100 protein-coding genes and 2 pseudogenes (2 of these 102 only partly in view) are annotated in these 112,690 nt (G+C 67.8%); 50 read left to right on the top strand and 52 right to left on the bottom strand.

What is annotated here, in order from left to right; translation table 11 throughout:
• On the top strand, positions 1–726 hold the 3' portion of the coding sequence (gene ubiA / locus ACWPN8_RS05655; RefSeq protein WP_492240149.1) for a 4-hydroxybenzoate octaprenyltransferase. 222 nt of this gene lie to the left of the window's left edge; only the last 726 of its 948 coding nucleotides appear in the window; the start codon falls outside the window, past its left edge; its stop codon occupies positions 724–726.
• Between the two features lie 103 nt (positions 727–829).
• Here the strand turns inward: ubiA and ACWPN8_RS05650 are convergent, their stop codons facing one another.
• The gene (locus ACWPN8_RS05650; RefSeq protein ID WP_492240148.1) at positions 830–1,609 is read right to left on the bottom strand and encodes a CHAP domain-containing protein; all 780 of its coding nucleotides are present in this window, start codon (positions 1,607–1,609) and stop codon (positions 830–832) included.
• Positions 1,610–1,817: 208 nt separating this feature from the next.
• On the opposite strand from ACWPN8_RS05650, the gene ACWPN8_RS05645 reads away from it, so the two are divergent.
• Positions 1,818–2,477, top strand: coding sequence for a class I SAM-dependent methyltransferase (locus tag ACWPN8_RS05645; RefSeq protein WP_492240147.1), 660 nt, complete (start codon positions 1,818–1,820; stop codon positions 2,475–2,477).
• On the opposite strand, the gene ACWPN8_RS05640 is transcribed toward ACWPN8_RS05645, so the two are convergent.
• Positions 2,474–3,079 (bottom strand): uracil-DNA glycosylase, encoded by a 606-nt coding sequence (locus tag ACWPN8_RS05640; RefSeq protein ID WP_492240146.1) that lies wholly within the window; start codon positions 3,077–3,079, stop codon positions 2,474–2,476. The two genes, ACWPN8_RS05645 and ACWPN8_RS05640, sit on opposite strands and share 4 nt — an antisense overlap.
• Before the next feature lie 141 nt (positions 3,080–3,220).
• On the opposite strand from ACWPN8_RS05640, the gene ACWPN8_RS05635 reads away from it, so the two are divergent.
• Positions 3,221–3,631, top strand: coding sequence for a 4a-hydroxytetrahydrobiopterin dehydratase (locus tag ACWPN8_RS05635; RefSeq protein ID WP_492240145.1), 411 nt, complete (start codon positions 3,221–3,223; stop codon positions 3,629–3,631).
• 28 nt (positions 3,632–3,659) lie between these two features.
• On the opposite strand, the gene dgcA is transcribed toward ACWPN8_RS05635, so the two are convergent.
• The 8 genes from dgcA to minC all read right to left on the bottom strand — a co-directional run bounded on the left by dgcA (position 3,660) and on the right by minC (position 11,952).
• Complete coding sequence (gene dgcA, locus ACWPN8_RS05630) at positions 3,660–4,652, bottom strand: N-acetyl-D-Glu racemase DgcA (protein WP_492240144.1); 993 nt, start codon at positions 4,650–4,652, stop codon at positions 3,660–3,662.
• A gap of 90 nt (positions 4,653–4,742) precedes the next feature.
• Complete coding sequence (locus tag ACWPN8_RS05625; protein ID WP_492240143.1) at positions 4,743–5,789, bottom strand: PDC sensor domain-containing protein; 1,047 nt, start codon at positions 5,787–5,789, stop codon at positions 4,743–4,745.
• A gap of 378 nt (positions 5,790–6,167) precedes the next feature.
• Positions 6,168–7,511 carry a methyl-accepting chemotaxis protein gene (locus tag ACWPN8_RS05620; RefSeq protein ID WP_109450525.1) on the bottom strand — a complete coding sequence of 448 codons (1,344 nt, stop codon included), beginning with the start codon at positions 7,509–7,511 and terminating at the stop codon, positions 6,168–6,170.
• Positions 7,486–8,010 (bottom strand): PAS domain-containing protein, encoded by a 525-nt coding sequence (locus ACWPN8_RS05615; RefSeq protein WP_492240142.1) that lies wholly within the window; start codon positions 8,008–8,010, stop codon positions 7,486–7,488. The genes ACWPN8_RS05620 and ACWPN8_RS05615 overlap by 26 nt, the downstream gene beginning before the upstream one ends.
• A gap of 230 nt (positions 8,011–8,240) precedes the next feature.
• A complete protein-coding gene (locus ACWPN8_RS05610; protein WP_492240141.1) occupies positions 8,241–9,626 on the bottom strand; it encodes a CRTAC1 family protein in 1,386 nt (461 codons plus the stop codon).
• 280 nt (positions 9,627–9,906) lie between these two features.
• Positions 9,907–10,278, bottom strand: a complete 372-nt coding sequence (gene minE, locus ACWPN8_RS05605; protein ID WP_109450533.1) for a cell division topological specificity factor MinE — start codon at positions 10,276–10,278, stop codon at positions 9,907–9,909.
• Positions 10,275–11,090, bottom strand: coding sequence for a septum site-determining protein MinD (minD, locus tag ACWPN8_RS05600; protein WP_014247062.1), 816 nt, complete (start codon positions 11,088–11,090; stop codon positions 10,275–10,277). Before minD ends, minE begins: the two co-directional genes overlap by 4 nt.
• 94 nt (positions 11,091–11,184) lie before the next feature.
• Positions 11,185–11,952 carry a septum site-determining protein MinC gene (gene minC / locus ACWPN8_RS05595; RefSeq protein ID WP_199237696.1) on the bottom strand — a complete coding sequence of 256 codons (768 nt, stop codon included), beginning with the start codon at positions 11,950–11,952 and terminating at the stop codon, positions 11,185–11,187.
• Between the two features lie 818 nt (positions 11,953–12,770).
• Here minC and ACWPN8_RS05590 point away from each other — a divergent pair.
• From ACWPN8_RS05590 to ACWPN8_RS05545, 10 genes are all read left to right on the top strand, one after another.
• Positions 12,771–13,526 (top strand): PhoH family protein, encoded by a 756-nt coding sequence (locus ACWPN8_RS05590; protein WP_109450535.1) that lies wholly within the window; start codon positions 12,771–12,773, stop codon positions 13,524–13,526.
• A gap of 229 nt (positions 13,527–13,755) precedes the next feature.
• Positions 13,756–15,966: a bacteriohemerythrin gene (locus ACWPN8_RS05585; protein WP_492240140.1), complete on the top strand. Its 2,211-nt coding sequence runs from the start codon at positions 13,756–13,758 to the stop codon at positions 15,964–15,966.
• Between the two features lie 88 nt (positions 15,967–16,054).
• Positions 16,055–16,669: an SCO family protein gene (locus ACWPN8_RS05580; protein WP_109450539.1), complete on the top strand. Its 615-nt coding sequence runs from the start codon at positions 16,055–16,057 to the stop codon at positions 16,667–16,669.
• Positions 16,670–16,922: 253 nt separating this feature from the next.
• Positions 16,923–17,291, top strand: a complete 369-nt coding sequence (locus tag ACWPN8_RS05575; protein ID WP_098740365.1) for an AtpZ/AtpI family protein — start codon at positions 16,923–16,925, stop codon at positions 17,289–17,291.
• A gap of 12 nt (positions 17,292–17,303) precedes the next feature.
• A complete protein-coding gene (locus ACWPN8_RS05570; protein WP_098740366.1) occupies positions 17,304–18,047 on the top strand; it encodes a F0F1 ATP synthase subunit A in 744 nt (247 codons plus the stop codon).
• Between the two features lie 78 nt (positions 18,048–18,125).
• Positions 18,126–18,350, top strand: a complete 225-nt coding sequence (locus ACWPN8_RS05565) for an ATP synthase subunit C family protein (protein WP_012973363.1) — start codon at positions 18,126–18,128, stop codon at positions 18,348–18,350.
• Positions 18,351–18,443: 93 nt separating this feature from the next.
• Complete coding sequence (locus tag ACWPN8_RS05560) at positions 18,444–19,079, top strand: F0F1 ATP synthase subunit B family protein (RefSeq protein WP_492240139.1); 636 nt, start codon at positions 18,444–18,446, stop codon at positions 19,077–19,079.
• Between the two features lie 12 nt (positions 19,080–19,091).
• On the top strand, positions 19,092–19,571 hold the full coding sequence (locus ACWPN8_RS05555) for a F0F1 ATP synthase subunit B family protein (RefSeq protein WP_109450543.1): 480 nt from the start codon (positions 19,092–19,094) through the stop codon (positions 19,569–19,571).
• A 162-nt stretch (positions 19,572–19,733) separates the two neighbouring features.
• On the top strand, positions 19,734–20,522 hold the full coding sequence (locus tag ACWPN8_RS05550) for a DODA-type extradiol aromatic ring-opening family dioxygenase (protein ID WP_492240138.1): 789 nt from the start codon (positions 19,734–19,736) through the stop codon (positions 20,520–20,522).
• Positions 20,523–20,760: 238 nt separating this feature from the next.
• On the top strand, positions 20,761–22,764 hold the full coding sequence (locus ACWPN8_RS05545) for a sensor histidine kinase (protein ID WP_492240137.1): 2,004 nt from the start codon (positions 20,761–20,763) through the stop codon (positions 22,762–22,764).
• Between the two features lie 23 nt (positions 22,765–22,787).
• On the opposite strand, the gene ACWPN8_RS05540 is transcribed toward ACWPN8_RS05545, so the two are convergent.
• The 7 genes from ACWPN8_RS05540 to ACWPN8_RS05510 all read right to left on the bottom strand — a co-directional run bounded on the left by ACWPN8_RS05540 (position 22,788) and on the right by ACWPN8_RS05510 (position 29,347).
• The gene (locus tag ACWPN8_RS05540) at positions 22,788–23,477 is read right to left on the bottom strand and encodes a class II aldolase/adducin family protein (protein ID WP_492240135.1); all 690 of its coding nucleotides are present in this window, start codon (positions 23,475–23,477) and stop codon (positions 22,788–22,790) included.
• Positions 23,478–23,581: 104 nt separating this feature from the next.
• Positions 23,582–24,625 carry a formate dehydrogenase subunit gamma gene (locus ACWPN8_RS05535; RefSeq protein WP_492240134.1) on the bottom strand — a complete coding sequence of 348 codons (1,044 nt, stop codon included), beginning with the start codon at positions 24,623–24,625 and terminating at the stop codon, positions 23,582–23,584.
• 25 nt (positions 24,626–24,650) lie between these two features.
• Positions 24,651–24,839, bottom strand: a complete 189-nt coding sequence (locus ACWPN8_RS05530; RefSeq protein ID WP_492240133.1) for a hypothetical protein — start codon at positions 24,837–24,839, stop codon at positions 24,651–24,653.
• Positions 24,840–24,841: 2 nt separating this feature from the next.
• Positions 24,842–25,519 (bottom strand): formate dehydrogenase FDH3 subunit beta, encoded by a 678-nt coding sequence (gene fdh3B / locus ACWPN8_RS05525; protein ID WP_492240132.1) that lies wholly within the window; start codon positions 25,517–25,519, stop codon positions 24,842–24,844.
• An 18-nt stretch (positions 25,520–25,537) separates the two neighbouring features.
• On the bottom strand, positions 25,538–28,438 hold the full coding sequence (locus ACWPN8_RS05520) for a formate dehydrogenase subunit alpha (RefSeq protein WP_109450558.1): 2,901 nt from the start codon (positions 28,436–28,438) through the stop codon (positions 25,538–25,540).
• A 13-nt stretch (positions 28,439–28,451) separates the two neighbouring features.
• Entirely contained in the window at positions 28,452–28,703 is a 252-nt protein-coding gene (locus ACWPN8_RS05515; RefSeq protein WP_247873215.1) for a formate dehydrogenase, read from the bottom strand.
• 17 nt (positions 28,704–28,720) lie between these two features.
• Positions 28,721–29,347, bottom strand: coding sequence for a TorD/DmsD family molecular chaperone (locus ACWPN8_RS05510; protein ID WP_492240130.1), 627 nt, complete (start codon positions 29,345–29,347; stop codon positions 28,721–28,723).
• A 712-nt stretch (positions 29,348–30,059) separates the two neighbouring features.
• Here ACWPN8_RS05510 and ACWPN8_RS05505 point away from each other — a divergent pair.
• A complete protein-coding gene (locus ACWPN8_RS05505; RefSeq protein WP_492240129.1) occupies positions 30,060–31,259 on the top strand; it encodes an IS256 family transposase in 1,200 nt (399 codons plus the stop codon).
• Here the strand turns inward: ACWPN8_RS05505 and ACWPN8_RS05500 are convergent.
• The 5 genes and pseudogenes from ACWPN8_RS05500 to fdhD all read right to left on the bottom strand — a co-directional run bounded on the left by ACWPN8_RS05500 (position 31,187) and on the right by fdhD (position 34,723).
• Positions 31,187–32,109 (bottom strand): annotated as a pseudogene (locus ACWPN8_RS05500) (IS5 family transposase). The gene ACWPN8_RS05505 and the pseudogene ACWPN8_RS05500 overlap by 73 nt on opposite strands.
• A gap of 53 nt (positions 32,110–32,162) precedes the next feature.
• Positions 32,163–32,711 carry a DUF3306 domain-containing protein gene (locus tag ACWPN8_RS05495; RefSeq protein ID WP_492240128.1) on the bottom strand — a complete coding sequence of 183 codons (549 nt, stop codon included), beginning with the start codon at positions 32,709–32,711 and terminating at the stop codon, positions 32,163–32,165.
• Complete coding sequence (locus tag ACWPN8_RS05490) at positions 32,708–33,217, bottom strand: DUF3305 domain-containing protein (RefSeq protein ID WP_492240127.1); 510 nt, start codon at positions 33,215–33,217, stop codon at positions 32,708–32,710. The genes ACWPN8_RS05495 and ACWPN8_RS05490 overlap by 4 nt, the downstream gene beginning before the upstream one ends.
• A complete protein-coding gene (mobA, locus tag ACWPN8_RS05485; protein WP_492240126.1) occupies positions 33,214–33,852 on the bottom strand; it encodes a molybdenum cofactor guanylyltransferase MobA in 639 nt (212 codons plus the stop codon). The genes ACWPN8_RS05490 and mobA overlap by 4 nt, the downstream gene beginning before the upstream one ends.
• Entirely contained in the window at positions 33,842–34,723 is an 882-nt protein-coding gene (fdhD, locus tag ACWPN8_RS05480; protein ID WP_109453151.1) for a formate dehydrogenase accessory sulfurtransferase FdhD, read from the bottom strand. Before fdhD ends, mobA begins: the two co-directional genes overlap by 11 nt.
• A gap of 86 nt (positions 34,724–34,809) precedes the next feature.
• Between fdhD and ACWPN8_RS05475 the strand changes: the two genes are divergently transcribed.
• The 5 genes from ACWPN8_RS05475 to ACWPN8_RS05455 all read left to right on the top strand — a co-directional run bounded on the left by ACWPN8_RS05475 (position 34,810) and on the right by ACWPN8_RS05455 (position 41,026).
• On the top strand, positions 34,810–35,511 hold the full coding sequence (locus tag ACWPN8_RS05475) for an ABC transporter permease (protein WP_492240125.1): 702 nt from the start codon (positions 34,810–34,812) through the stop codon (positions 35,509–35,511).
• Positions 35,512–35,611: 100 nt separating this feature from the next.
• The gene (locus ACWPN8_RS05470; protein WP_492240124.1) at positions 35,612–36,463 is read left to right on the top strand and encodes an ABC transporter substrate-binding protein; all 852 of its coding nucleotides are present in this window, start codon (positions 35,612–35,614) and stop codon (positions 36,461–36,463) included.
• Positions 36,464–36,635: 172 nt separating this feature from the next.
• Positions 36,636–38,690 carry a 4Fe-4S dicluster domain-containing protein gene (locus ACWPN8_RS05465; protein ID WP_492240123.1) on the top strand — a complete coding sequence of 685 codons (2,055 nt, stop codon included), beginning with the start codon at positions 36,636–36,638 and terminating at the stop codon, positions 38,688–38,690.
• A gap of 133 nt (positions 38,691–38,823) precedes the next feature.
• Entirely contained in the window at positions 38,824–39,864 is a 1,041-nt protein-coding gene (gene moaA / locus ACWPN8_RS05460) for a GTP 3',8-cyclase MoaA (RefSeq protein WP_109450573.1), read from the top strand.
• A gap of 49 nt (positions 39,865–39,913) precedes the next feature.
• The gene (locus tag ACWPN8_RS05455; protein ID WP_492240122.1) at positions 39,914–41,026 is read left to right on the top strand and encodes a CaiB/BaiF CoA transferase family protein; all 1,113 of its coding nucleotides are present in this window, start codon (positions 39,914–39,916) and stop codon (positions 41,024–41,026) included.
• A 3-nt stretch (positions 41,027–41,029) separates the two neighbouring features.
• Here ACWPN8_RS05455 and ACWPN8_RS05450 read toward each other — a convergent pair whose 3' ends face one another.
• A complete protein-coding gene (locus ACWPN8_RS05450) occupies positions 41,030–42,193 on the bottom strand; it encodes a GNAT family N-acetyltransferase (protein ID WP_109450577.1) in 1,164 nt (387 codons plus the stop codon).
• Between the two features lie 107 nt (positions 42,194–42,300).
• A complete protein-coding gene (locus ACWPN8_RS05445) occupies positions 42,301–42,768 on the bottom strand; it encodes a RidA family protein (RefSeq protein WP_492240121.1) in 468 nt (155 codons plus the stop codon).
• 367 nt (positions 42,769–43,135) lie between these two features.
• Between ACWPN8_RS05445 and ACWPN8_RS05440 the strand changes: the two genes are divergently transcribed.
• Positions 43,136–44,998 (top strand): flagellin N-terminal helical domain-containing protein, encoded by a 1,863-nt coding sequence (locus tag ACWPN8_RS05440; RefSeq protein WP_492240120.1) that lies wholly within the window; start codon positions 43,136–43,138, stop codon positions 44,996–44,998.
• Positions 44,999–45,088: 90 nt separating this feature from the next.
• Here the strand turns inward: ACWPN8_RS05440 and ACWPN8_RS05435 are convergent, their stop codons facing one another.
• A complete protein-coding gene (locus ACWPN8_RS05435) occupies positions 45,089–46,738 on the bottom strand; it encodes a S10 family peptidase (protein ID WP_492240119.1) in 1,650 nt (549 codons plus the stop codon).
• A 216-nt stretch (positions 46,739–46,954) separates the two neighbouring features.
• Here ACWPN8_RS05435 and ACWPN8_RS05430 point away from each other — a divergent pair, with 216 nt between their 5' ends.
• The 4 genes from ACWPN8_RS05430 to ACWPN8_RS05415 all read left to right on the top strand — a co-directional run bounded on the left by ACWPN8_RS05430 (position 46,955) and on the right by ACWPN8_RS05415 (position 51,279).
• A complete protein-coding gene (locus tag ACWPN8_RS05430; protein WP_109445337.1) occupies positions 46,955–48,661 on the top strand; it encodes a methyl-accepting chemotaxis protein in 1,707 nt (568 codons plus the stop codon).
• A 131-nt stretch (positions 48,662–48,792) separates the two neighbouring features.
• On the top strand, positions 48,793–50,127 hold the full coding sequence (locus ACWPN8_RS05425) for a methyl-accepting chemotaxis protein (protein WP_492240118.1): 1,335 nt from the start codon (positions 48,793–48,795) through the stop codon (positions 50,125–50,127).
• Positions 50,018–50,470, top strand: a complete 453-nt coding sequence (locus tag ACWPN8_RS05420; RefSeq protein ID WP_492240117.1) for a methyl-accepting chemotaxis protein — start codon at positions 50,018–50,020, stop codon at positions 50,468–50,470. The genes ACWPN8_RS05425 and ACWPN8_RS05420 overlap by 110 nt, the downstream gene beginning before the upstream one ends.
• Before the next feature lie 125 nt (positions 50,471–50,595).
• Positions 50,596–51,279 (top strand): orotate phosphoribosyltransferase, encoded by a 684-nt coding sequence (locus ACWPN8_RS05415; protein WP_014247028.1) that lies wholly within the window; start codon positions 50,596–50,598, stop codon positions 51,277–51,279.
• Between the two features lie 44 nt (positions 51,280–51,323).
• Here ACWPN8_RS05415 and ACWPN8_RS05410 read toward each other — a convergent pair whose 3' ends face one another.
• The 4 genes from ACWPN8_RS05410 to ACWPN8_RS05395 all read right to left on the bottom strand — a co-directional run bounded on the left by ACWPN8_RS05410 (position 51,324) and on the right by ACWPN8_RS05395 (position 56,565).
• Positions 51,324–52,121 carry a galactosyltransferase-related protein gene (locus ACWPN8_RS05410; RefSeq protein WP_492240116.1) on the bottom strand — a complete coding sequence of 266 codons (798 nt, stop codon included), beginning with the start codon at positions 52,119–52,121 and terminating at the stop codon, positions 51,324–51,326.
• Positions 52,118–54,766: a tetratricopeptide repeat protein gene (locus ACWPN8_RS05405; RefSeq protein WP_492240115.1), complete on the bottom strand. Its 2,649-nt coding sequence runs from the start codon at positions 54,764–54,766 to the stop codon at positions 52,118–52,120. Before ACWPN8_RS05405 ends, ACWPN8_RS05410 begins: the two co-directional genes overlap by 4 nt.
• 67 nt (positions 54,767–54,833) lie before the next feature.
• Positions 54,834–55,556, bottom strand: coding sequence for a hypothetical protein (locus ACWPN8_RS05400; protein ID WP_492240114.1), 723 nt, complete (start codon positions 55,554–55,556; stop codon positions 54,834–54,836).
• Between the two features lie 31 nt (positions 55,557–55,587).
• Positions 55,588–56,565 carry a glycosyltransferase family 10 domain-containing protein gene (locus ACWPN8_RS05395; RefSeq protein ID WP_492240113.1) on the bottom strand — a complete coding sequence of 326 codons (978 nt, stop codon included), beginning with the start codon at positions 56,563–56,565 and terminating at the stop codon, positions 55,588–55,590.
• A gap of 377 nt (positions 56,566–56,942) precedes the next feature.
• On the opposite strand from ACWPN8_RS05395, the gene ileS reads away from it, so the two are divergent.
• The 5 genes from ileS to ACWPN8_RS05370 all read left to right on the top strand — a co-directional run bounded on the left by ileS (position 56,943) and on the right by ACWPN8_RS05370 (position 64,088).
• Positions 56,943–59,786, top strand: a complete 2,844-nt coding sequence (gene ileS / locus ACWPN8_RS05390; RefSeq protein ID WP_492240112.1) for an isoleucine--tRNA ligase — start codon at positions 56,943–56,945, stop codon at positions 59,784–59,786.
• 206 nt (positions 59,787–59,992) lie between these two features.
• Positions 59,993–60,496 carry a signal peptidase II gene (gene lspA / locus ACWPN8_RS05385; RefSeq protein WP_109452580.1) on the top strand — a complete coding sequence of 168 codons (504 nt, stop codon included), beginning with the start codon at positions 59,993–59,995 and terminating at the stop codon, positions 60,494–60,496.
• A 107-nt stretch (positions 60,497–60,603) separates the two neighbouring features.
• Complete coding sequence (locus ACWPN8_RS05380) at positions 60,604–61,194, top strand: DUF3035 domain-containing protein (protein ID WP_109445330.1); 591 nt, start codon at positions 60,604–60,606, stop codon at positions 61,192–61,194.
• Between the two features lie 114 nt (positions 61,195–61,308).
• Complete coding sequence (locus tag ACWPN8_RS05375) at positions 61,309–62,706, top strand: M16 family metallopeptidase (RefSeq protein WP_492240111.1); 1,398 nt, start codon at positions 61,309–61,311, stop codon at positions 62,704–62,706.
• Between the two features lie 2 nt (positions 62,707–62,708).
• The gene (locus ACWPN8_RS05370) at positions 62,709–64,088 is read left to right on the top strand and encodes a M16 family metallopeptidase (protein ID WP_492240110.1); all 1,380 of its coding nucleotides are present in this window, start codon (positions 62,709–62,711) and stop codon (positions 64,086–64,088) included.
• 57 nt (positions 64,089–64,145) lie between these two features.
• Here ACWPN8_RS05370 and ACWPN8_RS05365 read toward each other — a convergent pair whose 3' ends face one another.
• A complete protein-coding gene (locus tag ACWPN8_RS05365; RefSeq protein ID WP_199237545.1) occupies positions 64,146–64,313 on the bottom strand; it encodes a hypothetical protein in 168 nt (55 codons plus the stop codon).
• A gap of 206 nt (positions 64,314–64,519) precedes the next feature.
• On the opposite strand from ACWPN8_RS05365, the gene pgi reads away from it, so the two are divergent.
• Positions 64,520–66,172 carry a glucose-6-phosphate isomerase gene (gene pgi, locus ACWPN8_RS05360; RefSeq protein WP_492240109.1) on the top strand — a complete coding sequence of 551 codons (1,653 nt, stop codon included), beginning with the start codon at positions 64,520–64,522 and terminating at the stop codon, positions 66,170–66,172.
• A gap of 151 nt (positions 66,173–66,323) precedes the next feature.
• Positions 66,324–66,575, top strand: coding sequence for a hypothetical protein (locus tag ACWPN8_RS05355; protein WP_109445327.1), 252 nt, complete (start codon positions 66,324–66,326; stop codon positions 66,573–66,575).
• A gap of 148 nt (positions 66,576–66,723) precedes the next feature.
• Here the strand turns inward: ACWPN8_RS05355 and ACWPN8_RS05350 are convergent, their stop codons facing one another.
• Positions 66,724–67,617 carry a calcium-binding protein gene (locus tag ACWPN8_RS05350; RefSeq protein WP_492240108.1) on the bottom strand — a complete coding sequence of 298 codons (894 nt, stop codon included), beginning with the start codon at positions 67,615–67,617 and terminating at the stop codon, positions 66,724–66,726.
• On the opposite strand from ACWPN8_RS05350, the gene ACWPN8_RS05345 reads away from it, so the two are divergent.
• Positions 67,604–68,446 (top strand): hypothetical protein, encoded by an 843-nt coding sequence (locus ACWPN8_RS05345; protein WP_492240107.1) that lies wholly within the window; start codon positions 67,604–67,606, stop codon positions 68,444–68,446. The two genes, ACWPN8_RS05350 and ACWPN8_RS05345, sit on opposite strands and share 14 nt — an antisense overlap.
• A 59-nt stretch (positions 68,447–68,505) precedes the next feature.
• On the opposite strand, the gene ACWPN8_RS05340 is transcribed toward ACWPN8_RS05345, so the two are convergent.
• The 5 genes from ACWPN8_RS05340 to ACWPN8_RS05320 form a co-directional block, all read right to left on the bottom strand.
• Positions 68,506–69,396, bottom strand: coding sequence for a LysR substrate-binding domain-containing protein (locus ACWPN8_RS05340; protein WP_492240106.1), 891 nt, complete (start codon positions 69,394–69,396; stop codon positions 68,506–68,508).
• A 105-nt stretch (positions 69,397–69,501) separates the two neighbouring features.
• A complete protein-coding gene (locus ACWPN8_RS05335) occupies positions 69,502–70,686 on the bottom strand; it encodes an acetate/propionate family kinase (RefSeq protein ID WP_492240105.1) in 1,185 nt (394 codons plus the stop codon).
• A 14-nt stretch (positions 70,687–70,700) separates the two neighbouring features.
• Positions 70,701–72,089, bottom strand: coding sequence for a bifunctional enoyl-CoA hydratase/phosphate acetyltransferase (locus tag ACWPN8_RS05330; RefSeq protein ID WP_109452576.1), 1,389 nt, complete (start codon positions 72,087–72,089; stop codon positions 70,701–70,703).
• A gap of 556 nt (positions 72,090–72,645) precedes the next feature.
• The gene (locus ACWPN8_RS05325) at positions 72,646–74,931 is read right to left on the bottom strand and encodes a sensor histidine kinase (RefSeq protein ID WP_492240104.1); all 2,286 of its coding nucleotides are present in this window, start codon (positions 74,929–74,931) and stop codon (positions 72,646–72,648) included.
• Between the two features lie 302 nt (positions 74,932–75,233).
• The gene (locus ACWPN8_RS05320) at positions 75,234–76,703 is read right to left on the bottom strand and encodes a hybrid sensor histidine kinase/response regulator (protein WP_492240103.1); all 1,470 of its coding nucleotides are present in this window, start codon (positions 76,701–76,703) and stop codon (positions 75,234–75,236) included.
• A gap of 254 nt (positions 76,704–76,957) precedes the next feature.
• On the opposite strand from ACWPN8_RS05320, the gene ACWPN8_RS05315 reads away from it, so the two are divergent.
• From ACWPN8_RS05315 to ACWPN8_RS05305, 3 genes are all read left to right on the top strand, one after another.
• Positions 76,958–78,568 carry a PAS domain-containing sensor histidine kinase gene (locus tag ACWPN8_RS05315; RefSeq protein ID WP_247872901.1) on the top strand — a complete coding sequence of 537 codons (1,611 nt, stop codon included), beginning with the start codon at positions 76,958–76,960 and terminating at the stop codon, positions 78,566–78,568.
• A gap of 129 nt (positions 78,569–78,697) precedes the next feature.
• Positions 78,698–79,189: an MmcB family DNA repair protein gene (locus ACWPN8_RS05310; protein ID WP_492240102.1), complete on the top strand. Its 492-nt coding sequence runs from the start codon at positions 78,698–78,700 to the stop codon at positions 79,187–79,189.
• An 85-nt stretch (positions 79,190–79,274) separates the two neighbouring features.
• Positions 79,275–80,042, top strand: a complete 768-nt coding sequence (locus ACWPN8_RS05305) for an Hpt domain-containing response regulator (protein ID WP_492240101.1) — start codon at positions 79,275–79,277, stop codon at positions 80,040–80,042.
• 30 nt (positions 80,043–80,072) lie between these two features.
• On the opposite strand, the gene ACWPN8_RS05300 is transcribed toward ACWPN8_RS05305, so the two are convergent.
• A complete protein-coding gene (locus ACWPN8_RS05300; RefSeq protein ID WP_492240100.1) occupies positions 80,073–81,341 on the bottom strand; it encodes a D-alanyl-D-alanine carboxypeptidase in 1,269 nt (422 codons plus the stop codon).
• Between the two features lie 476 nt (positions 81,342–81,817).
• Between ACWPN8_RS05300 and ACWPN8_RS05295 the strand changes: the two genes are divergently transcribed.
• Positions 81,818–82,579 carry a hypothetical protein gene (locus ACWPN8_RS05295; RefSeq protein WP_492240099.1) on the top strand — a complete coding sequence of 254 codons (762 nt, stop codon included), beginning with the start codon at positions 81,818–81,820 and terminating at the stop codon, positions 82,577–82,579.
• Positions 82,580–82,618: 39 nt separating this feature from the next.
• On the opposite strand, the gene ACWPN8_RS05290 is transcribed toward ACWPN8_RS05295, so the two are convergent.
• Positions 82,619–83,380 (bottom strand): proteasome-type protease, encoded by a 762-nt coding sequence (locus ACWPN8_RS05290; RefSeq protein WP_109445318.1) that lies wholly within the window; start codon positions 83,378–83,380, stop codon positions 82,619–82,621.
• Positions 83,381–83,880: 500 nt separating this feature from the next.
• Between ACWPN8_RS05290 and ACWPN8_RS05285 the strand changes: the two genes are divergently transcribed.
• The 5 genes from ACWPN8_RS05285 to ACWPN8_RS05265 all read left to right on the top strand — a co-directional run bounded on the left by ACWPN8_RS05285 (position 83,881) and on the right by ACWPN8_RS05265 (position 89,246).
• Positions 83,881–84,405: a phasin family protein gene (locus ACWPN8_RS05285; RefSeq protein WP_492240098.1), complete on the top strand. Its 525-nt coding sequence runs from the start codon at positions 83,881–83,883 to the stop codon at positions 84,403–84,405.
• A 329-nt stretch (positions 84,406–84,734) separates the two neighbouring features.
• Complete coding sequence (locus tag ACWPN8_RS05280) at positions 84,735–85,214, top strand: phasin family protein (protein WP_109445316.1); 480 nt, start codon at positions 84,735–84,737, stop codon at positions 85,212–85,214.
• Positions 85,215–85,557: 343 nt separating this feature from the next.
• On the top strand, positions 85,558–85,884 hold the full coding sequence (clpS, locus tag ACWPN8_RS05275; protein ID WP_014246998.1) for an ATP-dependent Clp protease adapter ClpS: 327 nt from the start codon (positions 85,558–85,560) through the stop codon (positions 85,882–85,884).
• An 8-nt stretch (positions 85,885–85,892) separates the two neighbouring features.
• Positions 85,893–88,208: an ATP-dependent Clp protease ATP-binding subunit ClpA gene (clpA, locus tag ACWPN8_RS05270; RefSeq protein WP_109445315.1), complete on the top strand. Its 2,316-nt coding sequence runs from the start codon at positions 85,893–85,895 to the stop codon at positions 88,206–88,208.
• 171 nt (positions 88,209–88,379) lie between these two features.
• Positions 88,380–89,246: an NAD kinase gene (locus tag ACWPN8_RS05265; RefSeq protein ID WP_492240097.1), complete on the top strand. Its 867-nt coding sequence runs from the start codon at positions 88,380–88,382 to the stop codon at positions 89,244–89,246.
• A gap of 16 nt (positions 89,247–89,262) precedes the next feature.
• On the opposite strand, the gene ACWPN8_RS05260 is transcribed toward ACWPN8_RS05265, so the two are convergent.
• From ACWPN8_RS05260 to ACWPN8_RS05250, 3 genes are read right to left on the bottom strand one after another with little or no spacing between them, the layout of a single operon-like run.
• A complete protein-coding gene (locus tag ACWPN8_RS05260) occupies positions 89,263–90,450 on the bottom strand; it encodes a PP2C family protein-serine/threonine phosphatase (RefSeq protein WP_109445314.1) in 1,188 nt (395 codons plus the stop codon).
• A 10-nt stretch (positions 90,451–90,460) separates the two neighbouring features.
• Positions 90,461–91,264, bottom strand: coding sequence for an ATP-binding protein (locus ACWPN8_RS05255; protein ID WP_492240096.1), 804 nt, complete (start codon positions 91,262–91,264; stop codon positions 90,461–90,463).
• A 48-nt stretch (positions 91,265–91,312) separates the two neighbouring features.
• Positions 91,313–91,618, bottom strand: a complete 306-nt coding sequence (locus tag ACWPN8_RS05250; RefSeq protein ID WP_109445312.1) for an STAS domain-containing protein — start codon at positions 91,616–91,618, stop codon at positions 91,313–91,315.
• A 305-nt stretch (positions 91,619–91,923) separates the two neighbouring features.
• Between ACWPN8_RS05250 and ACWPN8_RS05245 the strand changes: the two genes are divergently transcribed.
• From ACWPN8_RS05245 to ACWPN8_RS05235, 3 genes are read left to right on the top strand one after another with little or no spacing between them, the layout of a single operon-like run.
• Complete coding sequence (locus ACWPN8_RS05245) at positions 91,924–94,326, top strand: ATP-binding protein (protein ID WP_492240095.1); 2,403 nt, start codon at positions 91,924–91,926, stop codon at positions 94,324–94,326.
• A complete protein-coding gene (locus tag ACWPN8_RS05240; protein ID WP_492240094.1) occupies positions 94,323–96,977 on the top strand; it encodes a response regulator in 2,655 nt (884 codons plus the stop codon). Before ACWPN8_RS05245 ends, ACWPN8_RS05240 begins: the two co-directional genes overlap by 4 nt.
• Positions 96,974–98,359 (top strand): DUF1329 domain-containing protein, encoded by a 1,386-nt coding sequence (locus ACWPN8_RS05235; protein WP_492240093.1) that lies wholly within the window; start codon positions 96,974–96,976, stop codon positions 98,357–98,359. Before ACWPN8_RS05240 ends, ACWPN8_RS05235 begins: the two co-directional genes overlap by 4 nt.
• Positions 98,360–98,389: 30 nt before the next feature.
• Here the strand turns inward: ACWPN8_RS05235 and ACWPN8_RS05230 are convergent, their stop codons facing one another.
• Together ACWPN8_RS05230 and ACWPN8_RS05225 are read right to left on the bottom strand one after the other, a co-directional pair.
• Positions 98,390–99,037 carry a hypothetical protein gene (locus ACWPN8_RS05230; protein ID WP_109445308.1) on the bottom strand — a complete coding sequence of 216 codons (648 nt, stop codon included), beginning with the start codon at positions 99,035–99,037 and terminating at the stop codon, positions 98,390–98,392.
• A gap of 96 nt (positions 99,038–99,133) precedes the next feature.
• Positions 99,134–99,277: a hypothetical protein gene (locus ACWPN8_RS05225; protein WP_199237544.1), complete on the bottom strand. Its 144-nt coding sequence runs from the start codon at positions 99,275–99,277 to the stop codon at positions 99,134–99,136.
• A 121-nt stretch (positions 99,278–99,398) separates the two neighbouring features.
• Here ACWPN8_RS05225 and ACWPN8_RS05220 point away from each other — a divergent pair, with 121 nt between their 5' ends.
• The 3 genes from ACWPN8_RS05220 to ACWPN8_RS05210 all read left to right on the top strand — a co-directional run bounded on the left by ACWPN8_RS05220 (position 99,399) and on the right by ACWPN8_RS05210 (position 102,065).
• Positions 99,399–99,974, top strand: a complete 576-nt coding sequence (locus ACWPN8_RS05220) for an ankyrin repeat domain-containing protein (RefSeq protein ID WP_109445307.1) — start codon at positions 99,399–99,401, stop codon at positions 99,972–99,974.
• A 43-nt stretch (positions 99,975–100,017) separates the two neighbouring features.
• On the top strand, positions 100,018–101,001 hold the full coding sequence (locus ACWPN8_RS05215) for a cobalamin biosynthesis protein (RefSeq protein ID WP_492240092.1): 984 nt from the start codon (positions 100,018–100,020) through the stop codon (positions 100,999–101,001).
• 119 nt (positions 101,002–101,120) lie between these two features.
• Entirely contained in the window at positions 101,121–102,065 is a 945-nt protein-coding gene (locus ACWPN8_RS05210; RefSeq protein WP_492240091.1) for a DMT family transporter, read from the top strand.
• Between the two features lie 9 nt (positions 102,066–102,074).
• On the opposite strand, the gene ACWPN8_RS05205 is transcribed toward ACWPN8_RS05210, so the two are convergent.
• The 3 genes from ACWPN8_RS05205 to htpX all read right to left on the bottom strand — a co-directional run bounded on the left by ACWPN8_RS05205 (position 102,075) and on the right by htpX (position 104,852).
• Positions 102,075–102,800: a hypothetical protein gene (locus tag ACWPN8_RS05205; protein ID WP_492240090.1), complete on the bottom strand. Its 726-nt coding sequence runs from the start codon at positions 102,798–102,800 to the stop codon at positions 102,075–102,077.
• A gap of 19 nt (positions 102,801–102,819) precedes the next feature.
• Positions 102,820–103,752 (bottom strand): DHH family phosphoesterase, encoded by a 933-nt coding sequence (locus ACWPN8_RS05200; protein ID WP_109445303.1) that lies wholly within the window; start codon positions 103,750–103,752, stop codon positions 102,820–102,822.
• Positions 103,753–103,853: 101 nt separating this feature from the next.
• The gene (gene htpX / locus ACWPN8_RS05195; RefSeq protein ID WP_492240089.1) at positions 103,854–104,852 is read right to left on the bottom strand and encodes a zinc metalloprotease HtpX; all 999 of its coding nucleotides are present in this window, start codon (positions 104,850–104,852) and stop codon (positions 103,854–103,856) included.
• Between the two features lie 104 nt (positions 104,853–104,956).
• Here htpX and ACWPN8_RS05190 point away from each other — a divergent pair, with 104 nt between their 5' ends.
• Positions 104,957–105,145 carry a DUF1674 domain-containing protein gene (locus tag ACWPN8_RS05190; protein ID WP_492240088.1) on the top strand — a complete coding sequence of 63 codons (189 nt, stop codon included), beginning with the start codon at positions 104,957–104,959 and terminating at the stop codon, positions 105,143–105,145.
• Positions 105,146–105,166: 21 nt separating this feature from the next.
• Here ACWPN8_RS05190 and ACWPN8_RS05185 read toward each other — a convergent pair whose 3' ends face one another.
• The 5 genes and pseudogenes from ACWPN8_RS05185 to ACWPN8_RS05165 form a co-directional block, all read right to left on the bottom strand.
• The gene (locus tag ACWPN8_RS05185; protein ID WP_492240087.1) at positions 105,167–106,243 is read right to left on the bottom strand and encodes a sn-glycerol-3-phosphate import ATP-binding protein UgpC; all 1,077 of its coding nucleotides are present in this window, start codon (positions 106,241–106,243) and stop codon (positions 105,167–105,169) included.
• A gap of 25 nt (positions 106,244–106,268) precedes the next feature.
• On the bottom strand, positions 106,269–107,117 hold the full coding sequence (gene ugpE / locus ACWPN8_RS05180) for a sn-glycerol-3-phosphate ABC transporter permease UgpE (RefSeq protein WP_109096929.1): 849 nt from the start codon (positions 107,115–107,117) through the stop codon (positions 106,269–106,271).
• Positions 107,114–107,999 (bottom strand): annotated as a pseudogene (gene ugpA / locus ACWPN8_RS05175) (sn-glycerol-3-phosphate ABC transporter permease UgpA). Before ugpA ends, ugpE begins: the two are co-directional and overlap by 4 nt.
• 80 nt (positions 108,000–108,079) lie before the next feature.
• Positions 108,080–109,435, bottom strand: coding sequence for a sn-glycerol-3-phosphate ABC transporter substrate-binding protein UgpB (ugpB, locus tag ACWPN8_RS05170; protein ID WP_492240086.1), 1,356 nt, complete (start codon positions 109,433–109,435; stop codon positions 108,080–108,082).
• A gap of 284 nt (positions 109,436–109,719) precedes the next feature.
• A complete protein-coding gene (locus ACWPN8_RS05165) occupies positions 109,720–110,349 on the bottom strand; it encodes a response regulator (RefSeq protein WP_492240085.1) in 630 nt (209 codons plus the stop codon).
• Positions 110,350–110,421: 72 nt separating this feature from the next.
• On the opposite strand from ACWPN8_RS05165, the gene ACWPN8_RS05160 reads away from it, so the two are divergent.
• A protein-coding gene (locus ACWPN8_RS05160; RefSeq protein WP_492241372.1) for an IS5 family transposase occupies positions 110,422–111,179 on the top strand; the annotation gives its coding sequence in 2 pieces (ribosomal slippage) (positions 110,422–110,746 and positions 110,746–111,179; 759 coding nt in all).
• Here ACWPN8_RS05160 and ACWPN8_RS05155 read toward each other — a convergent pair.
• Positions 111,110–112,177, bottom strand: a complete 1,068-nt coding sequence (locus tag ACWPN8_RS05155; RefSeq protein ID WP_492240084.1) for a sensor histidine kinase — start codon at positions 112,175–112,177, stop codon at positions 111,110–111,112. The two genes, ACWPN8_RS05160 and ACWPN8_RS05155, sit on opposite strands and share 70 nt — an antisense overlap.
• A 277-nt stretch (positions 112,178–112,454) precedes the next feature.
• On the opposite strand from ACWPN8_RS05155, the gene ACWPN8_RS05150 reads away from it, so the two are divergent.
• Positions 112,455–112,690: the 5' portion of a M48 family metallopeptidase gene (locus ACWPN8_RS05150; protein WP_492240083.1), read on the top strand. It continues 523 nt past the right edge of the window; only the first 236 of its 759 coding nucleotides appear in the window; the start codon lies at positions 112,455–112,457; the stop codon falls past the right edge of the window.

Raw genomic sequence — 112,690 nt, 5'->3', positions numbered from 1 at the left:
CTGATGGCGCTGTTCGGCGTCGGCGCGGTGCTGATGCGCGGCGCCGGCTGCACCGTCAACGACATCCTCGACCGCAAGTTCGACGCGATGGTGGAGCGCACCCGCTCCCGCCCGATCCCGTCGGGTCAGGTGACGGTGCGTCAGGCCCTGGCCTTCCTCGCCGCCCAGCTTCTGGTGTCGCTGCTGATCCTGGTCCAGCTGGGCACGACGGCCATCGGGCTGGGGGTGCTGTCGCTGCTGCTGGTCTTCACCTACCCGCTGATGAAGCGCATCACCTGGTGGCCGCAGGCTTTCCTGGGGCTGACCTTCAACTGGGGCGCCCTGATGGGCTGGGCCACGGTTCAGAACGACGTCGGCTGGCCGGCCTTGGCGCTCTATGTGACGGGCGTCGCCTGGACGCTGGGCTATGACACCATCTACGCCCATCAGGACAAGGAGGACGATGCCCGCATCGGCGTGAAGTCCACCGCGCTGCGCCTGGGCGACCAGAGCAAGATCTGGATCTATGGCTTCTACACCCTGACCTATGTCGGCATCGGCATCGCCGGGCGTCTGGCGGGCCTGGGCGGGCTGTTCCTGCCGGTGCTGTCGCTGGCGGCCCTGCAGCTGGCCTGGCAGGTCGCGACCTGGCGGCCGGACGATCAGGGCGATTGCCTGGACAAGTTCAAGTCCAACCGCTGGTTCGGCTGGCTGGTGCTGGCGGCAATCCTGGCGGGGAAGATTTAAGCGGGCATTGTGGGAGGGTGTCGGCTTCGATGCCCGAACCTCCGCACAAACGAAAAGGGCGGAGCCAAGCCCCGCCCTTCCTGAAAACCTGAATCTATACCGCTCAGCGTTCGCTGGTGTCGGCCAGCTGGGCGACGGCGTTGCCGGAGCCGGGCTTGCGGCCGGGAGCGACGGTGCGGTGGCTGCCGGGACCGGAAAGCTCGGCGACCGTGACCGGGGCGGACTGCGCACCGGACGGCTTGCGCGACGGCAGCACCGCGACGTCGATGCGCTGCGGCTTCTGCGGCGTCTGGGAGGCGACGGCGGTCGTGGCAAGGCTCTGCGGCTTGCGGCCGGGGACCGAGACGCTGAGGTTCTTCTGCGGGTGCAGGGAGGCTTCCATCATGCGCGGGCCGTTGGCCTTGGCACGGCCACGCGGGCTGCTGGCGAAGCCCTGGTCCATGCCGCGGTCGCCGGCATCCAGCATCCGGCCGCCGCGCGGGGCGTCGGACTCGCCTTCCGGCAGGATGAAGCCGTAGGCGGCGTAGACGCGCAGACCCATCTGGTCGGTCGGCTCGTGCCAGACGCGGACCGCGGACCAGTCGTTGTTGCGGGACACGTCGACCACCCGCATGCCGCGGCGAAGCCCGTCGCCGTCGATCCAGCTGTGATCGACCTCGATGGTGCGGCGGTCGATCACCGCGCTGACCAGCGAGACGTGGCCGCGGCGCATGTGGCCGGTGCGCTTGAAGACGAGGACGGAGCCGATGGCGGGGCGGTGTTCGCGGTCATACTGGCCGGCGGCGTGATCCCACCAGGTCCAGGCGTCGCCGCGTATGGTGAAGTCGGAGATGGAGCGGACCGTCCGAACGCAATCGCCGTCTTGTGCGGCCGCCGTCGACACGGTAAGGGGGCTCAGCGCGATCAAAGCCGCAAACGAAAGGCCGATGGCGGTTCCCCTCTGCCGCATGACTCCCCCAATCCCTCTGTTTTCCCCTGGTGGAAACGGGTAACACGGGTTCGCAGCTGTGTCTACACCGTTTGAATTATGTAACATTGATAAGCCACCGCCAGCCTTCCTCCCAACAGCGGAGCCCCTTGGGAAACCTCGTATGAACAATGCATCTCCGCCAGATTTCGTCCGCGATAACACGACGCTGACGACCACGCCGCTGTTGCCGGAAATCCAGCTTCATCTTGCCACCGAAGTCACTCCACTCTGGCAGGCGACCGAGGAGACCTTGGCCGCCACGAATTTGCCACCGCCATACTGGGCTTTCGCTTGGCCCGGGGGACAGGCTGTGGCGCGGCTGGTGCTCGACCGGCCGGAGCTGGTTGCCGGCAGGTCGGTGCTCGATTTTGCCGCAGGCACCGGGCTGGTCGGCATCGCCGCGATGAAGGCGGGGGCGGCGCGGGTGCAGTCCTGCGACATCGACCGCTTCTCGCTGGCCGCCATCGCGCTGAACGCCGAAGCCAACCGGGTGGAGGTCAAGCCGGTCAGCGCCGATCTGGTCGGCCGGCCGCTGCCGGGCATCGAGGTGGTCCTGGCCGGCGACGTCTGTTACGAGCGGCCGATGGCCGAGCGGGTCACCGCATGGCTGCGCGAGGTCGCCGCCACCGGCACGCTGGTGCTGCTGGGCGATCCCGGCCGCGCCTATTTCCCGGCGAGCGGCGTCGAGAAGCTGGCGACCTACACCGTTCCGACCTCGCTGGAGCTGGAGGACCGCGAAGCGCGCGAAACCGCAATCTGGCGCCTGTTGCCTGACGCCTAGCGATTGAGACGCGACACGGCCAGCCGCAGGTCGGCCAGGAAGGTCGGCTGCTCGACCAACTGGCCGCGCAGCAGGTAGCTGGGGTGGAAGGTCGGCACCACCTCCACCCCCTCCAGCAGGCGGCAGGGCAGCACCGTGCCGCGCAGCTGCAGGATGCCGTTCTCCCCGGTCAGCGCCCAGGTGGGGGTCCGGCCGAGCGCCACGATCACCGACGGGCGATAGTCGGCCAGGGTGGCGCGCAGATGCTCGATCTCGCCGGCGAACTCGGCCAGCAGCCGGTCCGACGTGCCGAAGGCGCCCCAGCTCTCGTCGATCTCCCGCCCCTCCTTGCGGGCACGGGCGCGCGAGGAGAAGAAGTGCCCCACCTTGTTGCCGGGCGGCTGGTAGCGGAAGACGTTGGCGACGAGACATTCCGCCCGTTCGATGCCGACGGCGGCCAGCGATTCGTCCAGCAGCTTGCCGCTGCGCCCGACGAAGGGAGTGCCCTGCCGCGCCTCCTCCGCCCCCGGCGCCTCGCCGACGATGGCAAGCCGCGGCCCGTCCACCGGCTTGGTCGGATACTGGTAGTCGGCGAAGGGCATGTCGGTGCGCAGGTCTGTCATCGGATCGGTTCCAAAAGTGCATCGCGAGAACTCAAGGCAGGGTGCCGGACTTGCCGAAGCACCGCCCGGAACCCAAGCTTCTAGGCGGTACGCTTCTAGCGCAGACCACCAGTCAAGGCCACCAACAGGGGAGAGACCGGGATGACGCCACAGGCGCCGACGACGCAGGAACTGGCAGCGAAGACCTGCGAACCCTGCCGCGGCGGGATTCCGCCGATGGACCGCACGATGGCCGAGTCCTATCTGGTGCAGGTGCCGGGCTGGGTCCTGAAGGAAGGCCCCGACCGCATCGAGCGCGACTTCCGCTTCCCCGACTTCGTCCAGGCCCAGGCCTTCGCCAATCAGGTGGGCGACCTGTGCGAGGCGGAAGGCCACCATGCGGAGATCCATTACGGCTGGGGCCACTGCTCCGTCGCCTTCTGGACCCACAAGATCAAGGGCCTGCACGAGAACGACTTCGTCATGGCGGCGAAGGTGAACGGGCTGGCCGACGCGCCCTATGTGCCGGCATCGGTGGGAACCCCGCCGCCGCCCTATGTGCAGGGCGCGTGAGAAGCACAGGTGGGGGCAAGGCCTTGGCCTACCCCCACAGCTCCGCCGACGGCGGCTGCACCACCGCGCCGTCATAGACCAGCCCCGGCTCGCGGTCGCGGGCGAGCAGCAGCGGGCCGTCGAGGTCGACATAGCGCGCCCCCTGCCCCACCAGCATGGCCGGCGCCATCGCCAGCGACGTCGCCACCATGCAGCCGACCATCACCTCGAAGCCCATGGCGTGGGCGGCGGCGGTCATCGCCAGCGCCTCGGTCAGGCCGCCGGTCTTGTCCAGCTTGACGTTCACCACCCGGTAGAGCCCGCGCAGGCGCTCCAGCGACTCCAGCCCGTGGCAGGATTCGTCGGCACCGAGCGGCACCGGGCAATCGACCCCGCGCAACGCCTCGTCCTGGCCGGCGGGCAGCGGCTGCTCGATCATCTCGACGCCCAGCCCGGCGAGCACCGGGGCGAAGCGATGCAGTTGGTCCAGCGTCCAGCCCTCGTTGGCGTCGACCACCAGCCGGGCGGCGGGAGCGGCCGCGCGGACGGCGGCGACACGGTCGAGATCGCCCTCCCCCGTCAGCTTCATCTTCAGCAGCGGATGCCGTGGCGCCCGCTCCCGCGCCGCGGCGGCCATCGCGGCGGGCGCGTCGACGCTCAGCGTGTAGCAGGTGACGAGCGGCCCCGGCGGCCGGGACAACCCGGCGAGCGTCCAGGCCGGCACGCCGCTGCGCTTGGCCTCCAGGTCCCACAGCGCGCAATCCAGCGCGTTGCGGGCGGCACCCGGCGGCATCAGCCGGCCCAGCGACCGGCGGTCGAGGCCGCCGGCGACGGCATCGGCCATCGCCTCCAGCGCGGCGGCGACCCCGTCGACGCTTTCGCCATAGCGGGCGTAAGGCACGCATTCACCGCGGCCGCGGTGGGGACCGTCGGTCACCTGCGCCACCACCACCGCGGCTTCAGTCTTGGCCCCGCGCGAGATGCGGAAGGCGCCGCGGATGGGAAAACTCTCCCGGTGGACGGTCAGCTGTTGGGCGGACATGCTCTGCAACCCCGAAACGGAACAGGGCCGGGAGTGTATCCCGGCCCCGTTCCATAAGGCGACAGGCTTGACGCGCAAGGGCTGGCGGCTTCAGCGCTCCTGAACGATGACGCCGTACCAGCCCAGCCCCTTGTAGGTCTCGTAACCCGGTGTCAGGGCGTAGCCGACCAGACGGTTCTTGTCGTCGATGTAATGGCCCATGGTGCCGGCGGCGCGGCGCAGCGGCACCGTCTCGGTCAGCATGCCGCGGCCGTCGGACGACGCGATGACGCGATGGCGGGCGTCGAGCAGCAGGCACCGCGACTTCTCGCGCTCGCCGGCTTCCAGCCGCACGCCCTCGACCACCGCGGCGGCCTGCGGCTCCCAGTCGAAGAAGATGCCGAGCACGCCGATGGCATCGCTGTCCGCCTCGCCGTCGCGCCGGATGGCGGTGGCATAGGTGGCGACGACGCGGTCGTCCAGGCTGCGGTTGCGGGCGACGTCGCCGACGGTGAACTCGCCGCCGTTGCGGGTGGCCAGCGCCTGGCGGAACCACGGCTCGTCCGACACGTTGGCGCCGCGCGCACCGGGATAGCGGTCGGGCCGGCCGTTGGCGATGACGGTGCCGTTGCGGTCGGCGATCCAGAGGTCGAGATAGACGGTGTAGGATTCCAGGATCACGCCCAGCCGGCGCGAGGCATGGCGGCGCGCCTCCTCCGTCGGATCGGCGGCGCAATCGACCACCGCGCTGTCGGTCGCCCACCAGCGAACGTCGCAGGACCGCTCATACAGGTTGCGGTCGATGATCTCGATCATGTTGAGCGACAGGTCGGCCAGCCGCTTGCCGTGCATCTCCTGCACCATGGCGCTGCCGGTGGTGGTCAGGTGATCGACGCGGGCGACGATTTCCGACCGCAGCTCCTTGGTGATGCTGTTGACCTGGGTCGAGATCTCCGACACCTCGTTGGCGACGACGGCGAAGCCGCGTCCGGCGTCGCCAGCCCGTGCCGCCTCGATCAGGGCGTTCATGGCCAGCATCTTGGTGCGCCGGGTGATGTCCTCGATCAAGGACACCTTCTTCGACGCAACATCCAGCACGCCACGCGACAGCTCGAACAGATCGGTGCCCGCCATGCTCATCGTCTTGTCCCCCGTCATGACCGTCCCTGCAGTCTCCAAATCAAAAGCCGTGCCAACGGTCACCGGCGCTCCGCAAACGGCCCACCTCCCCGGATTCCGCGGCACTTGGCCGCAGCGGACAGTCCGTCACCCGTCTCATCAGGGTTAGCGTACGGTTAAGCTGCTGAAACAGCAGGCATACTGGCGTCGGGTTGCGCAACAGGTTGCAAACTTGCCATAGGCGCGGCAGTCTTGTTGCGGAGACGTAACACGAATTCGCCACGAATTCGCAACAAAAATTCTTATTCACACTGCCAGACGCCAGATCAATTCCGCATTGCAAAAAGGCCGTCCACATCCTGTGCACATTCGCCGTGCAGTCGATGCGGCGCGCGCCGATGCAACGCGCCACCCTCCTCAGGCGACGCGGTGCATCTCGTCCAGGAAAAGCTGGACTTCCCGGGTCAGGCGGTCCGCCTCCGCGGCCATCCGCCCGGATGCCGCGAACACCTCGTGCGCGGTGCTGCTGGTGCGGCCGGCGGCGTCGGTGACGTCGCGGATGTCGTCGGACACGGCACGGGTGCCGGCGGCGGCCTGCTCCATGTTCACGACGATCTCGCGCACGGCGGAGCCCTGCTGCTCGATCCCGGCACTGATGCCGGCGGCGATCCGGTTGATCGACTGGATGGTGTGGCCGATGCCGACGATGGAGGTCACCGCCTCGTCGGTGGAGGACTGGATGGCGGAGATCTGCGCGGCGATGTCGCCGGTGGCCTTGGCGGTCTGATCGGCCAGCCGTTTCACTTCCTGCGCCACCACGGCAAAGCCCTTGCCCGCCTCGCCGGCACGTGCCGCCTCGATGGTCGCGTTCAGGGCCAGCAGGTTGGTCTGGCTGGCGATGTCGTTGATCAGGGTGACGACGTCGCCCACCGTGCGCGCCGCACCGGATAGCGTGCCGACCAGCGCGTTGGACCGCTCGGCCTCGCCGACCGCGGTCTCGGCGACGCGGGCGACATCGCCGATCTGACGGGAGATGTCGGCGATGGAGGCGGACAGCTCCTCCGTCGCGGCGGCGACGCTGCCGACATTGCTGCCGGTCTGCGCGGCGGAGGCCGCGACCGACGACGCCTTGCCGGTCGCCTGGGTCGCATCCGTCTCCATGGTCCGGGCGGAGATCTCCAGCCGGTGTGCGGTGTCGGCAACCTCGCTGCACACGCTCTGGATCTGGCCTTCGAAACGCTGGGTCACGCCGGCGAAGCCGGCAACCTTCAGCGAGATGCTCTCCGTCGCCGCATTGATGGTGCGGCTGGCGTGCAGGAAGCCGCCCTGCATGCCGCGCAGCACGATGCGGCGGAAATACTTGTGCTCCGACACCGCATGCATGGAGGCGGTCGCCTCGCGCACGAAGGCGTCGGTGCGATCGATGGCGTCGTTGGTGGCGTGCATCAGCTCGCCCAGCGCCCCGCCCTCGCGGATGCCGATCACCCGCGCCTCGAAATCGCCGGCGGCGACGGCACGGTTCACCCGCGTCAGCCGGTCGACCGCCGCGCCGGCCCGGCGCAGGAACAGCAGCGCCCCCCCCAGCGCCGCCAGACCGGCCACCGCCAGACCGGCGCGCAGAGCCAGGCCGCCCATCCCCAGCAGATCGGCAGCCAGCAGCGCCGCCAGAGCCACGCCAGCCAGCACGGCCAGCCCGCCGGCCCGCGCCAGCGACGATGGCCCGGAAGAGGACGGCTTAGAGGGAGAAGACGAATTCGTCATACCCGATCCCCTTCTCCGCCAGCAGAGCGAGGACGGCGGCGAAGCCAGCCTCCATCCCCTGCTTGCGGTCGGCATGGCTGTTCTCGATGTCCAGAAGCTGGCGGTAGAGCGGGATGACCTTGTCCAGCGCCGCCCGCTCCGGCACCCGGCGGGAGGAGTGGTAGCCGATCACCCGCCCTGCGGCGTCGAAACTGGGCGTGACATGGGCGAAGACCCAGTAATGGTCGCCGTTGCGGGCACGGTTGACCACATAGGCGAAGATCTCCTTCCCCGCCGCCAGCGTGTCCCACAGCAGCTTGAAGACGCAGCGCGGCATATCGGGATGGCGGACGATGGAATGGGGCGCCCCCATCAGGTCGGCCTCGTCATAGCCGGCGACCCGCTGGAACACCCGGTTCGCGTAGGTGATCCGCCCCTTCAGGTCGGTTTTGGAAACGATGACTTCATCCGGGTCGAAGAAGCGTTCCACCCCCGTCAGGGGGACGTCGCGTCGTGCCATGTGCCTTCCGGTCTCCCGCTTCCCAAACCCGCACGGTCCCAAGCGCCCGATTGCAGCAGGTTTCGGCGGCAGGAACGGAATATGTCCGGATCGGCATGCCGCACGATATCCCGCAATACGGGAGCCGCAACGAAATGCACTCTAATGTGACGGAAGGCGACAGGAAAGACCCTACCCATTGCGAGGCCGAAATATTTGGGTGACCATCATCCGACCGGATGATGGTCCGGTCATTCCGGCGGGTAAGGGATGGTCAGCAGCCGGTCGGCCGGCGGGTTGTCCACCGTCACCACGGTGCCGTCGGGCCAGCGCACCTCGACCTGCTCCACCTCGTGCAGTGGCCCCAGCCCGAAATGGGCGACCGGTTCGCCCTGGCACAGATAGCCGGACCCGGCGCAGACCACCCGGCGCTGGCGCCGCCCGCCGGCGGTCAGGATGACGACCGCACCACGGGCCGGAGCGCCGAAGGGGGTCAACGGCTGGACGCGCAGCCAGCCGTTGTGGGAGGCCGCCGGGCGGTAGACCGACAGCGGCTGCCCGCCCCCATCCTGGACGCCATGGCTGTTGCCATGCGCCAGAACCAGCTCCAGGCGGCCGTCGCCGTCGATGTCGGCCGCGACCGCGCCGGTGCCCAGACCTTTCGGCTCGGCGGCGTCGCCAAGCTCCAGCTCCTGCCACTGGTCGTTGCGCCAGCCGAACAGGCGGTTGGGCTCGCCATGGGCGTGGAAGAACAGCTCCTCATAGCCGTCATTGTCGAAATCGGCGGCGACGACGGTGAAGATGCGGCCGGGCATCGACAGGTCGGCGCCGGCCGATTCGACGAAGGCGCCGCCCATGCGCTGGTGGAAGAGGCGCTGCGCCCCGTCCCAGGTGCCGACGACCAGATCGAACAGCCCGTCGCCATCGACATCCAGTGCCGCGACCGCACGGCCGGACGGGCGCGAATCGGCGATGCCGCGCTCCTCGGCGATTTCCTCGAAATTGCCGTCGCCCAGGTTGCGGAACAGCTGGTTGGGGCCGCCGTCGTTGACCGTCACCACATCCATATGGTCGGACACGATGGGCAGGACCGTGACGCCGCGCGCGGCACCGATGGAGTCGAGCCCCGCCTCCTCCGCGCCATCCTCCAGCCGGCCGCGCCGGGTCAGTTCGTACAGGCGCAGGGGACCGCCATCGGTCGCCACCAGGAAGCCGTAGCGGCCATGGCCCCAGCGGTCGACCGCCGCCACCGCACCCGCAGCGGTGTGGTTGGCCGCCGCAGCATTCTCCGCCTGCGCGAACAGGTCGAGCCAATGCTTGCCGAAGCAGGCGAACAGCCGGTCGGCCATGTCCTTGGCTCCGGTGGCGCGGTCGGAATTGACGATGTACAGCTCCTCCCGCCCGTCGCCGTCGATGTCGGCGGCGGCCAGCCCCAGCGCCGGGCCGGCGGGATCGGCGAGCAGCGGGTTGGCGATGTCGACCAGCCGGCCGTCGACCCATTTCAGGACGAGGTTGGCGGAACGGTAGCCGGCCACGACAAGCTCGAAGGCGCCGTCGCCGTCGATGTCCGTGACCGCAATCCCGTTCGACGGCCGCGGCGGGTTCTCGGCGATCAGCGACGAGCAATCGAGGAACATCGGCACCCTCTTGTCCCGTGGTCGGTCCACTCCGTCGCCCATTGGTCCGCTCAAGGAAGGCTGTCCAGGACAGACCTTTGGAGCCATTGGGCTTTCGTGCGGTGTATCCCTGTTGATACCCCGTCCCCGGCCGGCCGTAAACCCGGACGGAGGAACAGGGATGGCCTATGTCCGATGCCGCATCCCGACACCGCGGCGGACGGCGTCAGGGCCGGAACGAAAAACCCCTCCGGCGCTAAGGACGCCGGAGGGGTTTGAACCGTTGGAACGACGGTTTGGCTCAGATGCGCTTCTTCGCGCCGCCATTGCCGACGGCGCCGCCAGCCGGGCGCTTGGCCGCGCCAACGTCGTTGCCGGCCGACTTCTCCGCCGTCTTGGCCGCTGCGGCGGCCTTGGCCTGCTCACGCGCCGGCAGCTCGATGTTGACCTCCAGCGTCGAGCAGTCGCCGCCGCGGTCCAGCTTCACCTCGACCTTGTTTTCGTCGATGTTGACGTATTTGGCGATGACCGCCAGCAGTTCCTGCTGGAGCATCGGCAGATAGTCGGGGCCGCTGCGCCCGGCGCGCTCGTGCGCCATGACGATCTGCAGACGCTCCTTGGCCTGGACGGCCGACGCGCGGGGTGCCGCGCGGAAGAAGTTGAAGATGCTCATGCGCTCCTCCGCAGGAGCCGGCTGAACAGGCCCTTCTTCTGGGGGGTGACGAAACGGTGCTCGATGTCCTCGCCCAGGAAGCGGCCGACCGCGTCCGAATAGGCCAGGCCGGCGTTGGAAACCTCGTCCAGGATCACCGGCATGCCGACGTTGGAGGCGCGCAGCACCGCCTGGCTTTCCGGAATGACGCCGAGCAGCGGGATCGCCAGGATCTCCAGCACGTCGTCGACCTTCAGCATCTCGCCCTTCTCGACGCGCTCCGGGTCGTAGCGGGTCAGCAGCAGCTGCTGCGTCACCGGCTCCAGCCCCTGCTCCGCCCGGCGGGAGCGCGAGTTCAGCACGCCCAGGATGCGGTCGCTGTCGCGCACCGACGAGACTTCCGGGTTGGTGACGATGATCGCATGGTCGGCGAAATAGAGCGACATCAGGGCGCCGCGCTCGATGCCGGCCGGGCTGTCGCAGAGGATGTAGTCGAAATCCTTCGACAGCTCGTTCAGCACCTTCTCCACGCCCTCGCGGGTCAGCGCGTCCTTGTCGCGCGTCTGCGAGGTCGGGAGGATGTAGAGGTTCTCGATCCGCTTGTCCTTGATCAGCGCCTGGTTCAGCTTCGCTTCGCCGTTGATGACGTTGATGAAGTCGAAGACCACCCGGCGTTCGCAACCCATCACCAGATCCAGGTTGCGCAGGCCAACGTCGAAATCGATGACGACCGTCTTGAAGCCGCGAAGCGCCAGCCCGGTTGCGAAGGCCGCGGACGAGGTCGTCTTGCCGACACCGCCCTTGCCGGAGGTCATGACGATGATCTTGCTCAACGGAGCCTCTCCCATAATCCCAAAGTTGCCGTCACCGATACCAGACACCGCCCGAAGATTGCCGCCTTCGGACAAGATTCCGTCGCCACAGTCCTCAGCCGGTCTTCAGCAGATCCATGCTGAGGACGCCGTCGCGCAGGAAAACCTGCACGGCTTTCTTATAAAAGTCACTGCCGATGTCTTCGCTGACGCGATAATTGCCTGCGACCGATAGCACCTCGGCCTCCAGGCTGTGGCAGAAGATGCGGGCGTTGGTGTCGCCGGAGAAACCGGCCAGCGCCCGGCCGCGCAGCGCGCCATAGACATGGATGTTGCCGTCGGCCAGCAGCTCCGCTCCCGGAGAGACGGAGCTGGTGACGATCAGGTCGGTCTTCTCGGCATAGACCCGCATGCCGGAACGCACCGGCTCCGTCACCACCAGGGTCGGACGGTGGACCACCTCGATCAGCACCTGCGGTGCCGCGATCGGGGCCTGCTGGTCCGGCTGGCGCGGATCGGGGGCCTTCACCACCTCTTCCAGCTTGGCGGCGCGGCCCGACGGCATCGGCGTCAGCCCGACGGCCATCGCCGCCTCGCGCACCGGTTGCGGCCCGCCCTGGAAGCCGACCGGCAGCAGATGCAGCGCCTGCACCTGCGCCACGAAGGCGCCCAGATCGAAGACGACGGACTCCGGCAGGTCGTCGAAATCCAGGACGACCGGCGCGTTGTGGAAGAAATTGGGCGCTTGGCGCACCTTGACGTTCAGCTGGGTGAAGAAATTCGGCGATGTCGGGGCGAAAACCTTCAGCACCATCATGGTGAAGGAGTTGCCACGCAACTGGAACGGCACATCCCGTTCGGCGACCTGACTGGCGCTGCTCACCGTAGCCTTCCCGTTCGTTCCTGCCGTCCCGTGCCGTGCATCCGGTTCGCCGCATCCGGCCAACCCGAGTACCCGGTCCCAACCCAGAACCACTGTCGCGCAGCCCCGGCATCGAGCCAGCCAATCAGCGCCTTCTAGCCGTCCACACCGGTCGGATTCAAGAGATTCCCCGCCGTCAGGGGTGACAATCCGAAGCCATGCCGCAGCCTGCCCTTCGGCAAACGCCCGCCGTCTCCGGCCATCGACGGCCACGACGTCCGGAGACGTCAGGCACGACGACCTGAGATCGCAGCCCTCCCGCGAGCGAGACAGGCCAGGGTTGCAACATGCCTTTCGATTTCCCCCGTGGTCGACCATAGTAATGAAAGCCCGCGGCAGCGGCAAAGCCTTTCGGCCGCCTCAGTCGGAAGGCTAAGCCACCGGCCCGGCCGGCTCGGCGGAAAGGGTTACCAAGCCCGCTCTGGCGGCTTTCCTGCGGCACCCACACCACATCTGGTATGAATATTTTGCGTCGGCCGCAATTTTGCCTGACGCGCCGCGTTATGACCGGTACAGTCAGGTTGCGTGGCTTCCAACGACGACGAGGTTCTTTTGCACCTTGCTTCGCCTCCAGAGCACCTCCCCCGTCGGCCCGGACCCGCATGTCAGGTTCCGGCATGTTGTGATCCGGCAGGGGGCCCGGCGGCAGCCCCCGGCGAAGCACTCATCAGCACCCAGCCATGCGACCGGTCGAGCCTCCCCCTGCGGGAGGCTTTTTTGTGCCCAGACGTCTTGCTTGCGGAAATCGGCTCCACCCCCACCATTCGAGGAGATGCGACATGGCCAAGCGTTCGAGCAAAGGCATCGCTGCGGCGGGCGACTCCACCGTTCACCCGCTCTTCCCCGGTATGAACGCCCCCGCCGCCTTCGGCTGGGACCCGCTCGGTGGGAGCGAGGATCGCCGCGACCAGAGCTATCTCCGCAAGGTGAAGCCGCAGAACCCCAACCAGCAGCTTCTGATGGACGCCATCAAGACGCACAATCTGGTTGTGGCGCTGGGACCGGCGGGGACCGGCAAGACCTATATCGCCATCTCGTCGGCGGTGGAGGCCCTGGAATCGGGCAGCGTCGACCGCATCGTCCTGTCCCGCCCGGCCATCGAGGCGGGTGAGAGCATCGGCTACCTGCCGGGCGACATGCACGAGAAGATGGCGCCCTTCCTGCGCCCGCTCTACGACGCTCTGACCGACCGGCTGGGCTCCAAGCGGCTGCGCACCATGATGGCCGACGGCACCATCGAGATCGCCCCGGTCGGCTTCATGCGCGGCCGCACCCTGAACAACGCCTTCGTGGTGATCGACGAGGCGCAGAACTGCACCTACGCCCAGATCAAGATGCTGCTGACCCGGCTGGGCTGGCATTCCACCATGGTTGTGACCGGCGACCCCGACCAGACCGACCTGCTGGACAACCTGTCCGGGCTGGCCGACATCGCCCGCCGGCTGGAGGCGGTGGAGGGCATCGCCGTCGCCCGGCTGACCGAAAAGGACATCGTCCGCCATCCGCTGGTCGCCAGCATGCTGACCGTGCTCTGATCAGGAAAAATTCACCGGCAGGTTGCGCGGGAGGGGCGTTCGCCGCGTCTCCCGCGGACCGCGGCGTTTCGGTTCGTCGGACACACCCTGCTATGGTTGCAATTATGACATTTCGTTGAACAGACCGTAGGATACACGAACAATAGGCCTTGACCTTCGGCGGCGGCGCGGCAAAAGTCCCGAAAAATTTGGGGATATCGCCGTTTCGTTGCCGGAAGGGACCGCAGCCGTGACCGTTGCCTTGTTCGAACGCATCAGCATCAAGGGCAAGATCGCCCTGATCCTGGCCGCAGCCGGCCTTGGGCTGGCCCTGGTCGCCGCGGTCAGCCTGATGAGCCTGCGGGCCGAGATGATGGCCGACCGCCAGGACAAGACCCGCAACGTCGTCGAGGTCGCCCACAGCCTGATCGCCCATTTCGAGGCGCAGGAGCGCGCAGGATCCCTGCCCCGCGCCCAGGCCGAGGCGCAGGCCAAGGCGGCGCTGAAGTCCCTGCGGCACGATGGCGGGGAGTATTTCTTCATCACCGACCTCGCCCCGCGCATGATCATGCACCCGATCAAGCCGGAGCTGGACGGCACCGACGTATCGCGCAACGCCGATCCCAACGGCAAGCTGCTGTTCCAGGAGTTCGTCCGGGTGGTGAAGGCCGACGGCGCCGGATTCGTCGACTATCTCTGGCCGAAGCCGGGGTCGGCGCAGCCGGTGGCGAAGCTGTCCTATGTCAAGGGCTTCGCCCCCTGGGGCTGGCTGATCGGCTCCGGCATCTACATCGACGACGTCGACGTTGCCTTCCGCGAGGCCGCGCTGCGGCTGGCCGGAACCGGGCTGCTGATCGGGCTGGCCGCCGTGCTGCTGGCCCTGCTGGTCAGCCGGGCCATCGTCCGGCCGCTGGACGGGTTGGGGCGCGTCATGCAGGATCTGGCCGGCGGCGACAGCGCGGTCGCGGTTCCCGGGCTGGGCCGCGGCGACGAGATCGGCGCAATGGCCCGCACCGTCGAGATCTTCCGCGTCCAGCAGATCGACCTCGCCCGTCACTGGGACCGGCAGAAGATCGAGCACCGGGTCACCGAGCAGCGCGCCGGCGCCCTGAAACGGCTGACCGACCGCTTCGACGCCACCATCGCCGAGACGATCCGCACCGTCGGCGCCGCCGTCGCCACGCTGGAAACCACCGCCCGCGCCCTGTCCGCCACCGCCGACCGCAACCGGCGCGAGGCGACCTCCGTCGCCAGCGCCTCGCAGCAGGCCTCCAGCAGCGTGCAGACCGTCGCCTCGGCGGCCGAGCAGCTGACCGGCTCGATCGCGGTGATCGGCGAGCAGGTGGTGACCTCCTCGACCATCTCCACCCAGGCGGTGGAGGCGTCGCACCGGGCGGGCGAGCGGATCGACGGGCTGGGCCAGGCCGCCCAGAAGATCGGCGAGGTGGCCGACCTCATCGCCGGGATCGCCGGGCAGACCAACCTGTTGGCGCTGAACGCCACCATCGAAGCTGCCCGCGCCGGCGAGTTGGGCAAGGGATTCGCCGTGGTGGCGGGCGAGGTGAAGACCCTGGCCAACCAGACCGCCAAGGCCACCGAGGAGATCGCCCGCCACATCGCCGACGTGCAGGAGGCCACGCGCGCCGCGGTGACGGCGATCCGCGAGATCGGCTCCATCGTCGCCCGCAGCGACGAGATCGGCACCTCCATCGCCGCCGCCGTCCAGCAGCAGGGCGCGGCCACCGGCGAGATCGCCCGCAGCGCCGGCGAGGCGGCGGAGGGCACCCGCCAGGTCTCCACCAGCATCGACGCCGTGTCCGACGCCGCCCGCGAGACCGAACGGTCGGCCGACGCCCTGCTCGATGCCGCGGGCGGGCTGTCGCGGCAGGCGCAGGGGCTGCGCGGCATGGTCGATTCCTTCCTGGTCAATGTCGGGGCGATCAACGCCGCCCCGCTCGCCGATCTGCACACCGCGCCGGCCGGCGGAAATCCGGCCGTCAACTCGGAACGGTCCGCCATCTTCATGCCCTGGACCGATGCCCTTGCAGTGGGCGAGGAGGGCATCGACACCGACCATATGATCCTGATCGCTTTGATGAACGAGGCGGCATCGCTGGCCGGGCAGGCCGGTCGGAGCGGCGGCGACCGCCGGGCGTCGGCCCGAGCGCTGGGCGAGGCCATCGGCCGGCTGCTCGCCTACACCGCCCTGCATTTCGAGCAGGAGGAGCGGCTGATGGACCGGTGCGGCTACCCCGATGCCAGGGCCCACAAGGCGCAGCACGAGGCGCTGCGTGCCCGCACCGATGGCCTGCGCCGCCGGCTGGACGCCGGCGACTCCGTGGCGGACGAGCTGCTGGCGCTGGTGCGCGAATGGCTGTTCGAGCACATCCAGCGCGCCGACAAGCGCATCGGCGAGCATCTGGCGGCTCAGGGCGAAACTGTCGCGGCCCGTGCGGCCTGACCGGCACGGGCGTTGCGCGACGATGTGACCTCACCTCTTGACCTCACCTCTTGACCTGGGCGGCGGGCAGCCCCATTCCTGACGGACCATGAAGACACGTCTCCTGCGCATCGCCGCCGCCTCCGTCCTCGCCATCGCCGTGTCCGCCGGGATCGCCTGGTGGCAGGTGCGCAGCGCCACGACCACGGTGGAAAGCGGCACGAAGTCCGCCGTTCCCATCGGCGGTCCCTTCACCCTGACCGACCATCAGGGCAAGACGGTCACCGACGCCGACTTCCGCGGCAAGTATATGCTGATCTATTTCGGCTATACCTATTGTCCCGACGTCTGCCCGACCGAACTGGGGGTGATGACCCAGGCGCTCGACCAGCTGGGGCCGAAAGCGGAGCAGGTCCGGCCGGTTTTCATCACAATCGACCCGGACCGCGACACTGTGGCGCACATGAAGGACTATGTGGCGCTGTTCCACCCGCGGATGGTCGGGCTGACCGGCACGCCGGAGCAGGTGCGGGACGCCGCGCGCGCCTACCGCGTCTATTATGCCAAGGCACCGCAAAAGGACGGAAAAGCGGACGAGTACCTGATGGATCACTCCAGCTTTATTTACCTGATGGGCCCGGACGGCAAATTCGTCGGGGTGTATCCGGGCGGCACCGGCGCCGACAGGATCGTGCAGGATTTGTCGGGGCGCATCGCGGGCTGATGGGGGGCGGACCGGCCGCGGACCGGGTGAAAAGCGGCGAAAAAACCCTGAAAAGCGGTCATACCACCGGGTTTTTTCGCATGCTGGAGCGGGACAACGCGCCGCAGCGCGGCAAAAACGATGACTTTTCCGCTCTTTTCTATTCTTTTCAATGACTTACACCACAGGTTTTGCGACTTGACAGGGTAACGCCCCGCCCGTATGGTCTCGCCGCTTTCGCATGGCTGCGAGCCAAGCGTGATTGAGAGGCGGAATGACCGACAAATCGCCCCCCGATCCCTTGGATGACCTCGAAGCCCGGTTGCGGAAGGCGCGTGAGGGACAGCGCGGCTGGTCGGGCGGACCCGGTAGTAAATACCACCGTCCGCCGCAGGGCGCTCTCGGCACCGCCTGGCGCATCGGGACGGAGTTGGTTGCCGCCATGATCGTCGGCGTCGGCGGCGGGCTTCTGCTCGATCGCTGGCTCGGCACCGCGCCCTGGGGACTGATCGTCATGTTCTTCCTGGGGGCTGCGGCGGGAGTGCTGAACGTCTACCGGGCCGTCACCGGCTTCGGCATCGCCGCCGGCTACCGCCGGCCCCCTGGGGACGACAACGAGCGCCAAGACGGCGACGCACACTGAGCGAGGACGACCTTGGATCCGCTGCACCAGTTCCAAATCAACCCGTTGTTCCAGATCGTGCTCGGCGGCTACGACGTGTCCTTCACGAACTCGGCCTTCTTCATGGTCGTGGCCGTGGCGGCGATCTACGCCCTGCTGGTCATGGGCGTGGCGAACAAGTCGATGGTTCCGGGCCGCCTGCAGTCGCTGGCCGAGATGTTCTACGAGTTCGTCGCGAACCTGGTGCGCGACAACGCCGGCCACGACGCCAAGCCCTATTTCCCGTTCGTGTTCTCGATCTTCATGTTCGTGCTGATCGGCAACATGATCGGCATGATCCCGTACACCTTCACCTTCACCAGCCACATCATCGTGACCTTCGCGCTGGCGGCGACGGTGTTCGTGTTCGTGACCATCCTGGCCCTGCTGAAGCACGGCCTGCACTTCTTCTCCTTCTTCATGCCGCATGGCGCTCCGATCGCGCTCGCCCCGATCCTCATCCCGATCGAGGTGATCTCCTACGTGATGCGCCCCGTCAGCCTCTCGATCCGACTGTTCGCCAACATGATGGCCGGTCACACGATGCTGAAGGTCTTTGCCGGCTTCACGGTTATGATGATCAGCGGTCTCGGCGCGCTGGGTTTCGTCACCGGCCTCATCCCGCTGGCGATCAACGTCGCCCTGACCGGTTTCGAGTTCCTGGTGGCTTTCCTGCAAGCCTACGTCTTCTCGATCCTGACCTGCCTGTACATCCGCGACGCCCTGGAACTGCACTAAGCAGCGCCTGACAGTCGTCGGACCTGAGTCCACCAACAGTTCCAACAAGTTCACCCTTACCTAGAGGAAGAGAGTACTATGGATCCTCAAGCCGCCAAGTTCATCGGTGCCGGTCTTGCCGTTATCGCCCTCGCCGGTGTCGGCCTGGGTATCGGCAACATCTTCTCGACGCTGATCGGCTCGATCGCCCGCAACCCGGCCGTCCAGCCGAAGGTCTTCCCGATCGGCATTCTGGGCTTCGCGCTGACGGAAGCCGTCGCGCTGTTCGCCCTGCTGATCGCCTTCCTGATCCTGTTCGCCTAAGGCCAGAGCGGCTTTCAAAAAAACAGCTCTGACGCGGCGCCGGGCTTCTTCATCGAAGTTTCGGCGCCGCTCCTTTGCCTAGGGGGACCGATCATGCCGAACCTGTTGGCCAAAGGCCGGCTGGCCCGCTGGTCGGGCGTGGCGGGCGCTTCGCTCGCTACCCTCACCACGATGGCCGGCACCGTCCTGGCGGCCGCGGCGGAGCACGCTCCGAACGCGGCGCACGGCGGCGAGCACGCTTCCGGCGGCCTGCCGCAGCTCAATCCCGCCAATTTCCCGACCCAGATCTTCTGGCTGGCTCTGACCTTCGGCGTTCTCTACTACCTCATGTCCAAGAAGGCGCTCCCGCGCGTGGCCGAGGTTCTGGAAGCGCGTCAGGAGCGCATCTCGCGCGATCTGGCGAAGGCCGCCCAGCTGAAGGAAGAGGCCGAGGCCATCCTGGCCCAGGTCGAGAAGTCCCTCGCCGGCGCCCGCGCCGAGGCCCAGGGCGTCATCGCCCAGGCCGCCGCCGGGATCGAGGCGAACAACCAGGCCCGTCAGGCCCAGTTGAACGCCGACATCGCCGAACGCCTGCGCACCGCCGAGGCCTCCATCGCCGCGGCGAAGGAACAGGCCCTGGCCAACATCCGCGCCGAGTTCGACCGGCATCGTCCGCGACATCACCGGCCGTCTGGCCGGCGTCGACGTCGATCAGGCCCAGGCGGACGCCGCCGTCGCGGCCGTGCTTGAGGAGCGCCGGGGATGAACGCACCTGAATTTTGGGTCTTCGTCGCCTTCGTCATCTTCGTGGCCCTGGTCTGGAAGAAGGCGTCCGCCGCCATTGGCACCGCGCTGGACGGCCGCGCCGAGCGCATCCGTTCCGAACTGGACGAGGCCGAGCGTCTCCACAAGGACGCCCAAGCCCTGCTGAACGGCTACCAGAGCCGTCTGGCCGACGCCAAGAAGGAAGCGGAGGCCGTTCTGGCCCACGCCCGTGAGGAAGCCGCCCGTCTGCAGTCCCAGGCCGGTTCCGACCTGGAGGCGTCGCTGAAGCGTCGCGAGGCCCAGGCCATGGACCGCATCGCCCAGGCGGAAGCCGCGGCGCTGGCCGAGGTCCGCAACCTGACGGTCGACGTCGCCATCGGCGCCAGCAAGCGCGTCCTGGCCGGCGGCCTGTCCCCGGCCCAGGCCGACAAGCTGATCGAGCAGTCGATCGGCGAGTTGCCGAAGCACCTGCACTGATCGGTAAGCCTGCCCAGTTCCATCGCAACGATTGTTGCGGCGCGAGCAACGGACTTTGGAAAAACCCCGGCCTTGGCGCCGGGGTTTTTCTTTGGTCGAATGGAACGGTTCCGCCCTTCGCCAACGCCCTCTCCCATCGCCCGGCCGGAGTTCCGTTCACCGATGTCCGACACCGCCCCCTTCCCCTCCGTCTTCGTGTCCCACGGCGCGCCCACGCTGATCCTTGAGACCAGCGCCGGCCGCGACTTCCTCGCCGGGCTGGGCCGCAAGCTCGGCCGGCCGAGCGCCATCCTGGCGGTGTCGGCCCACTGGACCACCCGGGTTCCGGCGGTCAGCGGGGCGACGGCGCCGGAGACCATCCACGATTTCTACGGCTTCCCGGACGAGCTTTACCGCATGCGCTACGCCGCTCCCGGCGCTCCGGCGCTGGCCGGCCGGGTGGCGGGGATGACCGGGGCCGCGGTCGACCCGTCGCAGGGGCTCGACCATGGTGCCTGGGTGCCGCTGATGCTGATGTATCCGGAGGCCGACATCCCTGTGGCTCAGCTGTCGGTGATGCCCTACCGCAGCGCCGCCGACCACATCGCGCTCGGCCGCCTGCTGGAGCCGCTGCGGCGTGACGGCGTCCTGATCCTCGCCAGCGGCGGTGCGGTGCACAATCTGCGGGAATTCCGCTTCGGCGGCACCGGTGCCGCCCCCTGGGCCACCGGCTTCGCCGGCTGGCTGGACCGGACGCTCGAGGCCGGCGACGCCGATGCCGTTGGCAATTGGCTGGACGCCAGCCCCGACGCCCGCCGCGCCCACCCGACCGACGAGCATTTCCTGCCGCTGCCGGTGGCCCTGGGCGCCGCCGGGCCGCGGCCGAAGACCGAACGGCTGCATACCGGCTTCGAACATGGCAGCCTGGGCATGCACGCCTACGCCTTCACCGGCGGGGAAGCCGACGCCTAAGCCGACGCAGAGGCCGATGCCGCCTGACCTTTGGCGGTACTCCGTCGCACACTTGTCTGTTTGCCTGGGGGGATAGCCAAGCTACAATCCGCGCGCGTGGCGACCGGCCCGCTCAATCATCGTCTCAATGGTTGTGGCCGGTCGGATGCGGAAATCGTCAGGCACAGCGCGAGCGGGAGTCGGTGTGAAGCGGAACGGCATTCTGTCCCGGAGCGGCCGCCGGACCCGATTCCTCGACATGACCGTGTCGGCGCGGGTGGGCGCTGGCTTCGGCATCGCCCTCGGGCTGGTGGTCCTGCTGGCCCTGGTTGGGCTCGGCTGGTTCTACGCGGTGTCGCGCGACATCGGTGCCTTTTCCGGCCGTGCCGACCTGTCGCAGGTGGCGGCCGACGCCGACGTCAGCCTGCGCGACTTGGAAGTCGCGGTGCGCGACCATCTGACTTACGGCGACGACCAGAGTCTTCTCGACGCCTCCTGGCGGCACGACACGCTGCGCGACCGGCTCGACGCCCTGTCCAAGACCGTGGTCGAAACCGCGGACCGCCAGGGCATCGACAAGGCCCGCGCCGCGCTGGAGGATTACTGGGCGGCGGTGCAGAAGCTGATTGCGCTGCGCAGCGACCGCAACGGCCAGATGACCGGCGTTCTGGAACCGCTGGTCGCGGAAACCCGCCGCAAGCTGGACCAGCTCAAGAATGCCGGCGGCGTCGATTCGACCGCTCTCGCCAGCGATGCCGCCATCGCCACCCTGCTGATGCAGGAGCATCTGACCCGCTACGTCGACCGCCGCGATCCGCAGGATGCGGAGGCGATGCGGACCCAGCTTACCGCCGCCCGCGACCGGCTGGCGGAGATGAACCGCTACCTCTGGGTTCCCGGCACCAAGCAGTCGATCGACGAGGTCACCGCCCTGCTGGCGAAGGCGGGCGGCGTGCTGTCCGCCATCGAAGGCTCGGTGGTTGAAGAGGACAATCTTCGCGCCGAGGCGATGGCCGCCAACGCCGCCGGCATCGCCGCCAATCTGGGCGAGATCCGCCGCCGGGCGGAGGCCGGCACCCAGGCGCTGCGCGGATCGCTGACCAGCGGCCTGTCGGGCTACACCAGCGTCGCGCTGTGGATCGGCGGGCTGGTCCTGCTGGCCGGCATCGCCGCGCTGTGGCTGGTCCAGCGCAGCGTCGCCGGTCCGGTGAGGACGATGGCGACGGCGGTGACGGCGCTGGCCGCCGGCCGCACCGACCTGACGCTGCCGGCGCTGACCGGGCAGGACGAGATCGCCACCATGGCCCGCGCGGTGGAAGCCCTGCGCGGCACCGCCGAGGACACCGAGCGCGAGCGCCGCGAGGCGGAGATCGAGCACACCCGCCTGCTACGCGAAAAGGCGATGGCCGATGCCGCCAGCCGGGCCAAGAGCAATTTCCTCGTCAACATGGGCCATGAGCTGCACGGTCCGCTGACCGAGATCGTCAATGCCAGCCAAGCGCTGATGACCGACCTGCACCGGCTGGGTGTCGACGAGCTGGCGACCGACGTCGAGCACATCCAGTGGACCGGCGAGCAGCTGACCGGTTTGGTCGACGCCATCCTCGACTATGCCAAGGTCGAAGCCGGGGCGATGGATGTCTGCCTGCAGGATTTCGACGTCAACCGGCTGCTGACCGAGGCGCGCGAGCGGTCGATGCCGGCCGCCGACCTCTACGGCAATGCACTGGACCTGTCGGCGCCAGCCGCGCTCGGCCAGATGCATTCGGATTTCACCAAGGTGCGGCAGACCCTGCTGAACCTGCTGGACAACGCCTGCAAGTTCACCCAGGACGGCACCGTCACCCTGTCGGCCGAGCGGATGGAGCGCGACGGCGCCCGCTGGTACCGCTTCACCGTCGCCGACACCGGCCGCGGTTTCGCGACCGCGCAGACCGGCAGGCTGTTCCAACCCTTCGTCCAGGGCGCCGGCAATGGAGCAGTGGCGACCCGCGGCCAGGGCAAGCCGCGCGGCGCCGGGCTGGGACTGACGCTGGTCGGACACTACACCGCCATGCTGGGCGGCGACATCGAGGTGGCGAGCGAGCCCGGGCAGGGCACCCGCATCGCCATCGCCCTGCCCGCCGTCTATGAACCGCCGGCCGAGGAGCGCCCGCTCCAGGTCGAGGCGGTCGGCAATGCCAAGCCGCTGCTGCGGGTCGCGGCACTCAAGCCGGCCGGGCATCTGGCCACCAGCACCTCGATGACGCAGATCGGCCCATAAGGCCGAAGGATCGGAGCAACTGGTCAGATACGCGGGCGCGCCGTGTCCTCGGGCGCGTCGTTGTCGTCGATGGGCTGGCCGTATTTCATCCGCCGCATCTTCTCCGCCACCCGCGCGATCTCGTCGGGCGGCAGGATCACCGGCTCGCCGAACTGCTGGGCGTACAGATACTGGCGGGCCAGCGTCTCGACCTCGACCGCGAGCGCCAGGGCTCCCGCCACGCTGTTTCCCAGCACGATCATGCCGTGATTGGCCAGCAGGCAGGCAAGCCGCCCCTCCAGCGCCGCCAGGGCATGATCCGACAGCTCCTGCGTGCCGAAGGTGGCGTAAGGGGCGCAGCGGATCGAATCGCCGCCGGCCAGCGCCACCATGTAATGGAAGGACGGGATGCTGCGGCCATGCACCGCAAGCGCGGTGGCGAAGGCCGGATGGGCGTGGAGGACGACCGTCACGTCCGGCCGCGCCCGCAGGATGTCGCGGTGGATGCGCCACTCCGACGAGGGCCGGCGGCCGCCGAGGTAAGTGCCGTCGAAGCCCATCTCGACGACGTCGGCCGGAGTCATCGTCTCATAGGGCATGCTGGTCGGCGTGACCAGGAAGCCACCGTCGATCCGGTGCGACAGGTTGCCCGACATGCCCTGGTTGATGCCCAGCCGGTTCATGGCGAGGCAGCCGTCGATGACGGCCTGACGGTGGGAAAGGTTGCTGGTCATGGCGGGCGCATCCGGAATGGCGGGAGCGCCCAAGGGGCCATGGAGTGCAGGCAGGGTCAAGGGGGAGCGGAGGGACAGGTCGGACGCATCCCCCCGCCCCTGCCCTACTCCGCCGGCGTCCCGTGGCGATGGGCGTGGCGCACCTTCTCGCCGGTCACGTCCTCGACCCACAGGGAATGGTGCTCCCGCGCCCATTGCAGTTCGACCTGCCCGTCGCCCATGGCGTCGAAGGCGCCTTCCATGCCGATGGAGCCGATGTAGATGTGCGCCAGGATGATGGCGATCATGATCACGGCAATCGCGGCATGGGCCAGTTGGTAGAGCTGCATCTCCTCCAGCGTAGCGAAGCTGAAGGGGAAGATCAGCTGCACGCCGGTGAAGCCCAGCGCCGCACCGCCGACCACGGTGGACCAGAAGATGACCTTCTGGCCGCCGTTGAACTTGTGCGCCGGCGGGTGGACGCCCTTGGAGAACAGGCCGCCCGCCTTCAGGAACCAAGTCAGGTCATGGCGCGACGGGATGTTGTGGTGCGCCCACATCACGAAGATCAGCGCCACCCCCAGGATGAAGGCGAATCCTAAGAAATTGTGCGCCAGCTTGCCGTAATGGCTGAGCGCCGCGAAGGGCTCCGGCCCGATCAGCGGCAGCAGCGTGTGCCGACCGTACAGCAGGTTCAGCCCGGAAATCGCGAGCACAACGAAGCTGCCGGCGGTCATCCAATGCACGCCGCGCTCGAAGGCGTTGAAGCGCTGGATGGTGCGGCCGGTCTTCTCGCCGTCGATGCGGATGCGGCCGCGGACCAGGAAGAACAGAGCCAGCAGGGCCAGGATGCCGCCAAGCACCCAGGACCCATACTGGCTGAGCGGACCATTGCGCACCGCGCGCCACGCCTCGCCCTCCGACTGGATCAGCACGCCGGCCTGCTTGTTGGGAATGGAGACGCTGCCCTGCTCGCCCAGGCGGATGGCGTGCCAGCTGTCGCCGCGGCTCTGGCCCGGGATCTGGGTCGGCACCATCGGCCCGTCGCGGTCGACCTGCTGCTCCGCCGCCGGTCCGCCGATGCGGACGCTGGACTGGGCGGCGGCCGGCAGTGCGAGACCGCCGGCAAGACCGACCCCGAGCAGCAGAGCGGCGACAGCCGTCTTCATGCGATGACCTTCCATCGGACGCTCCCTATCGCACACCCTGAAAGGCGGTGCGCTGTTGCAGCGCCCGCACCTGTTCGGCGGTCAGCGGCGTGTCGGCCGCGCCCTGATAGACGCCCTTGTCCAGATGGACCGGGCGCGGCGCTCCGTCCTCCCGGCAGCCGGCCAGCAGGACGACGGCGCCGAACGCCAGCACAGCGGCCCGGATGACGGTCACCGTCACAGCCCCTGCTTCTGCACAGGCAGGCCGCCAGTCGGACCGCCGGTGCCCTGGAACAGCGAACCGCCGGGCTGGCCGCGCTCCTGACCCGACTTGGTCTGGTAGGCGGCGCTCCAGCCCCAGGCGCCGGAACCGAAGCCGCGGGCGGCGACACGCTCGCGGTAGATGTCCGACACCTTGTCGGCATCGCCGGCCAGCAGCGCCTTGGTCGAGCACATCTCGGCGCAGAGCGGCAGCTTGCCCTCGGCCAAACGGTTGCGGCCGTACTTCTTGAACTCGGCCTCCGAATTGTCCGGCTCGGGACCGCCGGAGCAGAAGGTGCACTTGTCCATCTTGCCGCGGGTGCCGAAGTTGCCGGCCTGCGGGTACTGAGGCGCGCCGAACGGGCAGGCGTAGAAGCAATAGCCGCAGCCGATGCACAGATCCTTGTTGTGCAGGACCACGCCTTCGTCGGTCTGATAGAAGCAGTCGACCGGGCAGACCGCCTTGCAGGGCGCGTCGGAGCAATGCATGCAGGCGACCGAGATCGTCCGCTCCCCCGGCTTGCCGTCGTTGATGGTCACGACACGGCGGCGGTTGATGCCCCAGGGAATCTCGTGCTCGTTCTTGCAGGCGGTGACGCAGGCGTTGCACTCGATGCAGCGCTCGGCGTCGCACAGGAATTTCATCCGGGCCATGGTTCAAACTCCTGCGCGTCAGGCCGCCTGGATGCGGCAAAGGGTGGTCTTGGTTTCCTGCATCTGCGTCACCGAATCGTAGCCGTAGGTGGTCGCTGTGTTGGCGGCCTCGCCCAGCACGATCGGGTCGGCACCGGCCGGGTATTTGGAGCGCAGGTCCTGCCCCTGATACACGCCGCCGAAATGGAAGGGCATGAAGGCGACGCCGCGGCCGACACGCTCGGTCACCATCGCCTTGACCTTCACCTTGCCCTTTTCCGGGCCTTCGACCCAGACCAGCTGGCCGTCCTTGACGCCGGCATTGTTGGCGTCGAACGGGTTGATCTCGACGAACATGTCCTGCTGCAGCTCGGCCAGCCAGGGGTTGGAGCGTGTCTCGTCGCCGCCGCCCTCATACTCGACCAGACGGCCGGAGGTGAGGATGATCGGGTATTCCTTCGACACGTCGCGGTCCTGGATGGACTTGTAGAGCGTCGGGACGCGCCAGGACTTGGTGTCCTTGTAGGTCGGATAGCTGGCGACCAGATCGCGGCGCGGGGTGTAGAGCGGCTCGCGGTGGATCGGAACCGGGTCCGGGAAGTTCCAGGCGACGCAGCGGGCCTTGGCGTTGCCCGGCGGGTTCAGCCCGTGCTTGATCGCCACGCGCTGGATGCCGCCGGACAGGTCGGTGGTCCAGGACACCGCACCGATCTTGTCGCCGCCGATCTTCTGGATGACCGCCAGTTCCTCCGGCGTCAGGTCCGCGTCGAAGCCCAGCTTCTGGAGCATCGCCATGGTGACTTCCGGATAGCCGTCCTTGATCTCCGACCCTTCCGGATAGGAGCCCTCGGCCAGCAGCGTCACGCCGTTGCGCTCGACGCCGAAGCGGGCGCGGAAGGCGCCGCCGCCCTCTGCCACCGGCAGCGAGGTGTCATAGAGGTTGGCGGAGCCCGGATGCTTCATCTCCGGCGTGCCCCAGCACGGCCAGGGCAGGCCGAAATAATCGCCGTCGCACGGGCCGCCGACGGCGCGCAGCGTCGTCTTGTCGAAGGTGCCCTGATGCTGCATGTGCAGCTTGAGGCGCTCCGGCGACTGGCCGGTGTAGCCGACCGACCACATGCCGCGGTTCCATTCGCGGGTGATGTCCTCGACCGACGGCTCGTTGCCGTTGACCTTCACATTCTTGACCAGATCCGCCGCGAAGCCGAACTTCTTGGCGAAGAGATACATGATCTCGTGGTCGGTCTTCGATTCGAACAGCGGCTCCATGATCTTGTCGCGCCACTGGACCGAGCGGTTCGACGCGGTGGCGGAGCCGGAGGTCTCGAACTGGGTCGCCGCCGGCAGCAGGTAGAAGTTGTCCTTGCGGTCGGGCAGCACCGCCGTCATCGTCGGGTAGGGATCGACGACGACCAGCAGCTCCAGCTTCTCCATCGCCTTCTTCATGTCGGGCAGACGGACCTGGCTGTTCGGCGCATGGCCCCAGAAGACCATTCCCTTGACCGGGTTCGGCTGGTCCAGATTCTCCTTGGCCTCCAGCACGCCGTCGAACCAGCGCGACACCGGGATGCCGGTGCTCTCCATCAGCGCCTTGGAGCCGAAGCGCTTCAGGATGCTGTCGTACGGAAGATCCCAGACGCGCGCCCAGTGGCGCCACGCGCCCTCGGCCAGGCCGTAATAGCCGGGCAGGCTGTCCGAGGTGACGCCGAAGTCGGTCGCACCCTGGACGTTGTCGTGGCCGCGGAAGATGTTGGTGCCGCCCCCCGACACGCCGACATTGCCCAGCGCCAGCTGAAGCACGCAATAGGCGCGGGTGTTGTTGTTGCCGATGTGGTGCTGGGTGCCGCCCATGCACCAGACCAGCGTGCCCGGACGGTTGGAGGCCAGCGTGCGGGCGACGCGGTGCAGCTGCGAACCCGGAACGCCGGTGACGCGCTCCACCTCTTCCGGAGTCCATTTGGCGACCTCGGCGCGGATGTCGTCGAAGCCGTAGACGCGCTTGGCGATGTAGTCCTTGTCCTCCCAGCCGTTCTGGAGGACGTGCCAGAGGATGCCCCAGACCAGCGCCACGTCGGTGCCGGGACGGAAGCGGATATATTCGTTGGCGTGGGCGGCGGTGCGGGTGAAGCGCGGATCGGCGACGATCAGCGGGGCGGCGTTCTGCTCCTTCGCCTTCAGCACATGCATCATGGCGACGGGGTGCGCCTCGGCGGCATTCGAGCCGATGAAGAACAGCGCCTTCGACTTCTGGATGTCGTTGTAGCTGTTCGTCATGGCGCCGTAGCCCCAGACGTTCGCCACGCCGGCCACGGTGGTGGAGTGGCAGATGCGCGCCTGATGGTCAACGTTGTTGGTGCCCCAGAGTGCGGCGAACTTGCGGAACAGATAGGCCTGCTCGTTGCTGTGCTTGGCCGAGCCGAGCCAGAACACCGAATCCGGGCCGGACTGCTCGCGGATCGCCAGCAGCTTGGAACCGACCTCCTCGATGGCCTGGTCCCAGCTGATCCGGGTCCACTTGCCGTCGACCATCTTCATCGGATAGCGCAGGCGGCGCTCGCCATGGGCATGCTCGCGCACCGAGGCGCCCTTGGCGCAGTGCGAACCGAGGTTGATCGGGCTGTCGAAACCGGGCTCCTGCCCGATCCAGACGCCGTTCTGCACCTCGGCCACCACGGTGCAGCCGACCGAGCAGTGGGTGCAGACCGACTTGACCTGCTTGACCGGCGCACCGGCGACAGCCGCAGCGGTGGCGGCATCGGCTTTCTTCACCATGCCGAAGGGCATGGCGGAGGCCAGCGCGGCACCGCCGGCGGCGATGCCGGACGTGCGCAGGAAGGCGCGGCGGTCGACGGTTACGCCGGTGGCGGTGGCCAGCGTCTGGGTCAGGGTACGGGCGAGATGGCGGCCGCCGGAGGTGGCCGAGCTTTTCTTGATGAGCATCGGGGCGTTCCTCTTAGAAGCGGCTGACTTCGTAGACCTTCCGGACATGGTCGGTCTCGCGGTAGCCCGTGGAGGTCGTCTCTGCCGGCGCGGCCTCGGCCGTTCCGCCGGTGGCGGTCACGCCGGCCGCGACGGCGCCCAGCGCGCCGACACCGAGCCCGGCGGCGCGGAACAGGTCGCGCCGGGCGAGACCCTTGTCCGTGCCCTGCGTATCCTTGCCCTGTTTGACTGCTTCATCCGTGGCTTTGACCGCGTTCCGCGTCATGGCTTCGCTCCTCACCTTTACGCCGCAAGGTCGAAGGCGCGCGCCTCGACCGCCAGAAAACTCCGTCCGACCGCACCGACCGCCCGATAGAAGCGGGCCGACGGCGAGGTCTCCAAATCCGCAAAGAACCGCCCGGCCCAGGAGCCGACGTGACGGTCGAAAAAGGCCCGCTGCCCGTCGAGACCGACGGTGTCGCCGTCCTCCGGCGCGAACTCGCCGCCGATCAGGCCGGCCATCATCTCGCACAGGGCGGCGATGTGGTCTTCCGGCTCCGTCACGCCGTCGGCCCGCGCGATGCCCAGCCGCGCCATGGCGACGCGCAGCTCCGCCAAAGGCTTCTCGTTCAGGAAACCGGTCAGGTAGAAGGATCCGTAGGGGGTGCGCTCGCTGCCGCCGACGCCGATGAAGAGGGTGGTGAACTCTTCCTCCACCGCCGCCGGGTCACTGTCGCGTGCCGCTTCGGCCAGACGGTCGAGGGCCGCGCCGAACTCGCCGCCCTCTCCCGCCAGCCCGCCCAGCGCGGTCAGGAACGCCGCATCGGGCGCACGCGCGAGCAGGCGCGCCAGCAGGGCATAGACCTGCGCGCGGAACAGCTCTTCCTCCGCCACCGCGGGGGGGACGATGTGATCGACGGCGCTGGACACGTGCCGCAAACTCCTCCCGGAAACGCAAGACAGGGGCGTCGGCGTCCGCGGTCCTACCGCGCGCCGTTCCTGGAACCGACCCTTGCACCCCTTTTGATGCACCTGCGAAAAGCTGTTGCCTTACAGTGGCTTAGCAATCCACAGACTGACAATAGAAGGACTGAACCTATCCTTTTGTCAACCAAGGACGCGCCCGGAAGTGGAAACAAATAAATCTTTGTCGAGGCGCTATGCTTGCGGCAACAGAGCGCCCCTTTGTTTTGAGGGGGTCTGTGCCGGCGCGACGATCCGTCGCATTCCGGGAGTGAATTTGCGAGGGAGATTGGCGGTCGGGGCAAGCCCCCTCCCCCCGGGGGAGAGGGGGATGCGTGGGGCGGATGAAGCGGGTGATGGAAGCTGTGCGCGGATTGAGAGGGCCTCGCCGTGCGTCCCCCTCACCCTAGGTCCTGTCTGACGGCCTACTGACGCGCAGGCATCGCTGGATCATGGCGAGCCTGATGAAGGTCATGTAGTTGACGGCAAGCTTGTCATGTCGCGTGGCAACGGATCGGTCACGTCCCAGAGCGTGGTGTAGGAACTGTGGGTAAGCGGCCCGCCGAAGCGCCTTCACATGGCTGGCGTAGGCGGGCCGGTTCCCCACAGCGGGGCGGTCATCGTGGATCTTCGGTAGAGTCTGGTCACCACACCTCAACCCGACCGAAGGATGACCACGATGACCGACGAGATGATGGCGCTTCGCGCGCTGCTGGAGAAGAGCCCTGACGCCGACGTTCTGCGCGAGATGATCGGTTTCGCGGCCGAGCGGCTGATGGAGTTGGAGGTGCAGGGCCTGACTGGTGCTGCCCACGGCGAGCGCTCCGCCGAGCGGCTGGTCCAGCGCAACGGCTACCGCGAGCGCGACTGGGAAACCCGCGCCGGCACCGTCGAGCTGCGCATCCCAAAACTGCGCAAGGGTTCGTACTTCCCCGGTTTCCTGGAGCCGCGCCGGATGGCCGAGAAGGCGCTGACCGCGGTGATCCAGGAAGCCTACGTGCACGGCATCTCGACGCGCTCGGTGGACGACCTGGTCAAGGCGCTCGGCATGGGCGGCATCTCCAAGAGCCAGGTCAGCCGGCTGTGCGAAGAGATCGACGAGCGGGTGAAGACCTTCCTGGAGCGCCCCATCGAAGGCGACTGGCCGTACCTGTGGATTGACGCCACCTATGTGAAGGTCCGCCAGAATGGCCGCATCGTCTCGGTCGCCGTCACCATCGCGGTGGCGGTGAACACCGATGGCCGGCGCGAGGTGCTGGGCATGGACATCGGCGCCTCGGAGGCGGAGACCTTCTGGATCGACTTCCTGCGTAAGCTCAAGCGCCGCGGCTTGGCCGGCGTGAAGCTGGTGATCTCCGACGCCCACGAGGGCATCAAGGCCGCCGTGTCCAAGGTGTTCCGCGCCACGTGGCAGCGCTGTCGGGTGCATTTCATGCGCAACGTGCTGGCGCATGCCGGCCGGAGCGGCCGGCGCGTGGTGTCGGCCTTCATTGCCACGGCGTTTGCCCAGGACGACGCCGGCGCCGCCAAGGCGCAGTGGCGCCAAGTCGCCGATCAGGTCCGCCCCAAGCTGCCGAAGCTGGCCGCCCTGCTCGACGAGGCCGAGGACGACGTGCTGGCCTTCATGACCTTCCCCAAGGAGCACCGCGCCAAGATCCACAGCACGAACCCACTGGAACGCCTGAACGGCGAGATCAAGCGGCGCACCGAGGTGGTCGGCATCTTTCCCAACGAGGCGGCGATCACCCGGTTGATCGGTGCCATCCTGCTCGAACAGAACGACGAATGGGCGGTGCAGCGGGCGCGTTACATGACCCTGGAAACCATCGCCCCGCTGCGCGATGATCTTGCCCTCACGTTGCCCGCTGCGGCCGCGTGACCGTCCCGGCCAGAACTGCCGGAGACCAGATGAGCGCCCCGGCTCCTACACCACGCCTCGGGACACGACCCAACGGATCGGCATCCTTTGAGCCATCCGATGCCACGCTCGACGACGTTTCGTCGCCGGTATGCCTCCCGATCGAACCGAGGCGGCCTGCCGCGGTGGGTTCGCCTGCGTTCGTCCTTGCGCATGGCAATGACCGGTTCGATGTGGCGGCGTCGCAGGTACTGACGAAAGCGATTGGCGCTGTAGCCCTTGTCGCCAGCCAGCTTTCGAGGCTTGGTGCGTCGGCGCCCTCGGCGGGTGGGCAAGCTGACCGCCTCCAAGGCGGCGACGGCGAAGGAGATTTCCTGAAGCTGACCTGCGCTCAGCACGGCGGCCAGCGGCAGGCCGTTGCCATCGGTCACCAAATGGATTTTGGTCCCGAAGCCCCCGCGGGAGCGGCCGAGTGCGTGGTCGGCCGGCTCGTCCGAGCCCCCCTTTTTCCGCCCCCAGCCGCCGAGCGACTGGCCCGGATGCTGGTGCCGTCGATGCACCAGAGGTCCACATCGATCCGACCATCCGCATCAAGCTGCAAGCGCAGCCGGTCGAGGATCCGCTCGAACAGCCCGTCGCAACGCCATCGCACAAAGCGTTCGTAGATCGTCTGCCAGGGGCCGTAGCGTTCGGGAATGTCCCGCCATTGGGCGCCGGTGTTCAGCTTCCACATCAGCCCATCAACCACTTGACGGTGATCCCGCCACACACCGCCACCTCGCGGATTCGACCGCGGCATCAAATCCGCGATCCGATCCCACTGCGCATCGCTCAGTTCGTAGCGTCGCAGCCCTGTCGCATCGTAAGCCATCAAACTGACCTTGGGCTCTAAACCACAACGTCAATAGGCTCGTCAGACAGGACCTAACCCTCTCCCCGGGGGGGAGAGGGGATTGGCGGTGGGGGAGTGGGGGTGTCGCTTACCTCGGCAACCTCGGCGTCAGTCGCGGGCGGAGCCTCAAGGACGCCCTCCGCCTCCTCGTCCAGCGTGTCGAGGAAGCCCTTGCCGACGCGGTAGAGGGTCTTCACCGGCACCCCGCCGGTGAACAGGCTGGCATAGTCGTCGGCGTAGTCCTTCAACCCGTCGTCGTTGGCGTAGATCGGGTCGGAGGTCCACAGCTTGCGCATGGCCTGGCGGTGCAGATCCTCCGGCACCTCGGCCCGCAGGAAGGGGGTGAAGTCGGACTCGCCGGTCAGGTCCTCGACCGGCGGCAGATCCTTCAGCGGATCGTCGGCCTCGGCGTCCGGCTGGACGGTGCCGGCCGCGCCGTCCTCCGATAGGGCAACGGGAAGCTCCGCATCCTCCTCCACCGGCGGAACAACGGCCGGCGGCACCTCCACCGGGGCCGGCTCCGGCCTGACCGCCGTGCGTTTCAGGCGCGACCAGCGCGACAGGAAGGCTTCGTCGCTCACCGCCGCCCCTCCTCCTTCTCGAAGTGGCGCTTGCGCTCGCGCTTGTGGAAGGGGACGTCGACATGGTGCTGCTCGACGAAGTCGCGGACCAGCGCGATCACCTCCGACGGCATCGGCACCGTCTCCACCACATCGGCCCCGATCTGGTACCCCTCCCCTTCATGGGCCGACGCCGTGACCGTGAAGGGCACCAGTTCCTCTCCGTCTCCGCCGGGACGCATCACCACCCACAGGCGCGGCGGGTCCTGCGACAGGTTCAGGCGGTAGCCCTCGGTGTCGGTGCGGAACAGTTCCAGCGTCAGGGTGGCGGCGTGGCTGTGGCTCCAGCCCTCCCCCTCCATCAGCAGGCGGCCGGGCGGCTCGACCGGGCCGGCGCCGGGGATGACCGAAACCGGGCGCCAGCTCCAATCGGCCCAGGCGGTGACGCCGCGGCGGCGCTCCACCACGATGCCCAGCGGCATGGTCTCGATGCGTTCCAGGGCTTGGGTGAGGGGCTTGTCCGTCATGACGCATGTCCCGACGCCAGCAGGCGTTCCGCCTCGGCCAGATCCTCCGGCCGGTTGGTGTTGAAGAAGGGATCCACAGGATCGATGGCAAAGTCGGCGACGGCCAGCTGGTAGCGGGTGGTCCAGGCATCGACCTTGCGCATGCCCTCCTCCACCATGGCCCGGCGCAGGTCGCCGGCCAGACGGATCGGCCACAGCCCGAAGACCGGATGGTCCTGCCCGCCCGACCGGGCACAGGCGAGGTCGGCGCCCTCATGCTCCAGCGCCGCCACCATGCGGGTGACGAGATCGCGCGGGATGAAGGGCGCGTCGGTGGCGAAGCTGGCGACCCAGGCGATGCCGGGGGCGGTGCCGCGCATCCACTCCATGCCGGTCAGCACCCCGGCGAGCGGGCCGGCATAACCCTCCACCACATCGGCGGCGACCGGCAAATGGAGATGGGCGAAGCGCGCCGGGTCGCCGTTGGCGTTCAGCACCAGCGGCCCGACCTGCGGCCGGACGGTGGCGACGATGCGCTCCAGGATGCTGCGGTCGCCCAGCGGGCGCAGGCACTTGTCGCCGCCGCCCATCCGGCGCGACAGGCCACCGGCCAGCAGAACGCCGCCAATGTCGGGATGGGTTGAGTTAGTCGTCATCGCGGCTTCCCTTGCGTCCATGCCGGCGATCCTCATCGTCGGCTCCCGCGGCATCGGTGTCGAACACCAGCCGGTCGGTGCCGGCCAGCGCGATGAAACGCCTGCCTTTGGCCCGGCCGACCAGCGTCAGGTTGGCCTGCCGCGCCAGCTGCACGCCCCAGGCGGTGAAGCCGGAGCGGGAGACCAGGATCGGAATGCCCATCTGCACCGTCTTGATTACCATCTCGGAGGTCAGGCGGCCGGTGGTGTAGAAAATCTTGTCCGAAGCGGAAATGCCGTTCAGGTGCATGTAGCCGGCAACCTTGTCCACCGCATTGTGCCGGCCGACATCCTCCATGTAGACCAGCGGCCGGTCCTCCTGGCACAGCACGCTGCCATGGATGGCGCCAGCCTCCAGATAGAGGCTGGGCTGCAGGTTGATCTGCTTGGACAGCGCATAGATCCACGAGGTGCGGAGACGCACATCGGCCGGCAGGCTGACAGCCTCGAAGGTCTCCATCACGTCGCCGAAGGCCGTGCCCTGGGCGCAGCCGGAGGTCAGCGTCTTCTTCTTCAGCTTGGACTCGTAATCGGTCGCGCGCTCGGTGCGGACGACGACGGTGTCGGTCTCCTCGTCCACGTCGATGCCGGTGATGCGGTCGTCGCGCCGCAGCATGTTCTGGTTCAGCAGATAGCCGACGGCCAGACAGTCGGGATAGTCGCCGATCGTCATCATGGTGACGATCTCCTGGCCGTTCAGGTACAGGGTCAGCGGCCGCTCGACCGTCACGGCGGTCTCGATCCCGCGGCCGTCCTGGTCCAGGCCGCGGACACGCTCGGTCAGCTTGGGATTCGCCGGGTCCGGCGCTATGGTGAAGGTCTTCAGGCTCATGGTCGGGCTCATGCGCGCGAGTGTGGGCGAGCGGCGTCCGTCGGACAAGCCCTCGCCGAAATGATTCGAACAGTGATTTGGACTTCATGCAGGATTTTTCCCAAGCCCTGGCCGTGGCTTTTTCCATGATCCTGTCGATGGACGACGCACTGATGCGGATCATCGGCCTGTCCTTGCGGGTCAGCCTGTCCGCCGTCGCCATCGCCACGCTGATCGGCCTGCCGCTGGGGGCCGCCGTCGCGGCGCTCAACTTTCCCGGCCGCCGCGCCGTCGCCGTCGCGCTGAACACCATGATGGGGCTGCCGCCGGTGGTGGTCGGTCTGGTGGTCTATCTGCTGCTGTCGCGCTCCGGCCCGTTCGGGGTGCTGGGGCTGCTGTTCACGCCGACGGCGATGATCGTCGCCCAGACGGTGATGATCGTGCCCATCGTCGCGTCGCTCGCCCGCCAGACGGTGGAGGATCTGCTGGTCGAATATGACGATTTGCTGCGCGTCACCGGAGCGAGCCCCTTGAGGCGCCTGACCACCCTGCTGGCGGAGGCGCGCTGGAGCCTCGTCACCACCGTGCTGGCCGGTTTCGGCCGCGCCTCGGCGGAGGTCGGGGCAGTGATGATCGTCGGCGGCAACATCGAGCAGGTCACCCGCGTCATGACCACCGCCATCGCGCTGGAGACCAGCAAGGGCGACCTGCCGATGGCGCTGGGGCTGGGATTGGTGCTGATGACCCTGTCGCTGGCGGTGAACCTCACCGCATCGCTGCTGAAGGAGACGGCGGCCCGACCGGCCTGAGGCCCTGCCCTGGATTGGAAAAGATCGGCCGAGCCTTTGCACCCGCGTCCAGACTGCGCTATGTCAGCGAAGCAACAACGATGCGGGGGGAATTGTAAGAATGCTGCGCCGTTCATTCGTGCTGGGCTTTGCCGCCGCCGTGACCGTGGCCGGTCTGGTCCAGGTCGCCACCCCGTCGGCAGCATCGGCCGCCGACCGCTTCATCACCGTGGCCTCCACCACCTCGACCGAGGATTCCGGCCTGTTCGGCTCGCTCCTGCCTAAATTCACCGCCAAGACCGGCATCGAGGTGCGGGTCGTCGCCAAGGGAACCGGCCAAGCCATCGACCTCGCCAAGCGCGGCGACGCCGACGTGCTGTTCGTCCACCACAAGCCGTCGGAGGACAAGTTCGTCGCAGAGGGCTTCGCCACCGTGCGCAGGCCGGTGATGTACAACGACTTCGTCATCGTCGGCCCGTCCAGCGACCCGGCCGGCGTCAAGGGCAGCAGGGACGTCGCCCAGTCCCTGTCGAAGATCGCCGGGGCCAAGGCGCCCTTCGTGTCGCGCGGCGACGACAGCGGCACGCACAAGGCCGAACTGTCCTTGTGGAAGACCGCCAACCTCGACCCGGCGAAGGCGGATGGCGGCTGGTACCGCTCCATCGGCCAGGGCATGGGGCCGACGCTGAACACCGCCGCCGCGATGAACGGCTATGCCCTGACCGACCGCGGAACCTGGCTGAACTTCAAGAACCGCGGCCCGCTGACGGTTCTGGTCGAGGGCGACAAGCGCCTGTTCAACCAGTATGGCGTGATGCTGGTCAACCCGGCCAAGTTCGCCCACGTCAAGGCGGCCGACGGCCAGGCCTTCGTCGACTGGCTGGTCTCCGCCGAAGGGCAGAAGGCCATCGCCGACTACCAGATCAACGGCGAGCAGCTGTTCTTCCCGAACGCCAACGAACCGGGGGCGTAAGGAGCGGCGGGTTCCTGCGATCCTGCCGTCCGGAAGGGTCGCGGGAACCGTCCAGCCAGCGTTTGTCCGGATCGCCCCTGACAAGATTCCCATTCCCATCGCCCCGCATTCCCCCATATGAGTGTCCTCAGGCCAGGGGCGTCAGCCCCAAGCGACAGGAGTTTTGGGGACGATGAAGATCGGCGAACGGACGGTGCTCGTCTGCGATTGTGCGCACAGCATCGCGCTGGACGGGACGGCGCTGGGCAAGGCTTGCGGCGACGGCGGCACCCCCACCGTGCACACCCAGCTCTGCCGGGCGCAGCTTGACCGTTTCGAGGCGGCGGTCGCCGCCGGCCAGCCGCTGCTGGTCGCCTGCACCCAGGAAGCACCGCTGTTTGCCGAGATCGCGGCGGAGGTGGCGCCCGACACCTCCCTGACCTTCACCAACATCCGCGAGCGCGCCGGCTGGTCGGACGAGGGTGCCCAGGCGCTGCCGAAGATCGCGGGCCTGCTGGCCGAGGCTGCCCTGCCGATCCCGGCCACCGGTGCGCTGACCCTGACCTCCCAGGGCACCTGCCTGGTCTATGGCAACGACGAGCGCGCCATCGAGGCCGGCCGGGAACTGGCCAAGCGGCTGGACGTCACCGTTCTGCTGACCAGTGCCAAGGACATCCCGCCGCCGCCGGTGATGGACGCGGCGATCTTCCGCGGCCGCATCCGCAGCGCCCGCGGCTGGGTCGGCGCCTTCGAGATCGTGGTGGACGACTACGCCCCGGCCCTGCCCTCCTCCCGCGGTGCGCTGGGGTTCGAGCCGGTGCGGCAGGGGGCGTCGGCCCGCTGCGACCTGATCCTCGATTTGACCGGCGGCACGCCGCTGTTCCCCGACCACAAGCGCCGCGACGGCTATCTGCGGCCCGATCCCAACAGCCCGGCACAGGTCGCCAAGGCGCTGCTGGACATCGCCGATCTGGTCGGCGAGTTCGAGAAGCCGCGCTTCGTCGACTTCAAGGCCGATCTCTGCGCCCATTCGCGCAGCCGCAAGACCGGCTGCACCCGCTGCCTCGATGTCTGCCCGACCGGGGCGATCACGCCGAACGGCGACCATGTCGCCATCGACCCGCATGTCTGCGCCGGTTGCGGATCCTGCGCCGCAGTCTGCCCGACCGGTGCTGCGACCTACGCCCTGCCGCCGGCCGCGACCGTCTATGAGAGGCTGCGCACGCTGCTGGCCACCTACCGCAAGGCCGGCGGCGCAGCGCCCGCACTGCTGATCCACGATCCGCGCCATGGCGATGCGCTGGTCGGCATGATGGCGCGGCATGGCCGCGGCCTGCCGGCCCGCGTGCTGCCCTTCGCGCTGAACGAGGTGACGCAGGTCGGCTTCGACCTGTTCGCCCTGGCGCTGGCCTATGGCTGCACCCATGTCCGCCTGCTGACCGGACCGGAAAACGACGGCGAGACCGCCGGCCTCGCCTCGCAGATCGGGCTGGCGGAGGCCGCCTTCAGCGGCCTCGGCTACGGCTCCGGCCGGGTGGCGGTGATCGACGCCGCCGATCCCGACGCGGTGGCGGACGAGCTGTGGGCCCTGCCGGCCGACGCGGTCGAGGCGGGGATGTTCCTGCCGATGGGGCCGAAGCGCACGGTCACCATGCTGGCGCTGCGCCATCTGCACAAGACCGCTCCGGCCCCGGTGGAGGTTCTGCCGCTGCCGCCGGGCGCGCCCTTCGGCCGGGTTTCGGTGGCTGTCGAAGGCTGCACGCTGTGCCTGTCCTGCGTCGGGGCCTGCCCGACCGGGGCGCTGCTCGACAATGCCGACAAGCCGATGCTGTCCTTCGCCCAGGACGCCTGCGTGCAGTGCGGCCTGTGCAAGACCACCTGCCCGGAGAAGGTCATCTCCCTGGTGCCGGAGATCGACTTCCGAGACCAGGCCCGCGGTGCCGCCGTGGTGAAGGAAGAGGAACCCTTCTGCTGCGTGTCCTGCGGCAAGCCCTTCGCCACCAGATCCTCCATCGAGAAGATCGTGACGACGCTGGCGGGCAAGCACTGGATGTTCGCCACGCCGGAGGCCGCCAACCGCATCCGCATGTGCGAGGACTGCCGCGTCCGCGACCAGTTCGAGCGCGGCAACGAGCCCTTCGCCCTGGGTCAGCGGCCGGTGCCGCGCACCACCGACGACGACCTGCGCGAACGCGAGGAAGCCGAGCGGGCGGCACAACCGGCGGCGGTGCGGCAAAAGCTGATGTGACGCCGAGACCTCTTGATCGCCGTCAAAGTCGGCATACCGTGATGTGGAATACGCTCCCGTCACCGTTGCACATGGTGCGTGTGACGAACATATACTGTGGTGGCCCGTCAGCGGCCGCCCCTGGAGTCCAGCGATGACCAAGCTCGTGTCCGAAACCTCGCCGTCAGGCGCCCTCGCTCCGCTGGTCGATCCGTTCGGCCGCAAGGTGGAGTATCTGCGCGTGTCGGTGACCGACCGCTGCGACCTTCGCTGCGTCTACTGCATGGCCGAGGACATGAGCTTCCTGCCGAAGGCGGAGGTGCTGACGCTGGAGGAGCTGGACCGGCTGTGCAGCGCCTTCGTCAAGCTGGGCACGCGCAAGCTGCGGCTGACCGGCGGCGAACCGCTGGTGCGGCGCGACGTGATGCGGCTGATCCATGCGCTGGGCCGCCACATCAAGTCGGGCGACCTGGACGAGCTGACGCTGACCACCAACGGTACCATGCTGTTCAAGCACGCCGCCGGGCTGTATGAGGCCGGCGTGCGGCGAATCAATGTGTCGCTGGACACGCTCGATCCGCACAAGTTCCAGGCCATCACCCGCTGGGGCAAGCTGGACAAGATCCTGGGCGGCATCCAGGCGGCCAAGGAAGCCGGGCTGAAGATCAAGATCAACACGGTGGCGCTGAAGGGCGTCAACGACGACGAGATCCACCGCATGGTGGCCTGGTGCGGCGAGCAGGGCTTCGACCTGACCTTCATCGAGGTGATGCCGATGGGCGACATCGGCGAGGGTGCCCGGCTCGACCAGTATTGGCCGCTGACCATGCTGAAGGCCGAGTTGCAGACGCGCTGGACCCTGACCGAGAGCGACCACCGCACCGGCGGCCCCGCCCGCTATGTCCGGGTGGAGGAGACCGGCCAGCGCGTCGGCTTCATCACCCCGCTGACCCATAACTTCTGCGAAAGCTGCAACCGTGTGCGGCTGACCTGCACCGGCACGCTCTATATGTGCCTCGGCCAGGAGGACGCCGCCGACCTGCGCACGCCGCTGCGCGTCAGCGACGAGGACGGCCCGCTGATCGACGCGGTGCGCGAGGCGATCACCCGCAAGCCCAAGGGCCACGACTTCATCATCGACCGCCGCCACCAGGGTCCGGCCGTCGGGCGGCACATGAGCGTCACCGGGGGGTAAGGCACCGCCTCACGTGCTTTCCGATCGGCAACCAAGAGCGAGCGCCGCCATGCCCCTGCCCTTCCTGACCGGACTGCGCGTCATCGACCTCGGGCAATATCTGCCCGGCCCCTATGCGGCACAGCTTCTCGGCGACCTGGGCGCCACGGTGGTGAAGGTGGAGCCGCCGGGGGGCGACCCGCTGCGCCGGCTCGGCCCCGCCGACAGCGACGGCACCACCGCCGCCTACAAGCTGCTGAATGCCGGCAAGACAGTCATCCGCATCGACCTGAAATCGGCCGAAGGGCGCGCGGCGCTGGAAGGGCTGCTGGCGAAGGCCGACGCGCTGATCGAAAGCTACCGGCCGGGCGTGATGGACAAGCTGGGGCTTGGGCGGGAAAGGTTGCGGGAGATCAACCCGCGGCTGGTCCATGCCAGCCTGTCGGGCTGGGGCTATGACGGCCCCTATGCGGCGCGGGCCGGGCACGACCTGAACTACATGGCGGTCGGCGGTGGGCTGGACGCCTCCGGACTGCCGGACCGGCCGGTGATCAGCTACCTGCCGGTCGCCGATTTCGCCTCGGCCCAGCAGACGGCGCTGGCGGTGGCCGGCGCGCTGCTGGGGCGGGAGCGGACGGGACAGGGCTGTTTCCTCGACCTGTCGATCATGGAGTCGGTGCTGGGCTGGCAGGGCATGACCCTGACCGCGGCGGCGCGCGGCACCCTGCCGAAGCGCGGCGAGGCGCTGCTGTCGGGCGGCGCCGCCTGCTACCGCATCTACCGCACCGCCGACGGCCGCTTCGTCACCCTGTCGGCGCTGGAGGCCAAGTTCTGGCAGGGCTTCTGCGAGGCGGTCGGCCGTCCCGACTGGATCGCCCGCCAGGACGATCCCCTGCCCCAGACCGCCCTGACGGCCGAGCTGGAGGCGCTGTTCGCCGGCCGGACGCTGGCGGACTGGAAGGCTCTGCTCGATCCGGTCGATTGCTGTTTCGAGGCCCTGCCGGACCTGACGGAGGTCCACGACCATCCGCACATCGCCGCCCGCGGGCAGGTGCGCGTCTCGGCCGGCCCGGAGCCGCTGGTGGAGACGCTGATGGGACTGCGGGTCGACGGCGCCCCGCCGCCGTCCCGCGCGCCTTTGCGGGAAAGCGATGCCGCGGCGGTGCTGGCCGGCTGGGAATAGGCCTCAGCCCTCCCGACGGTAGGGCGACAGTTCCTCGTCCAGCGCGTCGATCTCCGCCTCCACCGCCGGACGTTCCTGCTTGAGATAGCGGTCCACCGCACGGCGGAAGCCAGGGTCGGCGATCCAATGCGCGCTGTAGGTCGGCACCGGCAGATAGCCGCGCTGGATCTTGTGCTCGCCCTGTGCACCGGCCTCGACCCGCGCCAGCCCGCGCTCGATGGCGAAATCCAGCGCACGATAATAGCACGCCTCGAAATGCAGGAAGCGGTAGCTCCCGTCGGAGCCCCAGTTGCGGCCGTACAGCGCATCGTCGCCCAGCAGGTTCAGCGCGCCGGCCACCCACTCCCCGCCATCCTCGCACATCACCAGAACCACCCGGTCGGCCATGGTCCGGCCCAGCAGGTCGAAGAAGCGGCGGTTGAGATAGCCGCCGCCCCATTTGCGGTCGGCGGTCTCCAGATAGAAGCGGTGGAAGGCATCCCAATGCTCCGGCTTCAGGTCGTCGCCGGTCAGGGTGTGCAGCCGCACGCTGCTTTCGGCGACCTCGCGCCGCTCCTTGCGGATCGCCTTGCGCTTGCGGGAGTTCAGCGCCTCCAGGAACTCGTCGAAGCTGCCATAGCCGCGGTTGTGCCAATGGTATTGCACGCCAAGCCGTTGCAGCCACCCGGCCGTGCCCAGCCGGTCCCAATCGGCCCGCTCCGGGAAGGTGACGTGGGCGGAGGAAACGCCATAGCGCTCCGTCACCTGCTCCAGCGCCGCGACCAGCGCATCGGCGACGGCCTCGGACCGCGGCCCGGGCACCACCAGCAGCCGCGGGCCCGGCACCGGGGTGAAGGGAACCGCCACCTGCAGCTTCGGGTAATAGCTGCCGCCCGCCCGCTCGAAGGCATTGGCCCAGGCGTGGTCGAACACATACTCGCCGTAGGAATGGCTTTTCAGATAGGCAGGCACCGCGCCCACCATGCGGCCGGCCCCGTCATAGGCGGCGAGATGGCTGGGCTGCCAGCCGGACTTGCCGCACGCCGACCCCGATTCCTCCAGCGCCAGGAGGAAGGCGTGGGAAAGGAACGGGTTGCCGGGACCGGCGCAGGCGTCCCAGCCCTGCTGGTCCGCCTCGTCGATCCCGGTCAGAACCTTGACGGTGATGGCATCGTTGCCGTCGGGCATGCCTGCGTCTCCTTGAACGATGGCAAGGAGGTAGGCTTCATGCCGCGATACAGCAAGGCACCGCCGCCGTCCTGGCCACCGCCCCGGCGCCCATCGGGCCGCTGCCGTCAGGCCACCTCGATGATCGCATCGACCTCGACCGCGACATTGCCCGGCAGAGACGGGGCGCCGACCGCGGCGCGGGCGTGCTGGCCGGCCTCGCCGAAGACGTCGCGCATAAACTCCGACGCGCCGTTGATGACCAGCGGATGGTCGTGGAAGTCGGGGCCGGAGTTGACGAATCCGCCCAGCCGCAGCACGCGGGTGACGCGGTCAAGGTCGCCGCCCAGCGCGGCCTTGGCCTGGGCCAGGATGTTCAGCGCGCACAGGCGCGCGGCGTCCTTGCCCTGCTCCACCGTGAAGTCCTGGCCGACCTTGCCGACGAACTTGCGCTCGCCGTTCCAGACCGTCACCTGGCCCGAGATGTAGAGGGTGTTGCCCGAACGGGTGTAGGGCACATAGGCGGCCACCGGGGCGGCGGCCTGCGGCAACTCGATGCCCAGCTCCGCCAGGCGTGCGTCGATCCGACCGGTCATGATGCTTCTCCCTTCCCTGCTTTGGCCCATGAAAGGGCCATGCGTTCGATGATTGGGACGTGGTTTGGAGCCCGACCATAGCCCTTGCCGGCGGAGCAGTGGGAAGATTCTTGCCGCCCGGCATCCCGGCAGAACCGTCCGTCATCGGCAAAAGATTCCGGGAAAGTTTTTCGGACGCCCGGCCCGAACCTTTGGGCCCAACCCTGCCCTTTTTGCCGACCTATTTTTATTCCATAGCAAATTCAGCCACTTATGGCACATCCGGGCAGTTGGCACGGCGCTTGAAAGAGTGGTGTCAGGAAAACGCACGTTGCCTCGCCGGTCAAATGACCAGGGGCGGGGACAGCCTCAGAAGGAGACTAGGACCATGGCCGGAAATGTGACCCTGACCGCTTCGATGCGCACCAACCTGCTGCAACTGCAAAGCACGCAGGCCGGTATCGACAAGAAGCAGAACATCCTGTCGACGGGCAACAAGATCAATTCGGCTCTCGATGGTCCCACCTCCTTCTTCTCGGCCAAGGGCCTGAACCAGCGCGCCGGCGACCTGTCCTCGCTGAAGGACGCGATGGGCCAGTCGATCAGCACGATCCAGGCCGCCGACAAGGGCCTGACCTCGATCGACTCGCTGGTCGACCAGGCCAAGGGCCTGACCACCGCCGCCTATGCGGCGCTCGGCAACGACGCCGCCTCCGTCGCCTCCCGCAAGGCGCTGGCCACCCAGTTCAACACGCTGAAGGACCAGATCGACAAGCTGGCCGCCGACAGCGGCTATCAGGGCAAGAACCTGATCAACGGCAACGGCATGAGCATGGACAGCACCAGCGCGTCCCGTGCCGCCGTGAACAGCATGACCGGCGTCGACAACGCCCGCGTCACCAACGTCATCTCGGCCGACACCTACTCGATCCGCGTCAAGGGCGACGGCTCGATCGAAGGCAAGACCGCCGACATCTCCAAGACCGAGAACGCGCACGGCTTCATCGGCCTGAAGCTGTCGGGCACGATGTCCGGCTCGCTGGGCAGCTTCTCCGACGTCCAGATCGAGGTGCGCGGCGCCAACGGCCGTTCCCGCGACTTCATCGTGTCGGATGGCGACGAGAGCCGCACGATCTCCTATTTCGACAACACCCAGACCATCGAAGCGAAGCTGACGACGGCCGCCAAGACCGGTTCGGCGCAGGTGTCGACGGTGAATGTCGGCGGGACCATCGAAGAAGGCGACATCTTCACCATCACGGTGGAAGGACAGTCCTTCAGCTACACCGCCACCAAGGGCGATGTCGCCGTCGGCCAGAACGCTTCGGCCCAGGTGGCCACCCAGCTGCGGGCCTCGATCAGCACGGCCCTGACCGGTACCGGCCGCCTGGTCGGCAAGGACGTCGCCTCCGCAACCGTCACCGCAACCGGCACGATCACCCTCACCGGCAATGCCACGGCCGGCGCGGTGCGAGAAATGACGGTGACGACCAGCGCCACCAACGCGCTGACCAAGAAGATTTCGGAAAGCTTCGCGTCGGGCACCATCGTGTCCTTCACGGTCGACCGCCGCCTGCTGGAATCGGCCAACAACCAGGGCAACGGCGTCTCGGTCATCGAGAAGAAGGTCGACCTGCAAATCCAGGTCACCAACTCCAACGGCGCCCAGGTCACCCGCGACGCCATGAGCGACAAGGGCGACGGCAAGCTGACGGGGGGTGAGCAGTCCTTCAACTTCGACAGCGGCACCGTCCGCATGGAAATCGACGCCAAGACGATCAAGAAGGCGGCCTCGGCCAACTGCTCGGCCAACATCGTCACCAAGCAGATTTCCGACGCCAACACGTCGAACGACATCACGGTCCAGCTGAACGAGCGCAACACGAACGCGATCACGGTGAACGCGGTCAACCTGTCGACCAGCGGCCAGGGCCTGCAGCTGGACGGCGCGCAGAACGGCTGGATGGACCGCGCCGACATCGACAAGGCGGTCGCCGGCCTGGATCACGCCAAGGCGACGATCCGCTCCGCCTCGCAGAACCTGTCGACCAACCTGAACATCATCACGACCCGCGAGACTTTCACCAAGGAGTTCAGCGACGTGCTGACGGAAGGCGCCAGCAAGCTGACGCTGGCCGACCAGAACGAGGAAGGCGCCAGCCTGCTGATGCTGCAGACCCGCCAGCAGCTGGGCACCATCGCCCTCTCGCTCGCCAACCAGTCGCAGCAGTCGATCCTGCGTCTGTTCTGATCCGGCACAGCGATCCGACACATGGAAAGGGGCGCCCCCGCCGGGGCGCCCCTTTCCGTTTCCGGGCTTTCCAACTCCGGCAGGCGCCGGTCACCGCGGGCGCAGGCTCTCCGCGATCAGCGCACGGGCATCGGCCGCCAGCGCGGCGCGGCCCTCGCCCCGCGTGTACATCATGTGGCCGCCGGGATGCACCGTCACCGCGACCCGGCCGCGTTCACCTTCCGGCAGTTCCAGCCTCGACGCCACCCAGCGCGAGGCCATGTAGGGCGTGATCAGGTCGGTGCGGCCATGGACGATCAGCACCCGCAACGCCGGCTGGAGGGTGAGTGCGGTTTGCAGCGCGTCCACCGCGCTCGGCACCGACATGCGCGGCCACTCCCAGTTCCGGTTCACCCGGTCGCTGAGCAGCCGGTAGGGCTGCTCCGTCCCCACCGCCAGCGCATCGTGGGCATAGGCGGCGAAAGCCGTGGTATAGGTCGGCACCGTGCCCTTCAGGAAGGGATCGAACGGCACGCGCGGCGCACCCGGATCGGGATCGGGAGCGGTGAAGGTGCCGTCATAGATGCTGAGGATGCGGCCGCGGTCGCGCAGAAGCTCACGGGTGAAGACACCCATCGGCACGCGCCCGCGCTGGCGCCGCACCGTCTCCACCGGCAGGCCGGTGATGCGCGCCACCTCGGCGAAGACATCCTGCGCCGCATCGAGCCGTCCGTAGTCGAGACCGGCCAGCCCGGTGAGATAGGGACCGAGGGCGAAGCGCTCCGCCGCCTCCGCCGCCTGTTCGGGCGTGCCGGAGGTGCGGCCGAGCGCGGCGGCGGAGGCCGCCATCGACGGCAGCTTCCAGGCCGGGCCGAGGATGCCGTCCTCGTCGATGGCGGCGAAATCGACGACGGGGGAAACCAGGATGAGCCCGTTCACCGCGAGCCCGACCTGATCGATCAGCTCGTCCGCCATCTTCGCGATGCGGAAACCGCCGTAGCTCTCCCCCGCCAGGAAGGTCGGCGACGACCAGCGGCCGTTCCGGGTCAGCCAGAGCCGGACGATCTCGGCCATCGACCGCGCATCGCCGTCCACCGACCAGAAGCGCTTTTCCGTCTCGTCGGGCTTCACCGCGCGGCTGTATCCGGTGCCGACCGGATCGATGAAGACCAGATCGGTGAAGGCCAGCCAGCTGTCGGGATTGTCGACCAGCGGGGCCGGCGGCGGCGGCAGAGCCCCGTCCGGACCGAAGGCGACCACCTTCGGACCGGCGGCACCCAGATGCATGTAGGCCGACGCCGCCCCCGGCCCGCCGTTGAAGACGAAGGTGACCGGGCGCGGACCGGCGGCCGGCGTCTTAAGATCGGCGGTGTAGGTCACCGTGAAGATGCGCGCCGCCAGCTCCTCCCTGGCGCCGTCGCGCAGCGGCAGGAACTCCGCCGTCGCGGTGTAGGCCAACGCACCGCCCGGCAGCGGCAGGCTGTGGCTGGTCACGCTGCGCTGCGAATCGAACCCCCGGAGGTCGTCCGTTTTCACAGCATCGGCCTTTGCGGCTTCTGACTTGCCCCCTTCTGACTTGGCAGCCGTCGATCCGGCGTGCTCCGGCCGGTCCTGCTGGGCGCCCCCATCCGCATCGGCTGCGAACGCCGGCGCCGGAAACAGCAGGGCCGGGAGCAGGGCCATCGCCAGCAGACGCGACAGGCTGCGGTTGCGGCGGGACGTGGGCAGGGACGTGGCCAGGGGCAGGAGCAGGGGCAGCATCGGCAAATCCAGGGCGGTTTCCCGGATCGGTCTCCGGGCCTCGCATATTGCGGCGGCGGCTTCGATCCGCAACCCGCACATTTTTGCGCAGGCTTGCGCCGGCCACCTTGCCGGGCAGGCTTAAAAGCACATGTTGAGTAACCCAAAAAGGTAACGATTTTTGGGGTAAGGTCTGATTATTGCCCATGCGGGCCAACTCTGACGGGATGCGCCGATATGTTTCTTCCACGGCACGCCACGATTCGCACACGTTTGTTTCTCGGCTTCGGCGTGGTTCTTGTCCTTCTGATCAGTCTGACCGTCATCGGGGTCCGCGAGGTGCGGAAAATCGACGCCGACCTCACTCGGATCAACGAGGTCAACAGCGTCAAGCAGCGCTATGCCATCAACTTCCGCGGCAGTGTCCACGACCGGGCCATCGCCCTGCGCGACGTGGTGCTGACCACCGACCCGGCGATCCTGTCGCTGGTGCTGGCCGACATCGACCGGCTGGCAGCCTATTACGAGGAGTCCGCCAAGCCGCTCGACGCCATGTTCGCCGCAATGGCCGACATCGAGCCGGAGGAACGGCAGTTGCTGACCGGCATCAAGGAGATCGAGGCGAAGAGCCTGCCGGCGATCAAGGCCGTCATCGCCGCCCGCAAGGCGAACGACATGGCCGCCGCGCAGAAGGGGCTGATGCAGGATGCCCGCCCGGCCTTCACCGAATGGCTGAAGCGCATCAACGCCTTCATCGACCTGCAGGAGCGCAAGAACCAGACCATCGCCGCGCGTGCCCGCGATGTCGCCAAGGGCTTCCAGACGCTGATGCTGTCGCTGTGCGGCGCCGCCCTGCTGATGGCCGGTGCCTTCGGCCTGTGGACGGTCGCCGCCCTGCGTCCGCTGCGGCGCCTGACCAACGCCATGCTGACGCTGGCGCGCGGCGATCTGACCGTCACCGTCCCGGCATCGGATTCCAAGGACGAGATCGGGCAGATCACCGGTGCGGTCGAGGTGTTCAAGGCCAACGCGGTGGAGGCCGATGCCTTCCGCCGCCGCCAGGCCGAGGCGGAACATGCCGCCGAGGAGCGCAAGCGCGCCGAGATGGCCGCACTGGCCGACCGGTTCGAGAACGAGGTGAAGGGCGTGGTCGACAGCGTCGCCTCCTCCTCGACCGAGGTGCGGGCGCTGGCGAAGTCGCTGGCGACCACCGCCGACCATACCGAGACCCAGGCGACCACCGTCGCCGCCGCATCGGAGCAGGCATCGGTCAACGTCCAGACCGTGGCCGCCGCCGCGGAGGAACTGGCCGCCTCCATCTCCGAGATCGGCCGCCAGATCGGCGAAAGCAGCCGCAAGGCCAAGCAGGCCGCCGACCAGGCCGACGGCACCAACCGCATCGTCGACGGCCTGTCGTCCAAGGCCAACCAGATCGGCGACGTGGTGAACCTCATCAACTCCATCGCCGGGCAAACGAACCTGCTGGCACTCAACGCCACCATCGAGGCGGCACGGGCGGGTGAGGCGGGCAAGGGCTTCGCCGTCGTCGCCAGCGAGGTGAAGAGCCTCGCCAACCAGACCGCCAAGGCGACCGGCGACATTTCGCAGCAGATCGCCGAGATCCAGACGGCCACCGCCGACGCGGTGGAGGCGATCCAGAGCATCGCCGCCACCATCGGCGAGGTGAACGTCATCGTCGGCACCATCGCCCAGGCGGTCGACGGACAGAACGCCGCCACCATGGAGATCGCCCGCAACGTCCAGCAGGCGGCGGCCGGCACCAACGAGGTCTCGTCCTCGATCGGCGGTGTGCTCCAGGCGGCCTCCGAAACCGGCAGCGGCGCATCGCGCCTGCTCTCCTCGTCCGGGGAGCTGTCGAAGCAGGCGGAACTGCTGCACACCCAGGTGGACCGGTTCCTGGGAAGCGTGCGGGGCAAGGTCTGACGAAATGCGCGAACGGCCGGGCGTTCGCGCAACACCCCGAAAAACCCCTATAGGAATCAGCATATAAAATTGCCTATCCTGCACGGATGATGCGTCAATCCCATTTTGCGTACCAATGAAGGGTTGTGCAGATGTCCGTCCTGACCCTGTCCCGGAAATTGTCTCTGCTGCCTTTGTCCTTCGCCTTGGCATTGCTGGTCGTGGGGGGTGTCGCCGTCTCGGCGCTCTCCGTCGTCGATGGGGCGAACCGTCAGGTTCTGATCACGGGAGAAGCCCTGTCGAACCATCAGGCGGGCGACATGATGCACGACGCCCTGCGTGCGGACGTGCTTGCCGCTCTTCTGACCGGCCCGGACGGCGCGGAAGCAGAGCGGGACGAGGTCCGAAAGGATCTCAAGGACCATGCCGACACGTTTCGCGAAGCGTTGAGCGCCAACCGGCACCTTGCCCTCAGCCCCGCCATCGGCAGGGGGCTGGATGAACTGCTGCCCGAGATGGAGGAGTACATCCGGGCGGCGGAGGGGCTGATCGCGGTGGCGCTCCGCGACAGGGCGAAGGCGAAGGACGGGCTTGCCGGCTTTCTGGAGCGTTTCCATCGGCTGGAGGAGCGCAACGAAGCCCTGTCCACCTTGATCCGGGCGGAAAACCAGGCGAGCAACGGCGATTCGGCCAGCATCACGGCCTACGCCTATGTGCTGATCGGCGTGGTGACCGCACTGGCCATCGGCGGATCGGCCCTGATGGCGCTTGTGATCGGCCGCTCGATCGTCCGGCCGCTCGACCGCGCCGCGGACGGAATCGCCGAGATCGGGCGCGGGCGACGCGATATTGCCTTGAAGCATCCGGTGGACGATGCCATCGGCCGGGTGACCGCGGCCGTGATGCTGATGCAAAGCCAGGCAAGCGATCTCGACCGCCGCCGGGCCGAGGAGGAGACGCGGCGGGACGAGGAGCAGCGCAAACTTGCCGCCCTGAACGACGCCACGCAACGCTTCACCCATCAGACCGAGATCATCCTGAGCGGGCTGGGCACCACCAGCGAACAGCTTCAATCCACCGCCGGCACGATGTCGGAGGACGCAGGCCGCGCGGCGGACGAGGTCGGACATGTGCGCGGGCATGCGGACGCTGCGAGCCGCATCGTGAGCGACGCCGCCGCCGGCGCCGATGGGTTGGGAGCCCTCATCGACGAGGTGGGCCGTCACAGCGGGAAGGCCGCCCGGATGACAGCCGACGCCGTCCAGCGGACCGATGAAGCCGCGGGCCGCATCCGCGAACTGGCCGAGGCGTCGCGGCGGATCGGCGAAGTGGTCGGCCTGATCAATTCGATTGCCAGCCAGAACCAACCTGCTGGCATTGAACGCCACCATCGAGGCGGCGCGCGCCGGGGAGGCCGGCAAGGGCTTCGCCGTGGTCGCCAGCGAGGTCAAGAGCCTGGCAGGCCAGACCGCGCGTGCGACCGATGACATCCAAAGCCAGATCGCCGGCATCCAGACCATCGTGGACGAAGCGGTCCATGCCATGGACGGGGTTTCCCGCACGGTGGATGCGGCCCGGGACAGCGGGGCGGCCATCGCGGATGCGGTGTCGCGCCAATCGGACGCGGCGGAGGGTATCCTGCGGGCGATGAAGGACGGGTCGGGCGCGGTGACGGCGATGTCCGGCATGCTGGGCGACGTCCACGATGTCATTGTGCGGACCGACCGCACCGCCGGCGAACTGGCCGGGGCCGCGGCCAAGCTGCGGCGGGAGATGCAGCAGCTGCGGACGGATGTCGACACCTACACCCGCACCGTGCGGACAGCCTGACAGCAAATGCCGAGTTCCTGACGGGATGAGCGGGGAAGGATGGTCGGGAATTGCGAATCGCGCCCTCCCCCGCTACACAATGGGCATCCGCGCGATGCCATCCCGTTTTCCGGAGCCCTTCTTCCATGTCGACCCTGCCCGATCAGGCCACCATCGCCGCCACCGCGGCCAAGATCCTGCTGGAGATCAAGGCGCTGCACTTCAACGCCGAGACGCCCTTCATCTTCACCTCGGGTTGGGCCAGCCCGGTCTACACCGACTGCCGCCGCATCGTCTCCTTCCCGCGCGCCCGCAAGGCGCTGATGGATTTCGCCGTCGCCACCATCGAGCGCGAGATCGGCTATGAGGCAATCGACGCGGTGGCGGGCGGCGAGACCGCCGGCATCCCCTTCGCCGCCTGGATCGCCGACCGGCTGGAACTGCCGATGCAGTATGTGCGCAAGAAGCCGAAGGGCTTCGGCCGCAACGCCCAGATCGAAGGTTTGCTGACCGAGGGGCAGCGCGTCCTGCTGGTCGAGGATCTGGCGACCGACGGCAAGAGCAAGGAGAACTTCGTCACCGCGCTGCGCAACGGCGGCGCCCAGGTGACCGACACCTTCGTGATCTTCCACTACGGCATCTTCCCGCAGTCGAAGGTCAACATGGACGCCATCGGCGTGCGCCTGCACGCGCTGTGCACTTGGTGGGACGTGCTGAAGGTCGCCCGCGACAACCGCTATTTCGACGAGAACACCCTGTCGGAAGTCGAGAAGTTCCTGAACGATCCGGTCGGCTGGTCGTCCGCCCACGGCGGCAAGTCGAGCATGTGACGCAAGACGGGGGGCGGTGGAGCAGCCGCCGTCCCCCGCGGTTGTCAGGCCTGGGTGCCGGCCGCCGCCGCCTGTTCCGGCGTCGGGGCATGGGCGAAGCGAACCCGGACGATCTCCCAACGGTCCTGCGCACCTTCGACACACCCATCGCAAGACCTGCGGTCCAGCACCTCGAAGGACAGCGAGGACAAACCGTCGCCGGCCGGGATCTTGCCGGAAGACCAAAGCCCCTGAAAAACGCGGCGGTTCACCAGGGAAATGGGGGATGGCGCCGCCTCCGGTGTGAAGCCGTCATTGGCATGGTCGAGCGGCTGGAAACGCCCCTTGCGCCGGCCGGTTGGGATGCGGCGCGCCCGGATGCGCAGCGAAAAGTCGAAATCCTCGTATCCCCAGCCCCAAAAGAGGTTGGAATAGCCGTCGATCTGCCGCATCGCCGCGTTCGGCATCAACAGCGCGCCGCCCATCGTGCTTTCGAGGTTCGTCGTCACCGTGCGGTCCGAGCGTCCCGGCGCCACCGGGCGCAGCTCCGCCCCGTACCATAGGATCGGTGTGGGACAGTCGGCCCAGGAATAATCGGCATCGACCGGCAGGTAATCGACGTCGTGCAGGCAGACATAGTCGCTCTGCCCTTCGCCCAGCAGGAAGCCGGCATTCTTCAGCGCCCCACGGTTGAAGGGAAGCCCGGCCTCCTGCTCCACGACGGTGACGCGATAATCGATCGGCTGCGCCAGACGGTCGAAATAAGCGCTCACCCAGGGAACGAACTGGCGGAGATGGTCTGCGCGATCCCGGTAGGGGACGACGATGTGCAGCCGCGCTCCTGTGCTCTCGCCGGTGGTCATGCGCTCTCCCCTCTTCCCTCTATGGCGGATGCCGGACCGCCGGCGTCCTCAGCCGTGACGGTGATCGGGCGCGGCGCACCGCCGGCCCGGTGAATGTCCCACATCGCCCGGTAGGCCGCCTCCAGATGCCGGGTGAAGCGCGGCGTGTCGAACAGCGGGCAGACCGGCCGGTTGAGTGCCAGCCGCTGCCGCAGGTCGCGGAGCCGTCCGGGCGACCGGGCGAGCGCCACCGCCTCCGCCTCGTAGGCCTCCTGCCCGTCGACGATCAGTTCGGGCAATCCGGCCGCCCGCAGCAGGCTGGCCGCCACGCGCCCGGCGAAGGTCGTCCCGCGCCGGGTCAGCACCGGCAGGCCCGCCCACAGAGCGTCGCTGGCCGTCGTGTGGGCGTTGTAGGGAAGCGTGTCGAGGAACAGGTCGGCCAGCCGGTGCCGCGCCAGATGCTCCGCGTGCGGCAGGGGTTGGGCGAAGACGAGCCGATGGGGATCGAGACCGCGGGCCTTGCCCTCGCGGCGCAGGTTGACCGCCACCTGGGGATCGCCGGCATAGAGCCACAGCACGCTGCCCGGCACCGCCGCCAGGATGCGCGCCCAGCCGTCGAACAAAGCGGGCGTCAGCTTGTAGGCGCTGTTGAAGCAGCAGAAGACGAAACCCTCCTCGGGCAAGCCGCAGTCCCGGCGCGTCGGCGTGGCCTCGGCGATGGCGCGCCGGCGGTCGTTGGGCTGATAGCAATCCGGCAGCCGCACCACCCGCTCGCTGAAGAAGCCGTCCTCGCCCGGCGCGATCACCTTGGAATCGGCGACGATGTAGTCGACGTAGCCCGCCCCCAGCGTTCCGGGATAGCCCAGCCAATTGACCTGCACCGGGGCGGGACGGGCCGCCAGGATCGAGGTGCGCGAGAAGGAGGTGAAGCCGGTCAGATCGACCAGGATGTCGATGCCGTCCGCCGCGATTGTCCGCGCCGCATCGGCGTCGGTGTGGCGGCGCAGGTCGACGAAGCGCTCGATCCCGCGTTGGAACCGCTGGCGCAGCGCGCTGCCGTCGTCGAGGCCGGTCGAATAGGCGGTGACGGCGAAGCGGGACCGGTCATGGCTTTCCAGCGCATCGACCATCAGGTGGCCCATGGCATGCTCACGGAAATCCGACGACAGATAGCCGATCCGCAACCGCCCATCGCCTGCGGCCGCCATCGCCACCGTCGTCACCGCCGGCCGGATGACGGTCCCGGCGCCGCGGGCCTTCGCCACCGCCCAGCGGGCCGCGGCGGACTGCTGGTCGGCGAGGGTCGAGGCGCAGGACAGGACGTCGAAAGGCGACACCCCCTCCGCCCCGGCGCGCACCTGCCGCAGAAGCTCCGCCTCAAGCCCGTCCAGATCGCGCCAGTCGCACAGTAGCCTCTGCTGATGCACGAGCTGGCCGAGGGCAGCGGCGTGGCCGGGAACCAGCCGGAGGACCCGCCGGCAGGCATCCGCCGACTGCATGCTCCAGCCGGCCATCGCGGCGGCCATCGCCAGATCGGCCAGGGCATCCGGCTCGCCGGGGGCCAGCGCCACCGCCTTGCGCAGAACGGCAACCGCGGCATCGGGTCTGACGGCCTCCGCCAACACACTGCCCAACCGCCGCCAGGCCTCGCCGTTCGCCGGCTGCCTGGCCAGCAGGGCCCGCAGGACCGCAAGCGCCCCGTCCGCCTCGCGCAGTCCCGACAGGGCCTGGGCCAGATTGATCTCGGCCACCGGAAAGTCCGGTTGCAGCGCCAGCGCCGCACGGTATTCGGCCACCGCGTCGTGCCAGCGCCCGAGTTCCTGCAAGGCACTGGCGACATTGTTGCGAGCCGCCGGGTTCGACGGCTCCAGCCGGGCCGCGGCCGAGGTGGCGCGCCATGCCTCCTCCAGGCGCCGCGCGGCACCGGCGGCATTGCCCAGGGCCAGCCAGTTGCGGGCGCTCCCCGGATCGAGCGCAACCGCAAGACGGCCGGCGGCAAGCGCCTCCGCCGGGCGCCCGCCGGCGTCGAGCAGGCCGCTCAGGTTGTGCCAGCAGTCGGCATCCTGCGGCGCAAGGCCAAGCGCCTTGCGGAAGGCCGCTTCCGCCTCGGCTCCCTGTCCGATGGCATGGAGGGCCACGCCCAGCTTGGACCAGGACGCCGCATCGGCGGGATCGATCCGCGCCGCCTCGCGATGCGCGGCGGCGGCCTCCGCGAAGCGGCCGAGGTCCTGAAGGGCGACGCCGAGGTTGTTGTGGACCTCTCCCAGATGGGAAAAGCTCGCCAGCACCTCGCGGTAATGGGGCTCGGCATCCTGCGGGCGCCCCTGCCGGTGCAGGGCCATCGCCAGACCGTAATGGGCATCGGCCGATGCCGGGGCGACCCGCAGAGCGGCGGCATAGACCGTCGCCGCCGCATCCCAGCGGGCCATGCCGGCCATGGCCGCTCCGAAATCGAGATAGACCTCCAGGTCCTTGGCGATGGCCAGTGACTTCTGGAACAGGCTCACCGCGTCGCGCGGGTTGCCCAGCCGCAACTCCACCACCCCCAGCCGGTGCAGAACCGCCGGGTTCTGCGGCTCGGTCCGCAGGGCGTCGAGATAGCCGGCCCTGGCCTCCTCCAGCCTGCCGGCGTTTTCCGCCGCCACGGCACGGGCAAAACTGGTCATGCGCTTCTGCCGATCGCCGCTGGCGGTTGACGGGAATGGACCGGGCTTCTGTCTGCCACAACCGGCCCTAGTCGCGCCAGCGCGTGTGTTCCATGATACGGGGAATCCCGGCCGGACGGCTCCCGTCCCCCCATTGCGAGATGTCGGGAATGGTTCTCACGCGATGGCGGCGGCCGAGCAGGCTGAGGATGCTCTGGTCGTGGCGGTGGTCGCGGAACTCCGGATAGTTCGGCAGGCCGCATTCGTTGGGCGCGTCGGTGATCAGCCGGGCATCCTGGCAAAGCCGCAGCCATTGCGCGACGAAATCCATGGTTTCAGGCCCGCGTTCGCACAGGATGAAACTGCCCATGATCTGCGGCGCCTCGACGACATCGGGCCGGTCCAGCCCCATGAAGTGGAAACAGTCGCGCTTGGTCCAGGCACCGTTGCGGTGGTCATCGCCCAGCGTGAACAGCAGGATCGGCAGATCGCGCCGCTGCCGGCAAATGTCGATCAACGGATCGACGCTGTGGACGAAATGGGCGCCGCTGTCGCTGTAGAACAGGATGTCGCCGTCCTTCAGATCCTCGCGCAGCAAGCGGTCGATGAAGTAGGGCTTCCACAGCCAATAGCCGGCCCCGCGCGGCTGGTCCAGCACATGCCGGTTCCGCGAGGCGAAAGCGGCATCGATGCGCTGGCGCCCCATCATCGCGACGCCGTCGAAACCGCCGGTCTCCAGGCCGGTCCTGCCATTGTATTTCTGCGCCGTCGTGAAGGCCCCGTCGGCATAATTCAACAGCACCCGTCTCATCGGTCCACCTCCCCCACAGTCAAAGCCACAGTCAAAGACGGCTTTCGATCCATTCGGCCAGACGGTAGGCATCGAAGTGGAAATCCTCCGTGCCGAGGAAAGGCGGCGTGCTGCGGTAGCGGCGGTAGGCGCCGTAATCGTCGTCGATGGCCAGGATGGCGTCGATGGCCTCCTCGTCGGAGGAGTATCGCGACACGTCGATGAAGCTGCCGGCCGCGACATCGCGCAGGACGCCGGGATCGCCCCAATAGAGCGGCACCGCTCCGGCCTGGAAAGCGTCCAGGATCTTCTCGGTCAGATAGCCGGGATGGCTTGCGTTCTCGAAGGCGAAGGCGAAGCGGTAGCGGGAGAACACCCGGATCTTCGGCAGCCACCCCATCTTCACCACGCTGCCGGTGTTGTTCAGCAGCCAGCCCACCGAGTCGACATGGCGCCGGGCGCCGAGCATGTGGAAGAAGTCGTTGCGGCGGGCGCAGTTGGGGTTCTTGTAGAGGAAGGCGCAGAATTTCCGCTCTGCGGCGTCCTCCCGCGTCGGCGGCACGGGCGGCAGCACGGGCTGGCAGAAATACGGCGCCGCCCCTTCGCGCAGATGGTCGTAGGCATGCACGACGTAAAGCGGCAGGCGGAAATGCCGGGGATCGTCGATGCGGTCGAACGACACCGACATGTCGATGCCGTCGAGCGGCGGCCGCACATTCTCCCCGGTGAAGAACATCGACCGGGCCGTCCGTATCTCCCGGGGACCGGTGCCGAACACCGAGACGATGGCGAGGTCGCTGTCGTTCTCGACCACGGACACCTGGAAGCGGGCGGACAGGATTTCGACGAAGAAGTTCGCCGATGGATCGAACTCGGGCCAGAAATCGAAGAAGGCGACCTTCAGGTTCGGCTTGGCACCCCGTCGTCCGCCGTCCGGCCCCTGCAGAAGGAAGCGGTCCAGAACCGCCGGATCCCTGTTGCGGGTGTCGAGGAACTCCGACAGGAAGACGCCGGTCCGCTGGTCGATCATGCCGAAGACGCTCCCGCGCGTTCTTGAGTGCCGCGAGCGGCCCGCGCCGCGGACAAGCTCGGCGGACACACCGTAATTTTGCCGCCGCCGGGTTGCCAGCGGTAATTTCGGAAGGCGATGCCGAGGGGACTTCCGCCCGGCGAAGCCGGTTCGCGGTTGCACACGGCGCATGTGAGCGGTCCTTGACCGCACGGCCCGCGCCGCTAATATCCGGCGCCATGGACGTCTCCTTGCGGATCCCGATGATGATGCGCGCTCCTGCGCATCGCGCGCGAATTACCGGCCCGGCTCTCTGAGGAGGGCCGGGATAGAGACCTGCTGTGTTCCGGGTGGCCTCATCGCCGCCCGACGGTGATGCTTTCCCCCAGGGATCCGATATGACCCGCGATTACAAATCGACCGTCTTCCTGCCCCGCACCGACTTCCCCATGCGCGGCGGCCTGCCGACCAAGGAGCCCGAGCTGCTGAAGCGCTGGGCCGAGATGGACCTGTTCGGCAAGCTGCGCGCCGGCGCCAAGGGCCGCAAGAAGTTCGTGCTGCATGACGGCCCGCCCTATGCCAACGGCAACATCCACATCGGCCACGCCGTCAACAAGATCCTGAAGGACGTCATCGTCCGCTTCCGCCAGATGCAGGGCTTCGACGCCGACTATGTCCCCGGGTGGGACTGCCACGGCCTGCCCATCGAGTGGAAGATCGAGGAGAAGTACCGCAAGGCCGGCAAGAACAAGGATGACGTGCCACTCATCCAGTTCCGCGCCGAATGCCGCCAGTTCGCCGAGGAATGGGTCGGCATCCAGGCCGCCGAGTTCCGCCGCCTGGGCGTGGAGGGCGACTGGAAGCAGCCCTACGCCACCATGACCTTCCCGGCCGAGGCGCAGATCGTCCGCGAGATCCACAAGTTCGCGGTGAACGGCAGCCTGTACAAGGGCTTCAAGCCGGTGATGTGGTCGGTGGTCGAGAAGACCGCGCTGGCCGATGCCGAGGTCGAATACCACGACCACACATCCACCACCGTCTTCGCCCGCTTCCCCGTCTGGGGATCGTCGGCGCCGGAGGTGGACGAGGCCAGCATCGTCATCTGGACGACCACCCCCTGGACCCTGCCGGGCAACCGCGCCATCGCCTATGGCGACGAGATCGAATACGCGACCTTCAAGGTCACGGCGGTCGCCGAGGGCAGCAAGGCCGTGGTCGGCGAGCGCCTCGTGCTCGCCACCGCGCTTGCCGAAAGCGTGCTGAAGGAGACCGGCATCACCGAGTGGAAGCAGTTGCACCGCTTCCCCGGCTCACGGCTCGCCGGCACCTATTGCCGCCACCCGCTGAACGGCAAGGGCTACGACTTCAAGGTGCCGCTGCTGGCCGGCGACTTCGTGACGACCGACGCCGGTTCGGGCTTCGTCCACATCGCCCCCGGCCATGGCGAGGACGACTTCCGCCTGGGCCAGGCCAACGGCATCGAGGTGCCGCAGACGGTGGGCGAGGACGGGCGCTACTACGCCCATGTGCCGCTGTTCGCCGGGCTGGCCGTCTACACCGACCAGGGCAAGACCGGCCCGGCCAACAAGGCGGTGCTGGAGGCGTTCGAGGAAGCCGGGTCGCTGCTGGCCAGCAACCGCATCAAGCACAGCTATCCGCACAGCTGGCGCTCCAAGGCGCCGCTGATCTTCCGCACCACGCCGCAATGGTTCATCTCGATGGAGACGAACGACCTGCGCAAGGTGGCGCTGCAGGCGATCTCCGACACCCGCTGGGTCCCGTCGCAGGGCGAGAACCGCATCCGCTCGATGATCGAGAGCCGGCCTGACTGGTGCATCAGCCGCCAGCGCGCCTGGGGCGTGCCGATCGCGCTGTTCGTCCGCAAGTCGACCGGCGAGATCCTGCGCGACGAGGCGGTGTTCGCCCGCATCGCCGACATCTTCCAGCAGGAGGGCGCCGACGCCTGGTTCGCCCGCGACCCGCAGGACTTCCTCGGCAACAGCTATTCCGCCGACGAGTTCGAGCAGGTCCGGGACATCGTCGACGTCTGGTTCGAGTCGGGATCCTCGCACGCCTTCGTGCTGGAACAGCGGCTGGAGGAGCTGGCCTGGCCGGCCGACCTCTATCTGGAGGGCTCCGACCAGCATCGCGGCTGGTTCCACTCCTCGCTGCTGGAAAGCTGCGGAACCCGCGGCCGGGCGCCCTACAACGCGGTGCTGACCCACGGCTTCGTGCTCGACGAGCAGGGCCGCAAGATGTCCAAGTCGCTGGGCAACGTGGTGGCCCCGCAGGAGGTCTGCGACCAGTATGGCGCCGACATCCTGCGCCTGTGGATCATCAACTCCGACTATTCGGAGGATCTCCGCATCGGCAAGGAGATCATCAAGACCCAGGCAGACCTATACCGCCGCCTGCGCAACACGCTGCGCTACCTGCTGGGCGCGCTGGCCGACTACAGCCCGGCCGAGCGGATCGACGCCGCCGAGATGCCGGAGCTGGAGCGCTGGGTCCTGCACCGCCTGTCGGAGCTGGACACGCTGGTCCGCGAGAAGGTCGAGGCCTACGACTTCCACGCCCTGTTCGTCGCCCTGCACAACTTCTGTGCGGTGGAGCTGTCGGCCTTCTATTTCGACGTCCGCAAGGACAGCCTCTATTGCGATCCGGTCGATTCGGTGCGCCGCCGGTCGGTGCGGACGGTGATGGAGCATCTGTTCTCCAACCTGACCGCCTGGCTCGCGCCCATCCTCTGCTTCACCGCGGAAGAGGCGTGGCTGGCCCGGCCGGCCGGCTTGACGGAGGGATCGGGCTGGACCGACGAGAGCGTGCATCTGCGCGGCTTCCCGGAGGTGCCGGCGGAATGGCGCAACGACGATCTGGCCGCCAAGTGGGAGGCGGTGCGCACCGTCCGCCGCGTCGTCACCGGCGCCCTGGAGCTTGAGCGCGCCAACAAGACCATCGGCTCGTCCCTCCAGGCCGATCCGACGGTCTTCGTTGACGCCGCGACCAAGGCCCTGCTGGCCGATGTCGATTTCCAGGACGTCTGCATCACCTCGGCCATCGAGGTGACGGACGCCGCGGCGCCGGAGGGGGCCTTCACCCTGCCCGACGTCCCCGGCATCGCCGTCGCCCCGGCTCTGGCCGAAGGTGAAAAGTGCGAACGCTGCTGGAAGGTGTTGGAGGAGGTCGGCACGGTCCACGACCATCCGACGCTCTGCATCCGCTGCTCCGACGCGGTGGCATGAGGAACGTCGTCACAATCGCGGCTCTATCCCCTCTCCCCCCGCTCTCGCGCAAACTTCGTTTGCGCTGACGCGACAAGCGGACCTCCGGTCCGCCGAAAGCGGGGAGAGGGTTAGGGTGAGGGGGGTCCGCCTGCCGGACGCTCCTCGCCGCGCCTCCCCCTCCCCCAACTCTCTCCCCGGAGGGGAGAGGAAGGATGTATGGCCGCATGAACGCCTTCGTCGCCAACCAATCCCGGTCCTACTGGCTGTTCGGGCTGATCGTCGCCGTCCTGGTGGTGGTCCTCGACCAGGGCAGCAAGTGGTGGATCCTCGAGCAGGTCATGCAGCCGGTGCCGCATGTCATCGAGGTGACCCCCTTCTTCAACCTCGTGCTGGTGTGGAACTACGGCGTCAGCTTCGGCACCTTCGCCAGCGGCGGGGCGCTGATGCCCTACATCCTGAGCGCCATCGCGGCGGTGATCGCCGTCTGCCTGGTCTTCTGGCTGCGGCAGGCGGAACGACGCCTGATCGCCCTGGCGCTGGGCTTCATCATCGGCGGGGCGGTCGGCAACGTGGCCGACCGGATGCTGCACGGGGCGGTGGTCGATTTCCTCGATTTCCATGTCGGCGGCTGGCATTTCTGGGCCTTCAACGTCGCCGACAGCGGAATCAGCGTCGGCGTCGTGCTGCTGCTGATCGACGGACTGTTCGCGGGCCGCGAAAAGTCGTAAGAGTTCCGTCGCCGGTGGCGCTATAACCACCGGCGAGCGCTGACCCAAGCGGCCTCGACCTTCGGGCCGGGTCGCTACGACGTGACAGACGACGGGATCCTCCGAACGTGACCAGCATCTCCTCCGCCCTCTCCTTCCCCCGGACTCGGCTCCCGCTCATCGGGCTGGCGCTTGCGGCGTTGACGCTCGCCGGCTGCTCGGATGTGCGCCGGTCCATCGGTCTCGACCGCCAGAGCCCCGACGAATTCTCCGTCGTTTCCCGCGCTCCGCTGACCCTGCCGCCCAGCATGCAGGACCTGCCGAAGCCGCGTCCGGGTGCCGCCCGTCCGCAGGACAGCACCCCGACCCAGATGGCCGCCGGCGCCGTGTTCGGCGGCTCCTCGCGCGGCGCCAAGGCTGCGGCCGGCGCGACGGCGGGCGAGAAGTCGCTGGTCGCCCAGGCTTCGGCCCGCGACGGCATCGACCCGAACATCCGCGCCAAGGTCGATCAGGAAACCACCCAGCTGATCGTCGCCGACAAGAGCTGGATCGATTCGCTCCTGTTCTGGCAGACCCAGCAGCAGCCCTTCTCCGTCGTCGACCCGGGCAAGGAGCAGCAGCGCCTGCGTGAGGCCCAGGCCCAGGGCAAGGCGCTGGACGGCGCCGCCACCCCGACGATCGAGCGCAAGCGCAAGGCGCCGCTGGAAGGCCTGTTCTAAGCCCGGCCCGTTCCTCCGGTCTTGTCCAAGACGCGACATCACACCAGTTTCCGGGGGCGTCCTTCCCAGCGAAGGGCGCCCTTTCGATTCGGTCCTCCTGATCCGGGAGCCCTCATGCCCGCCTGCATTCCAGCCCGCCGCCTCGCCGCGGCAGGTCTCCTCGCCCTGACGATGACCGTCGCGGCCCCCCTGGCGCCGAGTCCGCTCGGGCTCCAGCCCGCCCATGCGGCGGAAAAAGGGGTGTTCTTCCCCGAGAGCTTCACCCTGTCCAACGGCATGCAGGTGGTGGTGATCCCGAACCACCGCGTGCCGGTCGTGACCCATATGGTCTGGTACAAGGTGGGCGCCGCCGACGAGGAGCGCGGCCAGTCCGGCATCGCCCATTTCCTCGAACATTTGATGTTCAAGGGGACCGATGCGATCCAGCCCGGCGAGTTCAGCCGGATCGTCGCCAAGAATGGCGGGCGCGACAACGCCTTCACCAGCTACGACTACACCGCCTATTACCAGAACGTCGCCCGCGACCGGCTGGAGATGGTGATGCGGATGGAGTCGGACCGCATGGCCAACCTGAAGCTGACCGACGCGGTGGTCTATCCCGAACGCAACGTCATCATCGAAGAGCGGCGCCAGCGCATCGAGAACGAGCCGGCCGACCGCATCGGTGAGCAGATCAACGCCACCCTCTTCGTCCACCACCCCTACGGCACCCCGGTGATCGGCTGGCCGCAGGAGATGTCGGCGCTGACGCGGGAGATGGCCGAGCGCTTCTACAAGACGTGGTACACGCCCAACAACGCCATCCTGGTGGTGTCCGGCGACGTCACCGCGGCGGAGCTGAAGCCGCTGGCCGAGCGCTATTACGGCGCCATCGCCGCCCGGCCGGTGCCGGAGCGCAAGCGGGTCACCGAGCCGCCGCTGACCTCCTCCCGCCAGGTGGTCCTGCGTGACGACGAGGTGCGGCAGCCCTCGGTCCGCCGCATCTGGACCGCACCGTCCTACCGCCTCGACCAGACCGGCCAGGCCTATGCCTTGCAGGTGCTGGCCGAGATCATGAGCGGCGGCACCACCTCGCGCCTCTACCGCAGCCTGGTGGTGGATCAGAAGGTGGCGACCTCGGCCTGGCTCGGCTATGGACCGACCGCCTGGGACATGGCGACGCTGAGCGTCGGCGCCAGCCCGGCCGCCGGCGTGCCGATGGACAAGCTCGAATCGGCTCTGTGGTCCGAGGTCGACAAGCTGCTGAAAACCGGCGTGACGGAGGAGGAGGTCGCCACCGCGCGCAAGCGCATGCTGGCCTCGGCGGCCTATGCCCGCGACAGCCTGACCGGGCCGGCCCAGACGCTGGGTGCGGCGCTCGCCACCGGCCAGAGCATCGACGACGTGGAAAGCTGGCCGGTGCGCATCGACGCCGTCACCGCCGATCAGGTCAACGCCGCCGCCCGCGCCGTGCTGAGCCAGACCAACCACGTCACCGGCCTGCTGCTGCCCCCGACCGGAAAGGACAGTTGAGGATGAGCGTGTTTCACGATGTTTCATCCGCCCGCGGACTTCCCTCCGTCCGCCTGGCGGTCGTGGCGTTCTTCCTGACGGCCACCGCCCTTCTCTCCCCCGCCCAGGCCATGGACATCAAGCGGGTGGTCAGCCCCGGCGGGATCGAGGCTTGGCTGGTCGAGGACCATAAGGTGCCGGTCGTGGCGCTGGAATGGGTCTTCGACGGGGCCGGCGGCTCCGACCCCAAGGGCAAGGACGGGCTGGCGTATCTCGCCTCCGCCATGCTGGACGAAGGCGCCGGTCCCTACAATTCGCAGACCTTCCAGGCGCGTCTACAGGACAAGGCCATCGCACTCGGCTTCGAGTCCGGGCGCGATGGCTTCAGCGGGTCCATGCGCACCCTGGCCGACAACCGCGACGAGGCGCTGGAACTGACCCGGCTTGCCCTGACCGAGCCGCATTTCGCGCCCGAGGCGCTCGACCGCATGCGCGCCTCCGTGATGGCCAGCCTGAAGCGCGACCTCGCCGATCCCAATTACGTCGCGCGGCGGCAGTTCTACGCCACCGCCTTCCCCGACCACCCCTATGGCGGCGAGACTCGCGGCAGCCTGGACAGCCTGCCGGCCATCACGCCCGACGACCTGCGCGCCTTCGTGAAGAGCCAGTTCGGCCGCGACCGGCTGGTGGTGGCGGCGACCGGCGACATCTCGCCGGAGGACCTCGGCAAGGCGCTGGACACGGTGTTCGGCGGGCTGCCGGCCAAGACCGAGGCGAAGCCGATCCCCGAAGTGACGATGTCCGGGCTGGGCCAAACCATCCTGCTGCCGCGCCCGACGGCGCAGACAGTGATGCTGATGGGTCAGCCCGGGGTGAAGCGCGACGATCCCGACTGGTACGCCGCCACGGTGATGAACTATGTGCTGGGCGGCGGCGGCTTCGGTTCGCGCCTGATGGAAGAGGTGCGCGAGAAGCGCGGGCTCAGCTATGGCGTCTACAGCTACCTGATCCCGATGGACCACACCGCGCTGGTGATGGCCGGCGGTTCCACCGTCAACGCCAAGGCGGGTCAGGCGCTGGACATCATGCGCCAGGAGTGGGCGCGCATGGCCAAGGATGGGTTGAGCGACCAGGAGATGGCCGACGCCAAGACCTACCTGACCGGCTCCTTCCCGCTGCAGCTCGGCTCGACCCAGGCCATCGCCCGCATCCTGTTGCAGGTGAAGCGCGACAATCTCGGCATCGACTACCTGAACCAGCGCGACCGCTACATAAACGCGGTGTCGCAGGCCGACATCAAGCGCGTCGCCCAACGCCTGCTCGACCCGGCCAAGCTGCTGACCGTGCTGGTCGGCAAGCCGGAGGGCGTGACGCCGACGCGGACCATCGAAGGCGGAAGCTGAGCGACCTCCGAGTGACCTGGGGGCGTCGGCTGACGACGCCCCCAGCTTCCCCTCCCCTCACGCCAAATCCGGCTGGCTCCCCGGAAAACGCGGATCGCTCGGATCGACCGGGCTGCCCGGCACCTTGCCGGGAATGATCCCGACCTGATCGGGCCGCGCGGCATCGTCGCGGTCGCGCTGTTCCTCACGCTCTTCCAAAGGCGGGGCAACGGGCTTGTCCGACATGCTGTCCTCCTGTTGAAACGTCCCTGATCGACAACACCCGACCGCCCCGCCGGGTTGCACCCCTGGCCGCCCCGCATAGGCCGATAAGCAGCGCCGACCGCCGCGTTTTGGCCCGTGGCCGTGGCTGGCGGTCGGTGTTAGGCTCCGCACGCCCCGCAAGATGGGCCGCGTCAAAGGACCGCTGACGTCAAGGAGTCCAAAGCATCATGACCGCGCTGACCCGTTCCCCCGCCTGGGCGGCTCTCGCCCACCACCGCCAGGACATGGCCGGCACGCACATGCGTGACCTGTTCGCCGCCGATCCCGGCCGGTTCAAAGCCTTCTCCATGGAAGCCGCGGGGCTGTTCCTCGACTATTCGAAGAACCGCATCACCCAGGACACGGTCCGCCTGCTGCTCGACCTCGCCCGCCAGCAGGATGTCGAGGGCGCGCGTGCCCGCATGTTCGGCGGTGAGCCGATCAACCTGACGGAAAAGCGCGCGGTCCTGCACACCGCCCTGCGCAACCGCTCCGACCGCGCCGTAACCGTCGATGGCCGCGACGTGATGCCGGGTGTGCGTGCGGTGCTGGAGCGGATGGACGCCTTCGCCAACTCGGTGCGCGACGGCGAGTGGCGCGGCTACACCGGCCAGCCGATCACCGACGTGGTGAACATCGGCATCGGCGGCTCCGACCTCGGCCCCGTCATGGCGACGGAGGCGCTGAAGCCCTTCGCCCACGCCCATGTGGCGCTGCATTACGTCTCCAACGTCGACGGCACCCATCTGGCCGAGCAGTTGAAGTGGCTGGATCCTGAGACGACCCTGTTCGTCATCGCCTCCAAGACCTTCACGACGCAGGAGACGCTGACCAACGCGCATTCCGCCCGCCGCTGGTTCCTGGAGACCGCGCAGGACGAGGCGCATGTCGCCAAGCATTTCGTCGCCGTCTCCACCAACGAGGCGGAGGTGCGCAAGTTCGGCATCGACCCGGCCAACATGTTCGGCTTCTGGGACTGGGTCGGCGGCCGCTATTCGCTGTGGTCGGCCATCGGCCTGCCGATCATGATCGCCATCGGCCCGGAGCGCTTCGCCGAGATGCTGGCCGGCGCCCATGCGATGGACGAGCATTTCCAGACCGCGCCGCTCGAACGCAACATGCCGGTGCTGATGGCCCTGCTGGGCGTCTGGTACCGCAATTTCTGGGACGCCTCGTCCTACGCGGTGCTGCCCTACGACCAGTATCTGCACCGGTTCCCCGCCTATCTCCAGCAGCTGGACATGGAGAGCAACGGCAAGTCGGTGACCCGCGGCGGCGAGCCGGTGGACTACCAGACCGGCCCGGTGCTGTTCGGCGAGCCCGGCACCAACGGCCAGCACGCCTTCTACCAGCTGATCCACCAGGGCACCTCGCTGATCCCCTGCGACTTCGTGGCGGCGGCGACCAGCCACAATCCCATCGGGGCCGAGGCCGGCGCCCATCACCGCATCCTGCTGTCCAACGTCTTCGCCCAGGCCGAGGCGTTGATGCGCGGCAAGACCGCCGACGAGGTGCGGGCGGAGATGGCCAAGGCCGGCAAGCCGGCGGATGAGGTCGAGGCCCTGGTCCCCCACCGCGTCTTCCCCGGCAACCGCCCGTCCAACACCATCCTGATGGAAAGCCTGACCCCGGCGACGCTGGGCGCCCTGATCGCGCTGTACGAGCACAAGGTGTTCGTCCAGGGCATCGTCTGGGACATCAACAGCTTCGACCAGTGGGGCGTGGAGTTGGGCAAGCAGTTGGCCAACTCCATCCTGCCGGAGATGGAGACCGGTCCGGCCGATGGAGCGCATGACAGCTCCACCACAGGACTGATGGCGTGGTGGCGGGCGCATCGGTGAGGCACGGCCCGGCTTACGCTGAATAATTGTATGTGTGCGAACGCAATCGGGCGGGATAACCTTCCCCCGATGGCGTTCGGAACATTGTGGCAGCGTTTTGGTTGAGGAGGGAAATGGTCTTTGCACCAACCCTCGCAACCGGAGCAGCCCCATGTCCACCCGCTTACGCCTCGCCATCCTGATCTACGGCATGATCCAGGGTGTGGTCTTCGGCATCGGCACCGTCCTGGTCCTGGGCATACCCAGCTTTTCCGAACAGGCGATGACGCTGATGCCGACCGTGGTGATCCTCAGCGTCATCCTTGCCGCTCCCATCGCCTGGTTCATGGCGCCTCGTCTGCGGCTGCGTTTCTGGCAGCAACGGGAACGGCAACAGGCCCCGCGCCGCGTCACCCTGTCCTGACCGCTCAGCCTGCCGCTTCTTCCGCGACCATGGCGAACAGCCAGTCGCGGAAGAATCGCGTGTTGGCGGAGGCATCGCATGGAGCAGCGCCTCCGCGCAGGCTCTCAATTATCTCAAAGACTCTCCACCCTGACGGTTAAAACAGCTGTCAGGCGAATAGAGAATCCCAAGTGTTATAAACACTGGCCATCCACCCAGTATACTGCGTCCCATTCACGAACGCATACTCAACAGTTCCCACCCCATTGTATCCAGTATTTGTTGTCTGGGATTGGATGATGACTCCGTTATCGAAGCTCCCGTCGTCCAACTCCCCCGGCTTGTAAATGTAAAGCGTGGACCTGTCATCCCCAAATGTTAATTGCAGATTTGTCGTCACATTTGCAAAATACATTATATCCTGATTATTTATATCAGAACTCGTTGCATCATTTATAAGTGTAATCCCTGGAGCAGAAAAATCATGGTAATAGAGATCATTCCCTGCCCCTCCCTGTAAAGCATCGGCGAAACCGAAGCCGGGGTCAGTACCTCCGCCAATCAGCGTATCGTCTCCATCTCCACCATAAAGAGCGTCGCGTCCAGGGCCGCCATCCAAACTATCGTTACCCAGATCGCCCCAAAGCCAGTCATCACCATATTGACCGTATAATCTGTCATTTCCCAAATGACCGTTCAGACGATCATTGCCGTCGCCTCCAAGCAGGGTATCTGCCCCGGTCCATCCGACGACGGTGTCGTTTCCAGCTTTTGCATCAACAAACCAGTCGCCGACTTGCGAGCCGGACGTAGGCACCTGAAAGGAATTGTCTTTTTCGTTCAAAGCCATCGAGAAGGGCATGGCCGACACCCAGCTTTTAAAGCTGTGAGATGCAAAAATCTTCAATTTATTAACGATATTGTCAAATAGAAAATAAAATTGGAAAGGTAAGTTATTGAATACTTTACACCTTAAGCATTGGCAATCCTCTTGATGCGCCAGTTTTTCGTGCGTACTATCGGGAAAGAATGCACCGAGAGGCTGTGAGATGACGACGATCACTGGGTCTCAAATTCTGCTCGACGCAACCACTGGCATGGTCAAACCCACCGGTGCATCCGCACGCCCCTCGACCGCCATTGCCTCCCAGGCACCACGCCCGCCTCTTACGGATATTGTGGAGTTGTCCGATGCTGCGCGCCTGAAAATGGGGCGTGAGATGCCGACGGCCCTGTCGGCCGAACGAGATCAGGAGATCCGGCGGGTCGGCGCCGCGATTCCGGCAATGACCGACTGGGCCAATGCGACAAGCGACTATATGGGAAAGGCTGCCGACGCATTTCGCGCTGCGTTCGGCTTGTCCGACAGTGTCTCGATCGCCACTGGCGGTGCTGGAACGGCCATGATGGACGCCATTGCCGCCAGCAAGGGGATCGCCAAGCCCAAACCGCCATCCATACTGGCTGAAGCGGGTGAGAGCGAGGTTGGAGCGACTGCAGAAGACCGCAAGGCCGGCACAGGCTACATCGGGTTGAGCATCACCGATCGGCAGGATTCGCGGTTTGGCCAGAAGCTTGATATCGCGTTCAATCGCAGCACCGGGATCGCATCGGAGGCGATGAGGCTGGTGCGGTTGGATGATCGGCAGGGCGCCGGCGCGCTGGCCCTGACCATGCGTACCGGACCACTGGCCAAGCTGCTGCCATCCGACGGTGGAGATGATACCAGCATGTTTGCGGTTACCGATGGCGGCTCAGGGCCGAATGCAAAGGTTGCGGCGGCGATCCGTTCCGTCGGCATGGACGATGCGGCGACTTCCGCGCTTGCAATCATCAAGGCGGTCGGCCGTTACTTACCCGGCTCGACCGGTGACGGCACCGGCAGCCAATAAAGGGAAGTTCTGGAACCAACGACGACAGGAGTTCCATCTCCTGTCTCCAGCCCGCCCATTCAGGTCGCCGCCTCTTCCGCGACCATGGCGAACAGCCAGTCGCGGAAAGCGCGCATGGTCGGCGTCTCCGGCCGCGACTTCAACGAGGTCAGCCAATAGGCGCCCTTGCAGACGGTGACGGCGAAGGGCTGTTCGATCAGCCCCACGGCGAGCGGTCGGCGGAACATCGCCACCGGAGCCAGTGCCACCCCGGCCCCCTGGATCGCCGCCTCCACCATCAGGGAGGAGGAGTCGAAGACCGGCCCCTTGACCGGCGGCATCGCCGCCGGTTCCACCCCGGCGGCGGCGAACCAGCCCGGCCATTCGTCAGACCGGTAGGAGCGCAGCAGGGTCTCGTGCCCGACATCGGCGGGTTCGCGCAGCCGCCGGGAAATCTCCGGCGCGCACAGCACCGACAGCGGCGCATCGAACAGATGGACAGCCTCGGTGCCGTGCCACGCGCCGTCACCGAAGCGGATGGCGAAGTCCAGCCCCTCCGCCGCGATGTCGACGCGGTTGTTGTTGGTGGACAGGCGCAGATCGACGAAGGGATGCGCCTCGCGGAAGCGCGTCAGCCGCGGCAGCAGCCAGCCGACGGCGAAAGTGCCGACGGCACCGACCGTCAGAACCTCGCGGAACCGCCCGCCCTCGAACTGGTCGAGCAGACCGCCGATGCGGTCGAACGCCTCCTCCAGCGTCGGCAGCAGCGCCCTCCCCTCGTCGGTCAGGGCGAGGCCGCGCGGCAGGCGATGGAACAGGCTGGCGCCCAGCCGCTCCTCCAGCAGCTTGACCTGATGGCTGACGGCGGCCTGGGTCACGCACAGCTCGATGGCCGCGCGGGTGAAGCTGAGATGCCGCGCCGACGCCTCGAAGGCACGCAGGGCGTTCAGCGGCAGATAGGGGCGGACCAAAATTTCCCCCGGACGATGCGTGATGCCGGAGGGGGTGCTAGCACCGAATGGGGACTGGCTCCAGGGGGATGTGGGGAGCGTCAGCCGACGCTCCCCACAAATCGCTCACCGCCCCGTCAGCACCTTGCGGGTGTGCAGAGCGATCATCCGTTCCTCGTCGGTCGGGATGACATAGACCGGCAGGCGGCTGCCGGGGGCCGAGATCTTCGTCGCGTTCGCCTCGTTGGCCGCGGCATCGATGTCCACCCCCATCCAGGCCAGCTTGTCTCCGACCCGCGCCCGCACCGGAGCGGAGCGCTCGCCGATGCCGGCGGTGAACACCAGCGCGTCCACACCACCCATCGAGGCGGACAGCGCGCCGGTCTCCTTGGCGATGCGGAAGCAGAACAGCTCGACCGCCTCCTGCGCATGCGGGTCGCTGCTGTCCAGCAGGGCACGCATGTCGTTGGAGATGCCGGACACGCCGAGCAGGCCGGACTTGTTGTACAGCATCTTCTCGATGGCGCCGGCGTCCATGCCCTTGCGCATCAGGTAGATCAGCACGCCGGGGTCGATGGTGCCGCAGCGGGTGCCCATCGGCAGGCCGTCCAGCGCGGTGAAGCCCATGGTGCTGTCGACGCTGCGCCCGCCATGGATGGCGCACATGCTGGCGCCGCTGCCGAGATGGGCGACGACGACCCGCGAATCACCCAACTCCGGCGCGATCTCCGGCAGGCGGCGGGCGATATACTCGTAGGACAGGCCGTGGAAGCCGTAGCGCCGCACGCCCTCCTCGGTCAGTTCCCGCGGAATGGCGAAGGTCTGGGCCTGCCAGGGCTGGTTGCGGTGGAAGGCGGTGTCGAAGCAGGCGACCTGCGGCAGCTCCGGGTGTGCCTCGGCCAACGCGCGGATGGCGGCGAGGTTGTGCGGCTGGTGCAGCGGGGCGAGCGGGACCAGACCGTCCAACTCGTCCAGCACGGCGGGGGTCAGCAGCACCGGGGCGGCATGGCGGACGCCGCCATGCACCACCCGGTGGCCGGCGGCGATCAGCGTCGCCCCCTCCAGCCGCTCCTCGATCCAGTCGAGCAGGTAGGACAGCAGAGCGGTGCGGTCGCTGGCCTCGCCGGCACCCCAGCTCTTTTCCGCGAGAGGGCGGCGCTGGGCGTCCTTGGCCTCGAACACCGGCTGGGTGCCGATGCCCGAGATCTGGCCGTTGATGGTGACCACCGGATCCCCGCCGCCATGATCCCGGAAGACCGAGAATTTCAGGCTGGAGGAGCCGGCATTGATGACGAGGATCGCGTTGGACATTGCCCCTGCCCTCCTTACTCGGCCGCGGCGGCGGCACCGCGGCGGCGCGCGGCGGCAGACAGGACGGCCACGGCGCAGGAGGCCAGACGGGTGCGCACATTGTCGGCGCGGCTGGTCAGGATGATCGGCACGCGGGCACCGAGCACGATGCCGGCGGCGTCGGCATGGGCCAGGAAGGACAGCTGCTTGGCCAGCATGTTGCCGGCCTCCAGGTCGGGAACCAGCAGGATGTCGGCCTGACCGGCCACCTCGGACTTGATGCCCTTGGTGATGGCCGCCTCGCGGCTGATGGCGTTGTCGAAGGCCAGCGGGCCGTCGAGGATGCCGCCGGTGATCTGGCCGCGGTCGGCCATCTTGCAGAGTGCCGCCGCCTCCAGCGTCGAGGGGATCTTGGTGTTGATGGTCTCCACCGCCGACAGGATGGCGACGCGCGGCACCTCGACCCCCAGCACCTTGGCGAGGTCGATGGCGTTCTGCACGATGCTGACCTTGTCCTCCAGCGTCGGGTAGATGTTGATCGCCGCATCGGTGATCAGCAGCGGCCGCGGGTAGGTCGGGACGTTCATCACGAAGACGTGGCTGAGGCGGCGGCCGGTGCGCAGGCCGGTCTCCTTCCTCACCACCTCGCCCATCAGCTCGTCGGTGTGCAGGCTGCCCTTCATCACCGCCTCGCACTCGCCGGTGCGGGCAAGCCGCACGCCGGTCTCGGCGGAGGCATGGCTGTGGGCGACGTCGACGATGCGGTAGCGCGAGATGTCGAGGCCACAGGCGTCGGCGACCGACCGGATCTTCGATTCCGGACCGACCAGCACCGGGTCGATCAGGTTCGCTTCGGCAGCCTCGACGGCGCCGCGCAGCGAGCTTTCGTCGCAGGGATGGACGACGGCGGTCGGCACCGGTGGCAGCGACTCGCACTTCTTCAGCATCAGCTCGTGGCCGTCATGGCGGATCACCTGCACCTGCGGCAGTTCCGCCTGGGCGCGGCACACCTTCTCGGTCGGGGCGATCACCTCGGCCACGCCGGTCGCAACCGTCCGGCCGTCCTGGTTGATGCACAGGCAGTCGAACACCACCGTCTTGCGCGTCGCGTCCTTCGACTTGGCGGTGACGGTCACGGTGACGATGTCGCCCAGCAGGACCGGACGTTCAAAGCGCAAATCCTGGCCGACATAGACGGTGCCGGGGCCGGGCAGCAGGGTGCCGAGGACAGCGGAGATCAACGAGCCCGACCACATGCCATGGCCGACCACCTTGTGGTCGACGGCGTAATCCTCGTCCACATGGGACGGGTTGAGGTCGCCGGACACCGTCGCGAACAGCTCGATGTCGGACATGGTCAGACGGCGCGACAGGCTCGCCTGCTGGCCGATGCGGATTTCCTCGAACGTGACGTTTTCGATCATGGGGCTGCCGTTCTTGCCGGTCGGAACGATGCCGCTGCGACCCGCCGGGGCGGCGGAGGGGGCGGCGATGGCGGTGTCCATACTAGAATGCTCCTGAAAAGGATCGCGGCGCCCGACCAACGGACCCCGCCGGAATGGCGAAGATCCGAATGCCGGTGACCGGACCGGATGCCCGTTAACCGGGGCATCCGTCGCGGCGGCAGGCCGTATCCTCCCAAGTCCGGTTCCCGTCGCCGCCGGCGCCCTTGCCGGGCAGGCCATGGCGACCGGCCGAACTCCGTCTTGTTGGGTTCCTTAGAAACGGAACCTTCGCTTTCCAAGCTTTTCCAAAGGACTGTGCTTGTGCGCAAGCAATAGCCCCTATGGCGAAGGCGCCCAATGACCTACATCAATAAAGTTGCCAAGCCATTGTTGCAGTTGGGTTACTGGGATCGTTTCGGCTCAGTGAGCAGACGCAGCATAACCGAAACTTGCGCAGACCATGACGGGAAAAGCGGACCAGCCTGCGGAACTGCCCCCATTGCGCGCTGCGGAATGCTGGCAGACGGCGGACCGCTCAGTCGGCGGCGGCACAGCAGGAGCATTGCTGTGCCACGACCGGAATGCTGACGGCGAACATGGTGCCGTGCCCCACCCGCGACCGCACGGTGACGGGATGGTCCAGCATCTCGGCCATGCGGCGGACGATCGACAGTCCCAGGCCGAGCCCGCGTCCGCTGTCGCGCTGGTCGGTGCCGCAGCGGTAGAAATCCTCGAAGATCGCGGCCATTTCCGCCTCGGCGATCCCGGGACCGGTGTCCCACACCTCGATGGACAGGCGCATCCCGCCATCGGCGGTGGACCGGCGCCGGCAGCCCAGCAGGATCCGCCCTTCGGTGGTGTAGCGCAGGGCGTTGACCAGCAGGTTGCGCACCATCCGCTCCAGCAGGATCGGATCGCTCTTCACGCGGAGGGAACAGGGGACCATCCGCAGCAGAAGCCCGCGGTCGATGGCCTGATCGCCGATCTCCACCGCCAGACGGCTCAGGATGTCCTGCACGTCAAATTCGACGACCCGCGGCTTGACGTTGCCGACCTCCAGCGCGGAGGTGTCGAGCAGGGTGGACAGCAGCGTGTTGCCGGCGGTCAGCGCCTCTCCCAGCTTGTTCGCCACCTCCACCTGATGGGGATCGTCCAGCTTTGACATCAGGATGTGGTGGAACAGGCTCATCGCCTGGAAGGGTTGGCGCAGGTCGTGGCTGGCGGCGGCCAGAAAGCGGCTCTTGGCCTGGTTGGCCCGCTCCGCCTCGGCATGGGCGCGCGCCAGCGCCTCGCGGATGTCGGCCGATTCCGTCACGTCGATGGCGGCGCAGATGACGCCGGCCACCGCACCCGTCTCGTCCCGCATCGGCTCGACCGACAGGTCGAGCACCCGTCGGAAGCCGAAACAGGTCAGCTCCAGTTCGCACCGCGTCCCGACGCCGCTGTCCATCACCGCCCGTTTGAGTTCGACCGTCCGTGCCGCTTCCTCCGCCGGAAACAGGTCGCCGTCTGTCCGGCCGATCATGCGCTCCGGATGCAGGTCCATCCGCGGACAGTAGATCCAGAGGTGCCGCAGATCCCGGTCCTGGCTGAACAGCGTCACCTTGGAATAGCGCAGAGCCATCCGGAACCGCTCCTCGCTCTCGCGCAGGGCACGGGCCATGGCGGCGCGGGCGCGTGCCTCCGTCTGGAGCAAACGCCGGGTCCTCCCCTCGCGCAGGACATAGGCAGTGCTGCCGGCAGTCAGCAGAAGGCCGCCGATCAGCATCGTCCAGGCCAGCCGGTCTTCCACGCTGAACAGCCGCGCCGGACTCGGAACCACATAGAGCCGCCACACCCGGCCGCCATAGGCGATGTCGCGGACGATGGCGTACGGCGCCGCCGGGCCGGTCAGCTGCTCCACGGTGAGGGCATCGACCGGTGGGTGCGGCAGTTCGCCGGGACGGCCGATCGCCCCTTCGGCGGCCAGCAGCCGCGGTGTTCCGGAGGTCGTCTGGCCCGGCGGCTCCAGCAGATAGGCATCGCCGACGGTCAGCCCGACCCGGCGGACCGAATCGCGCAGCAGCTGCCCGACATCGAAGCTGGTCCACAGGAAGCCGGTCAGCGCATCGCAGACGAGGCGTCCACCGGCATAGGGACGGCCGTCGTCGGGATCGACCTCGCGGGAATAGACCGGCAGATAGATCAGCACGGACTTCCTGCCCTGCTCCGACCTCAGCGGCTCGCCGCCGGCCGCGACGATGCGGTTGGCGGTGCAGGAGCGGGCCAGCACGTCGCGCTGGCCGGGCAGGGTGGCCATGTCCAATCCGACCAGCCCGGCGGCAGACCGCGGTTCGGCCAGCACAGTGACGAACCGGGCGGCGGCAAGCTGCCCGGCGGAAGAATCGCTGGCGCCGCCGTCGGACTCCGCGCTTCCCCCGCCACCGGCGGTGCGGACGGCGAAGGAACTGTGGCCCGCCGCGCGCATCGCACGCTCCAACAACGGGACGTCCCGTTCGGCGATCCGGCGCGCCCAGGCGACGGCATGCAAATTGGGGTAGAGCGGCAGCAGCGGCTCGACGGCCGATGCGAAGCTCACCTCCGTGACTGGAGCCGGGCCGGCCATCGGACCGCTGAGCGCGCGCAAAAGCACGCTCTGGTCCTCGAAATCAGACTTCAACTGGTCATGGAGCTGGATGGCCTGGCGGTCCGCCAGAGCAAGCTCAGCTCCGCGGGTGGCACTCCTGATCATCAGGAAGGCCGAAAAGGACAGGAACATCCCGGCGATAATGATCACCACCAGTTTCCCGGCCCGTCCCCCCTCCCGATAACGCCGGTTCATCCGAACGCCCTCCACCCAACCCGTTCGAACAGCGAGTGCCCGAACCGATCATAGCGAAGGCAAGACATAAAATGGTATGCGAAACTTGAAGCTCAAACGAAAGGAGGATAGCGGCCTAACCATTGGTGGATAAAAGAACTGTTGCGTTGAGGGAAACGGACGAAAGTTTGTTGCACTTCGCCGTATCCTTCGGTCTCTGTTTCAGAAATGTCATTGCGCTGCACAAAACCTCAATGGTTTCGACTCTCCATCTTTTGCTTACTTACCCCGAATCCATTCAACTGGCATTCTATTGTTTGTTATCAGAGTGGATCATGCCCGAGCAGACGGACCACGGCGGCACGCAGGGCAAGCGGGGCCACCGGCTTGTGCAGCAGCGGATAACCGGACAGCCGCGCCTCGCGCAGCCGCTTGGGGTCGGTGTCGCCGGTCAGGATCATTCCCGGAACCGGACGGTCGAACAGCTTGACGATCTGCCGGATCGCGACGATGCCGTTGGCGGCTCCCTTCAGCCGCAGATCGGATATGACGAGGTGAAAGTGCTCGGGCGCCGGGCCGAGCCGCTCGACAGCCATGTCGTAGGAGTCCGCGCCGACCACGCTGCATCCCCATTGCCCGAGCAGCGCTTCCAGCGCCGCCAGCACCATGGGGTCGTCCTCGATCACCAGGATGCGGGTGCAGCTGATGTCGGTGGTGCCGCCGTCCGACGCCGGTGCCCCGGCTGCCGCGCTCTCCGCCTGCGCGGACGCGTCCGCCCCTTCGGCGGCATGTTCGACGGATATGGGGACAAGGACGGCGAAGACGGTGCCCCGCCCCTCCTCCGCGCAGACCTCCAGCCCGAGGCCGAGCTTGCGGGCAAGGCCACGAACGAGGGTCAGGTCCAGGCCGAGCGCCCCTCCCCCTTCCCCGACCGGCTTCGCCAGCTCAGTCCGCAGGGCCGCCAGCCGCTGCGACGACAGGCCACGGCCGCTGTCCCACACCTCGACGCGCAGGCGGTCGCCGCGCAGGCGGCAGCCCAGCAGCACGCGGCCCCGCACCGTGCCGCGCAAGGCATTGGCGACCAGCCCGTGCAGCAGGCGCTCCAACAATGCGGAGTCGGTCCGCACCATCGCCGAACAGGGCATCACGGAGAAGCGCAGACCGCGGTCGGCAAAGCGCGGCGCCACCTCCAGCGCCAGGCGCATCAGGACGCCGTTCACCGCGTGGGTGCGGATGTCCGGCTCCATCAGGCCGCTTTCCAGGCGGACGAGGTCGAAATGGCCATCGACCATGCTGCGCATCGATTCCACCGCCTGGGCCATCGAGTGCAGCAGGTCGCGCCCCTCGCCAAGCCGGCTTTCAGCCACCCTGCTTTCCGCCACTCCGGCATCCAGGCGGCCATCCAGCGTGCCGATCAGCAGCGAGAGCGCGGCCAGAGGCTGGCGCAGGTCATGGCTCGCCGCCGCGAACAGCCTGTCGGCCGGATCGGGCATCCGCCGGACCGCAGGGGAACCGGCATTCAAAGAGACGGACGAAAGCGACGCGTCGAACCGCCACACCGCCCCCCCGCCGGCAAGCCGCAGCACCTGGCGGTCGGGCATCATGTGCGGTCCGGCGGACGGGAACAGGCTGGCCTCCAGCTCGTCGGCCGGCATGCCGGCGGTCAGGCGTCCGGCCAGCAGCGGAAGGGCTGCGGCCGCCGGCGTCCAGTCGGCGAGCCGTCCGTCGGTCCCGAACACCAGAAGGGCCGGCCCCGCACTGCCGGCATCGTCGTGGCTGCCCTTCACCGTCACACCTGCGTCCCAACCCTCACGCTCCGATAAGACTAGAGACTATGGAAGGCACAGCCCGTTGCAAAGCCCGCCATTGGGCAGATGGAACGCGAAGATCATAACGGTCACCTCAATCAAACCTTTCGTTGCTTTTTCGGTAAACCCCATGCATTGAAGGGGCTCCTCATCTGATTTGTTACAATTCGACAAATATTCGGCAACATATTTGATTCGGCCTTCAGCGTTTCTTAGGAATAGGCCGCAATGATCGCCGGATGGATTGCGACACGCAGACTTGTGCCGATGCCGGGCGGGGCGGGACCGCGGCCGAGGAACTCCCGCCTGCCGATCCTCTGCTGCTCGCCATGCTGCATCTGCCCGATGCGGTTGCAGTGCTCAAGGCGCACCACGACTGCACAGGTGCGCTGACCGACCTGGAATGGCTGTCCGCCAACCCGGCGGCGGAGCGGCTGATGGGCATCGCCCCGCTGACAGGCCGGCGGCTGCGCGGCGGCGGCATCGATGCCGCCTGCCCCGGCCTGTTCGCGGCTCTGGCCGATGCCCTGCACGGCCCGGTGGAGCGCACCGTCGCGGCGCGGCGCGGCACGACGCCGGTGCGCTGGCGGGTATCGGCCGGTCCTGCACCCGTCGGGTTGTGCGCCGTGTTGACCGACCTTGGCCCCGAAACGCCGACGGTGGCCGAAGCGCTGGCCGAAAGCCTGACCGCAGCGCTCGAGCACAGCGCAGAGAGCTTCGCCCTGTTCGACCATGAGGACCGGCTGGTCCATGCCAACGGCCGGCTGAAGAGGGATCTGCCCGATGTGGCCGACCGGCTGGTTCCCGGCGTTGCGTTCTCGGAGCTGGCCCACCGCTTCGCCCTGACCGACCCGCGCCTGACCACCGAGGAGGAGCGCCGCGCCTGGGTGGCGGCGCGGCTGGAGCGCCATCGCCGCCTGGAACCGCCGATGGTGGTGCCGTTGCCCGACGGACGCTGGCTGCTCAGCCGCGAACATGCGGTGCCGGGCGGCGTACTGGTCCACTACACCGACGTCACCACGCTGAAGCTGAACGAGGAGCGGCTGCGCATCCGCGAGGCGGAGGCCAGAACCGCCCGCGCCGAGGCGGAAAGCGCCAGCCGCGCCAAAAGCGCCTTCCTGGCCCAGATGAGCCACGAGTTGCGGACCCCGCTGAACGCCGTGCTCGGCTTTTCGGAGATGCTGCTGTCCGAGGCGTTCGGGCCGCTGGGCAATCCCCGCTACCGCAGCTATGCCGGCGACATCCGCGATGCGGGAACCCATCTGCTGGCGCTGATCGACGACATCCTGGAACTGTCGCGCCTGGATGGCGGCGGCATGCCGATGGCCGAGGAGGGCGTGGACCTCGACATGCTGTCGCTGCGCGTCGTCTCCGCCCTGCAGGAGGTGGCGAAGGAAGGCGACGTCCAATTGCGCCGCGAGGTGCCCGCCGACCTGCCGCTTCTGCAGGGCGACGCCCAGGCGTTGACCCAGATGCTGACCAATCTGCTATCGAACGCCGTCACCCACACCCGTCCCGGCGGCGAGGTGATGCTGACGGCCCATCTGATGCCGGACGGCGGGATCGGGCTGATGGTGGCCGACACCGGCGTGGGCATCCCGAGCGCCGAGCTTCCGCGCATCCTCCACCCGTTCGAACCGCCGGATTCCACCATCGCCCGCAACTCTCGCGGGACCGGGCTGGGGCTGCCCATCGTCAAGCGGCTGGTCGAGATGCATGGCGGACGGATGGAACTGACCAGCCAGCCCGGCGTCGGCACCGCGGTCGTGCTCGTCTTCCCCGCCGACCGCAGCCTGCCGCGCGACCGCTGCCGGCCGGCGCCCCTGCCTCCGGTCATTCTGCCCGGCTGATTCTGTCGGGCTAAATTCGGCGCGCCGATTGCCCGCATCCACCTTTTGCCCCTTGGCGGGGACGGGACGACAGGTCATTGTGGGCATCATGTTCCCTACACGTTCCCGTTTCGATGGTGGCACCGCGTCATGAGCGACGACATTGCCGTTCCGATTTCCGACACCGAGGCCAGCTTCCCGGCTGTGGGTGCGCCGCCGATCTTCCGCGGCGTCCGGCGGGCGCTGGCGACACGCGGCTATGCCAGCCTGACCGAATTCCGTTTGGCGAGCGGCCGGCGGGCCGATGTGCTCGCCATCGACGAGGCCGGCAACATCCTGATCGTCGAGGTGAAGAGCGGTGTGCCCGATTTCCGCTCCGACCAGAAATGGCAGGAATATCGGGAATGGTGCGACGCTTTCTATTTCGCGGTCGATGACGGCTTCCCGACCGAACTGATCCCTGAGGATTGCGGCTTGATCGTCGCCGATGCCTACGGCGCCGAAGTCCTGCGCGAGGCTCCAGTCGCCAAGCTGGCGGCCGCCCGCCGCAAGACCCTGCTGCTGCGCGCCGCGATGACGGGCGCCGGGCGGCTGCACCGGATCGAGGATCCAATGTTTACCCAATCCTCGCCGACCGTGTGACCCGGCCACCCGACCGCGGGGATGCGGAGGGGCGCGGAACCGGCTAGACTGCGGCCACCACATCAACCTGGGAGAGCGGACCGGCATGCCGGCGGACCAGATGGGCGCAGCACACCCCTTGCACATCCTGCTGGCGGAGGACGAAACGGTCACCCGCCTTGCCGCCCGCGTCCTGCTGGAGCGCGCCGGCCATCGGGTGCTGGCGGTGGAAGACGGACCGGCCGCCGTCGCCGCCGCGGCGGCCGATGCCTTCGACCTGATCCTGATGGATCTCGGCCTGCCCGGCCTGCCGGGCGACGAGGCCGTCCGCGCCATCCGCCGCCAGTCCGGCGGCGGCACCCCCCGTATCCTGATGCTGACCGCCAGCGCCACCAGCGAAGGCCAGGACCGCTGTGACGGCTGCGGCGCCGATGGCACGCTGATCAAGCCGCTGCGGCTCGACGCCCTGCTGGTGGCGCTGAGCCGCGGAGCGCAGGCCAGGACGCCGGCAGCCGAGCCGGCTTCCGAGGCGGCGTTCGACGAGCGCGCCATCGGGACGATGCAGGAGATGTTGCCCGCCACCCGCGTCGCCGAACTGATCGACAAGACGGTGGCGGTGCTGCGCCAGCATGGGCAGACGCTGGACGAGGCGCTGAAAAACGGCGACCGGACGACCGCCGGGGCGATGGCCCACAAGATCGCTGGTGTGTCCGGGCAATATGGCTGCGTCGCCCTGCGCCGGGCCGCACGCGCTCTGGAGAAGGAACTGGAGGAACCGGGCGCCGATACGGGCGGCCAGGCCGGTGAATTGGCCGGCATGCTGACGCCGGCGCTTGAATTCCTGGAACGCTGCGCTGCCGCGGCACGGGGATAACCCCCCGGCCGGCGGCAGTCAGCCTGTTCTTCAGCCCCGCTCGCCGGGCGAAACGGCGACGCAGTGGTGACCGTGCTTGGTCAGGACCGCGCAGGCCTTGCGGGCACCCTTCTCGTCCATGCCGGTCAGACGGGCACGATAGACGGTGTCCTTGCCGGTCTTGGCCTCGACCACGCTGGCCTTGGCGGTGCGCAGCAGGAAGGGTGCCTGCTTGACGGCCTGCGACACCGCCTTGTTGCCCGCCGCCTTGCTGGAGAAGGCGCCGACCTGGACACCCCAATGCGAGGCGTTGCCGCCACGGGTGGACTTCTCCTCTCGGGCCGGCGCGGCGGGGATCGCCGCCGGAACCGCCGCGGTCTGCAGCGAGGCGCGGACGACCGGCTTAGTCTTGACCTCGACCTCCTCGTCGTCATCGTCCCCTTCGCCGTCGATGGCGTCGGACCGGGTGGTGTCGAGGCTCGCCATCACCGGCGCGTCGTCGCGGCCACGGTTGGGCCGGCCGAAGGCCTGATCGAGCAGCGCCGCCATCCTGTTGTCGCGCGACACCGCAGACTTGCCGCCCAGCACAACGCCGACCAGACGCCGCCCGTCCCGCACCGCCGAGGCGGCGAGGTTGAAGCCGGACGCCACGGTATAGCCGGTCTTGATGCCGTCCATGCCCTCGTAGCGGGACATCAGGTGGTTGTGGTTGGCCAGGGTGCGGCCGCCATAGACGAAGTTGCGGCGGCTGAAATAGGGGTAATACTTTGCATGGTCGCGCATCAGCGCGCGGGACAGATAGGAATAGTCGCGGGCGGTCGTCACCTGCTCCATGTTCGGCAGGCCCGAGGCGTTGCGGTAAACGGTGTGGCGCATGCCCAGTTCGCGCGCCTTGCGCGTCATCATCTCGGCGAAGCGCGACTCGGTGCCGCCCAGCGCCTCCGCCAGCACCACGGCGGCATCGTTGGCCGACTTGGTGACCAGCCCGAGGATCGCCGTCTCAACCTTCAGCGTCTGGCCGGCGCGCAGGCCGAGCTTGGTCGGCGTCATGCTCTCCGCCCAGGACGAGACCGGCAACTGCTGATCGAGGGTCAGGCGACCGTCCTCCAGCGCATCGAAGGTCAAATAGAGCGTCATCATCTTGGTCAGCGACGCCGGATGGGTGATCGCGTCGGCGTCCTGGTCGATCAGCACCTGCCCGGTGCGGGCATCGACGACGATGGCGGCGGCCTTGGCCGCCAGCGCCTCGGCGGCGGACAGGCCGGACCCGACGGCAACCATCCCCAGCAGCGCGGCCGCCGCGAGCAGATGGCGCCCCATACCCGCCGAACTCCGCCCGCCGGCCGTATCCGCCGCGCGAAAGGCGAACGGAAACAATCCGTTACGAACGGTGTTGCGCGTTACACTCATGATGGCCCCGCCAACCGCTAGATCTTGGTGCTTGGTTCAATGGTAAATTCGTGCGAAATCAGTGTCTAGCATGAATTCGTTAATTTACTGCTTTGGCTTTTCGCAGTTTCTGTGGCCAAAATCGCGGGTCCTGCATGTAGAGGGAAGGAACGGCGGGGACGGCACGGCGGAAGGGTTGCGGCACGGCGCAAACGGAAGGGGCAAACGGATTACCGGCGTCCCCAGACAGGCCAAAGCCCACCGGTGTCCGGAGATCGGGTCTTGCCGCCACGTCCTTCGTTCTCCACCTACCAGGGGCCGCCGACGCGAGGCAAGCGACAATGAGCCGTGGTCATCAAAGAACCGTTCCGGCCGCCTTTTTTTCCCGCGGGGGTGACCGCCGGGCCATGGTCCGCGCAACCGCCAGGATGACGGGAGTTGCCGCCATGGCGGTGACGCTGCTCGCGCTGGCCGGTTGCAGCTCCGTCGGGCCGACCGACAACCCGGTGGCGCGCAAGCTGACCTGGTTCAGCTACCTCAACGGCGACGACCTGCGGTCCCGCTGCGGCAAGGACAGCGCCGACCGCTACCGGCTGATCTTCAATGCCGACTACAACCGGCATGTCCGCACCTACGACATCGTCGGCGACATGGACCGCGGCGGCGCCGCGGTCGAAGCCCACGTGATCGAGGCGACCGACCTCGCCCGCCTGACGCTGGCCGATCCGTTCTCCGCCGCGCGCGGCAACACGGCGACCCTGCAACTGAGCGCCGCCCAGTTCGACAGCTTCGTCGGCCGCCTGCGCGAGGACGGGGTGTTCGACCCGCCGCCCCAGGGCTTGCGCTTGCCGTCCAACGGCTTTTATTGGCTGATCAACGGCTGCCGGGCCGGGCAGTGGTTCTTCACCGCCTACCCCTACCCGTCCAGCCGCTTCACCGACGCCCGGTTCCCGGAGCTGCTGCGCAGCATCGACCCGACCGGCATCGCCTATCCCGGCCTGCCGGCTCCCGACGAGGCTCCGCGCACCCTGCCCTCCTCCGGCCAGCTGGCGGACGGAGGCGTGTTCTTCGAGGTGCAGATCGGGCGCGACGGGCTGGGCCACTATGGGCTGGTGGGCCCGACCGCCCCCTTCGGGGCGCTGCTGCTGAGCGCCCTTCCGGGGAAATGAGCAAAACCGACGGTGGCGGTCACGGGTGACCGCCGGGGTTCAGACGGCCTCTTCGGCCGGCTGGCGCGGGCGCATGTCTTCCGGCACCAGCGTCTCGACCCAGGGACCGTCCGGCATGCGCCGGGCCAGTTCGGTCAGGTTGCGGTTCCACCACTGGCGCTGTTCGGCAAGGTCGTCATAGTCGTAGTTCGACTGGCGCCAGCTGCGCGAGTCGGCATGGTAGGACACCATGTCGATGGGGAAGCCGACATCGTTGCTGGAGAAACGCGTGCTGTCGAAGGACAGGTAGGCCAGCTTCAGCGCCGTCTGCATGTCGGTGCCGTAGGTCAGCGCCCGGTCCAGGATCGGCTTGCCATAGGCGGTGGCGCCGATCGAAAGATAGGGGGTGCGCTCGTCGACCTCGATCCAGTTGCCCTCCGGATAGACCAGGAACATGTAGGGTTCGCGGTCTTCGGCCAGCTGGCCGCCGATGATGGCGTGCAGGTTGAAGTGCAGCTTCGACGCCTCCAGCGACTCCCTGTCCTCCGCGGCGACTTGCCGCAGGCAGGCGGTGAAGGCCGAAACCGCGTCCAGCATGGTCGAATAGGACTCGCCCCGGCGCTTCTGCATGTCGCGGCGCAGATAGGCCAGCGTCTTGTCGCGCACGCTGCGCAGGCCGGAGTTCATGATGAAGAAGCGGTCGCCGCCGCTGCCCATCATCGTCACCTTGCGGGCCGACGAAAGCTGCGATCCGCTGGTGATCCGGCCGTCCGACAGACCGATCAGGCCGTCGCGGGTCTTGATGCCAAGGCAGTAGGTCATGATCGAAATGGTCCCGAAGATGCGGCCTGAAGAGCGGATGGTCCGGCACGCCGCGTCCAAGCGCCGCACCTGACCTATGGCCGAGGCGAATCCCGCCCGCGGCCAAGCTACACTTGTCCCAGCGTCGGTAAAGCCTTCGTTAAGGACATCCGCCATCAGGGCCGCTTTCAAGGACTTGAGGCGGGTTCCGCCCGGTCCGGCAACGGGAAAGGCGCGGTCGTCATCGAAGCGTCACGCCATAGGGGTATGCTGCGGCGCAAGAGACTAGGCCGGGCACCCCCGAACGGACAGTTGACACCGCCCCATGCTTAGCCCATAAAATTCTTATATTGCAATGCAGCATTCTGGCGCCCTTCCCTTGTGTGGAAAGACGGCGGTCGAGGGCTGCACAACGTAAAAAACTCAAACGCACACCGCTGCCGGCAGGCTCCTCGCCACGCTTTGCGGCGGACGGGTCTCATCAACCAAACGCCGGCATCAGCCAGGAAGGAACGCACGCCATGAACCAGTTCACGCCGAAGTCGATCGAGAACGTCGCCGCCCAGGCCAAGGAGCAGTATGAGGGTCTGGTGAAGGCCGGCCAGGAACAGACGGTCAAGCAGTTCGAGCAGACCGCGACCGCCGCCAAGGAGCAGTTCGAGAAGACCGCCGCCCAGCTGCTGAAGAGCTATGAGGACCTTCAGGCCACCGGCAAGGCCAATGTCGAGGCGCTGATCGCCAGCAGCACCATCGCCGCCAAGGGCGCCGAGGATCTGGGCCGCGAGGTCGTCGCCTACGGCCAGTCGGCGCTGGACAAGTCCATCACCACCGGCAAGGCGCTGCTGACTGCCCGCACCATCCAGGAGGTGGTGGAGCTGCAGAACGATTTCCTGAAGACCAGCTTCAACTCGCTGCTGGCCGAGACCACCCGCCTGCAGGAGCTGTCGACCAAGGTCACCAACGAGGCGCTGGCCCCGCTGAACGCCCGCGTCACCGCGACGGTCGAAACCTTCTCCAAGCCGATCGTCAAGCCGATCGCCGCCTGAGCGGCCCCATCGGATGGCACGTGACGGCCGGGATCCAGCTATGGATCCCGTCATCGCAAACGGCCCGGCAACCTCCACGCGGTTGCCGGGCCGTTCTGCGTTAAGCCCCCCTACGCTCCCGCCGGATGTTCGCGCGGAAGTTTTTTGTGCAGCGCACAATGCCCATTGACTCCCTGCGCCGCTTTCCTTATCTTCAGCTTATGTTGCAGTGCAGCATACTTCGGGCGCCCGCCCTGTCGGGGTCCGAGGGTTTCAACCCATTCCGCAATCGGCCGCCGCACCGTCGGGGCCGCGCGGTTGACCCCTTATAGAGCGCGAGGAGCATAGCCATGTCCGACCAGATCGCCGCCGTCACCAAGTCCGTCGAAGACGCCATCGCCACTGCCAAGCAGAATCTGGAAGGCCTGGTGAAGGCCCAGCAGGAGCAGATCGAGAAGGCCTCCGCCAAGGTGCTGAAGGGCTATGACGAGCTGACCGTTCTCACCAAGGAGAATGTCGATGCGCTCGTGAAGTCCGGCACCGTCGTCGCCAAGGGCGCGGAAGAGGCCGGCAAGCAGGTCGCCGCCTTTACCCAGTCCTCGCTGGAGAAGAGCGTGTCGAACGCCAAGGCCGTGCTGGCGGTGAAGACGATCCAGGAACTGGTCGAGCTGCAGAGCGCCTTCACCAAGGCCAGCCTCGATGCATTCGTGTCGGAGAGCACCAAGCTGCAGGAGCTGACCGTCAAGGTCGCCAACGAGGCGCTGGCCCCGCTGAACGCGCGCGTCAACGCCACGGTCGAGGTCCTGTCGAAGAAGCCGGTCGCCGCCTGACCGGTCCGACTCTCCTGCTTTCTTGACCGGTGGGCAGGCAATGCCCACCTGAAGGACCGCATCGCAGCGGCCCGACATCCCGCCTTGGGATGCCGGGCCGTTTTGCGTTTCCGGCCGCGGCCCTCCTCCAACGGTCGGAAGGCCCCTTGATCGGGGTAGGGTTTTCCGCCGATTGCGGCCATTTCCGAAGCGGTGTCTCCTATTACGGAGTAGCGGAAGGGCCTGTGGTCCAAAGGAGGGTCTGCCAAATGGAGGTCAGCTGAAAACGGCCCCTTCCCACCGCGCCCGAAATGACCATATCATTCCCAGTGAAAGTGCATCGCGATGACATTCGACTGGGACCATGGCCGACTCTGACAAGCAGGGCAACGACGGCACTAACAGCGGCGTGGTCGTCAAGGCCAAGCCGAAGACCAAGAAGCCGTCGATGTACAAGGTGTTGATGCTGAACGACGATTACACTCCCATGGAGTTCGTCGTTCTCGTTCTCGAACGCTTCTTCAGCAAATCGCGGGAGGAAGCGACACAGATCATGCTGCATGTGCACCGGCGGGGTGTGGGGTTGTGCGGCGTGTTCACCTACGAGGTGGCGGAGACGAAAGTCACGCAGGTGATGGACTTTGCGCGCCAGAACCAGCACCCGCTGCAATGCACGTTAGAAAAGGATTAGACCCACACATGCTGTCGCGTAACCTGGAACAGACGCTGCACCGAGCCCTGGCCCACGCGAACGAGCGCAGGCATGAATACGCGACGCTCGAACATCTGCTTCTCGCGTTGACCGAAGACTCCGATGCTACCGCCGTCTTGCGCGCTTGCGGGATCGATCTCGACCGACTGCGCGCGGAACTGTCGGATTACCTCGACAATGAATTGGCGAACCTTATCACGAACAGGCCCGATGATGCCAAGCCGACGGCTGGTTTCCAGCGGGTTCTGCAGCGTGCGGCCATCCACGTCCAGTCGTCGGGACGTGAGGAGGTGACGGGAGCAAATGTGCTCGTTGCCTTGTTCTCTGAACGCGAGAGCCACGCGGTTTACTTCCTGCAGGAGCAGGAGATGACCAGGTTCGATGCGGTCAACTACATCTCTCACGGAATCGCGAAGGCTCCGGGCCGCTCGGAAACAAAGCGTGTCTCGGGCGCTGACGACGAGGCGGCGGCGGAGAAGGTCGTGAAAAAAGGCAGCGAAGCGCTAGACGCATATTGCGTCAACCTGAACAAGAAGGCGTCCGGCGGGAAGATCGATCCGCTGATCGGCCGGGAGCAGGAGGTCGAACGGACCATCCAGATCCTGTGCCGGCGGTCGAAGAACAACCCGCTCTACGTCGGCGACCCCGGTGTCGGCAAGACCGCCATCGCAGAGGGCCTCGCCCGCCGCATCGTGCAGCAGGAAGTGCCGGAGGTGCTGCGCAACGCCACCATCTTCGCGCTCGACATGGGCTCGCTGCTGGCCGGCACGCGCTACCGCGGCGATTTCGAGGAGCGTCTGAAGGCCGTCGTGTCCGAACTCGAGGCGACGGAGGGGGCGATCCTCTTCATCGACGAGATCCACACGGTGATCGGCGCCGGCGCCACCTCGGGCGGTGCGATGGATGCCTCGAACCTGCTGAAGCCGGCGCTGGCGTCGGGTTCGCTGCGCTGCATCGGCTCGACCACCTACAAGGAATACCGCAGCTACTTCGAGAAGGACCGGGCGCTGGTCCGCCGCTTCCAGAAGATCGACGTCAACGAGCCGTCGGTCGAGGATGCGATCAAGATCCTCCAGGGCCTGAAGCCTTATTACGAGAAGCACCACAAGGTCACCTACACCAACGACGCCATTCGCGTCGCGGTGGAGCTGTCGGCCAAGTACATCGGCGACCGCAAGCTGCCCGACAAGGCCATCGACATCATCGACGAGGTCGGTGCGGCGCAGATGCTGCTGCCGGAGAACAAGCGCCGCAAGAAGATCGGCGTGAAGGACGTGGAGGCGGTGGTCGCCAAAATCGCCCGCATCCCGCCGAAGTCGGTCAGCCGCGACGACAAGGAAACGCTGCTGAACCTTGAACGCGACCTGAAGACCATGGTCTTCGGCCAGAACAAGGCGATCGACGCGCTGGTCTCCGCGATCAAGCTGGCGAGAGCCGGCCTGCGCGAGCCGGAGAAGCCCATCGGCAACTACCTGTTCACCGGCCCGACCGGTGTCGGCAAGACCGAGGTGGCCCGCCAGCTCGCCATGACGCTGGGCATCGAGCTGACCCGTTTCGACATGTCCGAGTACATGGAGCGGCACACGGTGTCGCGCCTGATCGGCGCCCCTCCGGGCTATGTCGGCTTCGACCAGGGCGGCATGCTGACCGACGCCATCGACCAGCACCCGCACTGCGTCCTGCTGCTGGACGAGATCGAGAAGGCCCATCCGGATCTGTTCAACATCTTGTTGCAGATCATGGACCACGGCAAGCTGACCGATCACAACGGCAAGATCGTCGATTTCCGCAACGTCATCCTGATCATGACCTCGAACGCCGGGGCCGCCGACATGGCGAAGCCCGCCATCGGCTTCGAGCGTGACCGCCGGGTCGGCGAGGACATCGAAGCGGTCGAGAAGATGTTCACGCCGGAGTTCCGCAACCGTCTCGACGCGATCATCCCGTTCGCGCCGCTGACGCAGGAGGTCATCAACCGCGTCGTCGACAAGTTCATCATGCAGATGGAAGCGCAGCTGGAAGACCGCGGCGTGTCCATCGAGCTGAACGAGGAGGCCCGCGAGTGGCTGGGCAAGAAGGGCTACGACCCGCTCTACGGCGCCCGCCCGCTCGGCCGCGTGATCCAGGAGTACATCAAGAAGCCGCTGGCGGAAGAGCTGCTGTTCGGCAAGCTCAGCAAGGGCGGTCTGGTCAAGGTCACCGTCAAGGACGACAAGCCGGCCTTCGATTATACCGAAGGCAACCGGCCGAAGCGCACCTCCGGTGACGATGACGAGGAGATGGTGTCGGAGATGGTCGAGTAAGGTCGGCCCATCGGTCCACCGACCCGTTCCGCATGGCAAAAAAGGGGACCGTCCGCGGTCCCCTTTTTCGTTGTGCGGCCAATGGGTACGGCCGACGGATGCGCTCTTTTGCATCGGGTCGTCACCGCGTGATACTTTTGCGCGAAGGCCCGACTGCGGTATGGTCGCGCCATGACCGAATCCGCCGCCACGCCGCCCGCCGTCGATCAATCCGGCCTTGTCCAGTCCGCAGATGCGCAGGCGCCGCTGATGCCGGCCCCCGATGCGCTGCGCATCGCATTTTCCTGCGCCGACACGGACGAGGCGCGCTCCGCCCGCACCCGGCTGGTCCATCGCTACGGCAATGCCATGGCGGACGAAGCCGACGTGATCGTGGCGCTGGGCGGCGACGGATTCCTGCTGGAAACCCTGCACCGGGCGCTAACCCGCAACCGCGAACGGCCGACTCCGGTCTATGGCATGAACCGCGGCTCGGTCGGCTTCCTGCTGAACGCCTACCGCGAGGAGGATCTGGCGGAGCGGATCGTGGCGTCCCAGCATGTCCGACTGCATCCGCTGCGCATGGTGGCGACGCGGGTGAATGGCGAGCGGGTCGAGGCGCTCGGCATCAACGAGGTTTCCCTTCTGCGCGAGACGCGGCAGGCAGCCAAGCTGCGCATCACCATCGACGGTGTCATCCGGCTGCCGGAGCTGATCTGCGACGGCGCGCTGGTGGCGACGCCGGCGGGCAGCACCGCTTACAACCTGTCGGCCCACGGCCCCATCGTGCCGCTGAATGCCGGCGTTCTGGCGCTGACCCCGATCAGCGCCTTCCGCCCGCGGCGCTGGCGTGGCGCGCTGCTGCCGCACACTGCCAAGATCACCTTCGACGTGCTGGAGGAAGGCAAGCGCCCGGTCAGCGCCGTCGCCGACTTCACCGAGGTGCGCGAGGTTCTGCGGGTCGAGGTCCAGGAATGCCGCGAGGTCGGCCTGACCCTGCTGTTCGACCCGGAACTGAACTTTGAAGAGCGCATCCTGAAGGAACAGTTCGCGCCGTAAGGCTCGCATCCCTACGTCACGCCCGCCGCGCAACCCACACGGCGGTCAGGTCGTCGCGCAGCGGCAGGCTGGTGCGGGCATAGAAGCTGTCCATCATCGGCCGCAGCGGGTGCTGGCGGTCGCGGGCCAGCGCGTCGCGGACGAAATCGGGCACGGCGCCCTGCCCCAGCGGGGCATGCCCGTCGCCGCCGCATTCGATCAGCGCATCGCTGTACAGGAACAGGAAGCCGCCGCGCGGCAGGCGGTGGCTCTGGTCGACATACTGCGCCCGGCGCGAGGCGCCGAGCACCAGCCCGGCCGAGTCGAGCAGGCGGATGTCGGGTCCGTTTCCCTTCGCGCCCACCGGCGTCCCCAGCACCGGGTTGGGCGAGCCCGCCGCGGCGAAGGTCAGCGTGTCGATGGCGAGGTCGAGGATGCCGAAGAAGGCGGTGGCGAACTGCCCCGTCGGCAGCACGTCCTTCAGTGCGCCGTTCAATTGGGTCAGCCATTGCGACGGCGCCATATGCTGCATCGGAAAGCGGTCGATCAGCGTGTGCAGGCGGAAGGTGTTGATCGCCGCGGTGATGCCGTGCCCGGCGAAATCGATCATCAGCAGCCCCAGCCGGCGGTCGCCCAGCGGATAGAGGCCCCAGAAATCGCCGCCCAGCTCCGACGAGGTCTCGAAATGGGCGTCCAGCGTCAGCCCGTAGCGGTCCGCCACCTCGGCAAGCTTGCGGGTCTCCGGCAGAAGCGAGGTCTGCATGGCGCGGGCATGCGACAGCTCGCGCTGGACCCGTTCGTGGAACGCGGCGAGATCGTTGAACAGCTTGCGCTTTTCCAGCTGGTGACGGACACGCGCCACGCATTCGCCGGGCTTGATCGGCTTGGAGATGAAATCGCTGCCACCGGCCTCGAAACAGCGCACCTGCTCCTCGTCGCTGTCCAGCGCGGTCTGGAACAGCACGGGAAGCTGCTCGTGCGTCGCGTTGCGGCGCAGCGCCTCGCACATCTCCCAGCCGTTCATCACCGGCATGTCGACGTCCAGCAGGACAAGGTCGGGGCGGAAGCGGTCGACCGCCGCCAGCCCTTCCCGGCCGTTCTCGGCGAAGGCGATCTCGGCGATGCCAGCGCGGCGGATCACCAGGGCCAGCGATTTGCGGTTGAATTCGTTGTCGTCGACGATCAGGACGCGGCAGTCCGACAGCGACAGGGCGGGCGCGGCCATGGACGCTCCGTCAGCGGTCGAACTGCAGGACGGTGCACCGCCCGCCGTCGGTCACCGTCACCCGCGAGGCCAGCGTCCGCATGAAGACGAAGCCGCGGCCCGACCGCGCCTTGTTACCGGTGGTCGCCGGGGCCAGCGCGGTGTCGAAGCCGCCGCCCTGGTCCACCACCGCAATGGCGATGCAGCGCCCGTTCCAGCGGCAGAAGATGTCCAACCGCCGCCGCGTCACGGCGGGATCGTCCAGCCGGTCGCGCATCATCTCGCTGAACCGGCGATAGCCGCCCGGCTCTCCCTTCACCGCGCTGGACAGGCCCAGATTGCCGTGGACGATGGCGTTGGCGACGGCCTCGTGGAGGCAAAGCTCCACATTGGACCGGCGCTGCGGATCCAGAACGCCGCGCCGCACCAGCTCGTCGCAGACCAGCACCGGGCATTGCAGGCCATAGGCGGTGCCGGTGGTCAGCGACAGGTAGAATCCGGGACACTCGGGATCGTCCGCCGCCGGTGCCCCCGACCAGTCGTCGAGCGGGGCCGCCGCCTCGTCGGCGCCCTCTCCCAACTCGACCGTCAGAAAGGGGCTGCGGTCGAAGGCGGCGCGCAGACGGTCGCGGTCGGCCCGCTCCATCAGCAGCGTTTCGACCGCCCGGTCCGGCAGCCGCCGCCCGGTTGCCATGGCGTCGTCCTGCTGGTCCTGAACCGTCCCGGCGAAGCGCGACGCGACGCGGGCGGCCATGTCGGCAGGCACCCGGTCGCGCAACAGGCTGAAGCCGCGGAGTGCCGGTTCGGTCGGGCAGTCGTGATGAGCGGCGTCCATGCGGCAAACTCCCCTGGGACAAGGACCGGCGGGCCAGGACTCGGCGGTTTACGATTCGATGGTGATGATCTCGCCCAGCCGCGCCAGATCGATCGACCGCTTCACGTCACCCAGCGGATGGCGGACGATCATCTTGATGTTACGGCTCTCGGTCTCCTCCTGGAGGATCAGCAACATCCCGAGCCCGGCGGAGTCGATGAAGTCCAGCTTCGACATGTCGATGACGAAGCGCCGTGCACGGGACTGCTCCACCAGTTCGACGATGTCCCTGAGCCGGTCATGGTCGGTGAATTCGAGGCGGCCCGTCAGCCAGACCTCGGTCGCATCGACTGTAATGGTCGTCTTGAAATCCATAGGTCCTCTCAAAATCCTCTTTACCCGGTCCGCAGCCCTGGCCGCACCCATACAAATGCGCGCGAAACCAAGGCAATCCGCCTATGCACAGTAGTGCAAGCACTCATCCGGCCTCAAGTCCCGATACCGTAATCGGATAAACGCCCTCCCCGGGCGCGACACTTTTCCTCCGCTTCCCGCCGCCGGGACGCAACCCGCATGGACGGGCGGCGGACGACGGGGTAGAACGTCCCTGGGGAGGTGCGCGCTCCGCGTGCCGCGCCGCCGCCAGCCGCCCTATCGACGAACCTCCGGAACGGCAAGGCATGACCAGGATCGTTGAGGCATGGCGGCGCATACCGACCGTATCGGCCAAGTTCCTGCTGATCCTGGTGCCCAGCCTCGTGGTCGCGGTTTCGCTGTTCTCGGCCCTGTTCTTCTATGACCGCTACAAGGATTTGCAGGCGGCGTTGCGGGAGAAGGTGGCGACCATCGCCGACATCAACGCGGCGGCGCTGTCCAACAATCTGTGGACCTTCGACGTCCAGGCCATCCGCAACGTCATCCAGGCCATCGGCGCCAACCGGGAGCTTGTCTGCGTCGAGGTGAGCGACGATCTGGCCGACGGGCTGTTCGCCTGGCCGGGGCCGAGCTGTCCCTTGAGCAGCGACGCCAACATCGAACGGCGGCCGGTCCGGGTCCAGAACCTCCAGGTCGGCACCATCACCCTGCATTACAGCCACGACGTCGTCCGCGAGCAGCTGCGGCAGGAGGTGGTGAACACCGCGGTGCTGCTTCTGCTGATGCTGGCCGGCACCATAGCGGCGGCGCTGGCGGCGCTGCGGCTGACGGTGGGCCGGCCGCTGGGGCGGCTGATCGCCTCCATCCTCGAATCGGAACGGGGCGGCGGGCACCAGCCGGTGGACTGGCGCGCCGCCGACGAGCTTGGGCGGGTGATCCAGGCCCACAACGCCATGCTCGCCCGGCTGGGACAGGAGGAGGCCGCCCTGCGCAAGAGCGAGCAGCGGCTGGCGCTGGCCATCACCGCCACCCGGTCCTCCGTCTGGGATTACGACCTGCGCAGCGGGCAATATTGGTGGTCGAAGGAATTCCCCGCCCTGCTCGGCTATGGCCCGAGCGAGCTGCCGATGACGGCGGCGACCTGGTCCTCGCTGCTGCATCCGGACGAGGCGGAGCGGGTGATGCAGGAGTCGCGGCGCCGGGTGCGCGACCGCGCCATGGCCTACACCGCCGTCTACCGCATGCGCCGGCGTGACGGCCGGTGGGCCTGGATCGAAGACCGCGCCACCGCCCAGCGCGATCCCGACGGCCGCGCCCGCCGCCTGACCGGAACCATGTCCGACGTCACCGAACGGGTGCGGGCCGAACTGGATCTGGCCCATGAGCGCAACGTGCTGCAGGTCACGCTGAACAACACCGACCAGGGCATCATCAAGGTCGACGGCAACGGGCGGGTGGTGACGGCGAACCGCCGCGCCGCGGAGCTGCTGAACATCCCGCCCGAGGTGCTGGCCGGCAACCCGCGCTTCGCCGACGTCGTGGCGCTCCAGCGCCGCCAGGGCGAGTTCGGCGAGATGGGCGACGATCCCGACCTCTATCTCAGCTACGGCATCGGCACGGAGGGCAGCGGACGCGGCTCCGACACCGGCACGGATGGCGGCTTCGGGATGCAGCCGGGCGAGCCGGCGGGGATGATCGACCAGCCCTTCACCTTCAAGCGCCGCCGGCCCGACGGCCGCATCGTCGAGGTGCGCACCAACCCGCTGCCGGAGGGCGGATTCGTCCGCACCCTGACCGACGTGACGGTGGAAGCCCGGTCGGCCGAGGAAATCTTCAATGCAATGCAGGAGTTGGAACGCGCCTATGCCGATTTGAAGGAGACGCAGGCCAATCTGGTCCAGGCCGAGAAGATGGCCTCGCTCGCCCTGCTGGTCGCCGGCGTCGCGCATGAGATCAACACTCCGATCGGCATCGCCTTCGGCTGCGCCACCCATCTGTCGGGCCGGACCGGCATGCTGGCCGAGGGGTTCGAGCGCGGGACGATGAAGAAGTCGGAGCTTGCCGCCTATGTCGCCACCGCCAGCGAATCCTCCCGCCTGATCGAACAGAACCTGACCCGTGCCGCGGAGCTGATCCAGAGCTTCAAACGGGTCGCCGTCGACCAGACCAGCGAGGAGCGCCGCCGCTTCGACCTGCTGGCCTATCTGGAGGAGGTGGTGACCTCGCTCGGCCCCACCCTGCGCAAGAGCCGCCACCGGGTTGCCATCGCCTGCTCGCCCGGCATCCTGATGGACAGCTTCCCCGGTGCGCTGAGCCAGGTGGTGACCAATCTGGTGATGAACGCGCTGACCCACGCCTTCCCGGCGGACAGCAGGGGGCACATGGTCATCGACGTGGACGAGGTGGCCGAGGGCGAGGTGGAGATCCGCTTCGCCGACGACGGAGTCGGCATCGCCGCGGAAAACCTGCCCAAGGTGTTCGAGCCCTTCTTCACCACCCGGCGCGGGTCGGGCGGCAGCGGCCTGGGGCTGCACATCGTGTTCAATCTGGTCACCCAGTCGCTGGGCGGGCGGATCTCGGTTGACAGCGTTCCCGGCGATGGAACTACCTTCACCCTGCGCATTCCGAAGACCGTCATCCCCCCCGGCAGTCCTGCCGCCGCCACGCCTTCGCCGCCGCCCGTACCGCTGGAGACCGAACCCGCATGAGCACCGGCGCCTACGACGACGACGAAATCCTGTTCGCCGACGAGGAGGCGGACGGCGCTGCACCCGATCCCGGCGAGGCGGCCACCGGTGCGGAGCCGGTCGACCCGGCGGCCCCACCCTGGGTGATCCTGGTGGTTGACGACGAATCCGACGTCCATTCCATGACCGGGCTGCTGCTGGCCGACGTCGCCTTCCAGCGGCGGCGGCTGGACCTCGTCAGTTGCTTCACCGCGGCGGACGCCCGCACCGTGCTGGAAAGCCGGCACGACATCGCCGTGGTCCTGCTCGACGTGGTGATGGAGGAGGATGATTCCGGCCTGAAGCTGGTGCGCTGGATCAGGGACGGGCTGGGCAACCGCGATGTCCGCATCATCCTGCGCACCGGCCAGCCGGGTCAGGCGCCGCAGCGCGACGTGATCGTCGATTACGACATCAACGATTACAAGCCAAAGGCCGACCTGTCGGCGGAAAGCCTGTTCACCGCGGTGATCGCGGCGCTGCGCGCCTTCGACCAGATCCAATCGATCGAAACCCGAGTGGCGGAACGCACGCGCGAGCTGCGCGAAAGCCGCGAGCAGGCGGAGGAGGCGACCAAGGCCAAATCCGCCTTCCTCGCCACCATGAGCCACGAGATCCGCACGCCGATGAACGGGGTGCTGGGCATGCTGGGCCTGCTGGAACGGACGGAGCTGGACGAGCACCAGCGCGACACCGTCGGCACCATGCGCAAGTCGGCCAACGCGCTGCTGCGGATCATCGACGACATCCTGGACTTCTCGAAGATCGAAGCCGGGAAGATGGATTTGGAACGGGTGGCGCTGTCGGTCCCGGCGCTGGTGGAGGGGGTGGCGGAAACGCTGGCCCCCGCCGCCGGGGCCAAGGGGCTGGCGCTGCTGACCTATGTCGACCCGGCGATCCCGCAGGCTTTGCTGGGCGATCCGGTGCGGCTGCGCCAGATCCTGTTCAATCTGGCCGGCAACGCCATCAAATTCACCGAGGCCGGCCGCGTCGTGCTGCGCGCCGAGCTGGAATCGCCCCCGGCAGGGACGGAGACTCTGCTGCGCATCGCCGTCTGCGACACCGGCATCGGCATCGCCGAGGCGACGCGCCAGCGCCTGTTCCAGCCCTTCACCCAGGCGGAAAGCTCCACCACCCGGCGCTTCGGCGGCACCGGGCTCGGCCTGTCGATCAGCCGCCGGCTGGCGGCGCTGATGGGCGGCGAGATCGGGGTGGAGAGCGAGCCCGGCCTCGGCTCCACCTTCTGGCTGCGCCTGCCCCTGACCGGCACCGCCGCGCCGGATGCGGCGGAGGACGGTCCCGATGCCGTCGATCTGGACGGGCTGACCGTCCTGCTGGGCGTGCCCGACGACACGGAGCGCGGTTTCCTCGCCCGCTATCTGGAGCAGGCCGGCGCCCGCGTGCTGCCCGCCGCCTCCCCGCCCGAACTGGCGGCGCAGGCCCGCATCGCCCGCGAAGCCGGCTGCGCCGTCGGCGTCGTCACCATCGACAAGGCGCTGCACGTGCCCGCCGCCGCCTGCGCGCCGGAGGAGCTTGGCCGCCGCAGCGGCGAGGCCCGGCCACCGGTGGTCCTGCTCTGCCATGAGACGGGCGGCATGCCCGGCCCGGCCTCCCACCCCGCGACGCGCGGGGCGGAAGCCGGCACGGTGGTGCTGAGCCGCCCGCTGCGCCGGCTGGTCCTGCTGCGCGCGGTGGCCGTCGCCGCCGGGCGGCTGCATCTCCAGCCGGTTCCCCCCCATTCCCAGCCCCAGTCCTCTGCCCTGCCCTCGCCCGCCACCGCCAGGACCGCGGCAGGCCCCACCGCCGGCGTCCCCGGCGTGGAGGAGGCGGAAGCCCAGGGGCGCCTGATCCTGGTGGCCGAAGACAACCCGGTGAACCGCAAGGTTCTGCTGATGCAGTTGCAGGCGCTGGGCTATGCCGCGGAGATGGCGCCCGGCGGGGCCGAGGCGCTGGAAGCGCTCGACGCCATGCGGCAGGGCCGGCGGCGTTTCGCCCTGCTGCTGACCGACGTCCAGATGCCGGAGATCGACGGATTCGAGCTGACCCGCCGGATCCGCAACGACGAACCGTCGGCGGACCGCCTCCCGATTGTCGCCATCACCGCCAATGCCGCCCCGGCCGACATCGAACGCTACCGCGCCGCCGGCATGGACGATGTACTGAGCAAGCCGCTGGAACTGTCGCAGTTGGGAGCGACGCTCGCACGCTGGCTGCCGCCGATCCCCGCCGAGCCAGCGGGGGTTCCGGCACAGGCGCTGCCCGAGGCGCAACCCGGAGGGTGGGTTGAACTCGCCGGCCTGCGCGCGCTGTGCGGCGGCGATGCGGCAATGCTGGCGGAACTGCTGGGCGATTTCATCGCCATCGGCCGCGGGGTGATCGCCGATCTGGACAAGGCTCTCGACATGGGCGACCGCGACCGGATGCGGGCTTGCGCCCACAATCTGAAGGGCTCCTCCCGCAATGCCGGCGCCAAGCCGCTGGCCGAGGCCGCCCGCATGCTGGAGCAGTCGGCCACCGAAGGCGCGCCCCTCTCCCGGCTCAAGGAGGAGGCCAGCCGGCTGCGCGACAGCTTCGCCGCGACCTGCACCGCCATCGAACGGGAACTGGCTCTCGTGGAGCGGTCGACGGCATGAACGACCCGACGGATTTCCACCCCGACCGGCGCCAAGCCCTTGGCCTGCTGCTGGGGGCCGCCGCTTCTGCCGCCGCCCCTTCCGGCACTCTCGCTCAAAGCGCCCCGGCCGATGTCGGCGTGCCGCGGCTGGGCGAGGAACTGACGGCCTTCGGGGCGGTGCGCGCCGGCAACCGCACGCGGGCGATTCCACCCTGGACCGGCGGGCTGACCGAGGCGCCGCGCGGCTATGTGCCGGACCGCCCGTCGCCCGATCCCTATATCGAGGACGTGCGCTGGTTCACCGTCGGCGCCGCCGATGTCGAGCGCTACAAGGTCCGGCTGACCGCCGGGCAGCAGGCCCTGCTGGAGAAGTTTCCGGACAGCTTTGAACTGGCGCTGTTTCCCAGCCGCCGCAGCGCCGCGGCACCGCAGCGCATCTATGACGCCTCGCTCGCCAATGCCGACCGCGCCAGGCTGGGCGAGAACGGGCTGGCCTTGCGCGATGCGGCGGTCGGCGTGCCCTTCCCGATTCCGGCGAACGGCGTGCAGGCGATGTGGAACCACAAGCTGCGCTGGCGTGGCGGTACCCTGTCGCGCACCAGCCTGACGGTGGTGCAGTCCGGCGACGGAACCCGGTCGCTGACCCGGCTGCGCGAGGATATCGCCTCGCCCTATGCCGCCGGGGATGCCGCCGCCCCGCCCCTGCTCTATCGCCGCACGATCATGGATCCCAAGGAACAGGCGGGCAGCAGCCTGATCGTCCAGGGGACGCTCGACCCCATCGCCGCCCGCACCCGCGCCTGGGTGCGGGAGGGCGAGCGCGGGCGCGTGGTTCCGGCCTCCGACTTCGCCTATGACACGCCCGACCCGGTGACCGGCGGGATCTGCACCGCCGACATGCTGGACATGTTCAGCGGCGCGCTCGACCGCTTCGACTACACGCTGGTGACTCGGCGCGAGATGTACATGCCGTACAACGCCCACCGGCTGACCAACCCCAGCCTGACGATGCGGGACATCCTGTGGCCGCACCATCCCAACCCGCAGTTCCTGCGCTATGAGATGCACCGGGTCTGGGTGGTCGACGCCCGGCTGAAGCCGAACTTCAAGCATTCGCTGCCCGACCGCACCTTTTACCTGGATGAGGACAGCTGGCAGATCCTGGCGTCGGAGCATTACAACGGCAAGGGGGAGCTTCTGCGCTACGCCGAAGCGCACCCGCTGCCGGACTGGCAGGTGCCGGCCCTGGTGCCGACGATGGAGTTCGCCTTCGACCTGACGGCCGACCGCTATGCCGCCCGCGGCGTCGAGAACGGGCTGCCTCCGCCGCGATACGACGCCCCACTGAAGCCGGAGGACTTCACCCCCGAGGCGCTGGTCCGCCGCGGACGGCGGGGGTAGCCGGGGCGGGGGTGAAGCGGCGGCGGACCGTCACATCGATCCGGTCTGCCGCACGTCGTGAACCTCGGCCGGCCGGGTGGTATGGCGGTTCAGGATCTCCAGCGCGATGCGTTCGCGCGCGGCATCGCCGACATTGACCCACAGCAGGATGCCGCCCTTGTCGAGGTGTTGCAGCATCGGCTCGTTGCGCTTGTCGGTGATCCATTGCGACAGGAAAGACCCCGCCGCCCCGCTGCCGACACCCGCCGCTGCGGCAGCGGCTGCGGCGGCCAGTGCGGTGCCGCCGGTGGCGAGCACGGCACCGGTGGCGATGATGGCGCCGACATAGGCGGGGAAGCCGACCGCGGCCCCCTTGCCGCTGCCGACATCCTCCGGCGAGATGTAGGCCTGCCGCGGCGCGTCGGGATCGTGGGCGAGGCTGCCGACGTCGCCCGGCACATCGCCCAGCCGCTCGCGGATCGTCTCGTCATTGGCCAGCAGGCTCAGCTCATGTCGCTGGAAGCCGGCGAGCGTCAGGTCGTCGATGGCGTTCTGCAGGGCATCGCGGCTGTCGAAGACCGCCACGGCCTCGCGCACCGTCGCATCGGTGCTGCCGGCATCGGTGCCGGCGGTTCCGCTGTCTCCCGTCCAGGCACTGGAATCGATCGTGGTCGGGTTCTGGTCGCGGCTCTCGATCATGCCTCCACCCCTTCGCTTGACAGGAAGTCCGAACAATCCGAATCCAACCGGAAAGCGGAGGCAAGGTTCCGTTCAGGGTCGCGATGCGGACTTCGATCAGGGCCGCGATGCAGCTGGCGGAGGCACCGCGCCGCGCGGCTCCGGCATGGTCCCCAGGAACCACCACAGGCCCAGCCCGATCAGCACGGCCTTCACCAGCAGGAACAGCGCGATGTGGCGGGCGAGCGGATTGCGGACCATGGGTTCAACCTGTCGATGCGGACCCGCCGGCGGAGGGGCTGGCGATGAAGGCCGATCTGGCAAAAGCACCGGTGTTCTGGCTAGTATCCGGCACCCATGCTGTCAAGGAAGGATACCCGCCATGAAGCGGCTCCTGATCGCCACCCTGTTCGCCCCTCTGCTTGTGGCCGGCCTGACCGCCGGCTCCGCCGCCCCTGCCCTCGCCCAGATCAGCCTGTTCCAGGACACCGGTCTGATGCAGGCGGTCAATGACGGCGACGTCACCAAGACGAAGGGTGCCCTGTTGCGGGGCGAGAACCCCAACCAGGCGGACATCCATGGCAAGACCGCCCTGCTGGCTGCGGTCGACCGCTCCAGCCCGGCCATCGCCGCCCTGCTGCTGGACAGCGGTGCCAACGTGAACCGCGCCGACAAGGCAGGCATCACCCCGCTGCTGGCCGCGGCCGAGAACGGCAATCCGGAACTGATCGACCTGCTGCTGAAGAAGGGCGCCAAGGTCGACATGGAGAACCGCGAGGGCATGACCCCGCTGATGGTCGCCGCCCGCAACGGCCGGGCCGACGTGGTGGACAAGCTGCTGAAGGCCGGGGCCAAGGTCGACCGTTCCGACTTCACCGGACGGACCGCGCTGAACTGGGCGCAGGAAAGCCGCAACCCCCGCGTAGGAACCTTGCTGCGCCAGGCCGGCGCCCGCTGATCCCCCTGCCCCACGCCCGCTGATCCTCTGCCCCGGAGACTCCATGTTCGGTTCGGCCTTCGGCGGTCCCGGCCCGCTGCTGCTCCTGCTGCTGGCGCTGGGGATCGACGCGCTGTTCGGCGACTGGCTGGATCGCATCCTGCCCGACCCGGCGGGTCTGGCGCGGCGCTTCTGCAACGCCGCCGATGCCCGGCTGAACCGGGCGGAACGGGGCAAGTCGGCGCAGGTGTTCCGCGGGGCGCTGGTGGTGCTGGCGCTGGTGCTGATCGCCGCCGCCGCCGGGCTGCTGGTGGAGTGGATCGGCTCCATCGGCCGCGGCTGGATGGTGGAACTGCTGGCCCTGCTCTGCGGCCTGCGCGGCCGGGCAGCCTGGACCCGCGTCCGGGCGGTGCGGCGTGCGCTGGAAAGCGGCGGAGTCGTTGCCGGGCAGGAGGCGATCCAGTCGTTGACCCGCCGCCATGTCTATGGGCTGGACGAGCATGGCATCGCCCGCGCGGCGGTGGAGGCCGCCGCCCGCGCCTTCGACCGCAAGCTGGTGGCGCCGGCCTTCGGCTATGCCCTGCTCGGCGTGCCGGGCCTGTTCGTCTGGACCGTGATGGACGGCGCCGACGCCGCGCTGGGCAGCCCCGGCGTCCGCCATGGCCGATTCGGATCGACCGCGGCGACGCTGGACGACGCGCTGAACGCCCTGCCCGCCCGTCTGGCCGGTCTGCTGCTGGCGCTGGCCGCTCCCTTCATCGGCACCGCCAAAGCCGGCAGCGCTCTGCGCGCTCTCGGCCGCGACGCGCGCAAGCACCCGTCGCTGAACATGGGCTGGCCCATCGCCGCGATGGCCGGCGCGCTGGGGCTGGCGCTGGGCGGCCCGCACCGCGACGGCGGCGTCGTCATCACCGAGAACTGGATCGGCGACGGCCGCGCCCGCGTCACTCCGGCCGACATCGGGCGGGCACTCGCTCTGTCCGCCGTCGCCTCCCTGCTGTTGGTCGGGCTGGTGGCGCTGCTGCTGTGGGGCGTCGCCGGCATCTGAGTTGCCGCAACCTCGCGCTCCAGCCCTGCGCCCCGGACACGGCAATGTCCCGCCCTTGTCAGGCCATCGCCCGCGCCCTGTCCATATACTAGTATGACGAGGCAGGGAAAGCGGGGGCGATGAGTACGGGAGAGAGTGCGCCGGCTGCGGCGGAGGGCGCGCAGGCGGAAGCAATTTTGGCCGAGCGTGCCCTGGCGGAACGGCGGTCGGGCCGGGCCGGTATTTTCTGGATGATGCTGACGACCCTGCTGTTCGTCACCCAGGACGCCACCATCCGGGTCCTGACCAAAAGCTATCCGGTGGTGGAGGTCGCGTGGGCGCGCTTCGCCGTGCACATGCTGCTGGTGGGTACGGTCGTCGCATGGCGCAGCCCGCATCTGATGGTGTCGCACCGGCTGCCGCTGCAACTCGTCCGCTCCTGCCTGCTGCTGGCGACCACGCTGTTCGCCGTTCTGGCCTTGCGCAGCATCCCCTTCGCCGAGGTGCAGGCAATCGCTGCCGCCGTGCCGGTCCTGATCACGGCGCTGTCGGTGCCCTTGCTGGGCGAGAAGGTCGGCTGGCGGCGCTGGGTTGGCGTGCTGGTCGGGATGGCCGGCGCCCTGATCATCGTCGGGCCGGTGGGCGGCACCTTCCAATGGGCGCTGGCCCTGCCGCTGGCCGCGGCCTTCAGCAACGCGCTGTACCAGATCGCCACCCGCAAGCTGCGGGGCGCGGATTCGCCGACGACCACCATCTTCTACACCGGCATGGCCGGGACGGTCGCCTGTACGCTGGCCCTGCCCTTCAACTGGGTGACGCCCGACCTGACGGGGGCGGCGCTGATGATCCTGCTGGGGACGCTGGGCGGCATCAGCCATTTCTGCCTGATCCGCGCCTACAGCGCCGCCCCGGCCGCCACCGTGGCGCCCTTCGGCTACACCACGCTGGTGTGGGCGGCGGTCTATTCGCTGATGCTGTTCGGCGAGGAGCTGCGCCTGTCGACGATCCTCGGCACCGCCGTCATCGTCGGCAGCGGCGTCTACATCTTCTATCGCGAACAGATGCGGTCGCGGCAGCAGTCGTAAGGAAACGCGTCAGGCCGCTTGCGGCCCGACATCCTCCACCATGTAGAACGGCCCCCGCCGGTCGCGCTCGACCCGCAGGATGAAGCGGCTGACCCCACCGGCCTTGATGGTCCAGAGATCGCCGCCGCCGTCCAGCGGGCGAAGCTCCAGCTCGTCCGGAACCGGCGTCTCGCCCAGCCGCTTCAGGATGCGGTCGGCGCGGGTGCGGTCGATGCCGGGAAGGCTCTCGGCGGCGCGGGCGTCGAAGCGGTCGCTCTTCACATAGCGGGTGCCGGCGCCCTGGATCGGGCTGGACGGACGGCCGGGCTGCATCCGCGCCCGCGCCGCCATCAGCCGCCAGCGGGCAGTGCCACAGGCCCGGATCGCGGCGGCATGGACGGCGGCCACCCGCTCGATCAGCTCGGGGAACAGCGGCATCAGCTCGCGGCGCTTGTAGGCGACCCGGCTCATCAGCTCATGAATCGAGCGCTCGCTCGCCGCGGCGGCATCCGGCAACTCCACCGTCTCCGCCGCCAGCAAGGCCGGGATGGCGTCGAGCGCCGCTGCCGCCACCAGCGCCTCGATGCCGGCCAGCGCCGCCGCCCCTGCCGCACCGGTGCGGGCGATGGCATCGGCGACAACCGGCCGGGCGCGGTCGAGCGCCTCCGCCCTCGGCACCTCGTCGGACAGGGCAGACAGCCAGCCGGCATCGAACAGAGTGTCGTCGGAGAAAGGAAGAAAGGCGCTCAATCGCACAAAACCCGGTCGGTGACGCTCAGCCGTCCGCGCGCATGCGGGCGACCACCGCCTCCAGTACCTCTTCCGCCCGGTCGTTGTCGACCTGGCAGGTGCCGGCCGCCTGATGGCCGCCGCCGCCATACTCCAGCATCAGCGGGCCGATGTCGGTCTTGGAACTGCGGTCCAGGATCGACTTGCCGCAGGCCAGCACGGTGTTCTGCTGCTTCAGGCCCCACAGGACATGGATCGACACGTTGGTGTCGGGGAACAGCGCATAGATCATGAAGCGGTTGCCGGCATAGATCGTCTCCTCCTTGCGGAGGTCGAGTACGACGACGTTGCCGCGCACGGTGGCGCAGCGCTTCAGCTGATCGACGAACAGCTCGGCATGCTGGGTGTAAAGCTCCACCCGTTCCTTCACGTCGGGCAGGTCCAGGATCTGCTCGATGGAGTGGCTGCGGCAGTAGTCGATCAGATCCATCATCAGCTGGTAGTTCGACACCCGGAACTCGCGGAAGCGGCCGAGGCCGGTGCGCGCGTCCATGATGAAGTTCAGCAGGGTCCAGCCGGTCGGGTTCAGGATGTCCTCGCGCTGGTACTGCGCCGAGTCGGCCTGATCGACCGCTTCCATCATCTCGTCGGAGATGGTGGGAAAGCGCTCCTTCCCGCCATAGTAGTCATAGACGACGCGGGCGGCCGACGGCGCCTTGGGGTCGATGATGTGGTTGGGCTTCTCGCCGACGCGCATGGTTTCCGACAGGTGATGGTCGAACACCAGATGGGCGCCGTCGACATAGGGCAGGTTGGTGGTGATGTCGCGGTCGGTGATCTCGATCTTGCCGTCCTGCATGTCCTTGGGATGGACGAACTTGATCTCGTCGAGGATGCCCAGCTCCTTCAACAGGACGGCGCAGACGAGCCCGTCGAAATCGGACCGGGTGACAAGGCGGTACTTCGCGGCGTCGGACATGCAAGAAATCCCCTGGCGACCATCATGGTTGAGCGCGTGCCGGAAGGGTAGTCGCCTACCCCTTCGGCGCGCAATGCTTTACCAGAGGCCCGCCTGAGAGATCAGCCCCAGGGGCCGCGGCGGTTCTGCGGCATGAAGCCGCCTTGGCTGCTTTGCGGCGGCGCGCCCCAGGGCGAGCGCCCGTCACGCGGCGGAGCCGCACGGCCACCCCCACCGAACCCGCCGGTAAAGCCGCCAGTCTGGGCGGCCATCGCGCGCAGCCGCGCCACCCGCTCGCCCATGTCGGGGTGGGTGGAGAACAGGCTGGCCATGCTGGCGCCGCTGAGCGGATTGGCGATGAACAGGTGGGCGGTCGCCGGATGCGCCTCCGCCTGATAATTGGGGATGTGGTTGGCGCTGTTGTGGATGTTGGTCAGGGCATCGGCCAGCCAGTTGGGGCGGCCGCAGATCTCCGCGCCGATGCGGTCGGCCTCGAACTCGCGGGTGCGGCTGATCGCCATCTGCACCAGCGTCGCGGCGATGGGAGCAAGGATGGCGGCCAGGATCGCGCCCACCATGCCCAGCGGGTTGCCGCCACGCTCGTCGTTGCTGGAGCCGCCGAAGAACAGGCCGAAGTTGGCGAGCATCGACACCGCACCGGCGATGGTCGCGGTGATCGTCATGATCAGGGTGTCGCGGTTCTTCACATGGGCCAACTCATGCGCCATCACGCCGGCGATCTCCTCCGGCGTCAGGCGCTGCAACAGGCCGGTGGTGGCGGCGACCGCCGCATGGTCCGGATCGCGGCCGGTGGCGAAGGCGTTGGGCTGGTCGTTCTGGATGATGTAGACGCGCGGCATCGGCAGGCCGGCTCGTTCCGCCAGCCGGGCGACGATGCCATGGAATTCGGGGGCGGAATAGGCGTCGACCTCGCGGGCGCCGTACATCGACAGCACCATGTCGCCCGAATTCCAGTAGCTGAACAAATTCATGCCCAGCGCCATGACGAAGGCGATGATCAGGCCGGTCTTGCCGCCCAGCAGGAAGCCGACCGCCATGAAGATCGCCGTCAGGCCGGCAAGGAGGATGGTGGTCTTCAGATAGCTGGTCATGATCGCCATATCGGTTCAGGATGGGCCGAAGCGGGGTAACCCGCTCCGATCCCGGACATGGCAAAGATATGGGGCCGGGCCGCGCCCGCGTTCAAGATACCCGCAGTATCGCGATGGACATGATGACCGAACCGACCAAGCCGCAGCAGGACGCCGCCGAGGCGGTGTCCGACCAGACAACTCCGGACACCACGGAAACCAAGGGACCGGAACAGAAGCCCGGCGAGATCGGCGGCCCGAAGGGGCCGGAGCCGACCCGCTACGGCGACTGGGAGTTCAAGGGACGCTGTTCGGACTTCTGATCGGAGAGCGACCGCACCCGGTCACTCCACCCGCCGGCCGGTCACCGCGTCGAACAGGTGCAGGGCGCCGTCCTGCGGGGTGACCGTCAGCCGGTCGCGCTCGCGCACGGTGGGGATGCCCGCCATGCGGACCAGCAGGCTCTCGCCGTCCGGCAGGCGGCCATAGACCACGGTGTCGGCGCCCAGCGCCTCGACCAGCTCGACCTCGATGGAGAAACCGCCTGAGAGCCCCTCCGCGGCGACGGCCATGTGCTCCGGCCGGATGCCCAGCTTCACCGGGCGGCCTGCGTCGGTCGGGCGCGGCTGCGGCAGGGCCAGGCGCTGGCCGCCGGGCAGCAGCACCGCCTCGCCACGGTCGTCGATGCGGCCGTCCAGCACATTCATCGGCGGCGAACCGATGAAGCCGGCGACGAACAGGCTGGCCGGGCGCTGATAGACCTCCAGCGGCGTGCCGATCTGTTCGGCGACACCATGGTTCATCACCAGGATGCGGTCGGCCAGAGTCATCGCCTCCACCTGATCGTGGGTGACGTAGAGGCTGGTGATGCCGAGCCGGTCCTGAAGCCGCTTAATCTCCACCCGCATCTGGGTGCGCAGCTTGGCGTCGAGGTTAGACAGCGGCTCGTCGAACAGGAAGGCGGCCGGTTCGCGCACGATGGCGCGCCCCATGGCGACGCGCTGGCGCTGGCCGCCCGACAGTTGGCTCGGCCGGCGGTCGAGGAAGCGGCCGAGTTCGAGGATGGTCGCCGCCTTGTCGACGCGCGCCCGGATTTCCGCCTTCGGAATTCCGCGGATCTTCAGGCCGTAGGCCATGTTGTCGAAGACCGTCATGTGCGGATAGAGCGCGTAGTTCTGGAACACCATCGCGATGTCGCGGTCCTTGGGGTCCAGATGGTTGACCACGCGCCCGCCGATGGCGATCTCGCCGCCGGTGATGCCTTCCAGCCCGGCGACCATGCGCAGCAGGGTGGACTTGCCGCAGCCCGACGGCCCCAGCAGGACGAGGAATTCCCCGTCCTGGATCGCGATGTCGATGCCCTTGATCGCTTCGACCGGGCCGTAGGACTTGCGGACGTTGCGGATTTCAACGGTTGCCATTGTTTTTCTTTCCCTTCGCCCGCGCTTACTTTTCGCTGTCCACAAGACCTTTGACGAACCAGCGCTGCATGAACACCACCACCGCCACCGGCGGCAGCATCGCCAGCACCGTGGTCGCCATGATGATGTGCCAGTCGTTGGCCGATTCGCCGGTGCCGATCATCTTGGTGATGCCGGTCACGATGGTCTCCATATCGCCGCTGCTGGTGACCAGGAGCGGCCAGAGATACTGGTTCCAGCCATAGATGAAGAGGATGACGAAGAGTGCGGCGATGTTGGTGCGCGACAGCGGCAGCACCACGTCGATGAAGAAGCGCACCGGCCCGGCGCCGTCGATCTTCGCCGCCTCCAGCAGTTCGTCCGGAATGGTCAGGAAGAACTGGCGGAACAGCAGCGTCGCGGTGGCCGAGGCGATCAGCGGGATTGCGAGCCCGGCATAGCTGTTGATCAGGCCCAGATCGGCGACGACCTTGTAGGTCGGGATGATCCGCACCTCAACCGGCAGCATCAGCGTGATGAAGATCAGCCAGAAGAAGGCCATGCGCAGCGGAAAGCGGAAGAAGGCCACCGCATAGGCCGACAGGATTGAGATGGCGATCTTGCCCAGCGCGATGGACAGCGCCATCACCAGGCTGTTCAGCATCATGGTGCGGACGGGCGTGTACATGGCGCGGTCGCCGGCCTCGCCCACCCAGGCCTGGGCGTAGTTGGTCAGCCCCTGCCCGCCCGGCCACAGCGGCAGGCCGCCGCGGCCGATGGTGCCGGAATCCCAGGTGGAGCCGATCAGCGTCACATAGATCGGATAGGCGAAGATCAGGACGCCGACGATCAGGACGATGTGCGGCAGCAGATCGATGAAACGGGTCGGCTTCATGAGTAGTGGACCTTGCGCTCGACGAAGCGGAACTGCACCGCGGTCAGCGCGATGACGATCACCATCAGGATTACCGACTGGGCCGACGATCCGCCGAGGTCGTTGTTGACGACGCCGTCCTGATAGACGCGGAAGATCAGCGTCTCCGTCGCCTTGCCCGGCCCGCCCTGGGTCAGGGCATGGATGGTGCCGAAGGTTTCGAAGAAGGCGTAGACCATGTCGACCACCAGCAGGAAGAAGGTGGTCGGCGACAGCAGCGGGAAGGTGATGGTCCAGAACCGCCGCACCGGACCGGCGCCGTCGATGCTGGCCGCCTCCATCACCGACCGCGGGATCGCCTGCAATCCGGCCAGGAAGAAGATGAAATTGTAGGACACCTGCTTCCAGCTGGCGGCCATGATCACCATCGTCAGCGCCTGCCCGCCGTTCAGCCGGTAATCCCAATCATAACCCAGCGCCCGCAGCGCCCGGCCGAAGGACCCGATGTCGGGGTTGAAGATGAACATCCACAGCACCGCCGCGACGGCCGGGGCCAGCGCATAGGGCCAGATCAGCAGCGTCTTGTAGGCCCGCGCACCCTTGATCTTGGAATCGGCCAGCACCGCCAACAGCAGCGCCAGCCCCATCGCCAGCACGGTCACCGCCAGGCTGAAGACGACCGTGACCTTCAGCGTGTCGAGATAGTTCGGGTCGCCCAGCACATTGGTGAAGTTCTCGAACCAGAACGAATTCGCTGCGGATGCCGAAGGCGTCCTGCAGATGCACCGACTGCCAGATCGCGTTGGCGGCCGGCCAGATGAAGAACACCAGCGTCACGGCCACCTGCGGCGCCAGCAGCAGGTAGGGCAACAGCCGGTTGTCGAAGGTGACGCGACGCTGCAAAGGATGGTCTTTCGTCAATGGTAAACGGCGCCATCCCTCCCCCGCCACCGGGCGGGAGAGGGATGGTGTTGCAGGCGATCTCAGCCCTTGTTGGCGCGCTCGAAGTTGCGCAGCACGGTGTTGCCGCGCTTGATCGAGGCGTCCAAGGCCTGCTTGGCGTCCTGCTGGCCCTGGAAGGCCTTCTCAAGCTCTTCCTGGATGATGTTGCGGATTTCCGGCAGGTTGCCCAGCCGCAGGCCCATGCTGTTCTCGGTGGTCGGCGTCCGGGTCAGCTGGGCGGCCGGCACGTCGGCGCCGGGATTCTTCTCGTAATAGCCCTGCGCCTTGGCGAGGTCGAAGCCCTTCATCGTCACCGGGACATAGCCGGTGTCCATGTGCCACTTGGCATCGACCTCGGGCCGGGCGAGATAGGTGAAGAACTGCGACACCGCCTTGTATTCGGCCGGCGTGCGCTTGGGCGAGGTCATCACCCAGAAGGCGGCGCCGCCGATGATGCTGTTCTTCGGGCCGTCCTTGGCAAATTCCGGCCAGTAGGGCAGCGGAGCGGCACCCCAGGCGAAGGTCGCCTCCTTCAGGATGCGGCTGCGCAGGCCCGACGAGGCGTGGATCATCGCGCATTCGCCCGACGGGAACAGGGCGTCGGGCTTGTTGTCGCGGCCGCCATACTTGAACAGGCCGTCCTTCTGCATGTCGATCAGCGTCTGGACATGCTTGACGTAGAGCGGGGCGTCGATCTTCAGCTCGGCGTTCAGGCCGCCGAAGCCGTTGGCCTGGCTGGCGAAGGGCGTGTTGTGGATGGCGCCCAGCTGTTCGAACTGCGCCCACACCGGCCAGGCGGTGGTGAACGGACAGGTGGAGCCCGAGGCCTTCAGCTTCTTCGTCGCCTCGATCATCTCCGGCCAGGTCGCCGGCGGCTTGTTGGGATCGAGGCCGGCCTTCTGGAAGGCGTCCTTGTTGTAGAACATGATGGTGCTGGAGCTGTTGAACGGCAACGCCATCATCTTCCCGTCCTTGGACGAGTAATACCCCTTCACCGCCGGGATGTAGGCGTCGGCGTCGAAGGACGCGCCCGTCTCCTGCATCAGCTGGTAGACCGGCTTCACCGCCGGACCGGCGGCCATCATGGTGGCGGTCCCGACCTCGAACATCTGCACGATGTGCGGCGCGTTGCCGGCGCGGAAGGCGGCGATGGCCGCCTGCATCGTCTCCGGATAGCTGCCCTTGTAGGAGGCGTTGACCTGGACCGCCTGCTGGCTGTCGTTGAAGTCCTTGGCAATCTGCTCCAGCTGGCCGCCCAGCGGCTGCGGCAGGCCGTGCCAGAAATCGACCACGGTCTTCTGCTGCGCGAGCGCCGAACCCGGCAATGCCGCGGCGAACAGCAGGGCGGAAGCGGAGGCGGCGCCCGTCAGGAGGGCAAGCTTGCGGCGGGTCAACATGCGGTGGGTCTCCCTATCCCGGTATGGTTCGCGGTTGTCATGAGGGCAACGGGTTGCCGTCCCGCGACGCTTTCGTGAAGTTTTGGTGGCAATCGCCAACGTTGCTGTGTGCGATTGCGAAAAAGACCGGCAGCGTGATGATCGCTTCCGAAACTGTTTGGTTGCTCTAACCGTCACACTGCGCACGCACACGAGGGTCTGTCAAGGCGTCGCATTACAGTTTTGTGACGTGAAAATCGCGGCGATGGAATGTTGCAGAGCGAAAACGCGCAAGTGCGGAACGGCTAACGCGGGCAGGCGGCATCCGTCCGGCGGATGGGTGCCGGAGCCCCCGCCCGTCCGGCCATCAGGCTGCGGCTCAACAGGCGGCGCAGGGCGGCCGGATCGCAGGGCTTGTGGACCAGGGGAAAGCCGCTGCGGTCGACGCTGCGCAGCCGGTCGGGGTCGGTGTCGCCGGTGACGATGACGCCCGGCACCCGCCGGCCGCAGCGGGCACGGACCGCCTGGATGGCGTCGATGCCGGTCTCCGGTCCCGACAGCCGCAGGTCGGACAGCACGAGGTCGGGCGCCGCAGCACCGCCCCCCAGCCCGGCACAGGCTTCGTCGATGCCGCGGGCGGGGATGACCGCATAGCCCCAGCCGCGCAGCAACAACCCGATCCCCTCAAGCTGCACCGCGTCGTCCTCGATCACCAGCACCGTGCCGGTCACCGCAGGAGCGGCAGCGAAGGACGACCGCCCGGCCGCCGGCTCCGGCTCGCTGTCGCCGAACTCGTCGCCCGAGCGGTCGCCGTCATTGCCGGCCAGCGGCACCTCCACCGCGAAGACGGAGCCCTTGCCGAGCCTGGAGCGCACCGTCACCGGATGCCCCAGCACCTGCCCCAGCCGCCGCACGATGGCAAGGCCTAGGCCCAATCGACATTCATGGTTCCCATCGGGACTGAGTTGTGATTCATGGGTTTCCGCTATTTTGAGGCGGAGCTGTCGATGGGGATCAAACGCTACGAACTGACGGATTCCCAATGGGCACGGATTTCAGGATTGCTGCCCGGCAAGGTTGGCGATCCCGGCCGCTCGGGTGGCGATAATCGTCTGTTCGTCAATGGCTGCCTGTGGGTTCTCCGTTCCGGCGCCCACTGGTGCGATCTGCCTGAACGATATGGCAAGTGGAAGACGGTCCACCGCCGTTTCAGCCGCTGGTGCCACGCCGGGGTCTGGGAGCGGGTGTTCGAGGCGCTGACTGCCGACCGGGATAACCAGTACCTGATGATCGATAGCACGATCGTGCGTGCGCATCAGCAGGCGGCGAGCGGAAAAGGGGGGCCAAGGATCAGGCGCTGGGGCGTTCCCGAGGAGGATTGACCACCAAGATCCACATGCTGGCCGATGCGCTCGGCCGACCTCTGCGCTTGATTGTCACCGCCGGACAGGTCGGCGACATCACTCAGGCCGAAGCCTTGTTGGAAGGGCAGTCCGGCGCCGCTGTCCTCGCCGACAAAGCCTATGACAGCAATGCCTTGCGGGAGACGATTGCCGCCATGAATGCCAAAGCCGTCATCCCCTCCAACCGCTCTCGCAAGCTCATCATTCCTCATGATGCCGAAGCCTACAGACATCGAAACCGCATCGAGCGATGTTTCAACCGCCTCAAGCACTTCAGGCGATTCGCCACTCGCTACGACCGCAGGAAAATACACTTCAATGGCTTTCTCAGCCTCGCAAGCATCTCAATTTGGCTGAGGTGATTGTCGATCCGACCTAGACCCAGACCCTGCTTGCGGTCGCGCCCCGGATTGCCGAGCTGGTGGAAATCCTCAAAGATCACGGCATGGTTGGACGGGTCGATGCCGACACCGGTGTCCCAAACCTCGATGCGCAGGAACTCGCCGCGCCGCCGTGCCGCCAGCAGGACTCCGCCCTTCAGCGTGTAGCGCAGGGCGTTGGCCATTATCGGCCGCAGCAGCCGTTCCATCAGCGCCGGGTCGCTGGTGATGTGGGCGTCGAACGGGTGGATGTTCAGGCGTAGCCCCTTCGCCTCCGCCTCCGGGCCGAACTCCTCCAGCATCTTGGCGAACAGTTCGTCGACCGGGAAGGTCTGCGGCTTGGCGGTGACCAGCCCGGCCTCCAGCGCCGAGACCTCCAGCAGGGCGCGCAGCAGCGCCTCGCCGCCGAGGATCGCCTGCTCCAGCTTGTTCGCCAGCTCGATGGAGGCCGGATCGGTCAGCCTGCCGCTCAACAGATGGTGGAACAGGTGCATCGCCTGGAAGGGCTGGCGCAGGTCGTGGCTGGCCGCCGACAGGAACTTGCCCTTGGCGGTGCGGGCGCGCTCGGCATCGGCGCGGGCCTGCGCCGCCTCCGCCCTTGCTTGCGCCAAGGCGGCCGCCCCGGCGTCGGCCACGAGAGCCACCGCGTGGATACGGCCATCGGCGCCCGTGACCGGCGTCAATGCCGGCGTGACGGGAAAGCCGGGAAGTGGTCCGGTGGCGGAGGCAGGCGTGCCGGTCGCCATCACCCGCCGCCGCAGCCCGTCGATCGCTTCGGCCGTTCCGGCCGGCAGCCCGGCCTCCGCCAGCGACAGCCCCTCCACCCTGCCCGGCCCATGGCCGATCAGGATGGCGAAGGCCGGATTTGCCACCAGCACGCGCCCGTCCTCGCCAAGCAGGGCCTGGGGAGAAGCGCTGGCCGACAGCAGTGTGTCCAGCCAATCCTCACGTGTCGGAGTCTTTCCAGGGATGAGGGGCATGGCATGTACTCGGCAATGCTAAGGGGCGAGGCTAACGGAACAACCATAGGCAAACGAACATGTGAACCGGCGGCAAATGGGAGGTCTACAGACCACCGCGTTACCTCTGCTTTATCTTGTGCCCCGATCGATCGTGTCAAATGTGACCTCAGTCGATCCCATAGGCCGGGATCGTTCAAAAGCCCTAATGCTTTAAGCCGAAACCGGACCGCGGCACCATTCAGACAAAGGGCGGAGGATGCTTCCGCAGCCGGCAGTGGCCGCGCTATAAGACGGCATGGTGCAACGCCTCCCCACCCTTGTGCGTCGCCGCAAGCGATCCGCCGCCCGGCCGCCCCAGCCGCCCCGCGCGCTGGAGATATCCGGCCTGCCGATTCCGCTGGAGCTGCGGGAAAGCGCGCGTGCGACCCGCATGACCCTGCGTGTCGATGCCGGACGCGGGCTGGTCCAGGTGGTGGTGCCGGTCGGCGTGTCGGAAACCGATGCCCGCCAGTTCGTCGGCCGGCATGACGG

It is taken from the genome of Azospirillum sp. UENF 112521 (assembly GCF_058780665.1).
This window is presented reverse-complemented; position numbering and strand designations above follow the sequence as displayed.

Bases quoted from the DNA above. Each gene is read 5' to 3' on its own strand.
- ACWPN8_RS05455 (WP_492240122.1), top strand. From the start codon at position 39,914: ATGCCCCTGCCCTTCCTGACCGGACTGCGCGTCATCGACCTCGGGCAA.
- ACWPN8_RS05555 (WP_109450543.1), top strand. From the start codon at position 19,092: ATGAACGCACCTGAATTTTGGGTCTTCGTCGCCTTCGTCATCTTCGTG.
- ACWPN8_RS05640 (WP_492240146.1), bottom strand. From the start codon at position 3,079: ATGACAGACCTGCGCACCGACATGCCCTTCGCCGACTACCAGTATCCG.
- fdhD (WP_109453151.1), bottom strand. From the start codon at position 34,723: ATGAGCCTGAAGACCTTCACCATAGCGCCGGACCCGGCGAATCCCAAG.
- ACWPN8_RS05545 (WP_492240137.1), top strand. From the start codon at position 20,761: ATGACCGTGTCGGCGCGGGTGGGCGCTGGCTTCGGCATCGCCCTCGGG.
- ACWPN8_RS05315 (WP_247872901.1), top strand. From the start codon at position 76,958: ATGGATTGCGACACGCAGACTTGTGCCGATGCCGGGCGGGGCGGGACC.
- ACWPN8_RS05155 (WP_492240084.1), bottom strand. From the start codon at position 112,177: ATGCCCCTCATCCCTGGAAAGACTCCGACACGTGAGGATTGGCTGGAC.
- ACWPN8_RS05245 (WP_492240095.1), top strand. From the start codon at position 91,924: ATGACCAGGATCGTTGAGGCATGGCGGCGCATACCGACCGTATCGGCC.
- ACWPN8_RS05345 (WP_492240107.1), top strand. From the start codon at position 67,604: ATGACGACGATCACTGGGTCTCAAATTCTGCTCGACGCAACCACTGGC.
- ACWPN8_RS05645 (WP_492240147.1), top strand. From the start codon at position 1,818: ATGAACAATGCATCTCCGCCAGATTTCGTCCGCGATAACACGACGCTG.
- ACWPN8_RS05450 (WP_109450577.1), bottom strand. From the start codon at position 42,193: ATGCCCGACGGCAACGATGCCATCACCGTCAAGGTTCTGACCGGGATC.
- ACWPN8_RS05520 (WP_109450558.1), bottom strand. From the start codon at position 28,438: ATGCTCATCAAGAAAAGCTCGGCCACCTCCGGCGGCCGCCATCTCGCC.
- ACWPN8_RS05610 (WP_492240141.1), bottom strand. From the start codon at position 9,626: ATGTTCCTCGATTGCTCGTCGCTGATCGCCGAGAACCCGCCGCGGCCG.
- ACWPN8_RS05540 (WP_492240135.1), bottom strand. From the start codon at position 23,477: ATGACCAGCAACCTTTCCCACCGTCAGGCCGTCATCGACGGCTGCCTC.
- ACWPN8_RS05490 (WP_492240127.1), bottom strand. From the start codon at position 33,217: ATGACGGACAAGCCCCTCACCCAAGCCCTGGAACGCATCGAGACCATG.
- ACWPN8_RS05260 (WP_109445314.1), bottom strand. From the start codon at position 90,450: ATGGCCGCGCCCGCCCTGTCGCTGTCGGACTGCCGCGTCCTGATCGTC.
- ACWPN8_RS05300 (WP_492240100.1), bottom strand. From the start codon at position 81,341: ATGGGGCGCCATCTGCTCGCGGCGGCCGCGCTGCTGGGGATGGTTGCC.
- ACWPN8_RS05190 (WP_492240088.1), top strand. From the start codon at position 104,957: ATGGACATGATGACCGAACCGACCAAGCCGCAGCAGGACGCCGCCGAG.
- ACWPN8_RS05375 (WP_492240111.1), top strand. From the start codon at position 61,309: ATGCCCGCCTGCATTCCAGCCCGCCGCCTCGCCGCGGCAGGTCTCCTC.
- ACWPN8_RS05415 (WP_014247028.1), top strand. From the start codon at position 50,596: ATGTCGACCCTGCCCGATCAGGCCACCATCGCCGCCACCGCGGCCAAG.
- ACWPN8_RS05335 (WP_492240105.1), bottom strand. From the start codon at position 70,686: ATGTCCAACGCGATCCTCGTCATCAATGCCGGCTCCTCCAGCCTGAAA.
- ACWPN8_RS05210 (WP_492240091.1), top strand. From the start codon at position 101,121: ATGAGTACGGGAGAGAGTGCGCCGGCTGCGGCGGAGGGCGCGCAGGCG.
- ACWPN8_RS05240 (WP_492240094.1), top strand. From the start codon at position 94,323: ATGAGCACCGGCGCCTACGACGACGACGAAATCCTGTTCGCCGACGAG.
- ACWPN8_RS05325 (WP_492240104.1), bottom strand. From the start codon at position 74,931: ATGAACCGGCGTTATCGGGAGGGGGGACGGGCCGGGAAACTGGTGGTG.
- ACWPN8_RS05465 (WP_492240123.1), top strand. From the start codon at position 36,636: ATGAAGATCGGCGAACGGACGGTGCTCGTCTGCGATTGTGCGCACAGC.
- ACWPN8_RS05505 (WP_492240129.1), top strand. From the start codon at position 30,060: ATGACCGACGAGATGATGGCGCTTCGCGCGCTGCTGGAGAAGAGCCCT.
- ACWPN8_RS05400 (WP_492240114.1), bottom strand. From the start codon at position 55,556: ATGAGACGGGTGCTGTTGAATTATGCCGACGGGGCCTTCACGACGGCG.
- clpS (WP_014246998.1), top strand. From the start codon at position 85,558: ATGGCCGACTCTGACAAGCAGGGCAACGACGGCACTAACAGCGGCGTG.
- htpX (WP_492240089.1), bottom strand. From the start codon at position 104,852: ATGGCGATCATGACCAGCTATCTGAAGACCACCATCCTCCTTGCCGGC.
- ugpE (WP_109096929.1), bottom strand. From the start codon at position 107,117: ATGAAGCCGACCCGTTTCATCGATCTGCTGCCGCACATCGTCCTGATC.
- ACWPN8_RS05285 (WP_492240098.1), top strand. From the start codon at position 83,881: ATGAACCAGTTCACGCCGAAGTCGATCGAGAACGTCGCCGCCCAGGCC.
- ACWPN8_RS05410 (WP_492240116.1), bottom strand. From the start codon at position 52,121: ATGACCACCGGCGAGAGCACAGGAGCGCGGCTGCACATCGTCGTCCCC.
- dgcA (WP_492240144.1), bottom strand. From the start codon at position 4,652: ATGTCCGCCCAACAGCTGACCGTCCACCGGGAGAGTTTTCCCATCCGC.
- ACWPN8_RS05470 (WP_492240124.1), top strand. From the start codon at position 35,612: ATGCTGCGCCGTTCATTCGTGCTGGGCTTTGCCGCCGCCGTGACCGTG.
- moaA (WP_109450573.1), top strand. From the start codon at position 38,824: ATGACCAAGCTCGTGTCCGAAACCTCGCCGTCAGGCGCCCTCGCTCCG.
- ACWPN8_RS05220 (WP_109445307.1), top strand. From the start codon at position 99,399: ATGAAGCGGCTCCTGATCGCCACCCTGTTCGCCCCTCTGCTTGTGGCC.
- pgi (WP_492240109.1), top strand. From the start codon at position 64,520: ATGACCGCGCTGACCCGTTCCCCCGCCTGGGCGGCTCTCGCCCACCAC.
- ACWPN8_RS05255 (WP_492240096.1), bottom strand. From the start codon at position 91,264: ATGGACGCCGCTCATCACGACTGCCCGACCGAACCGGCACTCCGCGGC.
- ACWPN8_RS05475 (WP_492240125.1), top strand. From the start codon at position 34,810: ATGCAGGATTTTTCCCAAGCCCTGGCCGTGGCTTTTTCCATGATCCTG.
- ACWPN8_RS05200 (WP_109445303.1), bottom strand. From the start codon at position 103,752: ATGTCCGACGCCGCGAAGTACCGCCTTGTCACCCGGTCCGATTTCGAC.
- fdh3B (WP_492240132.1), bottom strand. From the start codon at position 25,519: ATGGCCCGGATGAAATTCCTGTGCGACGCCGAGCGCTGCATCGAGTGC.
- ACWPN8_RS05565 (WP_012973363.1), top strand. From the start codon at position 18,126: ATGGATCCTCAAGCCGCCAAGTTCATCGGTGCCGGTCTTGCCGTTATC.
- ACWPN8_RS05625 (WP_492240143.1), bottom strand. From the start codon at position 5,789: ATGACGGGGGACAAGACGATGAGCATGGCGGGCACCGATCTGTTCGAG.
- ugpB (WP_492240086.1), bottom strand. From the start codon at position 109,435: ATGTTGACCCGCCGCAAGCTTGCCCTCCTGACGGGCGCCGCCTCCGCT.
- clpA (WP_109445315.1), top strand. From the start codon at position 85,893: ATGCTGTCGCGTAACCTGGAACAGACGCTGCACCGAGCCCTGGCCCAC.
- ACWPN8_RS05355 (WP_109445327.1), top strand. From the start codon at position 66,324: ATGTCCACCCGCTTACGCCTCGCCATCCTGATCTACGGCATGATCCAG.
- ACWPN8_RS05250 (WP_109445312.1), bottom strand. From the start codon at position 91,618: ATGGATTTCAAGACGACCATTACAGTCGATGCGACCGAGGTCTGGCTG.
- ACWPN8_RS05620 (WP_109450525.1), bottom strand. From the start codon at position 7,511: ATGACGAATTCGTCTTCTCCCTCTAAGCCGTCCTCTTCCGGGCCATCG.
- ACWPN8_RS05305 (WP_492240101.1), top strand. From the start codon at position 79,275: ATGCCGGCGGACCAGATGGGCGCAGCACACCCCTTGCACATCCTGCTG.
- ACWPN8_RS05575 (WP_098740365.1), top strand. From the start codon at position 16,923: ATGACCGACAAATCGCCCCCCGATCCCTTGGATGACCTCGAAGCCCGG.
- ACWPN8_RS05330 (WP_109452576.1), bottom strand. From the start codon at position 72,089: ATGATCGAAAACGTCACGTTCGAGGAAATCCGCATCGGCCAGCAGGCG.
- ACWPN8_RS05185 (WP_492240087.1), bottom strand. From the start codon at position 106,243: ATGGCAACCGTTGAAATCCGCAACGTCCGCAAGTCCTACGGCCCGGTC.
- ACWPN8_RS05635 (WP_492240145.1), top strand. From the start codon at position 3,221: ATGACGCCACAGGCGCCGACGACGCAGGAACTGGCAGCGAAGACCTGC.
- ACWPN8_RS05425 (WP_492240118.1), top strand. From the start codon at position 48,793: ATGTCCGTCCTGACCCTGTCCCGGAAATTGTCTCTGCTGCCTTTGTCC.
- ACWPN8_RS05235 (WP_492240093.1), top strand. From the start codon at position 96,974: ATGAACGACCCGACGGATTTCCACCCCGACCGGCGCCAAGCCCTTGGC.
- ACWPN8_RS05615 (WP_492240142.1), bottom strand. From the start codon at position 8,010: ATGGCACGACGCGACGTCCCCCTGACGGGGGTGGAACGCTTCTTCGAC.
- ACWPN8_RS05445 (WP_492240121.1), bottom strand. From the start codon at position 42,768: ATGACCGGTCGGATCGACGCACGCCTGGCGGAGCTGGGCATCGAGTTG.
- ACWPN8_RS05515 (WP_247873215.1), bottom strand. From the start codon at position 28,703: ATGACGCGGAACGCGGTCAAAGCCACGGATGAAGCAGTCAAACAGGGC.
- ACWPN8_RS05560 (WP_492240139.1), top strand. From the start codon at position 18,444: ATGCCGAACCTGTTGGCCAAAGGCCGGCTGGCCCGCTGGTCGGGCGTG.
- minE (WP_109450533.1), bottom strand. From the start codon at position 10,278: ATGAGCATCTTCAACTTCTTCCGCGCGGCACCCCGCGCGTCGGCCGTC.
- ACWPN8_RS05230 (WP_109445308.1), bottom strand. From the start codon at position 99,037: ATGATCGAGAGCCGCGACCAGAACCCGACCACGATCGATTCCAGTGCC.
- ileS (WP_492240112.1), top strand. From the start codon at position 56,943: ATGACCCGCGATTACAAATCGACCGTCTTCCTGCCCCGCACCGACTTC.
- ACWPN8_RS05580 (WP_109450539.1), top strand. From the start codon at position 16,055: ATGAAGACACGTCTCCTGCGCATCGCCGCCGCCTCCGTCCTCGCCATC.
- ACWPN8_RS05435 (WP_492240119.1), bottom strand. From the start codon at position 46,738: ATGCTGCCCCTGCTCCTGCCCCTGGCCACGTCCCTGCCCACGTCCCGC.
- ACWPN8_RS05280 (WP_109445316.1), top strand. From the start codon at position 84,735: ATGTCCGACCAGATCGCCGCCGTCACCAAGTCCGTCGAAGACGCCATC.
- ACWPN8_RS05440 (WP_492240120.1), top strand. From the start codon at position 43,136: ATGGCCGGAAATGTGACCCTGACCGCTTCGATGCGCACCAACCTGCTG.
- ACWPN8_RS05370 (WP_492240110.1), top strand. From the start codon at position 62,709: ATGAGCGTGTTTCACGATGTTTCATCCGCCCGCGGACTTCCCTCCGTC.
- ACWPN8_RS05265 (WP_492240097.1), top strand. From the start codon at position 88,380: ATGACCGAATCCGCCGCCACGCCGCCCGCCGTCGATCAATCCGGCCTT.
- ACWPN8_RS05295 (WP_492240099.1), top strand. From the start codon at position 81,818: ATGGTCCGCGCAACCGCCAGGATGACGGGAGTTGCCGCCATGGCGGTG.
- ACWPN8_RS05365 (WP_199237545.1), bottom strand. From the start codon at position 64,313: ATGTCGGACAAGCCCGTTGCCCCGCCTTTGGAAGAGCGTGAGGAACAG.
- ACWPN8_RS05535 (WP_492240134.1), bottom strand. From the start codon at position 24,625: ATGAAGACGGCTGTCGCCGCTCTGCTGCTCGGGGTCGGTCTTGCCGGC.
- ACWPN8_RS05430 (WP_109445337.1), top strand. From the start codon at position 46,955: ATGTTTCTTCCACGGCACGCCACGATTCGCACACGTTTGTTTCTCGGC.
- ACWPN8_RS05290 (WP_109445318.1), bottom strand. From the start codon at position 83,380: ATGACCTACTGCCTTGGCATCAAGACCCGCGACGGCCTGATCGGTCTG.
- ACWPN8_RS05405 (WP_492240115.1), bottom strand. From the start codon at position 54,766: ATGACCAGTTTTGCCCGTGCCGTGGCGGCGGAAAACGCCGGCAGGCTG.
- ACWPN8_RS05590 (WP_109450535.1), top strand. From the start codon at position 12,771: ATGGCCAAGCGTTCGAGCAAAGGCATCGCTGCGGCGGGCGACTCCACC.
- ACWPN8_RS05310 (WP_492240102.1), top strand. From the start codon at position 78,698: ATGAGCGACGACATTGCCGTTCCGATTTCCGACACCGAGGCCAGCTTC.
- ACWPN8_RS05550 (WP_492240138.1), top strand. From the start codon at position 19,734: ATGTCCGACACCGCCCCCTTCCCCTCCGTCTTCGTGTCCCACGGCGCG.
- ACWPN8_RS05215 (WP_492240092.1), top strand. From the start codon at position 100,018: ATGTTCGGTTCGGCCTTCGGCGGTCCCGGCCCGCTGCTGCTCCTGCTG.
- ACWPN8_RS05395 (WP_492240113.1), bottom strand. From the start codon at position 56,565: ATGATCGACCAGCGGACCGGCGTCTTCCTGTCGGAGTTCCTCGACACC.
- mobA (WP_492240126.1), bottom strand. From the start codon at position 33,852: ATGACGACTAACTCAACCCATCCCGACATTGGCGGCGTTCTGCTGGCC.
- ACWPN8_RS05225 (WP_199237544.1), bottom strand. From the start codon at position 99,277: ATGGTCCGCAATCCGCTCGCCCGCCACATCGCGCTGTTCCTGCTGGTG.
- lspA (WP_109452580.1), top strand. From the start codon at position 59,993: ATGAACGCCTTCGTCGCCAACCAATCCCGGTCCTACTGGCTGTTCGGG.